Origin of the sequence: Pseudoxanthomonas sp. UC19_8 (genome assembly GCF_042700505.1) — a bacterium.
Lineage (GTDB): Bacteria > Pseudomonadota > Gammaproteobacteria > Xanthomonadales > Xanthomonadaceae > Pseudoxanthomonas_A > Pseudoxanthomonas_A winnipegensis.
In genome coordinates this window covers 3,604,145-3,717,225 of the sequence record NZ_CP170559.1, presented here as the reverse complement: position 1 = coordinate 3,717,225, position 113,081 = coordinate 3,604,145, and the positions used below count along the sequence as shown (strand labels likewise).

Genomic DNA, 113,081 nt, shown 5'->3' with positions numbered 1-113,081 from the left:
GTCCGTCTGCGCGCTCTGCGCCCACACCGGAGCCGACAGGCTCAGGGTAAGCAGGGTGGCGATGGCGAGCGAAGTGCGGTTGCGGAGTTTCATGGCGTGCTCCTTGAGGGCGCGTTTGGTGTGGCGCCACAGTGCGCGCGGCCGCATTCAACGCCGGTGACTGAAAGCGCTTGCGCTTCGTCGCGCCGCCTGAACGCGCTGGGCAGGTCTAGTTCAGCCCCGGCTCGTCCAGCCGCAGGGTCAGGCACTTGGCCGAACCGCCGGCCTTGAGGAACTCATCCAGCGGTGTCTCCCGCACGCGATAGCCGTGCGCTTCCAGCGCCTGGCGCAGCGCGGCGCTGGCGCGGTTGAGGATCACCACATTGTCCAGGTTGACCGCGTTGCAGGCGAAGGCCAGCGCGTCCTCTTCCGACACCGCGATGCGCTTGTCTTCCGGCACGCGCGCGGCGATGGCCGCCTGCGCGGTCTCGTCGAAGGCCGCGGGGAAGTACAGCAGCTCGCCGCCGGACAGCGGGCACAGGCAGGTGTCCAGGTGGTAGAAGCGCGGATCGACCAGGCGCAGCGGCACCACCTCGAGGCCCAGCCTGTCCTGCAGCGCGGCGGCGGCGCGCGCATCGCTGCGGTGGCCATAGCCGAACCACAACCGCGGCGCGGCGCGATCGAGCAGCGCATCGCCGGCGCCTTCGAACTCGATGCCGTCCAGCAGGTCCACCGCGAAGCGCGCCCCGGCGAACCACTGGGTGAAGTGCGGCTCCTCGCCGGCGCGCTCGGCATGGCGGAAGCGGCTGGGCACGGCCAGGTCGCGATAGACCAGCCCGGCGTTGGCGGTGAACACCATGTCCGGCAGGCCCGGCACGTGCGGGATCAGTTCCACGTCTGCCGCGTCGGCCACCAGGGCGTGCAGGTTCTCCCACTGGCGCTGGGCGCGGCCACGGTCGGCCTGGTCGCGGTTGCCGGTCATCCAGGGGTTGATGTCGTAGTCCACGGAAAAGTGCGTGGGCGGGCACATCAGCACGCGCGGGCGGGGCGAGGTCGACATGGGCAAGCGTCTCGTGATTGGCGTTATGGCATCCTAGGCCGCGCGCAAACCAGCAAGAAGCGCGCAGATCGCCAGTGTTTGCCGGATTTCTGTCAAATCGATGACAGTGACTGGCGCATCGCCAAGCTTTCCCTCAGCACACGGAGGCCCGCCATGGCCGAAGCCCTCGACACCCTGGACCGGATCTCATCGCCTTGTTACGGGCCGACAGCCGCACGCCCGCCGCGCTGCTGGCCAAGCAGCTCAAGGTCTCGCGCAGCACCGTGCAGAACCGCATCACCCGCCTGCAGCGCAGCGGCCTGCTGCTGGGCTTCACCATCCGCCTGGCCAACGAGGACGGCCTGCACGGCGTGCGCGCCATCACCCAGATCGAGGTCCGCGGCGGCGCCACCGACAAGGTCGTGGCCGCCCTGCGCCGCCTGCCGGAGGTGGTGAGCGTGTATTCCACCAACGGCCGCTGGGACCTGGTGGCCGAGGTGCGCACCGACGACCTGGCCGGCTTCGACCAGGCCCTGCGCCGCCTGCGCGACATCGAAGGCATCGCCGCCTCCGAGACCAGCCTGCTGCTGGCCGAACAGCGCTGAGGCTCAGCCGGCCTTGCGGCGCCGCAAACGCGCCAGCTGGCGGGCTTTGCGCCCAGCGGCACGCAACAGCGCGCGACGCGCCCGGATCCGGCCGACGAGTTGCCAGACGAGCAGACCGACGAATAGCACGACCAGCGCCGCTTCGCCGCTGCGAGCCAAGGTCTGCAGCAGCACCGTCGCCGACACCACGGCGCCCAGGGCGATCCACGACCAGCGCGCGCCCCGCAGCTCCCGCTGCAAGGCCTCGGCCACCATCTCGCGCACCAGCGGCGCCGGCAGCTGCAGGCGCGCGACGAGCTGTGCGATCAGCCCGCGTCGCCAGCGCGGCAGGTCGGCTGCGCGGAGGTGAGGGGTCGGGAAGGAAGAGGCGTCCATGTCCGACTCGTGCGTCAGGGAGATGCTCAGGATAGCGGCGTGATGCGCCTTTGGCGCCCGCCGGCCTCCTAGCCGCCGTAGAGCTTGGTCGCGGGCTGGAACAGCACCCAGCTGGTGGCGATGTACTTGTCGCCGCCCTGCGGACGGTTGCCGCGGTGGGTGTGGGTGAAGGCGGCCGGGGCGATCAGCAGGCTGCCGGTGCGCGGGGCGATCTTGCGCTGCTGGTGGAAGAACTCGGTCTCGCCGGCCTGGAAGCCATCGTTGAGGTACAGCGTCCACAGCAGGTGGCGGTGCAGGGTCTCGGCCTGCTTGTCCTTCGGGTACAGCTCGCAGTGCCAGTAGGGGTAACCGCCTTCGCCGGCGCGGTAGCGCTGCAGGTTGATCCGCCCGGGGCGGAACACCGCCGTCATCAGGTCGGACAGGGTGGCGTCGTCGATCGTCTCCAGGTCTTCGTAGCCGATGCGCCGCGCGCTGCCGCCCTGCGGGGTGTACTGCAGCATCACCGGCGCGATCAGCGCGAAGGGATAGGTGCGCAGGTATTCCTTCAGCCCGGCGAACACCGCCTGGTTGAGCGCCTGCTCCACGTCGGCCCAGCCGTGCTGGCCGCTGATGGCGATGTCGCTGGAGCGCTTGAGCTCGGGGAAGTGGCCGCCGCCGACCCGGCCCGGCGCCTCCTGGCCGCTGGCCTCGAAGCGGGCGACGATGGCCGCGCAGGTGTCGGCGGGGACGGCCCCGTCGATCACCGCGATGAGATCCTGTTCGTGCATGGCCTGCACGATAGCAGCGCTCAGCGATTCGTGGCCTCGCCCAGCGCCGGCGTGCGCCAGCCGGCGCGCACGCCCCACAGGTAGAACACCACACCCACCACCGCCACCACGGCCAGGTCCATGCCGTAGCTCAGGTAGCCGTGGCCGCCGAAGGTGGTGCTGCCGCCCCAGGACAGCAGCGCCACCGCCGGCAGGTAGGTCAGCAGCCAGGCCGCGCCGCGCAGCTGGCGGCGCAGGTCCGGCCAGCCGCGGCGGTGCTGCGACCAGGCGTACACCGGCAGGGCCACGGCCATCAGCAGGATGATCTCCCCGGTCAGCGGCCAGCGCGCCCAGTACAGCAGCTCGGTGGCCATGACGAAGGCCACGCCGGCCAGCAGCGGCAGGCCAGGCAGGCGCAGCGGACGCGGCAGGTCCGGCGCGCTGCGGCGCAGCGCCATCGCGCTGACCGGGCCGGTGAGGTAGGAGATGATCGTCGCCACCGAGATCACCGCCGCCAGCGTGCCCCAGCCGCGGAAGAAGAACAGGAACAGATAGGACACCACCAGGTTCAGCCACATCGCCGGGCGGGGCACGCCCCAGCGCGGATGTAGCCGGCCCAGCAGCGCCGGCAGGGTGCCGTTGCGCTCCATGCCGTAGATCATGCGCGAGGTGGTGGCGGTGTAGGTGATGCCGGTGCCCGAGGGGCTGATGAAGGCATCGGCGTAGAGCAGCATCGCCAGCCAGTGCAGGTTGACGATGATCGCCAGCTCGGCGAACGGCGAGCGGAAGTCGATGCCGTGCCAGCCGGCCTTGGCCAGCAGGTCCGGCGGCACCGCGCCCAGGTAGGCCACCTGCAGGATCAGGTAGATCACCGTGGCCAGCGCGATCGAGCCGAGCACGGCGAAGGGGATGCTGCGGCCCGGGTTGCGCGCCTCGCCGGCCAGGTTCACCGGGCTCTGGAAGCCGTTGAAGCTGAACACGATGCCGGCCGTGGCCACCGCGGTCAGCACCGCCGCCAGGTCCAGCGTGTCGCGCCCGCCGTGCACGCCGACCGAGAAGTTCTCCTGGTGGAAGCCGCTGGCGATCAGCGCCACGCCGGTGGCCGCCGGCACCACCAGCTTGAACACGGTGATGGCCGTGTTGGAGTGGGCGAAGAGCTTGACGCTCCAGAAGTTGAGGAAGAAGTACACCAGCACCAGCCCGGCGGCGATCAGCAGCCCGGGCTCGGCCAGCTCGCCCTGGCCATTGGGCAGATGCATGTACAGCGCCTGCGCCCAGGGATAGGGCCAGGACGCCATGTACTGGACCGAGGCCTCGGCCTCGACCGGGATCACCGAGACGATGGCGATCCAGTTGGCCCAGCCGGCGATGAAGCCTACCAGGGCGCCATGCGAGTAGTGGCTGTAGCGCACCATGCCGCCGGATTCGGGGAACATCGCGCCCAGCTCGGCATAGGTCAGGGCGATGGTGGTGATGATCGCCGCGCCGAACACCCAGGCCCAGATCGCGCCCGGACCGGCCAGGCCCGCCGCGCGCCAGGCGCCGAACAGCCAGCCCGAGCCGATGATCGAGCCCAGGCCGGTGAGCATGAGCGCGAAGGGGCCGACATCGCGGCGCGGGGAAGCTGAAGCCATGGGACAAGCACCTGTTCGGACGCCGCCTGGACGCGGCCGGAAGCCCGGGATTGTCTCAGGAAGCTGACGCCGACGTCAGGTGGCGGTCATCCGCGGCCCGCGGCGCAGCGCCTCAGTCGGCGTGATAGCGCTCGGCCGCCTCGACTTCCTCGCGCGAGCCGATGAACACCGGCACGCGCTGGTGCAGCTGTTCGGGCTGCAGCTCCAGGATGCGCGCGCGGCCGGTGCTGGCCAGGCCGCCGGCCTGCTCGATCAGCAGGCCCATCGGGTTGGCCTCGTACATCAGGCGCAGCTTGCCGGCCTTGGACGGGTCCTTGAGGTCGCGCGGATAGATGAAGATCCCGCCGCGGGTCAGGATGCGGTGCACGTCGGCCACCATCGAGGCGATCCAGCGCATGTTGAAGTCCTTGCCGCGCGGGCCGTCCTGGCCGGCCAGCAGGTCGGCCACGTAGGCCTGCATCTGCGGCTCCCAATGGCGCTGGTTGGACATGTTGACGGCGAACTCGGCGGTCTGCGCCGGCACCTGCATGCGCGGCTGGGTCAGCACGAACACGCCCTGCTCGCGGTCCAGGGTGAAGCCATGGGTGCCGTGGCCGGTGGTCAGCACCAGCATGGTCTGCGGCCCGTAGATGCAGTAGCCGGCGGCGACCTGGTCGCGGCCCGGCTGCAGGAAGTCGGCGTCGGTGGGCGCCTCGACATGGTCCTTCGGGCAGCGCAGCACCGAGAAGATGGTGCCCACCGAGACGTTGACGTCGATGTTGGAGCTGCCGTCCAGCGGGTCGAACAGCAGCAGGAACTCGCCGTGCGGATACTCGTCCGGCACCGGCATGGCGTGGTCCATCTCCTCCGAGGCGCAGGCGGCCAGGTGGCCGCCCCAGGCGTTGGCTTCCAGCAGGATGTCGTTGCTGATCACGTCCAGCTTCTTCTGCGCCTCGCCCTGCACGTTGCCGGTGCCGGCCTCGCCCAGCACGCCGCCCAGCGCGCCCTTGCTCACCGCCACCGAGATGCTGGTGCAGGCGCGCACGACGACGGAAATCAGCTGGCGCAGTTCGGCGCCGATACGGCCGGCGCGCTGTTCTTCGACCAGGTAGCGGGTCAGGGTGACGGGCTGCATCGTGGTGGGGACCTTCGGGCGACGTGGGGGCCGGCATTGTCGCCGCAATCGTGTGACCGCGGATATGTCGGCGACGAATCTCGTCGTCTGGCGACGCACCCGCCGTCGCGCTTGCTCCCTCCCTTTCGCGAAGCGAAGGGGAGGGCTGGGGAGGGGTTGGCTTTTGCTCTTGCCTTTGCTTTTGCTCTTACCTGCGGCAAGAAGCAACCGCAACATCAACAGCAAAAGCCAACCCCTCCCCAGCCCTCCCCTGCTACGCAAGGGAGGGGGCAGAGGCGCGTCGCCGGCTCCTGACGCGCGACGCGGCGCGATGAGGATTCAAATCACCCGCAGCGTGATCGCCTTGAGCACCGCCCGGGTGCGGTCGCGCGTGCCGAGCTTGTCCAGGATCACCGACACGTAGTTCTTCACCGTGCCTTCTGCCAGGAACAGCGTGCGCGCGATCTCCTTGTTGGAATACCCGCCGGCCAGCAGCCGCAGGATCGCCACCTCGCGCTCGTTGAACGGCTCGCGCGGGGCGTCCTGCTCGCGGTAGGCGTAGCGCGCGCGCACCGGCTCGGTGCTGACCGGCTGCAGCAGCGTGTCGCCGCCGGCCACGCGCACGATGGCATCGCGCAGATCCTCCGGCGCGGCGTCCTTGAGCAGGAAGCCCTGCGCACCGGCCTCGGTCGCACGCAGCAGCAGGTCGGCATCGTCGAAGGTGGTCAGCAGCAGCAGCGGGGTGGCATCGCCGGCCGCGCGCAGCCGGGTCAGCGCCTCGATGCCGTCCACCCCGGGCATGCGGATGTCGCTGAGCACCACGTCCACCGGCTGGGCGGCCAGGCGCTCGATCAGCTCGGCGCCATCGCTGACCTCGAACGCCACCGCGATGCCCTGCTGCTGCAGCAGCGCGCGCAGGCCGGCGCGCACCAGCGCCTGATCGTCGGCCAGGGCGACGGTGATGGAAGCGGAGGGGCTCATGCGGGGATCCTGGCGGTCAGGCGCAGCGCGCCGTGTGGAGTGAGATCGATGTCCAGGCGGCCGCGTGCGGCGGCGATGCGCTCGCGCATGCCGGACAGGCCGTTGCCTTCGCGCAGGCGCGCGGCGCGCTGGCCGTTGTCCTCGATGCGCAGCAGCAGCGCCTCGTCTTCGCGCGTCAGGCGCACGTGCAGCGTTTCGGCATCGGTATGGCGGGCGGTGTTGGTCAGGGCCTCCTGCACCACGCGCAGCAGGGTCTCGGCCAGCGCCGGGTCGGTGACGGTGGCGTCGGCGGCGATGTCCAGCGCCAGCGCGGGGCGCGGCAGCGGCGCGGCCAGCGCGCGCAGCGCGGTATGCAGGTCCAGTCCGCGCGTGTCGCGCAGGGCCTGGACCACGCTGCGGATGTCGTCGAGCAGCTCGCTGGACAGCTGTTGGGCGATGCGCACCTCGCTGCGTTCGGCCAGGGCCGGGTCGCCCGCCAGCGCACGCAGGTTGAGCTTCATCGCGGTGAGCTTGTGCCCGGCCACGTCGTGCAGCTCGCGCGCCACGCGCAGGCGCTCGGCGTCGCGCGCGCTGTCGGCCAGCAGCGCGCGCGTGGCCAGCAGATCGGCATTGACCAGGGCCAGCGCGTCGCGCGTGCGTTCGGCGTTGCGCGCGTAGTAGGCCACCAGCGCCGAGAAGGCCTGGAAGCTGGCGTAGATGACCACCATCAGCCACTGCCGCCTGACGCCTACCGCGTCCAGCGTCAGGTACAGGCCCACATTGATCGCCACGCCGAAGGCCAGCACCACCGCCGGCCGCCAGCACATGGCCGCATGCGCCACCAGCATCACCAGCAGCACCGGCGCGGTGCCGGCGCGCGGTTCCAGGTACACCAGCCACAGCGCCAGCGCTGCCTGCACGCACAGCGCCGCATCGCGCAGGACCGCGCGGCCCTTGATCCAATCGTAGGCGATGAACAGCCCGGCGAAGCCGCCCAGCAGCCACCAGCGCAGCACGCCGCCGTCGGCCTCGAAGCCGAACGACAGCGTCACCGCGGCGATGGTGATCAGGCCGGCGATGTTGAGGGGCTCGAAGAACTCGCGCAGGGTCGGTCGCATGGACCGATGCTCGCCCGCCCCCGCGCCACCGGCAATGGGCGGGCGGCAAGTCGTGACTTCCGGCAGGTCCTGGTCATGACGACCGGCCATGCCCTGGATCCGATTTGCGGCCGATGCTGGGTCCTCCTCTCGCAGACCGCCCCGGTGTCTCACATGGCGACCGCCATGCTTCGCCCAACCATGCCGACCGCATCGATGGTCTACGTCCTGCTGGGTTTTCCGCTAGGGTCGTTCCTGGCGTCGCTGCTGCTGTTGCAGCGGCCGGCGATGGAGGCCGCGCATTGGGATGCGCAGGCGGTTGTCTTCTCCGTCGCCGCCTGCTGGTATGCGGTGCAGATCGCGCTGTTGCGGGTGATCCTGGGGAAGGCGGGCTGGTCCTGGCGCGACATCGGCTGGGCACTCGGCCGGCGCGGCACGGCCTGGCTGATCGCGGCATACCTGGTGTGCGCGTTCGCGCTGGTAGGCGGCGTGGAGTGGGCGCTGAGGCATGGTCCCGCGGTGGATCCGGCGCAGTTGTCCGATCTGGCGAACCTGGCGCCGCGCACATGGCAGGCGCGACTGATCTACGTCGTGATGGGGCTGCTGGGAGGTCTGTGCGAGGAGCTGGTGTATCGCGGCTTCGCGCTACGGGGCCTGCGTCGCCGCGGTGTGGGGATCGCGGTTGCGTGCGTGCTGGCCTCGCTGGCGTTCGTTGCGCAGCATGGGCTGAAGTCCGTCAGCCAGTTCGGCTGGTTCTTCACCTGGGGTCTGGTGTTCTGCGCGCTGTTTCTGATCTGCAGGCGACTGTGGCCGGGGCTCATCCTGCACTGGCTGGTCATTCTGTCAGCACTGCCCGCCGTTCTAGCCCACTGACCGAAGGAGAATCAGACGATGAGGCTCGACCTGCCGCAACTGCTGTTCTGGATCGCCTGCGCCGCGTGGTGGGCGGTGGAAGTGTTCATCAGCCACCGGCGCCGCAGTCAGGACGATCCGGCGCGCGACGGCGGCACGCTGCGCATGCTGTGGACGGTGCTGTACGCGGCGATCTTCGTCGGCGTGGTGCTGAGCGTGCTGGGCATCGGCCGCTGGCCGCCGGGTTGGCGCCTGCCGCTGCTGTGGACCGGCACGGCGATCGTGGTCGGCGGGCTGGCGTTCCGGCTGTGGGCGATCGCGGTGCTGGGGCGGCAGTTCACCGTGGATGTGGGCATCCAGCCCGGCCATGCGCTGATCACCGCCGGGCCGTATCGCTGGCTGCGCCATCCTTCCTACACCGGCGCGCTGGCGTGCTTCTACGGCCTGGGCGTGGGCCTGGGCAGCTGGGCCTCGCTGGCGGTGATCGCGCTGGCGGCCACGGCGGCCTTCGCCCGCCGCATGCGGGTGGAGGAAGCGGTGCTGGCCCAGGCCTTCGGCGCGGCCTGGGACGCGCACGCTCGCCGGACGTGGAAGGTGTGGCCCGGAGTATGGTGATTGGTCGGACCTATTGAGAAAGCAATCTTCGCGATTGACACCGATCGAGCCGGGAGCGCCTAATTTAGGCCAGGCCGAGCGTTATTTGGTATGACCAATTGGGTGGCAATCGCACGCAAGTGCGGCGCGCCACCGGCCGATGGGACGGGCGAGGGCGCCCGGCCACCGCCGCGAGTCCTGCCATGCCCCGATCCCACCCCCTGTCCGCTGATGCCCCGCCCGTCGCCACGCGCCCGGCCGAGCGCGTCCCCGACCGCGTGGCGGCCCAGCTGCGCGCGCTGATCGACCGCCGCGGGCTCAAGCCCGGCGAACGCCTGCCGGCCGAACGCGCCCTGGCCCTCGAACTGGCGGTCTCGCGTTCGGCCCTGCGCGAGGGCATCGCCCAGCTGGCCAGCCAGGGCCTGCTGGTCAGCCGGGTCGGCGGCGGCACCTATGTGCGCGCGCCGGCGCCGCTGGACGCGGCCCTCGATGCGCAGCTGGCGCCGTACCTGCCGCTGTTCCAGGGCGACCCGGAATACCGCTTCGACGTGCTGGAGATCCGCCACGCGCTGGAAGGCGCGACCGCCTGGCACGCAGCCCAGCGCGCGACCGAGGCCGACCGCGCGCGCATCGCCGCCGCCTTCGAGGCGCTGCTGGCCGCGCACGAGCAGGGCGACGCGGCCCGCCAGGCCCAGGCCGATGCGGACTTCCACCTGGCCATCGCCGAGGCCTCGCACAACCTGGTGCTGCTGCAGGTGATGCGCGCGCTGTTCCGGCTGCTGCAGTCCAACATCTCGCAGAACCGCGAGAAGCTCTACACCTCGCCGCAGACCTTCGCACCGCTGCTGGCCCAGCACCGCGCGCTGAAGGATGCGGTACTGGCCGGCGATGCCGACCGCGCGCGCCATGCCGCGCACGAGCACCTGGCCTTCGTGCACGGCTCGCTCAAGACCCTCGACGAGGACGAGGCGCGTCGCGCCCGCGCCTCGCGCCTCCCACCGGACCGCCCGCTGCCATGATCATCGCCTCCTCCACCGATTACCGCGCCGCCGCGCAGCGCCGGCTGCCGCCGTTCCTGTTCCACTACGCCGACGGCGGCGCCTACGCCGAGCGCACGCTGGCGCGCAACGTGACCGACCTGGGCGAGATCGCGCTGCGCCAGCGCGTGCTCAAGGACATGTCGCAGCTGGACCTGTCCACCACCCTGTTCGGCGAGACCCTGGCCATGCCGGTGGTGCTGGGGCCGGTCGGCCTGACCGGCATGTTCGCCCGCCGCGGCGAGGTCCAGGCCGCGCAGGCCGCCGCGCGCAAGGGCATCCCCTTCACCCTGTCCACCGTGTCGGTGTGTCCCATCGAGGAGGTCGCGCCGACGCTGACGCGGCCGATGTGGTTCCAGCTGTACGTGCTCAAGGACCGCGGCTTCATGCGCCACGCGCTGGAGCGCGCGCAGGCCGCCGGCGTCAGGACGCTGGTGTTCACCGTGGACATGCCGGTGCCCGGCGCGCGCTATCGCGACCTGCACTCGGGCATGAGCGGGCCGCACGCGGCGCTGCGCCGCTACTGGCAGTCGCTGACCCATCCGCGCTGGGCGTGGGACGTGGGCCTGCACGGCCGCCCGCACGACCTGGGCAATGTCTCGCGCTACCGGGGCAAGCCGACCGGCCTGGAGGACTACATCGGCTGGCTGGCGGCCAACTTCGATCCTTCCATCTCGTGGAAGGACCTGGAGTGGATCCGCGAGTTCTGGAAGGGCCCGATGCTGATCAAGGGCATCCTGGATGCGGACGACGCGCGCGATGCGGTGCGCTTCGGCGCCGACGGCATCGTGGTGTCCAACCACGGCGGGCGCCAGCTCGACGGCGTGCTGTCCAGCGCACGCGCGCTGCCGGCCATCGCCGATGCGGTCAAGGGCGACATCAAGCTGCTGGCCGACTCCGGCATCCGCACCGGCCTGGACGTGGTGCGCATGCTCGCCCTGGGCGCCGACGCGGTGCTGCTGGGCCGGGCCTGGCTGTACGCACTGGCCGCGGCCGGCGGCGCAGGCGTGGAGCATCTGCTGGGCCTGATCGAGAAGGAAATGCGCGTGGCCATGACGCTTACCAGCACACGCAGCATCGCCGACATGGGCCCGCACATGCTGGTGCCCGCAGACGCGCTGCCGGCCGACCGCCTGCCGTGAGCGCGCGCGGCGACGCGGCCCTGCTGGACACGTTGCGCGGCATCGTCGGCCGCCGCCACGTGCTGACCGACGACAAGCGCACGCGCCGCTTCCGCAAGGGCCAGCGCTTCGGCGAAGGGCCGGTGCTGGCGGTGGTCCAGCCGGGCACGCTGGTCGAGCAGTGGCGCGTGCTGCAGGCCGCCGTGGCCGCCGATGTGATCGTGATCATGCAGGCCGCCAATACCGGCCTGACCGGCGGTTCGACGCCCGATGGCGAGGACTACGAGCGTCCGGTCCTGCTGATCAGCACGCTGCGCCTGACCGGGGTGCAGCTGATCAACGACGGCGCCCAGGTGGTGTGCCTGCCCGGGGCCACGCTGGATGCGCTGGAGCGCGCGCTGGCGCCGCTGGGGCGCGAACCGCATTCGGTGATCGGCTCGTCCTGCATCGGCGCCTCGGTGCTGGGTGGGGTGTGCAACAACTCCGGCGGTGCGCTGGTGCGGCGCGGCCCGGCCTATACCGAGCTGGCCCTGTACGCGCAGCTGGGCGCCGACGGCGTGCTGCGCCTGGTCAACCACTTAGGCATCGCGCTGGGCGAGGACCCGGAGGACATGCTCAAGCGGCTGCAGGCCGGGCGCTACACCGCGGCCGATATCGTCAACGATCCGATCAGGGCCGCCTCCGACCACACCTATGCCGCGCATGTGCGCCAGGTCGATGCCGCCACGCCGGCGCGCTTCAACGCCGACCCGACGCGGCTGCACGAGGCCTCGGGCTCGGCCGGCAAGCTGGCGCTGTTCGCCGTGCGCCTGGATACCTTCCCGAAGGAGGACACGGTGGTGTTCTACGTCGGCAGCAACGCGCCGGACGACCTCACCGCCGTGCGTCGCCATCTGCTGACCGCGCTGCCGTCGCTGCCGGTGGCCGGCGAGTACATCCATCGCGACGCCTACGACATCGGCGAGCGCTACGGCAAGGACACCTTCCTGCTGATCGACCGCCTCGGCACCGCGCGCGTGCCCAGGGCGTTCGCGCTGAAGAGCCGGGTCGATGCGTGCTTCGAGCGGCTGGGGCTGCACGGAGTCAGCGACCACGCGCTGCAGTGCCTGGCCGGCCTGCTGCCGCCTCACCTGCCGCGGCGCATGAGCGAGTTCCGCGCGCGTTTCGAGCACCACCTGCTGATTCGCGTGACCCGGGACAGCGCCGAGGCGACCGCCGCCTTCCTGCGCGCTTACTTCGCCGGGCGCGAGGGCGACTGGTTCCAGTGCGATGCGGAGGAGGGGCGCAAGGCCTTCCTGCACCGCTTCGCCATCGCCGGCGCGGCGATCCGCTATCGCCAGGTGCACCGCGACCGCGTCGAGGACATCGTCGCGCTCGATATCGCCCTGCGCCGCGACGACCGCGACTGGGTCGAGACGCTGCCCGCGGGCCTGGACGACCAGCTCATCGCCAAGCTCTACTACGGCCACTTCTTCTGCCACGTGTTCCACCAGGACTACATCGCGCGCAAGGGCAGCGACCCGCTGGCGATCGAGCATGCGATGTGGAAGCGCCTGGACGCGCGTGGCGCCGAATACCCGGCCGAACACAACGTCGGCCACCTCTACCGCGCCAAGCCGGCGCTGGCCGCCTTCTACCGCCAGCTCGACCCGACCAACCGCTTCAACCCCGGCATCGGCCAGACGCCGCGGGGGCGTGGGTGGGTGTAGAGGGTGGGGGGTGAAGGGAAGAGCGAGCGGAAAGGAGTGAGGAGTGAGCAGGAGCCGCGTGTGGGCGGATCTGCGTGGCCTTCCGTGCTTCATTGCCTGCTTCCGACATTCAAGCAAGATGCCCAACGCCGTCATTCCCGCGAAAGCGGGAATCCATGGACTTTGACGCTTCGGCGCGAAAGTCCCTGGGTTCCCGCTTTCGCGGGAACGACGATAGTGAGCTTCGAGGCGGCACTGGGCAGGTGGCGCTGAGATCGCAAAAAAGAGCGAGCAAGGGCTGCACGTGCGCGCACCCTCCCACTCGGCGCCCGCTTCCTGACTGAGCTCGCTTCCGACGTCCAAGCGCGATGCTCAACCCCGTCATTCCCGCGAACGCGGGAATCCAGTGCCCTTCAAGCGGCAGCTAACGTCCATGGATTCCCGCTTTCGCGGGAATGACGGTGAGAAGGGTTTGCTGGCGGCTTGCGGTGCCCGCCCGGCCATGGCTCGCTCGACGCGAATGGCCCGCTCGATGCGAGCGCTCGTGCCATCTGATCTGCTCAGACGGTCCGGAAGGGAGGTACCGGCCAAGCAGTGCGCGTGGAGGAGTGAAAAGTGAGTCGAACATCCACTCACGCCTCACCCCTCGCCTCACCCACGCACGACTAGCCCTTGACCACCTGGGCGATGGCCTGGGCCACGCGCTCCAGGTTGCCGGCGTTGAGCGCGGCCACGCAGATGCGGCCGGAGCCGATGGCGTAGATGGCGTGTTCCTCGCGCAGGCGATCCACCTGATCCTTGGTCAAGCCCGAGTAGCTGAACATGCCGGCCTGCTTGGAGATGAAGCCGAAGTCGCCGGCGCCGGCGTCGGCCAGCTTCTGCACCAGGCCCGCGCGCAGCGAATGGATGCGCTCGCGCATGGCGGTCAGCTCGTCTTCCCACTCCGCGCGCAGCTCCGGGTTGTTCAGCACGCCGGCCACCAGGGCGGCGCCGTGCGTGGACGGGCTGGAGTAGATGGTGCGGATGATGCGCTTGACGTGCGACTGCACGGCCTTGGCCTGCTCGGCGGTGGCCGCCACGATCGACAGCGCGCCCACGCGCTCGCCGTACAGCGAGAACGACTTGGAGTACGAGCTGGCGACGATGAAGTCGCTGATGCCGGCGTCGACGATCACCTGCAGCGCGGCCGAGTCCTCGCGGATGCCCTTGTCGAAGCCCTGGTAGGCCAGGTCGATGAAGGGGAACAGGTCGCCCTCCTTCAACACCTGCGCCACCTGCTTCCACTGCTCGACGGTCAGGTCGGCACCGGTGGGGTTGTGGCAGCACGCGTGCAGCAGCACGGTGGTCTTGGGCTTGAGCGCCTTCAGGTCGGCCAGCATGCCGGCGAAGTCCACCCCGTGGGTGGCCGCGTCGAAGTAGGTGTACTCGCCGACCTCGAAGCCGGCGGCCTCGAACACGGCGCGGTGGTTCTCCCACGAGGGCTTGCTCAGCGCCAGGGTGGCGTGCGGCAGCAGCTTGCGCAGGGTCTCGGCGCCCACGCGCAGCGCACCGCTGCCGCCGACGGTCTGGGTGGTGGCCACGCGGCCGGCGGCCAGCAGCGGCGAGTCCTTGCCGAACAGCAGCTCGCGCGTGGCCTGGGTGTAGGCCGGCAGGCCGTCGATCGGCAGATAGCCGCGCGGCTTGGCCTCCAGCGCCAGGGCTTCCTCGACCTTGGCCACGGCCTTGAGCAGCGGGATGCGGCCGGTTTCGTCGTAGTAGATGCCCACGCCCAGATTGACCTTGCCCGGGCGGGGATCGTGGTTGTAGGCCTCGGTCAGGCCCAGGATGGGATCGCCCGGGACCTGTTCAACGGATGCAAAAGAAGACACGGCGTGACTCGACATGGCGGGAGGAAGGGGGCGCGACGCGGCGCGTTCCGCGTGCCGGCGGCGATGGCCTCCGGCGCGCGAAAGGGCGCCAATCGTAGCAGGCGTGGGCAAGCGCAGAGCGCGCAACGGCGCGGGTTTGTCCCATCCTGCGGTGGTTGCGGGCGACACCATTCAGCCGCGCGGCGCGATTGAAGCCGGCCTGGCCGGGGACCACACTGGGCGCCCGCCCCGCCGGAGCCGCCCATGCACTTCCTGCTGTTCTACCAGACCGCCCCGGACTACCTGCAGCGCCGCCCGCTGCATCGGGCCGCCCATCTGGCCTATGCGCGCCAGGCGGTGGCGCGCGGCGAGCTGGTGCTGGGCGGTGCGGTCGGCGATCCGCCCGAGTCGGCGTTGCTGCTGTTCCAGGGCGAGGACGACAGTGCTGCGCGGCGTTTCGCCGAAGGCGATCCCTACGTGGTCGAGGGCATCGTCGCCAGCTGGACGGTGAGGCCGTGGACCACGGTGGTCGGCGCCGACGCGGCGCATCGTGTGCCGCTCGGCTAGCGGCGCGCGCGATGGACACCGCGAATCTGATCTGGGGGTTGCTGTTCGGCGCGATCGGAAGCGGCTATCTGGTGTATGGGGTGCGGCAGCGGGCGCTGGTGCCGGCGTTGTGTGGCTTGGCGTTGGGGGTGTTCACTTGGTTTGTGGATAGCGCTTGGGTGACGGTAGTGGTGGGATTAGGGTTGATTGCCGTGCCGTACTTCGTGCGGTTCTGAGGGCGTGCTTCGGTGCACCCGCTTCTGCGCCTCGAGGCTTTAAAAGCACGCGCCTGCGGCGCGCTGGATGCAAAGGCTTTCGCGCCTACGGGCGCGAGCTACTTTTGTCTTGTCAAAAGTAGCCAAAACCGCTTCTCGCCGGACGCACGCCGATGCTTCGCATCGGTCCCCTGCGCTCCTCGCGAAGCAGGGCACGGCGCCCAAACTCGCTTCGCTCAAACAGGGCGCCTCTTCGGCCCTGCTTCGCTGCGGTGCTCGGCGTGCTTTACGGCTCAGACAGGTAAAGCAACAGCAAAAGCAGAAGCTCTCGAGCAACACCAACAGCAACAGCAACAGCAACAGCAACAGCAACAGCCGAAGCAGCCCTTTCAGATCGTCATTCCCGCGAACGCGGGAATCCAGGGACTTTGCTCTTGCGCACTTGCCTCCGAGCGACGCCAACAGCGCAAGCGGCGAAGATAGAACCTAAACCTTCCCCTCCGCCTGCAACGCCTCGAACTCCTCATCCGCGAACAGCCGCGAGCGCACCAGGAAGCGCACCCCTTCGCCGTTGTCCAGCGAGAACATCCCCCCGCGCCCGGGCACCACATCGATGATCAGCTGGGTGTGCTTCCAGTATTCGAACTGCGAGGGGCTGATATAGAAATCCGCCCCGCCGATCTCGCCCAGGCGCACATCGCGGTCGCCGACGATGAAGTCGCCGACCGGGTAGCACATGGGCGAAGAGCCGTCGCAGCAGCCGCCGGACTGGTGGAACAGCACCGGGCCGTGGCGGCCGCGCAGCCGTTCGATCAGCTGCAGGGCGGGCAGGGTGGCGATGACCTGGCGGGTGTCCATGACGGGCTCCTGATGGGTTGGGTAGGGGCGATCAGCCGTCGCCGCCCCAGGTCCAGCGCGCGCCGACCATGACGCCGCGGCCTGGGCCGGGTTCGTAGTAGCGGCCATTGCCTTCGTTGACGATGACCGAGCCGATGTAGCGCTGGTCCAGCGCGTTGTCCACGCGCACGAAGCCCTTCAGCGCGCCGCTGGCGTAGCGCCAGCGATAGCCGGCCTCGAGCCCGACCAGGAAGTACCCTGGCGCGCGCGCGGTGCCGGCGTCGTTGACGGTGACATCGCCCACGCCTTCGCCGTCCAGCTGTGCGCTCCAGTCGCCGTGGCGCCAGCCCAGGGTCGCGTTGAGCTGGTTGCGCGCGGTGCCGGGGATACGCGTGCCGGCGGCCACCAGGGTGGTGGGGTTGTTGCAGCCGGCGGCGGTGCAGATCGGGAAGCTGTCGCGGAAGGTGGCGTCCAGATAGGTATAGGCCAGGTCCAGCGACCAGTCCTGCGCCAGCGGCAGGCCGGCGCTCAGCTCCACGCCCTGGCGGCGCGCGCTGCCGACGTTGCGATAGCTGCTGCGGCCGCCGACGTTGCGGGCCACGGCCAGCTCGTCGTCGGTGTTGGCGCGGAACAGCGCCAGCTCGGCATGCGCGCCGGACTGGGCATGCCACTTGGCGCCCAGCTCGACATTGCGGCTGATCGAGGGCTGCAGGTCGAAGGCCAGCCCCGCGCCGCCATCGGCGCGGTAGCCGATCTCGTTGAAGGTCGGCGTCTCGAAGCCGCGCCCGGCCGACACGTACAGGCTCAGGTCCTCGCGCGCGGCGAAGCTCAGGCCGGCCACCGGCGTGGTCTCCGAATAGGTGCGCCGGCCGCTGTCGTCCGGGTTGCCGGCGGTGATGTAGAAGTCGCGCGAGGAGAAGCGCACCTGGCTATGGCGCAGGCCGGCCAGCAGCGACAGGCGCGGCACGAATTCCCAGTAGGCCTGCGCGTACTGGTCGAAGTTCTCGACCACATCGCGCTCGTTGCGGCGCAGCCGGCCGCGCACGCCCAGCGTGCTGCCGACGAAGTTCTCGTAGCCGCGCCGCTGCTGGCGCTGCTTCTCGAAATTGGTGCCGGCGGTGAACTCGAGCGGCCGCCCGGCCGCCTCGCCCTGCCACGACCAGCGCCCGTCGGCGCCGCCGTAGTCGCTGTCCAGGTCGATCACGCCGCCGGCCTGCAGGGGATTGGCCTGGGTCGCGGCGGGAATGGACTGGTACTGCACCACCTTGCGGTTGCCGCCCCAGGCGGACACGCGTACGGTCTGCTGCGCGCTCAGCGGCAGGGTGTAGAGCGCGCCCAGCTGGTTCTGCTGTACCGACTTGCGGGTGTTGTACTGATCGGCCTGCGGCGTGGCCTGGGCGCGGTCGGCGTCGACCTGCGCCTTGGTCAGGCCCAGCGGATCCTGCGCATCGCTGCGGAAGGCGTTGCCGACCAGGTCCAGCGTGCCGGCGCTCCCTAGGTCGAAGGTGAACTTGGCATTGCCCGAATCGCGGTCGGCCGCGCTGTGCTGGCGATAGCCGTCGGTCATGAAGCGCTGCACGGCCACGTTGTAGCCCACCGCGCCGGCGGTGCCACGCACGCGGGCGCCGGCGGTCCAGCTGTCGTCGCGGCCGTAGGTGGTCTGCACCGTGAGTTCGGGCGCCTGGGTCGGCGCGGCGCTCCACAGCTGGATCACCCCGCCGGAGGAATTGCCGTACAGCGCCGAGAACGGCCCGCGCAGCACGTCCACGCGGCCGCCGCCGAGCAGGTTGAAGTGCGAGACCTGGCCCTGGCCGTCGGGCATCGCCGCCGGGATGCCGTCGGCATACAGGCGGATGCCGCGCACGCCGAAGGTGGTGCGCGCGCCGAAGCCGCGCACCGACAGCTGCGTGTCCTGGGCGTAGTTCTGCCGGTCGCGCGCCAGGATGCCGGGCACGCCCTGCAGCTCGTCGGACAGGTTGACGTCGTTGTGGCCGCCTTCGCCCAGGTCGATGCTCGACACCGACGCGGGCACGCGGAAGGCCGGGACGCGCTCCAGGCGCGTGGTCACCACGATGCGGTCCAGGGTGAGCGCATCTATAGGCGCGGCGGGCTCATCGGCCAGGGCAGGGGCGGAGGCGGACAGCGCGGCCAGGCAGGCCGCGTGCAGCGAAGAAGGGCGAAAACGGGTCATCAACGTCAAGGCATCATGGGGAAGGAAAGAAGGCGCACCGCGCAGCCTCGGGCCGCGCGGGTGGCGCGTGCGTCGGCAGGCCGGGCGCACGCGACAAGGAGAACACGCCGGTCCACCGCAAGGGTGAAGATCCGCGTGCGCGACGCGGATCCCGGCAGGCGCGCGCGGTGCGCAAGCATGGCCTGTTATGCCGCCATGTCCAGCACTACGCGGCCTTCGATCTGGCCGGCGTGCATCCTGGCGAACACCGCGTTGATGTTGTCCAGCGTGTCGGTGGTCACCGTCGCGGCGACCTTGCCGGCCTGGGCGAACTCCAGCGACTCCTGCAGGTCCAGGCGCGTGCCGACGATGGAGCCGCGCACGGTCACCCCGTTGAGCACCATGCCGAAGATGTCCAGCGGGAACTGGCCCGGCGGCAGGCCGTTAAGCGAGACCGTGCCGCCGCGGCGGACCATGCCGATGGCCTGCTCGAAGGCCTTGGGCGAGACCGCCGTGACCAGTGCGCCGTGCGCGCCGCCGATCTCTTTCTTCAGGTACGCCACCGGATCGGTGGTGCGCGCGTTGACCGTCACCGTCGCGCCCAGGCGCGTGGCCAGCGCCAGCTTGGCGTCGTCCACGTCCACCGCGGCCACGTTCAGCCCCATCGCCTTGGCGTACTGCACCGCCATGTGGCCCAGGCCGCCGATGCCGGAGATCACCACCCAGTTGCCGGGCCGGGTGTCGGTAACCTTCAGCCCCTTGTACACGGTGACGCCGGCGCACAGGATCGGCGCGACCTCGACGAAGCCGACGTTCTTCGGCAGATGGCCGACATAGCCGGCGTTGGCCAGCGCGTATTCGGCGAAGCCGCCGTTGACCGAGTAGCCGGTGTTCTGCTGCGCCTCGCACAGCGTCTCCCAGCCGCCCAGGCAGTGCTCGCAGTGGCCGCAGGCCGAGTACAGCCACGGGATGCCGACGCGGTCGCCTTCCTTGACGTGGGTGACGCCCTCGCCGACGGCCACGACGTGGCCGACGCCCTCGTGGCCAGGGATGAAGGGCGGGTTGGGCTTGACCGGCCAGTCGCCCTCGGCCGCGTGCAGGTCGGTGTGGCATACGCCGCAGGCTTCGATCTTGACCAGCAGATCGCCGGCCCTGGGCCGCGGCACGGCCACTTCCTCGATCGTCAGCGGCTGGCCGAAGGCGCGGACTACGGCGGCTTTCATCGTCTTGTTCATGGGATTCACAGCTCCTGTGGGGGTGTCTCCAGCCGCAGGCTAGGCCGACGCATCGGCCCCCGCCTTGATCCCGGTCAATTCCCCGACCCGTCGATTCCCGAGCCGTGACGCATGCACGGCCGCGGTGGCTCAGCCGAAGACGAACTTGCCCTTCATCAGCGTGGAGTGGCCCGGGAAGGAGCAGAAGAAGCTGTAGTCGCCGCCCTTGGTCAGCTTGGACGTGGAGAAGGTCACCGTGTCGCGCTGACCGCCGCCGATCACCTTGGTGTGGGCGATCACGCGCTCGTCGCCGGCCTTGATGAACCCGGCGGCCATGCCGGCCTTCATGCCATCGGCATCGATGCCGGCCATGTCGGCGGTCCTGGCCAGCACCCAGTCGTGGCCCATCACGTTGGCGGCCAGCTTGCCGGTGTGGGTCAGGGTCACGCTCACCTGGGTGCAGGCCGCGTCGATCCGGATCTCGGTCTTGTCGAACTTCATCGCATCGTCGCCGCTGATGGCGACGTTGCAGGTCTTGGCGAAGGCGGTCGGGGCCATCAGGCCCAAGCACAGCAACAGCAGGGTGGGGGATCAGCTTGCGCATCGGGTTGGGTCCTCAGGTCGTGCGGGGGAAGCGGGGATGGAGCGGCTTGCGCTCGGTAGGACCCACGCCGCACGCACCCCCCGCGGATGCGCACGGCGTGGGGTGGAACGCTAGAAGAAGATGATGCCGCCGACCGAACCGCCGTTCATGTCCACGGTGGTGCCGTCGAAGGCTTCCGAACGGGTGCGCCCGCCCTCCAGGGCCAGCGTCACCGCCTTGGTGAGCTGCCAGTACACGCCCAGCGTCGCATTGGCGTTGGACTTCAGCCCGCCGGTGCCGGGCGTCTGGTCGCGGTTGCGGCTGATGCCGTAGTTGGCGCCCAGCTTGACCTTGTCGGTCAGGCCGAAGGTGCCCTGCGCCAGCCAGTTGGTGGACTTGGTGTCCTGCTGGTCGCCATCGGCCAGGATGCCCAGGCCGGTGCCGGTCTGGACGTTGACCAGCCCGCCGAAGCGCCCGGCCGTCACCGCGGCGCCGGCCTCGAAGCCGCGCATGGTGAACTGATCGTCCTCGTCGAGGCGGTTGTAGAAGCGCTGGGTCTTGGCGCCGACCCAGGCCTTGAAGCTGTCGTTCTTCCACAGCAGCTGCGCCTGCACCTGCGGCACCGACTTGGCCTCGTAGGCGCCGTTGTTGCCGACCGGGCTGACCACCGCGACGGTGGCGCTGAAGCCGCCGGCCGCCGGCGAGGTCCAGGCGATCTGGCCGTAGTTGCCCAGGTAGGTGTAGCCGGCGCCGATATGGCCCAGCGAGACGCGGCCGCGCTGGGTCGCCTGCACCGGCGCGCCCACGCCCATCAGCGTCATGTCGCTCAGGATCGCGTTGGAGCCGAACACGCCGTAGTCGCGGCCCAGCTTGAAGCTGCCGATCCGATCGTTGCCGATGGTGAAGAAGGCCTGGCGCACGTCCACGCCGCTGTTGGCGTCGATGGCGCTGTCGGTGGCGGTGTGGGCCATGATCCCGATCGTGCCGCCGAGCTGGTAGCCCTCCTGCTCGGTGGAGAACTTGGTCACCAGCGCGTTGGGCAGCAGGCCGTTGCCGATCGTGGTGCGGCTGGATTCGCCGCCGCAGCCCAGCGCGCGGCCGGCCAGGGCCAGGCCGCCGACGGTCTGGCTGCCGCAGCTGACCGAGGTGTAGTACGCGTTGATGTAACCGCCCACATCGATCTTCCAGTCGCCAGCGGTCATCTCCACCGCCTGGGCGGCCGGCAGCGCGGCCACCAGCAGGCCGGCCGACAGCAGGCGCAGCGGCAGGTGGCGATGGCGGTGTTGGCGGGCGTGTGCTTGCTTGCTCATGTCAGTTCCCTCCCCGGGATGCACGTCGTTGGGCCGGTCGATGCCGCGGCCGGCGTCGGTTGGACCTGGCGCACGGCCGCAGGGCGAGCGGGCGTCAGGCAAAGCGGCGGCTGGCGCACGTCGCCGGTGGCGTCGTGCGGGCGGCCTGGGTGCTGCGTGGCGTGCGTCCGTCGGGATCGGACGTTGCCCGGCTCGCCCGGCGCAGGGCCGGGGATCGACGGAGCGCGGGGAGCGCCGTCGACGGGGCGGTGAGGCGACCGCCGCGACGGGGAGACCGTCGCGGCGGCGTTGCGCTTACGGCTCGTTGCCGCGGTAGACCAGCGGCTCCTTGGAGGCCTTGGCCTCGTCGAAGGTCAGCGGCTTGTCGCCGGCCGGGTAGCCGTTCTCCTGCAGGATGAAGGCCATGATGTTGGCGTAGGTATCGTGGTCCAGGCTGGCCGGCTGGGTGGCGGGCATGTTCTGCGAGACGATGGTGAAGATGTCGCCCACGTGGAAGCCCGCCGCCGGGTTGGCGAAGTGCTTGCCCTTCAGCGCCGGGCCGGCGCGGCCGGCCAGCGTGTCGCCGTGGCACAGCGCGCAGTTGTCGGCGTACTCCTGCTTGCCCTTGTCGGCCTGCGCGGCGGTGAACAGCTTGGGCGCATCGCCGGCCGCGGCCGTGGCGGCCGCCGCGGGGCCTGCGCCGGCGCCGTTCCAGGCCAGCTGCGCGCCGCGCCTGAACATCGCCTGCGTGGTCGCGTTGGCCTGCGCCTTGCCGCCGCCTTGCGGCGTGGCCAGCACCGCGTAGGGATCCAGCAGCCTGCCCAGCGTGCCGTCGGCGCCGAGCGTGGCGACGCTGGCCTCGAAGGCCTGCGCGGCCGCGGCGTTGGCCGGGTCGTACAGGGCCACCAGGTTCCAGCGCGCGTGCGGCTCGTCCAGCTCGGCGTAGTCGAACGGCGCGGCGTCCTTATGCGCGCTCAGCCAGCCGACCACCGCCGGACGCCACAGCATGGCCGCGCCGACCTTGTGCTGCTCCAGCGCCTCGATGGCGTCGTCGTTGGTCAGGTGCACGTCGGCCTGCAGCTTCGGGTAATCGGCGAAGTACAGGTTGGGCGTGGTCTGGTAGGTCACCGCGACCGGGCTGCCCGCCGGCAGCGTGGCCAGCGAGCGGGCCTGGCTGCCGTGCGGAGTGACCAGCACGAAGCCGGTGCGCCCGTAGGCGGCGGTGGCCTTGAGGCCCTCGGGCACGCCCGAGGCGCTGGCATCGACCGGGAAGCCGAGCACCAGCTGGCAATCCTTGGCCGCCAGCTTGTTGAACTCCTTCAGGTCGAAGCCTTCATCGTCATCGCCGGTGCCGTCGAACTCGTGCACCGACAAGGTGGTCTTCTGCTGCCTGGCCACGGCCGCGGCGATGGCCTTGTCCATCGCCGCGGTCGGGCTGGAGCTGTCCACGCAGACCGAGACGGCGGCCTGGGCGGCGCCGATGCCGCTGGCGCACAGCGCCAGCGACAGGACTGAACGGAGGAGGGTGGGGTGCGGGGTGTGTTTCATGGCCTGGCTCCGGGGTGCGAATGCTTACAGCGAGAACACGTACAGGTGGCCGCCGAGCGGAATGTTGCGGACCTTGGGATCCTTGGCCATCTCGCCGCCCCAGATCGGCACGCCGCCGCCCCAGCCCGCGTACACGCCGACGTACTGCTTGCCGTTGACGGTCCAGGTGGAGGGCACGCCCAGCACGCCGGAGGCCATCTGCGGGCTCTTCCACAGGACCTTGCCGGTCTTGGCGTCGAAGGCGTACAGGTAGCCATCGGCGCTGCCGGAGAACAGCAGGCCGCCGGCGGTGGTCAACATGCCGCCGTTCCACGGCAGCTCGGACGGGAAGTTCCAGACCTGCTTGCCGGTGTTCAGATCGATCGCCTGCACCGCGCCCCAGTGGTTGGGGAAGGCCGGGTCGCGCTTGACCAGGAAGGTCTCGCCCAGGAACGGCAGGCCGGCCTTGTAGCTGACCGCCGCGCCCTTCATGGTCATGCAGGTGTGCAGGGTCGGCACGTAGGCCATGTGCGTGTCGGGGCTGACCGAGATCGGCCACCAGTTCTTGCCGCCCAGGAAGCTGGGGCAGGTGAACACTTCCTTGTCCACGGTCGGGCGCATCGCCGGATCGGTGACCGGCTTGCCGTCCTTGAAGCCGCTGACCGAGGTGGCCGTGGCGAACTTCTCGGCATAGATCAGCTTGCCGTTGGTGCGGTCGATCGCATAGAACCAGCCGTTGCGGCTGGCGCTGACGATGGCCTTGTACTTCTTGCCCTTGTAGGTGATGTCGGTCAGCACCGTCTCGTTGGTGCCGTCGTAGTCCCAGGTGTCGTTGGGCGTGTACTGGTAGTGCCACTTGATCTTGCCGTCGGCCGGGTTCACCGCGATGACCGAGTCGGTGTACAGATTGTCGCCCGGGCGCAGCGTGGCCAGCCACGGGCCGGGATTGCCCACGCCCCAGAACAGGGTGTCGGTGTCGGCGTCGTAGCTGCCGGTCAGCCAGGCCGCGCCGCCGCCGGTCTCGGCCGCGCCCTTCGGCCAGGTGTCGCCGCCCGGCTCGCCCGGCAGCGGGATGGTGTGCAGCTTCCACACCTGCTTGCCGGTCTTGGCGTCCAGCGCCTCGATGAAGCCGCGCGCGCCGTACTCGCCGCCGGACACGCCGACGATCACCTTGCCCTTGACCACCAGCGGGGCCAGGGTCATCGCATAGCCCACGTCGGGCGCGTTGAGCTGCTCGTTCCAGGCCACATCGCCGGTCTGCGCGTTCAGCGCGACCACGTGGTTGTCCAGGGTGGCCATGTAGACCTTGTCCTCGTACAGCGCCACGCCGCGATTGACCACGTCGCAGCAGATGGTCTTCAGGCCGACGTTGGACAGGTCGTGGGCGTACTCCCACAGCTTCTTGCCGGTGCTGGCCTGGAAGGCGATCAGGTGGTTCTTCGGCGTGGTGATGAACAGATAGTCGCCGTTGACGATCGGCGGGGCCTCGTGGCCCATGTCGAACTCGCTCTTCCAGTCCCAGGCCGGCTTGAGGTTGGCCACGTTGCCGGTGTCGATGGTCTTGAACGGCGCATAGCCGCGGCTGGTGTAGTCGCGGCGGTACATCAGCCAGCCGCTGTCGCTGGCGGCGGCCTTCAGGCGCGCGTCGGTCACCGGGGCATACGGGGCATCGGCGGCGCTGGCCGCGCCGCTGCAGGCCAGCACGCTGGCCACGGCCAGTGCCTTGAGCGCCTGGGTGGTGGGACGATGGATGTGCATGTGTCGCTCTCCTGGGTAATGGGTTGCCTTGGGGATGCGGTGGACTAGAAGCGGTAGCGGGCCCCGACCCAGCCACCGCGCGGGGCGCCCGGCCCCAGGAACCGGGGATCGGAATCCCCGGGGAAGACGTCGCCCGGCTCGCCCAACGTGCCGAAGCTGGCGTAGCGCTTGCCGGTGGGGTTCTCGATGCGCGCGCTCAGCTGCAGGCGCGGGGTCACGTCCCAGCGCGCGTGCAGGCCGAACAGCGCATAGCCGCCGAGCGGCGCGAGCTGGTTGGACTCGTCGCCGCGCAGGTACTGGTTGCTGCGGTACTGGCCATCGATGCCGATGCGCAGGGCGTCGCTCAGCGCGAACTCGACCCCGGCCTTGAGCTGGTGCCGCGACAGGCCCGGGATGCGATCGCCGCGCTGCACGGTGATCTGCCCGTCGGCGTCGGCCTGCGGGTGGTGGACCGCGTTCTCGGTGAAGCCGTCTTGGTAGGTCGCATCCAGCCACACATAGCTGGCCGACCACTCCACCCGGTCGCCCGCCAGGCGGCCCTGTGCGGACAGCTCCAGGCCCTGGCGGCGGGTGTCGCCAACATTGGCGAAGAAGCCCTCGTTGGAGGTCGCCCCGCCGACGGCCTGGAACAGGATGTCGTCATGGCTGGTGGTGCGGAACACGCCGGCCTGCCACTGCACGCCGGCGCCGCGGCCGCGCAGGCCGGCCTCCCAGCTCTTGGCCACTACCTGGTCGAGCGGCGGATCGGCGACGAACTGGTTGGGCAGCTTGCACGGCGCGTCCTCGTCCGAGCAGGTCAGTTCCACCGGCGTGGGCGCGCGGGTGGACTCGCTGTAGCTGCCGTAGGCGGTGAGCGAGTTGCTCGACTTCCAGGCCAGGCCCGCGGCCGGATTCAGGCGCGAGAACGTGTGCTCGCCGTTGAGGTCCGGGTTCTCGCCCGAGCGATCGGCGATGCGCGTGCGGGTGTGGTTGTAGCGGGCCGAGACGGTCAGCGCCAGCGCGTCGGTGAGGCTGAAGGTGTCGGTGGCGTACCAGGCGTAGGTGCGCGTGCTGGCGAACACGTCCAGCGCCTCATCGGGAATCTGCAGGCCCGAATCGCGCGAGGTGCTGCGGTCCTCCAGCAGCACCGCCGGCGCGACGATGCTGGAATAGCGCACGTTGCCGCTGAGCCAGTCGCCGCCGATCACAAGCTGGTTATCGTGGCCGCCGAGCGGGCGCGAGAACACCAGCTGCACGTTGCCGCCGTGCGCGCGCTGGCGGCGGTGGCCGATGTTGTTCACCGCGTCGTAGTCGGAGGAGACCGGATCACCGTTCTGGTCGGTGACGAAGGCCTGCTGGCCCTGGTCGTCCTCGTCCTCGCACAAAAAAGCGGGATCGTCCTCACAGGCTTCCGCGTCGCTGGTGTCGCCGTTGAACGAGCGCGTCTTGACCGTGCGCTGGTAGGCCATCGCGCTCAGCACCAGATCGTCGGCGAGGTCGTAGCGGCCGTGCAGGCTGGCCTGGGTCAGGTCGTTCCGTGTCTGGTCCGGCGCGGTGAAGATGCTGGCGTAGTCGCGGCGCATGGCCTGGATCGACTGCGCGCCGTTGCCGGTGAGATTGGTCCTGGCCTTGGCCAGATCCAGATCCAGCGCGGCGCGCTCGCCGCGCCAGCCGAAGTTGGCCATGTAATGGCGCGCGTGGGTGGGCGAGAGATCGCGCCAGCCCTGTTCGTGCAGGTTGTCGGCCAGCACGTAGTAACCCAGCGTGCCGTTGTTGCCGCCGGACTCGACGCTGGCCACCTCGCGGCCGAACGAACCGGCCTCATACGACAGCGTCGTGCCCGGATCGTCGAAGCCGTTCTTGGACCGCAGCACGATCGCACCGCCCAGCGTGTTCAGGCCGAACACCGGGTTGGCGCCGGTGACCACGTCCAGCCGGTCGATGCCCTGCTGCGGCAGCAGGTCCCAGTTGACCGTGTCGCCGAAGACCTCGTTGACGCGCACGCCGTCCTGGTAGACCGCGATGCCCTGGGCGATGCCCAGCAGCGGCGAGCCGGTGAAGCCGCGGAACTGCACATCCGGCTGCAGCGGATTGCCCTGCACGCTGTTGAGGCTGATGCCGGCCACCTGGCGATCCATGGCCTCGGTCAGGTCGACCGAAGTCATGCGGTCCAGCTGGTCCGCATCCAGCCCACGCACCGGATACGGCGACTTGTCCGCCGGCAGCGTGGCATCGCCATTGGGCGTCACGCCGACCACGTCGAGCGTGGGCAGCGTGGTGATGCCGGGTGTCGCGGTGTCGGCGGCCAGCGCGGGCATGAGGGCGGGGCAGGCTCCAAGCAGGGCCAGCGCCAGCGCACGGCTCAGCGCGCGCCGCGACGGCATCCGCTGGGCAGGAGAGGTGGAAGACGGGGTGCGAAGACGTGCAGCGGCCGGCACGTGCCGGACACCGCTTCGCCGCTGGTCGTCGTTGCAGACGGCCATATGGAGCTCCTCGAACGCGGTTGCAGAGGCTGCGGCGCGCCGGCCTGTGGCCAGGTCAGCGCACCGCGGCGATGGATCGCATCCCGACGCGGGGAGGTGCGATGCGATCCTTCCAACCGGTCAGAAGAAGCCGAGCTTCTTCGGCGAGTAGCTCACCAGCAGGTTCTTGGTCTGCTGGTAGTGGTCGAGCATCATCTTGTGCGTCTCGCGGCCGATGCCCGACTGCTTGTAGCCGCCGAAGGCCGCATGCGCCGGGTAGGCGTGATAGCAGTTGGTCCACACGCGGCCGGCCTGGATCGCGCGGCCCATGCGGTACAGGCGCGAGGCGTCGCGGCTCCACACGCCGGCGCCCAGGCCGTAGAGCGTGTCGTTGGCGATGGCCAGCGCCTCGGCCTCGTCCTTGAAGGTCGTCACCGACACCACCGGCCCGAAGATCTCCTCCTGGAAGATGCGCATCTTGTTGTGGCCCTTGAACACGGTGGGCTTGACGTAGAAGCCGCCCTCCAGCTCGCCCGGCAGCTTGTTCTGCGCACCGCCGGTGAGGACTTCGGCGCCTTCCTGCTTGCCGATATCGATGTAGGACAGGATCTTCTCAAGCTGCTCGCCGGAGGCCTGCGCGCCGATCATGGTGTTGGGATCCAGCGGGTTGCCCTGCTTGATCGCCTCCACGCGGGCGATGACCTTCTCCATGAACTTCTCGTAGATCGATTCCTGGATCAGCGCGCGCGAGGGGCAGGTGCAGACCTCGCCCTGGTTGAAGGCGAACAGCACGAAGCCCTCCACCGCCTTGTCCAGGAAATCGTCGTCCTCGGCCATCACGTCGGCGAAGAAGATGTTGGGCGACTTGCCGCCCAGCTCCAGCGTCACCGGGATCAGGTTCTGCGAGGCGTACTGCATGATCAGCCGGCCGGTGGTGGTCTCGCCGGTGAAGGCGATCTTGGCGATGCGCGGGCTGGAGGCCAGCGGCTTGCCCGCTTCCAGGCCGAAGCCGTTGACCACGTTGAGCACGCCGGCGGGGAGCAGATCGCCGATGACTTCCATCAGCACCAGGATCGAGGCCGGGGTCTGCTCGGCGGGCTTGAGCACCACGCAGTTGCCGGCGGCCAGCGCCGGGGACAGCTTCCAGCACGCCATCAGCAGCGGGAAATTCCACGGGATGATCTGGCCGACCACGCCCAGCGGCTCGTGGAAGTGATAGGCGATGGTGTCCTTGTCGATCTCCGAGATGCTGCCTTCCTGCGCGCGCAGCACGCCGGCGAAGTAGCGGAAGTGGTCGGCGCACAGCGGCACGTCGGCGTTGAGCGTCTCGCGGATCGGCTTGCCGTTGTCCCAGGTCTCCGCGTAGGCCAGCAGCTCGAGGTTGGCCTCGATGCGGTCGGCGATCTTCAGCAGGATGTTGGCGCGCTCGGTCGGCGAGGTGGCGCCCCAGGCGTCCTTGGCGGCATGCGCGGCATCCAGCGCGGCGTCCACGTCCTGCGCGTTGGAGCGCGGGATCTGGGTGAAGGCCTTGCCGGTCACCGGCGTGATGTTGTCGAAGTACTGGCCGCTCTTCGGCTCGACCCACGCGCCGCCGATGAAGTTGGCGTAGCGTTTCTTGAAGATGGACTGCGGGTCGGTGGACATCGGCTTGGTGCTGGTGACGGCGTTCATGGCGTTCTCCTAGTGCGGGGTGTGTGTCGCCCAATGGGTGTGCCCAATAGCGCAAGCCCGATGCCAAAAACGCGGTGCTGCGCCGCGTCACGACCCTGGGCCGCGGCGGGCCGAGGTTCATGCCCCGCGGCTGTTGCGGCGCACCACGTCCACCCGTTGCAAGCGTCGACGCGCTGTGATGTTTATTGGGACATCGCCCCGTTGCGCTGTCGCAAAATGCGACACCTTGAGGAGTTGGGAATGGCACAGCCGCTGACTGCTTCGGATCGCGCCCTGGGCGCCGCACGCCGCGCGTTCTTCGAACACGGCGGCGCGCCGGTGGGCAAGGTGCCCGACACCATCCTGCGCTCCTGGGTGCGCTGCCAGCGCCTGGGCCTGCCGGCGCAGGGCGCGCCGCAGATCGAGCCGGTCAGCGCCGCCCGCCTGAGCGAGATGCGCGAGCGCCACGAAAAGCTCTGGCGCCTGGCGCGCGCCGAGCTGGAGCTGCTGTCCTCCGACGCGGCGGCCACCGGCAGCATCGTCATCCTCACCGACGAGGACGGCTGGATCCTCGATGCCGAGGGCAGCGCCAGCTTCCTCGACCGCGCCGGCCGCGTGGCGCTGATGCCCGGCGCCTGCTGGAACGAGGCCCAGGTCGGCACCAACGCCATCGGCACGGCCATCGTCGAAGGCCGCCCGGTGGTCGTCCACGGCGGCGAGCACTACCTGGCACCGCACGGCATCTTGAGCTGCTCGGCCACGCCGATCTTCGACCCCTACGGCACGCGCATCGGCGTGCTGGACATCTCCGGCGATGCGCGCGTCTCGCACATGCACGCGCTGGGGCTGGCGCGGATGGCGGTGGCCAGCATCGAGCATCGCTACTTCGACGACGGCATCCCCGATGCCGAGCTGCTGCGCCTGCACCGCGACCCGGCGCTGCTGGGCACCGCGCGCGAGGGCTTGCTGGCCTTCCGCAACGGCAAACTGGTGGCCGCCAACCAGGCCGGCCTGCAGCTGTTCGGCCTGGAGCGCGGCGAACTGGGCCGCGCTTCCTACACCGGCCTGTTCGCCGACGCGCCCAGCCGGCTGCGCGACGACGGCGTGCTGCTCGACCGCCAGGGCCGCGCGCTGCACGGCCGCGTCGAGGACGGCCAGGCCCGTGCCCGGCGCCCGGCCGCGCGGCCGCCGATCACCGTCTCGGCCGCCGTCGATCCGCAGGCCAGCGACGCGCCGTTGTTCGACGCCGAGCAGGACGCCGCGCTGGCGCGCGCCCGGCGCGTGCTCGATGCCGGCCTGCCGGTGCTGGTGCAGGGTCAGACCGGCACCGGCAAGGAAGTCTTCGCACGCGAACTGCATCGCCGCTGCGCGCGCGCGGGCCGGCCCTTCGTCGCGGTCAACTGCGCCGCCCTGCCCGAAGGCCTGATCGAGGCCGAACTGTTCGGCTACGAGGACGGCGCCTTCACCGGCGCGCGCAAGCACGGCAACCCCGGCCTGTTGCGCCAGGCCGACGGCGGCGTGCTGTTCCTGGACGAGATCGGGGATATGCCGCTGGCGCTGCAGCCGCGGCTGCTGCGCGTCCTGCAGGAGCGCGAGCTGCTGCCGCTGGGCGGCGGCAAGCCGGTCAAGCTGGACTTCGCCCTGATCTGCGCCACCCACCGCGAGCTGGACCAGGCCATCGCCGAGGGCCGCTTCCGCCCCGACCTGTACTACCGCATTGCCCACCACACCGTGCGCATCCCCGCGCTGGCCGAACACGGCGACCGCGCCGGGCTGGTGCACGCGCTCTGGCAGCGCCTGGGCCAGGGCCGGCGCCTGACCGACGACGCCCACGCCCTGCTGGCCAGCTACGACTGGCCCGGCAATCTGCGCCAGCTCAGCGCCTGCCTGCGCACCCTGGTGGCGCTCAGCGAGCCGGGCGAGACCATCGGCGCGGACATGCTGCCATCCTACCTGCACATCCAGCGCCCGGCGCTGCCCGTCGCCCCGGCCGCGCTCGCCGCCCCGGCCAGCGCGCAGGACCTGGACGCCCTGGCCGAAGCCGCGATGCGCCAGGCCCTGGCCGACTGCGAAGGCAACGTCACCCGCGCCGCGCGCAAGCTCGGCATCAGCCGCAGCACCCTCTATCGCCGCCTGGGTCAGGACCTGCGCGATACCACGCACTAGCCATCGTGGACGTGGCGCAATGGTCTCCTCGAAGCTCCCAGCAGCTTGGATGTAGAGCGGAGCTTGCTCCGCTGCTCTTCGTTCGGTTCGTGGGGAAGGCCCCAGCGGAGCAAGCTCCGCTCTACAGGGAAGAGCTACTGTTTTGGTCTTTGGGACCGCAGCCGGCGATGAGGCTTTCCCGATGAGCCAAACGCGACCATCGCGCGAAGGCCGTACGGCAGCTTCTACGCGTCAGGCGGCCGTCGCCTGCGCTGCTTGGCGTCGCAGCATCGCGTCCATCAGGGCGCGCATGCGGGCGAGGTCGCGCTGGGCGGTTTCCAGCACGCGCGGCTCGTTCGCTTCGAGCAGACGCTGGGCCGCCTCGGCGACGTCATGCAGCACCGCCGCCGCGTCCATGTCCAGGAAGATGCGCAGGCTGCGCACATGGCGCTGCAGCGCCTGCCGCAAGGCCAGGTTTGCGCTGCCGGCGCAGGCGGCGATCGCGTCCAGGGTCAGGTCAAGCTGGGCCAGTTCGTCGAACAGCTCATCGGCATTGGGGCGCATCGGTCGTATCCGGCAGATCCCCTGTTCAGAACAGGAACGGGGTTCGCAGGATCCTCCGGTCAGCACCGTGAACGCCGGGTTAGGGCGGCCCGGTGGCGGCGTGGCGCGTCAGCCGGCGTCCAGCAACTGCAGGCCGTCGGGCGTCGCGCGCGCCTGGAGCGCGAGGTAGTCGCGCACCTGCCGGTGCGGCGTCTCCAGCGGGTGCGCATGCGCGGCCTGGATCACCAGCACGTCCGCGCCGGCGGCCTCGGCCGCGGCGATGCCGGCCGGCGCGTCCTCGAACACCAGGCAGTCCTCGGCGGCCACGCCCAGCCGCGCCGCGGCCAGGCGATAGCCGGCCGGATCGGGCTTGCCGTGGACCACGTCCTCGGCGGTGACCAGCACCGCCGGCGGCACCAGGCCGGCGGCCTGCATGCGGCGCAGCGCCAACGCTCGCGGCGCCGAAGTCACCACCGCCCAGCGCGTTGCCGGCAGGCCTGCGATGAACGCCGCCGCGCCGGCGATGGGCGCGACGCCCTCGACGTCGGCGATCTCATCGCGCGTGATGCCTTCCGCCTCGGCCTGCGCATCCACGCCCGGCAGGCCGAGGCCGGCGATGGTGTCGATGGCCCGCGCGCCGTGGATGGTCGGCACGAACGTGGCCGGTTCCAGGCCATGCCGCAGCGCCCAGCGCGTCCACACGCGCTCGGCGGCGGCGATCGAAGTCAGCAGCGTGCCATCCATATCGAACAGGAAGGCGGGGTAAAGCGCAGAGGGATTCAAGAGCAAAACCGAAGCGACGCAGGGGCCCACCAGCCTACCGGCTCACCCGCAAGCCACGCGCGAAGGCGCGCGCGACTCGACACGTTGTTCGCGCCTCGCCCCACCAGCGCGAGATGCGCCAGTCCCAACCCGTGCAAGAAAGGGAGGAGGCAAAAAGCGCGCGCGGTGCGAGGGGTGGACGGCGCCTGCCACATGCGAGGTGCGCCAGCGCCCAGGATCCGCCCCTCCCCTTTGCGCGCAGCGCAAGGGGGAGGCTGGGAGGGGCGCTCTTCGCGGTGAATCTCCGGCGCCCAAGGCTCCCCGCGAAGAGCGACCCCTCCCCGTCAGTCGCTAGCCGCGACTTCGAGCTCCCCTTCGCCTGCGGCGAAAGGGAGGGGGCAAAAGCGCGCTCAGCGCGCTGGTGCCGACGCCGTTTGCGAGGTGATCCAGTCCACCGCCAGCCGCGGCCAGGCGGCCAGGGTCAGGCCCTGGATGCGGCGCACGCCGAAGCCGTGGCCGCCCTTGGGGAAGATATGCAGTTCGCTCGACACGCCGGCACCGAGCAGCGCCTGTTCGTACACCAGCGTGTTCTGCACCGGCACCACGTCGTCGTCCTGCGCGGCCAGCAGGAAGGTCGGCGGCGTGCGCGCGCTTACCCGGCTCTGCATCGAATAGTCATGCACCAGCTGCGCATCCGGATGCGGCCCCAGCAGGCGCTTGCGCGAACCGGTATGGCCGATGGCATTGCCCATGTCGATCACCGGATAGATCAGCAGCGAAAAGTCCGGCCGCGCGCTGAGGCGGTCGGCGGCATCCACCGGCGCGTACACCGCATCGTCGAAGCGCGTGGCCAGACTGGCCGCGACATGGCCACCGGCCGAGAAGCCCATCACCCCCACGCGCGCCGGATCCAGGCCGTCCTCCTTCGCATGCGCCCGGATCAGGCGCAGCGCGCGCTGCGCATCGGCCAGCGGCGCGTTGCGGCCATCGACATGACCCTCGTCAGGCAGCCGGTAGCGCAGCACTAACAGGGTGATGCCGGCTTGGTCGGCGAAGGCCGGCACCAGCGAGGTGCCTTCGTTGTCGATCACGATGTGCGCATAGCCGCCGCCGGGCACCACCAGCAGGGCACTGCCGTTCGGATGCGCCGGCCGGTAGACGACCATGTACGGCGCGCGGATGCCGCGGATGGAACGGTCCGGCACCGCCGGATCATCGCTGTGGTCGACGATGGTCGGCTGCGCCGGCGCGCCCTCCGAGCCCGGCCCGGTGCCGCCCGGCCACAGCAGGATCCGGTGTCTGAGCTCCTCGGGGGTTTCCGGCCGAAGGCCGCTCGGCGGCCTGCGCCGAGACCGCCACGAGCAGCAACAGCAGGACCTGCATCCAACGCATCGCCGTTTCCCTTGCCCGATGGAACAGGCCCGGATGCTAACCCCCGCGGATGGCGCGCCGTCGCGCGGACGCGACACGCGCCGCGAAACTCAAGGCGATGGGTTCAGGTCCTTCCACTCCTGCGAATCCAGCCGATAACGGAACTGCGCCGCATTGGTCGGATGGAAATCCGCGCCGCTGAGCAGGAACACGAACCGCTCGCCGGTGGCCGATGCCTTGGCGTGGCCGAGCGTGTTGTGCCAGGCACTCCATTCCGGGATCACCAGCACGGCCGGCACGCGCGTCGCGTCGGTCTGGAGCACGTCCTCGACATGGACGCGATAGCGGATGACGTTGCTGAGTCCCGGCCGGGTGGGTGCCTCGAAGTCGGTGACGGGCCGTCCCTGACCATCGATCATGTCCACCTCGACGACGCGGCCGACGATGACGTGATCGGACTTGGCCAGGATCTCGGAGAGCGGCAGGTGGACGATCGAGGTCGCATCGGCCGCGCCACCGCAGCACAACGCCAGCAGCAGCATCCATCGCTTCATCGCCACGCCCTCCGGGACCGATGCGGCGAGCTTAGCGCGGCGACATCTCCTCCGCGTCGCCGCGCCTCACACGTCCCCGCCGTCGGCCCAGCCCTCACCGGTGCCGCGCTGGAAGACGCGATCCCGGTCCAGCACGCGCCCGGCGGGCAGCGCCTCGGCATGCTCGAGCTCGGCGTAGAGCGGGGTGAAGTCCGGCGCGGTGGCCTGGATCAGCTGTTCGAAGCTGTCGATGACGAAGTAGGTCTTCTGGTAGTCGTCGATGCGGTAGCGCGTGCGCATCACCCGCGTCAGGTCGAAGCCGATCCGGTTGGGCGCGGCCGACTCCAGGCAGTACAGCGACTCGCCCTTCGACGAGACGATGCCGGCGCCGTAGATGCGCAGGCCCTGCGGCGTTTCGATCAGGCCGAACTCCACCGTGTACCAGTACAGCCGGGTCAGGTTGACCAGCGCCTGCGGGCCGATGCCATGCGCCTTGACCCCGCCGCGCCCGTAGGCCTGCATGTAGTCGGCGAACAGCGGGTTCATCAGCAGCGGCACATGGCCGAACAGGTCGTGGAACAGGTCAGGCTCGGCGATGTAGTCGATCTGCTCGGGCCGCCGGATCCACCAGGTCACCGGGAAGCGCCGGTGCGCCAGGTGCTCGAAGAAGTCCAGCTCCGGCAGCAGGCCTTCCACGCCCACCAGCTGCCAGCCGGTGGCCGCGCCCAGCACCACGTTGAGATCGTCGAAGCGCGGGATCTCGTCCGCGCTCAGGCCCATCGCATCCTGCGCGGCGAGGAACTCGTCGCATGCGCGGCCCACCAGCAGCGCGCGCTGGCGTTCGAACAGCTGGCCCCAGGTCCGGTGATCGGCGGCGCTGTAGCTGGCCCAGGGCTGCTCGACCACGGCCGTGGTGTAGACCGGCACATAGCCCTTGTCGGTGAGCTGGTTCTCGACGCGGCGCGGCGTGGTGTCCATGGCGGTCTCCTGCGGGCAGCAAAGGCAGGCTCCCACGCTACCGGCAAGCGCGCGCAACGGGCTTGCGAAAGTTGCAGGATCCAGCCCTCAGGGCGCAATCTTGTTGCGTCATTCCATGTTGCGACGCGACAAATGGACGTACCAAGCCCGCTCGATCGCACGGATCTTCGTCTGCTGGCCCAGCTGCAGACCGACGGCCGCGCCAGCAACGCCGAGCTGGCCGCGCGCATCAACCTGTCACCCTCGGCCTGCCTGCGTCGCATCCAGCGCCTGGAGGCGGCCGGTGTCATCGCCGGCTACGGCGCCCGGCTGGAGGCGCGCGCGCTGGGCCTGGGCCTGCAGGCCTTCGTGCGCGTCCAGCTGGCCCAGCACGACCAGCCGGCGATCGAGCGCTTCGCCACCGCCGTGACCAGCTGGGACGAGGTCGTCGCCTGCCATGCGCTGACCGGCGACATGGACTATCTGCTGCACATCCTGGTGCGCGACCTGGACCACTTCTCGCGCTTCCTGCTGGACTGGCTGCTGGCCCAGGCCGGCGTGGCCGACGTCAACTCCAGCTTCGTCCTGCGCACCGTCAAGGATGCCGCGGGGATCCCCCTACCCACGACCTGACCGGAGCCGAACATGCAGGCCACCACCTTGACCGCGTTGCAGCCCTTCGTGCCGGGCGGCGCGGATTTTGCCGCCAGCCGGCGCCTGTTCGCCGCGCTGGACTTCGTCGAGGACTGGGAGGCCGGCGATGTGTGCGGATTCCGCAACGGCCCGGTGTCCTTCATCCTGCAGGACTTCCACGACGACCATGTCGCCCACAACCTGATGCTGCGCGTGGTCGTGCCCGACGTGGATGCATGGTGGGGCGAGATGGCCGGGCGCGGATTGGAGCAGCGCTTTCCCGGCTTCCGCCTCGGCACGCCGACCGACTTCCCCTGGGGCCGCGAAGTGCACATGATCGACCTGGCCGGCGTGTGCTGGCATATCGCCAGCGACTGAAGCGACGCCATGTTGAAACTGCTCGGCAAGCCCACCTCGATCAACGTGCGCAAGGTGCTGTGGCTGGCGGCCGAGCTGGACCTGGCGCTGGCGCATGACGCGATGGACGGCCCCGGCGATGCGGACGCGCTGCGTGCGCTCAATCCCAACGGCCTGGTGCCGGTGCTGATCGATGGCAGCGCGGTACTGTGGGAATCCAACACCGTCTGCCGCTACCTGGCCGCGCGCCAGCGGCGTCACGACCTGCTGCCCGCCGAGCCGCTGGCGCGGGCGCGGGTGGAACAGTGGATGGACTGGCAGGCCACCGAGCTCAACGGCGCGTGGCGTCCGGCCTTCATGGCGCTGGTACGGCGCGCGCCGCTGACCCAGGACGCCAGCGCGGTGGAGGCCAGCATCTCGGCCTGGAACCGGCTGATGGGCCTGCTGGACGCGCAGCTGGCCACGACCGGCGCCTTCGTCGCCGGCGCGGATTTCACCCTGGCCGACATCGTGCTGGGGCTGTCGGCCCACCGCTGGCGGATGACGCCGATGGCGCGGCCGGTGCTGCCGGCCGTCGATGCCTGGATCGCACGCCTGGAGACGCGGGCCGGCTATCGTGCCCACGGCGGCAACGGCATTCCCTGAAGAAGCTTGAGGACACCCATGGCAACCGACGCGGACTTCATCGACTACGTGCACGCCCAGGCCGGGCTGGGCGCGGCGCTGGAATCGAAGAAGATGTTCGGCGAGTACGCGCTGTACCTGGACGGCAAGGTGGTCGCGCTGGTGTGCGACAACCAGGTCTTCCTCAAGCCGACCGCGCCCGGGCGGGGCCTGCTGCACGAGGTGATCGAACAGCCGCCGTACCCGGGCGCCAAGCCGCACTACCTGCTGGCCGATGCGCTGGAGGACACCGACGCGCTGCGGCGCCTGCTGCGCGCCACCGCCGACGCCTTGCCCCTGCCCAAGCCGAAGGCGGCCAAGCAGGCGCCGGCAAAGAAGGCCGCGGCCAAGAAAGCGCCCGCCAGGAAGCCGCCGCGCGGCTGACCGCCTCGCCTCCCGCCACTGGTTACCATCGGCGCCCTCCTTCGATGGCGAGGCATGCCGCATGCACGGCCCCAGTCCCGAGACCCCGCATCCGATGCAGGGCTTTCCCCAGGTGTGCTTCATCCGCAACACCGTGCGCAATCCGCTGATCGAGATCGGCGAGTACACCTACTACGACGACCCGGAAGACTCCGAGGGCTTCGAGCGCAACGTGCTCTACCACTTTCCCTTCATCGGCGACCGGCTGGTGATCGGCAGGTTCTGCGCGATCGCGCGCGGCGCCAAGTTCATCATGAACGGCGCCAACCACAAGCTGTCCGGCATCTCGACCTATCCGTTCCAGATCTTCGGCCACGGCTGGGAGACGGTGATGCCGCAGCCGGGCGAGCTGCCGTACAAGGGCGACACGGTGATCGGCCACGACGTGTGGATCGGCTACGAGGCCCTGATCATGCCGGGCGTGCGCATCGGCAACGGCGCGATCGTCTCGGCGCGCGCGGTGGTCACCGCCGACGTGCCGGCCTACACCATCGTCGGCGGCAACCCCGCGCGGCCGATCAAGGCGCGCTTCGCGCCTGAGCAGGTCGCACGGCTGGAGGCCATCGCCTGGTGGGACTGGCCGGTCGCGCACATCACCGCGCACCTGGACAGGATCGTCGCCGGCGACATCGACGCGCTGGAACGCGTCGCGCTCGCGCGCGACTGACCGCGCTGCTGCACGCGCATGCCGGCCTCAGCGGCGGCGTCGCTGGCGCGCGGCGCTCGCCGTCCTCGTTCTGCCCGGCATCGTCTGCGTCTGTTGCGCGTGCTCCTGCGCCTGGCCGCGCAGCCAGTCGCGGAAGGCGAGGAAACCGCGGTGGTGGGCGGAACGTTCCGGATAGACGAGATAATGCGACCAGGCGGTCTTCAGCCGCCGCGTCGACAGCGGTACCAGATCGCCCAACTCCAGCAGCAGCCGCGCACGCGTGATCCGGCCCAGGGCCACGCCCACGCCGTCCATGGCGGCGCGATGGTGCGATTCGGAGCTGTTGAGCACGGCCACGTAGCGCGCAGGCGGTGTCAGGCCCTCCTGCGCGAACCAGCGCTCCCACTCGCCGTCCGGGTCGCCGAGCAGCGGCCATTCGACCAGCGGCCGGCGCTTGCCGCCCATGCGCCGGATCAGCGCGGGGCTGGCCATGGGCGTGAGCCATTCCTCGAACAGGGGTTCGGCCATCACTTCGGGCCAGACGCCGTGGCCGATGCGCAGCGCCGCGTCGATCTGCGGCTCGCGGGCGAAGTCCACCAGCGCCTCGCTCGACAGCAGGTTGACCTCGATCTTGGGATGCAGCGCCAGGAACCCGCTCAGCCGCGGCACCAGCCAGGCCGACGCCATGGAGGGCGTGATGCTCAGTGTCAGCACGTCCTCGCGCCGCGCCGCGTAGGGCGTGAAGGCCTGGGCGATGGCATCCAGGTGCGGGCCGATGCGATCGAGCAGGCGCTGGCCGTCCCCGGTCACGCGCACGCCGCGTGCGTGCCGTTCCAGCAGGCGGTAGCCCAGGCGCTGCTCGAGGCCGCGCATCTGATGACTGAGCGCGCTGACCGTCAGATGCATCGCGTCGGCGGCACGCGAGAGGTTGCCCAGGCGCGCGGCGATGACGAAGCCCTGCAGGGCGTGCAGCGGGGACGCGACATGGGACTTCCCTTGAGCTGGATTCAAGACTCGCTTGCGAAAGCCTCGCTTCTCGCTGCCTGAGCCTGCGCCTATTGTCGATTCCACTCAAGTGGAGATGCCGATATGAACCTGTTCAAGGCCCTGCTGTTCCACCACGGGCATATCGTCGATGTGGAGCTGGCCCGCTCCCTGGCGGGCGTCGAGCCCGCGCAGGACACCGCCGCGCAGCGCGCCCGCAGGATCAAGCGCGCGCGGCGCCTGGCGCGCAAGCAGGCCCAGTTGGCGCGCGCGAACGCACCGCTCACCGGGTTCCGCTGAGGACGGCCGCAAACGCAAACGGGCCGCCTGCTTTGCGGCAGGCGGCCCGTCGGGGTCACGCGTCGAGGCGGCTTACTTGCCCAGCTTGGCCAGCGCGTCGTTGAAGGTCTGGCTCGGGCGCATGGCGGCGGCGCACTTGGTGAGGTCCGGGTGGTAGTAACCGCCGATGTCCTGCGGGCGGCCCTGGGCGCCGTTGAGCTCGGCCACGATGGTGGCCTCCTGCTCGGCCAGCGCCTTGGCCAGCGGGGCGAACTTGGCCTTCAGCTCGGCATGCTCGTCCTGCGCGGCCAGGGCCTGGGCCCAGTACAGGGCCAGGTAGAAGTGGCTGCCGCGGTTGTCGATCTCGCCGACCTTGCGCGCCGGCGACTTGTTGCTGTCCAGGAACTGGCCGTTGGCCACGTCCAGCGCCTTGGCCAGGGTCAGCGCCGCGGGGTTGTCGTAGGTCTGGCCCAGGTGCTCCAGCGAGGCGGCCAGCGCCAGGAACTCGCCCAGCGAATCCCAGCGCAGGTAACCCTCTTCGACGAACTGCTGCACATGCTTGGGCGCGCTGCCGCCGGCGCCGGTCTCGAACAGCCCGCCGCCGGCCATCAGCGGCACGATCGAGAGCATCTTGGCGCTGGTGCCCAGCTCCATGATCGGGAACAGGTCGGTGAGGTAGTCGCGCAGCACGTTGCCGGTGACCGAGATGGTGTCCTCGCCCTTGCGGATGCGTTCCAGCGACAGCGCGGTGGCCTCCACCGGCGAGAGGATGCGGATGTCCAGGCCGGTGGTGTCGTGGTCCTTGAGGTACCGCTCGACCTTGGCGATCAGCTGCGCGTCGTGCGCGCGCTGCGGATCCAGCCAGAACACCGCCGGCGTGCCGCTCAGGCGCGCGCGGGTGACGGCCAGCTTGACCCAGTCCTGGATCGGCGCGTCCTTGGTCTGGCACATGCGCCACACATCGCCGGCTTCCACCGCGTGCTCGAACACCGTCGCGCCGGCATCATCGGTCACCACCACCTTGCCATCGCCGGGGATGACGAAGGTCTTGTCGTGGCTGCCGTATTCCTCTGCCTTCTGCGCCATCAGGCCGACGTTGGGCACGCTGCCCATGGTGGCCGGGTCGAACGCGCCGTGCGCCTTGCAGTCCTCGATCACCACCTGGTACACGCCGGCATAGCTGCGGTCGGGGATCACGGCCTTGGTGTCCTGCAGCTCGCCCTTGGCGTTCCACATCTTGCCGCTGTCGCGGATCATCGCCGGCATCGAGGCGTCGATGATGACGTCGCTGGGCACGTGCAGGTTGGTGATGCCCTTGTCGGAGTTGACCATCGCCAGCGCCGGGCGTTTGGCGTACTCGGCCTCCACATCGGCCTTGATCGCCTCGGCCTGCTCGGCCGGCAGCTTGCCGATCACCGCGTACAGGTCGCCGATGCCGTTGTTGGGGTCGAAGCCCACCGACTTGAGCGCCTCGCCGTGCTTGGCCAGCACGTCCTTGTAGAACTCGCCCACCACGATGCCGAACAGCACCGGGTCGGAGACCTTCATCATCGTGGCCTTCAGGTGCACCGAGAACAGCACGCCCTTGGCCTTGGCGTCCTCGATCTGCGCATCGATGAAGCTGGCCAGCGCCTTGCGGCTCAGCACCGAGGCATCGACCACCTCGCCTTGCTTCACCGCCACCTTGTCCTTGAGCACCGTGCTGCTGCCATCGGCGCCGACGAAGGTGATCTTCAGCGCGCCGGCCGCGCCCAGCGTGGCCGAACGCTCGCTGCCGTAGAAGTCGCCGGACTCCATGTGCGCCACATGGGTCTTCGAATCGGAAGACCACTTGCCCATGCGGTGCGGGTGCTTGCGGGCGTAGTTCTTCACCGACAGCGGCGCGCGGCGGTCGGAGTTGCCCTCGCGCAGCACCGGGTTGACCGCGCTGCCCTTGACCCGGTCATAGCGCGCCTTGGCGTCCTTCTCCGCGTCGGTCTTGGGCTCGTCCGGGTAGGCCGGCAGCGGATAGCCCTGGTCCTGCAGCTCCTTGATCGCGGCCTTGAGCTGCGGCACCGAGGCGGAGATGTTGGGCAGCTTGATGATGTTGGCTTCGGGCGTGGTGGCCAGCGCGCCCAGTTCGGTCAGGTCGTCGGAGACCTTCTGCGCATCGCTCAGCAGGTCGGGGAACTGCGCCAGGATGCGCCCGGCCAGCGAGATGTCGCGGGTCTCGACCACGATGCCGGCGGTGTCGGTGTAGGCGTCGACGATGGGCAGGAACGACTGCGTGGCCAGGAACGGGGCTTCGTCGGTCAGCGTGTACAGGATCTTGGGCGTGCTGGACATTGCGGGCGTTGTCTCTCTTGCAGTGACAGGGGCAGCAGGCGCGGGGGCGACTGCACGGGCGACGCCGCCGGTGGCGAAGGCGGCCCGGGCATCGAGGCGGGGGCAGCGGCTGGCGGCGACCAAGCACGCCATTGTGGCCCCCCGGGCAGGGCGGGGCAAAGCGCCGCGCCCGACATGCGGGGACCGCAGTGTTCCGGCAGCCGGGACGAGCGCGCTGCCGTAAGCGCCGCCACCTCTCCCAATCAGCCCGCGACCCCTTGTAGAGCGGAGCTCGCTCCGCTGCTTTTGAGCCGGATCATCGGGAAGGCCCAGCGGAGCAAGCTCCGCTCTACAGGTGCCCGGCCTTCTACAATAGGCCGATGAACATGCCCAATCCTGCCGTCCGCCTGAAGAACGCCTGGCGTTCCAGCCATCCGTGGATCTTCCAGAAACTGGTGGACAAGCCGCCGCAGAAGCCCAAGCCGGGCACCATCGTCGATGTGTTCGGCGTGGACGGCGACTGGGTGGGGCGCGGCTTCTACAACGGCCATTCGCGCATCGCCGTGCGCATCCTGGAGACCGATCCGGACGTGCAGGTCGATGCGGCCTGGTTCCACGACAAGATCGCCCAGGCCGTGTCCCTGCGCCGCGAGGTGCTCAGGCTGGACGAGACCACCGACGCCTGGCGCGTGGTGCATGCCGAAGGCGATGGCCTGTCCGGCCTGGTGGTGGACCGCTATGGCGACCTGATCGTGGTGGAGTTCTTCGCCGCCGGCATGTTCCGCCATCGCGAGTGGATCTTCGAGGCGCTGCGCGCGCAGTTCCCGGGCTGCCGCTTCCACAGCTTCGCCGACGAGCACGTGCAGAAGCAGGAGAGCTTCGACTTCCACAGCACCTCGGGCACCGAGAGCGAGGTCATCACCGAATACGGCGTGAAGTTCCGCGCTGACCCGGCCGGCGCGCACAAGACCGGCTTCTTCGCCGACCAGCGCGAGAACCGCCAGTGGCTGAGCCAGCACGTGGCAGGCAAGACCGTGCTCGACCTGTGCTGCAACACCGGCGGCTTCGCCGTGTACGCCGCCGCGCGTGGGGCCAGCGAGGTGCTGGGCGTGGACATCGACCAGGACGTGATCGCCATCGCCAAGGGCAATGCGCGCCTGAACAACGTCAAGCCCAAGTTCGTGCAGGCCGACATCTTCCCTTACCTGCGTGATGCGGCCGCGCGCGGCGATGCCTATGACGTGGTGATCCTGGACCCGGCCAAGATGACGCGCGACCGCGAGCAGGTCATCGCCGCGCTGAAGAAGTACCTGGACATGAACAAGCTCGCGCTGGGCGTGGTCAAGCCCGGCGGACTGTTCGCCACGTTCTCGTGCACCGGGCTGGTGAGCGAGGAGCAGTTCCTGGACATGCTGCGCCGCGCGGCCTACTTCTCCGGCCGCACCATCCAGATCCTCAAGGTCGCCGGCGCCGGCCCCGACCATCCCTTCATGGCCCACGTGCAGGAATCGCGCTACCTCAAGGCGGTGTTCTGCCGGGTGTTCTAGCGGCGCGGGCCCAAGCGCCTCAGGCCTTGGGCCATTGACGGAAGACCACGCACACCGTGCTCGGGTCGAGCATCGCGAATTCCCGCGCGCCCCATGGCTGCAGTCGCACCGTGGGCAGGTTGGGGTGCAGCCGCTGCGGCGCGCGCGTGGCCAGCTCGGCGTGCACCGCCTCGATGTCGTCGACCTCGATGCCCAGTTCGGGCCGGTCCTTGGCCGCCCACTCGGCGTTCTCCACCAGATAGGCCTTGGCCCCGTCGCGCGCGACCACCGCCATGTCCGCGTCCTGGTACAGCACCGCAAAGCCCAGCGCATCGACGAAGAAGGCCAGCCCGTCCTCCAGCCGGTCGTAGAAGATCTTGGGGATCAGGTTGTGGAATCGCATGGCGATGCACCTTCTGGCGGCTGGGCGCCTAGTGTGTCAGCCGCGCCGGCTCCTGGGCCGGCGCTGACGGCTGCGGCGAGGCCGGCGTCTGGGCGGCGTTGGCCTGCTCGATCCGCTGGATCGACGCGCCCTGCGGGGTCTGCATGGCCTGGCCCGCGTCGATCGAAGCGCGGCGCTGGGCGGGATCCTGCAGCTGGCCCTGGATCACGAACACGTTGACCTGCCCGCCCTCGCCGCCGCGCCCGAGCACGATGTGGTCGGCGCGGCTGATGCCCTGTTCCTTGGCCAGTGCGAGCAGGCTGTGGCTCATGCGGTCGGCATCCTCGCCGCGGGCCAGGCCCTGCGCGGCCACGCCGGCCTCGATCTGCTTGAACAACGCGTGGTCGGGATGGCCGGGCCGCGAGGGCCCTTCGCGCGCCGGCTCGACCATCGGACCGGCCACGCCCTGGAACACGATGGGGACGTGGGTGAAGGTCGTGGCGGTGTGGTCGAAGTGGTGCGCCGTCGGCGGGGTGGTGCTGGTGTCGCGATAAGGCATGGGCGAGGTGTCGCTGCCCAGGTTGAGCCCGTTCTGCTCCATCAGCTTCTCGGACAGATGCAGCTGTTTCAGGTTCATCTGCAGCTGTGCCTTGCCATCACCATAGGCGCGCTCGGATTGCACGATCACGCCCGTGCCCCAGGCCCCGTAGTAGTTGGCGTAGTCGGAGTTGCCGTGATGGCCCAGCCGCGCCTGGGCCGGCGGGTGATCGAAGTAATTGCGGCCCATGCCCTCGAGGTTGGCCGAGGTCGCCTGCATGTGCAGGTCCTTGCCCAGGGTGATGTTGGGCTTGGCGGCATAGTGGTAGTTGGGCGGTGCGCCGGTGCGGTCGATGAAATCGCCCGCGCGGAAGGGATTGGCGTTGTAGACATCCTCCAGCGTCGCCTTGGGCTTGCCGTGCTGGACCCGGCTGACCAGGGCGTTCCAGCCGGCCACCTCCGCGCCCGCCTCGTCGCGACGGTTGGCGGCGATCAGCGCGCCAAGCGCGGCCGTGTAGTCGTGCGTCGGGCCCTTGCCCTGGGCCACGTGCTTGGCGGCGGCGATGAAGGCCGCGGTGGCCTGCTCGGTCGCGGCGTGGTTGAAGCCGTGCTGCAACTCGTGCCCCAGCACGAAGGTGGGTTCGCCGGCGTCGAAGGGCACGCCCTTGGGCGGACTGGTCAGCATCGACAGAGGCAGACGCATCTCCTTGGCCGTGCCGTTGTACTCGCCGCCGGCATGGGTGCCCAGCGGCAGCGGCACGATGTGCTTGAGATGGCCGAGCTTGACGGCCTGGTTGATCTGGTCGACCAGCGCCGGCGAATGGTTGATCACGCCGGAGAGATTGGCGGCCTGGTCGGCGGTGACGCCGGGCTGCTTGGCGAACGCATCGACCAGCGCCTGTGCTTCCTTGGTCAGTGGCATGTCGGCACTCCCTGGCCGTTAGGGGATGGTCACCGTGCGTACGCAGCGATGCTCGGCGGCGCCGTCCGACTCACCCTGCGGATAGACGCTCACCCGCAGGCCCGGCTTGTCGAACCATTCCTTGACCAGGCGCCCATGCTCGGCGTTGTAGGGCGTGCGGGTGAAGCCCAGCGCCTCGAGCCGCTGGCCGAAGGCGTCGTAGTCCAGCTGGCAGACCGGGGTCATCGCCGCGTCCGCCGAGTCCGGCGTGAAGTTGAACGCGAACTTGGCCGCATCCGGGGCCGTGGCGTCCAGTTCGATCGTGTAGGACCACGGCGGGTCCAGCGCGGCACCGACGCCGTAGCGGGCGCTGCCGTCGCGCGCGCGCTCCAGGCGGATGCCCATCGTCTGCTCGACCCGTGCCGGGGTCAGATCCGCCAACGCATGGCTGCCCTGGATCAGGTCGAGCACGCGCTGCAGGACGGCACCCGCCTGCGGGGGCTGCGTGGCGGCGGCGGAAGGGGGGGCGGTGGTCACGGCGGGTTCCTCCTTGGAAGGCGCGGACAGCGGGGCCCGCGAACAGGCCGGCAATGCCACGCAGGCCGCCAGCAGGGGAAGGATCGAAGCGGCAAGGCGCATGGGGGCGGGCAATCCTCACACAGCGGTAGGTCGCTGCTGGCCCCAGGGTGGCATCCAGCCAGGCGAGGGGCCGAGTGAACCACCTGGGCCCGTGCCGTGCAACCTGGGGAGATCGGCGCCGCGCGGCGCTGCGGCCGAAGGTGCAGGGGATGGATCGCCGTGCTCAGGCCACTCGCCAACGCCCGCGCGGTGTCTTGCGCGCCCGCGCGTCGGCTCTGCATGATGCGGCCCTGGGGCGACCGTGGGGGAGGCGGTACGCGACCCAGATCCGGGGCCGCTGCGTGTCCACACCATCGCTTGAAGGGTGCCAACCTGCTTTGCAGCGGCTGGACAGCCAGCTGCTGTCCGATCTCTGGTTTTTCCGCGCGGCGGCGCGCGCGGGCAGCATCACCCAGGCCGCCTCCGCGCTGAGCGTGACCCAGGGCGCGGTCAGCCAGCGCGTGCTGCGGCTGGAGGCGCGCCTGGGCGTGCCCCTGTTCGAGCGCCACAACCGCCGCATCTCCCTGACCCGGGCCGGCGAGGTGCTGCTGGCCGCGTTCAACGATGCCTCCGGCACGGTCAACGAGGCGCTGGTGCAGATCGGGCGCCTGCGCCAGCAGACCCTGGTGGTCGCCTGCCCGCCGACCCTGGCCATCGAATGGCTGATGCCCAATCTGCCCGACCTGTACCGCGGCAGCCCGGGCCTGGAAGTGCACATCCGCGCCGAGATGGTCGCGCCGGACGTCTACTGGATGGAGGACCAGCGGGTCGACCTGGTGATCGGCTACTCGCACGTGCAGGTCAGCGGCCTGCACCAGCTGGCCAGTTTCCGCGAACTGATTTTCCCGGTGTGCTCGCCGGCCACGCTCTCCCGCCTGGAGACCTGCACCAGCGGACGCGAGGTGCTGGCGCTGCACGACGACAACGTCTGGCAGGAAGGCGAGCGCCAGGGCGCCGAGTGGCGCGAGTGGTTCGAAGGGGGCGGCGCGCGCTGCGCCGATGCGTGGAAGATCACCGCCGAGCAGCGCTTCAACCTGGCCTATCTGGCCTACCAGGCCGCGATGTACGGCGACGGCCTGGCGATGGCGCGCTCGGTCAGCGTCGAGCGCATGCTGCAGTCGCGGCAGCTGGTGCCGGCCTGCTGCGTGGTGCCGGTCCCGAGCGCGCACTACCGGATGATGTCGCTGGCGCCGATGCGCGCCGGCTCGGCGCTCGAGCAGCTGGTGCGCTGGCTGCTGTTGCGCATGGAGACGAGCCAGGCCAGGACGCTGGAGCGGCTCGGGATCAGCGGGAAATCCATTAGCTGACCTGATGCATTCGATAGAAATGCTGCATTGCGATCACGCCGTTTTTACGCAGACCATGTGCGTGCAGGGACCGCAGGCGGATCCCCGCTGACCGGAGCGGTCGGCGGCGTAAGGGGACCGATCCGCCGATTGCCGCGGCCTTCAGGGCAGGACCTCGACTGCCACCTGTTTCAACACCCGCCTCCCGCGCCGCTGCCGCTTGTCTCCTGATGGGGGACGAGGTGGCGGCCTGTCCCTCCACGCCTGCCTGTCCCGGAGACCTCCATGTCCGCCGCCCGTCGTTCCCTGTCCTCGCGCCTCCCCGCCCTCGTCTGCAGCCCGCTGGCTGTCGCGCTGCTGCTTGCCCTGTCGGCGTCGCCGGCGGCCGCCCAATCCACCACCGACGGCAAGGACGTCAAGGAACTCGACAAGCTGCAGGTCAAGGGCAAGCGCGAAAGCGAAGGCAACGGCGCGCTGGGCGACAAGGCCGCGGTGGACACACCGTTCTCGGTCAACAGCGTCGATGCGCAGCAGCTGGAGAAGTACCAGCCGGTCTCGCTGCTGGACGTGTTCGCGCGCGACGCCAGCGTCTCGCGCAGCGCCGGCAGCGACTACAACGGCTGGTCCTCGCGCCTGGTCGTGCGCGGCCTGCCGCTGAGCTTCGAGGACAGCATGAAGGTCAACGGCATGCCGACCGCGCTGTTCGGCGTGAACCTGCCGCTGGAGATGATGGACCAGGTGCAGATCCTCAAGGGCGCCAGCGGCTTCATGTACGGCTTCGGCCAGCCCGGCGGCATCGTCAACTACGTCACCAAGAAGCCGGCGGGCGATGTGGCCAGCGTGGACCTGTTCTACCGCACCGACGCGGTGTTCGGCGCGCATGTGGACTACGGCGGACAGTCCGGCGACGACGGCCGCTTCGGCTACCGACTGAACGCCACGCACGAGGCCGGCAGCTTCTATTCCGGCGGCGAGATCCACCGCGACGCCGCCGCCGTCGCGCTGCAGTACAAGATCGCCCCGGATCTGGTGCTGTCGGTCGATGCGCTCTACCAGGACCGCCGCATCGACGAGCCGACGCCGTACTTCTATCCCTGGGCCTACGCCCTGAAGTACCTGCCCAAGGGCGTGACCGGCCGCATCAACTACTCCTCGCCGGCAACGCTGAACTACAACACCTTCTCGATGCTCACCTCCAGCCTGCGCTGGGACTTCGCGCCCAACTGGAGCGCCACGCTCAGCGCCGGTGAGTTGCGCGACCACTACCGGCTCAAGCAGGAGTACTTCGAACTGGACGGCCCCGACGGGCGCTACGACGACTGGGTGTTCGACGGCAAGGACGCCTGGGATTTCCGCTTCATCCAGGGGCTGGTGCAGGGCAGCCTGGATACCGGTCCCCTGCGCCACGATCTGGTCGTGGGTGCGTCCTGGCAGCTGATGAAGCTGGACCTGGGCGACGGCAACATCGGCTCGTGGGCGGTGATCGGCAGCGCGCGTCTGGCCGACCGGGTGCGGCTGGCCTGGACCGCCGCCGCGGCCACGCACAACATGTTCCTGTATTCGCAGACCGAGCAGTTCGCGGCCTTCGGCAGCGACACGATCCACTTCAGCGATCGCTGGTCGGCGCTGCTGGGCGCGCGCTTCAACAGCTACCGCCAGGTGGCCTACACCTGGGACACCACCGATGTGAGCGTGCGCTACCGCAAGCCGGTGTGGACGCCGACGGTGGCGCTGATGTTCAAGCCCACCCCCGACTCGACCCTGTACCTGAGCTACGTGGAGTCGCTGGAACAGGGCACGACCGTGGGCAGCTGGTACGCCAACGCGGGCCAGCAGCTGGGGCCGATCCAGAGCGACCAGTACGAGCTGGGCTACAAGATCGAGACCGGCGCGTTGACCACGGGCGCGGCGCTGTTCCGGATCAACCGCGGCGCCGAGTACGCCAACGCCGCCAACGTCTACGTGCAGGACGGCAACCTGCGCTACGACGGCCTGGAGCTGGAAGCGCGCTACCACTTCACCCCGCAGTTCGAGGTCGGCACCTCGGCGATCTGGATGGATGCGACCTACGACAAGACCGGCACGCCGTGGCTGGTCGGCCGCCAGCTCGCCGGCACGCCGCGCTTCAGCGCTACCGCGGATGCCAGCTATGCCTTCGACGTAGTGCCGGGCCTGGCCGCCTACGCCAGCATGAAGTGGTACGGACAGACCGCCGTCTACAACAACGTCGCCTCGCAGGCCACGGTCTACGCCAAGGGCTATGCGGTGACCGACCTGGGCGGCAGCTACGCCACGCGCTGGGGCGGCCACCCGACGACGATCCGCCTGGGCGTGGACAACGTGTTCGACCGCAACTACTGGCAGGGCGGTTTCAACGAGTTCGCGATCGGCGCGCCGCGCACCGTCGCGCTCAACCTCAAGCTGGATTTCTGAGCATGTCCACCGCGATGGCGTGGCGGGCCACGGCCTGCCTGGCGCTGCTGGCGGCGGTGCCGGTGGCCGCCGCCCAGTCCGGGCGGCCGATCATGCCGGCCGACGTGGTGGCGCTGAAGGAGGTCGACGACCCGCAGATCGCCCCGGACGGCAAGGCGGTGGCCTATGTGGTGGCCACCCCGGGGCCTGCGCGCAAGCCGCCCAAGGACCGCGTGCGGGTGGTCGGGGTCGACGGCGCGCCGTCGTGGCAGGTGGACGCGCCGGAGGCGGCCAGCGAGAACCACCCGCGCTGGTCGCCGGACGGGCGCCGGCTGGCCTTCCTGTCCGATCGCAAGCCGCCGGGCGCGGCGTCGGCACCGGTGGCGGCGCCGTCCGCCGACAAGGCCGAAGGCGAGGACGACGCGCCGAAGCAGCAGCTCTGGGTCGTCGATGCGCCGGGTGCGGCGGCGCAGCCGCTCAGCGATGCGCCTGGCGGGCTTTCCGACTTCGCCTGGTCGCCCGACGGCCAGTCCATCGCCTGGCTGGCGCGCCAGGCGCCGTCGGCGCAGCAGAAGGCGCGCACCAAGGCCGGCGACGACGCGATCGAGGTGGACCACCCGCGCGAATTCAACCAGGCCTGGGTCAAGCGCCTGCCCGACGGCGCGCCGGTGGCGGTCAGCGCCCCGCAGCAGGAGGTCTCGGCACTGTCGTGGGCGCCCGACGGCCGGCGCCTGGCGCTGCGGGTGGCCGACCGGCTGGGCTTGAACGAGCACTGGAACCGCGCGCGGTTGGTGATCGTCGATGCCGGCGATGGCCGCCTGCTCAAGACCCTGCCCGGCACCGTCGGCGGCGAGGCGGCGCAGTGGTCGCCCGACGGCACGCGCCTGCTCTACCGCGAGCAATCGGCCTCGAAGATGGCCTATCGGCTGGTGGTGCGCACGCTGGCCGACGACCGCGTCTGCGAGGTCGCGCCAGGCTGGCCGGGCACGCCGTGGGGCGGACGCTGGCGCGATGCGCACACCGTGGTGGTGCAGGGCCTGCAGGGCATGGACGCGCAGTTTCTCCAGGCCGGCGCCTGCGATGGCCGTTGGAAGCCGCTGGCGCAGGTGCAGGCGCCCTGGCAGGCCTTCAGCGTGGCCCACGACGGGACCGTGGCGTTCCTCGGCCAGGGCACCCATCAGCCGTCCGAGGTCTGGCTGCTGCGCGGTCGCCGAGCCCGCGCGCTGACCGACACCAATCCGCAGGTGGCCGGCTGGTCGCTGGGCCGCCTGCAGACCCTGACCTGGCACAACACGCATGACGGCCGCACGGTCCATGGCGAAGTCGTGCTGCCCCCGGGCTGGACCCCGGCCGACGGCCCGCTGCCGACGCTGGTGCAGATCCACGGCGGCCCGGCCTGGGCCTGGTGGTCGGGCTGGCTGGGCTCCTGGCACGACTGGGCCCAGATGCTGGCCTCGCACGGCTACGCGGTGCTGCTGCCCAACCCGCGCGGTTCGGAAGGGCAGGGGGCGGCGTTCACCGAGGCGATCCGCAGCGACTGGGGCGGCGGCGACTTCCAGGACGTGCTCGATGGTGTGGACCTGGTGGTCGCGCAGGGCATCGCCGACCCGCAGCGCCTGGCGATCGGCGGCTGGAGCTACGGCGGCTACCTGGCGGCGTGGGCGGTCGGCCACAGCGACCGCTTCCGCACCGCGATCGTCGGCGCCGGCGTGACCGACCTGTACACCATGGCCCTGACCACCGATGTGCTGGACTTCCTGCCCGGCTACTTCGACGGCAACCCGCTCGATCGCCGCGCGCTGCTGGACGCGCGCTCGCCGCTGCGCGCGGCCAACGACGTCCATGTGCCGGTGCTGGTGCTGCACGGCCAGGCCGACGAGCGCGTGCCGACCTTCCAGGGCGAGGCGTTCTACCGCGCGCTGCGCTTCAACGGCACCCCCGCCGAGCTGACGCTGTACCCGCGTACCACGCATTGGCCGCAGGAGCAGGCGCTGCGCCGCGACATCCTGCAGCGCGTGCTGGACTGGATGCAGACGCAGCTGCCCACCGCGGCCAGTCCGGAATCGGCGCCTGCCTGGGGCTCGGCGCCGGCGCAAGCCAAGCCGTGATCCCCACGTCGCGCTGGTTCGTCCAGCGCGACGCTGCTAGCGTTGGCCACTTCCGCCGCAACGCACCTTCGCCATGGCCCGCTCATCGCTGCTGTCCGCCTGCCTGCTCGCCCTGCTGCCGCTGTCGGCCGCACATGCCATCGAGTTCAGCCCGCAGGAGCTGGCGCGCGCGAAGGCGCTGCAGAGCAGGCTGCTGACGCTGGATTCGCACCTGGACACGCCGGCCAACTTCCCGCGGGCGGACTTCGACCTCCTGGCCGCGCATCCGGGCAACGCGCTGTCGCAGGTGGACCTGCCGCGCATGCAGGCCGGCGCGCTGGATGGCGGCTTCTGGGCCATCTACACCGACCAGGGCGATCGCAGCGCCAGGGCGCACCTGGAGGATCGCGACGCCGGCCTCAGGCGCCTGTCGCAGATCCGCGAGATGCTGGCCGCGCACCCGCAGCAGTTCGCCGAAGCGACCACCCCGGCCGACGCAGCGCGCATCAAGGCGCAGGGCAAGCGCGTGGTCTACATCAGCATGGAGAACGCCAGCCCGCTGGCGGCCGACCCCACGCTGCTGTCGTTCTATTACGGACAGGGGTTGCGCCTGATGAGCACGGTGCACTTCATCAACAACGAGTTCGCCGACTCGGCCACCGACCCCAAGGGGCCCGAGTGGCATGGCCTAAGCCCGGCGGGCCGGCAGCTGGTGGAGGCCGCGCAGAGGCTCGGCATCGTCATCGACCAGTCGCATGCCTCGGACGAGGTGTTCGACCAGCTGATCGCGCTCTCGCCGGTGCCGATCCTGCTCTCGCACAGCGGCGCGCGCGCCGTGCACGACCACCCGCGCAACATCGACGACGCGCGCCTGAAGGTGCTGGCCGCGCACGGTGGCGTGATCCAGATGAACTCCTACCAGGGCTATCTGATCGACACCGGCGCCACGCCCGAGCGCAAGGCCGCCGAGCAGGCGCTGCAGGACAAGTACGGCGGCGAGGCGGGCATGAAGACGGCCGACGGCGTGCGCCTGGCCGCCGATCTGAAGGCGCTGGATGCCAAGTACCCAGTCAGGCACGCCACGCTGGACGACTTCTTCGCGCATCTGGAGCATGTGCTCAAGCTGATCGGCCCCGAACACGTGGGTATCGGCATGGACTGGGACGGCGGCGGCGGGCTGCCCGGCATGGAGGATGTCGCCGACCTGCCCAAGATCACCGCCTGGCTGCTGCGCAAGGGCTATAGCGAACAGCAGATCGCCGATATCTGGAGTGGTAACGTCCTGCGCGTGATGCAGCAGGCGCAGGATTGGGCGGCGGCACAGCCGAAGTCCTAGCGCAAACCGGCCGCGCCGCACGACCGCCCCAGGACAAGGACGCATCGCCGATGACATCCTCGCTGATCCCGCCGATGGCCGCGCATGTCGCGCTGGCCGCCCTGCTCTACGTCGCCCTGACCGTGGCGCGCGCACCGGCCGTGTGGGGCATCGGCCGCGCGCGCGACGGCGGCAACCCCTTCGCGCGGCTGGAGCCGCGCATCAGCGCCAATCTCACCAACCAGTTCGAGTGGCCGCTGTTCTTCCATGTCGCCTGCGTGCTGCTGCTGATGCAGGGCACGACCGGACCGCTGGTGGTCGGCCTGGCCTGGCTGTTCGTCGCCGGGCGCGTGCTGCACAGCCTCGTGCAGATCTTCATCCCCAACCTGCGCCTGCGCGGGCTGGTGTTCACCGTGAACTTCCTGGCGGTGCTGGCGCTGTGGGCGGTCCTGGTGGCACCGGTCGTGCGGCTTCACTGAGTCCGCTGCCTTGGTCATGAGGGACCGCGCGTATCGCTGGCGCTTGCTGCGCCGGGCGCTGTTCTGGGCGCTGACCGCAATCGCCGCGTCGGTCGTCGCCCTGTTCCTGTGGGCCGCCACGCCACTGGCCATCACGCTTGCCCACGGCGGGCGGGGCGAGCTGTGGTTTCTCGGAGACGGCGCCCTCGTTCTGGCCGCGGCGCTCGCGTATCTGATTGCCGCGGCGCTCTTCGTCGTCCGGGACAGGACCAGGAAAAGAAGCGGATGAGACCACCAATAAGGAAGCACGCCATGCGCCGGATACTGCTGCTCGTACTACTCGCCGTGCCCTTCGGCGCCGGCGCGATCGTCATACGAGACGATGTGGACGATGCGAAGTATCGCGTCGCGTCGTCGGAGTTCCCGGCCCTGGTCGACCTGCCTGGCGAAGGACATGGCGTCCTGATCGCGCCGCAATGGGTGGTGACCGCCGCCCATGCGGTCATGTGGCAGACCGAGATCAAGCAGGTGACCTTGAACGGAACGCCCAGGGAGGTCGAACGCCTCGTGGTCCATCCTGGTTACAGGAAGCCGTCGCAGGCGTTGCTCGACCAGGCGCTGGCGACCTGGGACTGGACCCTGTTCCGCGTGGTGCTCTCCTCCTCCGATGACATCGCGCTGATCAAGCTGACGCGCCCGGTTACCGACGTCACGCCCGTCGCGCTCAACGAAGGCGAGGACGAGTTCGGCCAGACCATCAGGATCCTGGGCGCCGGCGCCACGGGCAACGGGATCAAGGGCTACGAATTCAGCAGCCCGCATCGCACCGCGCTTCGTCGCGCCTACAACAAGGTCACCAGCGCCGATGGCCGCTGGCTCTGCTACATGTTCGATCCGCCATCGGCAGCGCTGCCGCTCGAGGGCGGCTCGGGAAGCGGCGACAGTGGCGGTCCGGTCCTGCTCCAGGCCGGGAACGACTGGCGACTGGCCGGACTGACCTCGTGGTCGGACCCGCAGAGCGGCATCAGGACGCCAGGGCGGTATGGCCAGATCACCTGCAACGTGCGCCTGAGCCATTGCCAGGATTGGATCAAAAGTGTCACCGCCGGAGCGGCGCAGGCCGGTCCTCGCCCAGGCGCAGCTTGATCCGCATGCCGACCATCGGGCCGACCGGCGCGCCTTGACGAGCGATGGCAGTCCTTGTCCCGCGATGCCTGCGCTTTGTCGCATAAGCCATATGCGGACGCCGCAGGCATATTCGCGACGACATGCATTTTTTTAAAGCCGACGAGGCGAGAAGAATCATGCCTGAAGAGCGGAAATGATCTTGACGGCTCCATCTTCCCAGACGAACAATCGCCGCGATGCTCCGGACGGAGTCCACGCGGTGTCGGCCCTCATGAAAGCCCGTCAAGTCTTCATCGCAGGCCTGCTGGCTTGCGCCGCGTTCTCGAGCGCAGCAAGCGGTGCCGATCTCTCCCAGGACGACGCGGCTCTCATTCACCACATCAAGGCCACCAACGAAGTGTTCGTCAAAGTGCTCGGGCCTTGCACCGCGGAGACGCTGTCGCGCGGTAAGACGAGCAAGTTCACTTACAGCGGCACCTGCGAGCTCAATCCGCTGCCCGACAACAGCGATTGCGGAAGCTATAAGGTCACGGCGACTGGTACCGTGGATACAAAGACCTGGGCGACCGTCAGGGATCTGCGCCTCGCGCTGCAGTGCTCGGCTTGAGATCTGGCAGCGCATCCGGCGCGATGCCGCTTCGCTGCGTGGCTTGATGTAAAGCGCTGAGCCATACGATCATTTCATTCAAGGCGGGGAGGGGCCGCCGACAGATTGAGGCGATATGACGACATGAACGGGTATCGGTTCACCTCAAGCCTGTTCGTGGCCGAGCCAGGAGAGGACGAGGAAACCAATCCTGGCTGTTACGGACGTCAACTGGCCATTTGGCTTAAAGCGCAACTTGAGTCGCGTGGTTACAGCGTAGAGCCGGTGATCACAGAGGACTGGGGGCGCTGCCTCATGCTTTCTCGCGACCCTTTCTTATTGTGGGTTGGTTGTGGCCCCGCTGAAGACTCAGCAGCTAGCGGCTCAAGCGATGGCGATATTATTTGGCACTGCTTCGCTGCCGCCGAAGTTCCGTTTTTCAAGGGGCTCTTCGGCAAGCCAGACACACGTGTCGCTCTTTCGAAGCTCGACGCGGACTTGCGTTCTCTCCTCGGCGCAGAGCGTGAGATCAGGCTAGTGAGCGAGTCCTAGAAAGGCTTACGTCGGTCAGCACTCCCGCTGAGATCATCTTTCATGAAGTACAAGCTCATCGGCGCCATGGCACATAACTGGACCCACTCATTCATGAGTGGCACCAACTATGTGTTCAATGACTTCGTTTTCAAAGACATGTACCAGCTTGCCCGAGATCGGCGAGGCGAGAAGATAACGATTACTTGGATCCCGACGCCTCCGGATGATCTGCCTGGGTTGACCGCCCGCATCAAGGAGTCGTTGAAGCACTATCGCGAAGCATTGCCAAAGCATCTCCTGCGGCATCAGATTGATGTGGGCGCTATCTCTCAGATGCGTACCGAAGTGTATCTTGCCGAAAATCGTCAGGTGCACGTCAGGTCGTACGTGCTGGACGATCGTGGAAAGGAGCATGTGCAGCTGGTGTGGCCCTAGCAACGAATGGTCGACGCCCTTCAGGGCATTGCCGAAAGATACGAGGCGCGTATGGTCATCATCAGGCAGCACGGAAAGAACGGCGAACTCTTCGACATGGCAAGCTTCTTTGGCGCCATCGATCGGTTCGCGAAGCCAAATCAATGCGTGGGCGGTAACGCCCTTGAGATCGAGAATCGCACCGCCGGAGGCCTGTCGATGTCGGACCCGGTCTTTCGAAACATGTATCGCGATATCCATCAAACGATAGATGGCCACTTTGTCGGCTTGGCTGGAGGTGAGCGCGTGTTTGAGCTGCGAGCCGTGGACTCCTCGTTCTGGGAGGTGACTGGTTCGCCAGCCTTCGAGTCGCATATGCTTCAGACCTATGGGGCGGGGTAGCACGCACAGCAATTTGTCCAAGCCATGGAGAAATGGGCAGGGGGCTTTCTTATGAGTAGCTCAACAATAGCTGGATTCATTGCGGTAACTCTCGCTTTTTGCGGCGCTTGCTCCGGTGCTCCTAATTTTTCCAGATCGCGAGAGTGGGCACGGGCGCATGCCCGCGGCGCTGACCCAGATTAGGCTCGATACGTAGCTGCGGTCCAAGCAGACTTGGCCACAAGGACTCATTCCCCTGAGCGCGCTTAGATCAGGCGGCGTGGGCGCTGGCAATTCAATCAAGCTGAATCTGCTTCGCAGCTTGGCTTACTCTCGGCGTCAGGCCGCTAGTGAAATCCTTGGCACCATGTTCAATCGTCTACCGTTTCCTTTGGTCTATGTGCTTGAAGTCCTGCTTGCGGCTCCGCTGTTCGCCAGCTTCTATCTCGTTGTCGCCTTCGTGGCGTCGCAGCCAGCGGACGCCGTTCGGGCAACGGGCGCCGCGATTCCCACGGGCTGGGAAGCCGCAGTGCCCAACCACGGCGGGTACATACGTGGGTTCCTGCCAAGCGCTCATCCGGTCCTTCTGTGCGCATCAACGATCGCTCTTCTCGCATTTGGCGTGATCGCCTGGCAACTTAGGCTGGCACAGGCAGCGCAAAGGCGGTCCGCGCTTACTGAGCACGTCACGTACCACAAGGTCGCGGCGGCTATTACCTTTGGCGGGTGGGCACTGGTGGCATGGCTGCTCGTCACGTTCGGCTTGCCACAACTGGCAGCGGCCTGACAATGCATTCAATCCGAAGCTGCTGCGGCGCGAGTCGCCTTAGCTGAAAGCGTGGGGCGCACATGAAGTCAAGCTGGTCATCGCTGCCCATCGCCTGGCAAGAGGCGTTTGCCCTTGCCGTGGACTCGTACCTCAGGCAGGACGCTGCGCCGATTGGCGCGGTGGTCACGGATGGGGCTGGCGCGATTGTTTCCAGGGGTGGGAACGCGATCTCGAGCCACCGTTTGGCGCATGCCGAGATGGAGGCCTTCGCCGGTGTCCCGGCGACGCTGGATCGGCGCGCGGCCCGGCTCTTCGTGACGGTGGAGCCGTGTCCGATGTGCGCGGGGGCGCTGCGCATGATGCAGCTCGGCAACGTCCACTTCGCGGCGAGGGATCCGGCGGCTGGCGCAACCCGACTGCTGCAGGACGACGGCTTTATGCGTGAGATCCCCTGCGCGGTGCATGCGCCGCGGATTCCCGCGCTCGAACAGGTTGTCGTTGCGCTGGTGACCGAGCATCGGATGCGGACGGGTCGCACGCGCTGGCAGCCCGCGTGGGAGGCCTATCAGCCCGTGGCTTTCGCCGTCGGCAGGCGTCTGGCCGCCGAGGGCGCTCACGCGCGGTGGCGGCGTGCGTCGCTCGGCCCTGCGTCGCTCTACGAATCCGTCGTTTCGTTCTGCGTCGGGACCTGACGCGTCGCCAAGCCGACGCGCTATGGTCGGCTGCCCGGCCAATCCGTTCCCGGACCCCTGGAGCTAGGTGTGACCAAGACCATCACCATCAGCCTGCCCGTCGCCGATCTGGAGGCGTCCAGGGCGTTCTACACGGCCGTCGGTTTCACGCCCAGCGCGAAGTTCGCCGATCCCACGGCGGCGCTGATGGAGTGGAGCGAGGCCATCAGCGTGATGCTGCTGACCCATGCGCGCTGGGCGACGTTCACCACGCGGCCGATCCCGCCGAGCACCTCGAGCGAGGTGGCGTTGAACATCTCCTGCGCATCGCGCCAGGAGGTGGATGCGATGGCCGAGGCGGCCGGCCGTCATGGCGGCACGACCGACATCAATCCGGTCGAGGACCACGGCACCATGTACGGCCGCGATTTCTGCGACCCCGATGGTCACGTCTGGGGCGCGATGTGGATGGACGCGGGCGATGCGCAGGACGAAGACGCGCCTGCCGCTGATTGATCGCCGGCCCGTCGTCGGCGGACCCTGTGGCGCGATGGCTTCATTGCGCCGAAGACGCGCGGTTGGCGAAGCCGCGCCGGGACGCAGTCAGCCGCGCGGTGCGTCGCGCGTGAGCGGGTAGCCGGAGAACGGCTTGACCTCGTCCATCAGGAAGTGGGAGACGATCTTCTCCACGCCGTAGTCGCCGCCCAGCAGGCTTCGCGCGATGTCCTTCCAGTGATGCACGTCGTGCACGATCACGCGCAACAGGTAGTCGTACGAGCCGGAGACGCGGCTGGCCTCCACCACCTCGGGCATGTCCAGGATGCGGCGGTCGAACTCGGTGAACTCGTCCAGGGCGTGCTGCTTGAAGGTGACCTGCGCCAGCACGATGGTCGCCGAGCGGATCCGGTCCACGGCCACGTGGGCGCGGTAGCTGCGGATCAGGCCGCGCTGCTTCAGCGCCCGCACCCGCGCCAGGCAGGCGCTGGGCGACAGCGCCACCCGGTCGGCCAGGGCCTGATTGGTGATCCGTGCATCCTGCTGCAGGACGTCGAGGATCTTCAGGTCGGTGCGATCGGGCGCTTTGGCTGACATGGCGGGCTTCTTGGGGCGTTGGGCCACCGGACGCGCTGCACGATGTGCGCAATTGGTGGGCCGGGACTGCAGATCCTGCGTTATTGCCGATGGTAACCCGCCGTTCCTGCGGCGTGCATGCAATAAATTCCTTTTCATATCAATCGATTGAGGGCGAGAAAAGCCCCGTGGTTTCTGCTGGACGCGGTTTGGGATTTCACCTACTACTGATCCCGAGCAGGAATTCGCTGCCAGGCGATGGGGAGGTCGCGCTGGCCATCAGGGGGACATCGGAGGTTCCGCCAACCCGCCAACCGTCCAAAGGGGACCGTCCGCCATGAAGTCGTTGCCGATCACCGCTCTCTCCCGCGCCGTGCGCGCCGCCTGTCTGCTCGGCATCGCCGCCTCCAGCGCCGCGCCGGCCTTCGCCCAGGACGGCGACAGCGCGGCCGCACCGCAGACCAAGGACCTCAACACCGTCATCGTCACCGCCGGCAAGCGTAACGAGTCGGTGCGCGAGATCGCCGGCTCGGTCAGCGCCGTCACCGCGGCCGAACTGGACGCGCTGGGTGCGCAGAGCCTGTCCGACTACATCCAGCGCACGCCCGGCGTGGTGTTCAACAGCTATCAGCCGGGCGTGTCGCAGGTGGTGATGCGCGGCATCGCCACCAGCGCGGGCAATGTGCAGGGCCAGGCCACCACCGGCTTCTTCCTCAACGAGGTGCCGCTGACCGAGCCGGGCTGGACCATCGTGGTGCCCGACATCGACACCTTCGACCTCAACCGCGTCGAGGTGCTGCGCGGCCCGCAGGGCACGCTGTTCGGCTCGGCCTCGATGGGCGGCGCGATCAACTACATCGCCAACGTGGCCGACACGAGCGGCTTCGACGCGGCGGCCGAGGCTACCGTCAGCCAGACCAGGAACGCCGATCTCGGCTTCGGCGCCAAGGCGATGGTCAATGTGCCGGTCAAGCAGGACCTGCTGGCGTTCCGCGCCGTGGCCCAGTATCGCGACGACCCGGGTTATCTGGACAACATCGGCACCGGCAAGCAGGGCGCCAACACCACCACGCTGGCCGGCGGGCGCTTCTCCGCGGTGCTGACCCCGGCGCAGGGCACCACGCTGTCGTGGCTGAGCCTGCTGCAGAACACCGACTCGGACGACAACGCCTACCAGATCAAGGGCCTGGCCGACCTGACCCGCAAGACCGCGGTGCCCGAATACACCAACACCAAGGTCGCCGTGCATAGCCTGCGCCTGGACCAGGACCTGGACGGCATGACCCTGACCGCGCTGCTGGCCTACCAGAAGAAGAAGCAGGACTGGCGCTTCGACTACACGCCCATCCGCGGCGCCTACAATGCCGATCTGGATCTGGACCTGACCAGTCCGCTGTCGATCTATTCGGGCGGCGAGAGTACCGGCAAGAGCCTCGAGGTGCGCCTGGCCTCGGACAAGGGCAGCCGCTTCGAATGGCTGGTCGGCGGCATGTACTTCGACACCAGCAAGGACCTGTACGAGACCATCGGCGCCGACGGCGCGGCCGCGGCCTTCGACCAGTCCTCGCTGTACGGCCCGGGCGCCGGCGCGGTGATCGCGCCGGACGGCCGCATCTTCAATGCGTACTACACCCACCTGTCGGGCTCGGAGGCGGCGCTGTTCGGCGAAGGGTCGTTCTCCTTCACCCCGGAGTGGAAGCTCACCCTCGGCGGCCGCCTGTTCCGCACCAAGGTCGATTCGCGCTCGACCCAGGTCGGCTTCTCCACCTATCCGGGCAATCCGATCGTCACCCCGTCGCAGACCAAGGAGGACGGCTTCAACCCCAAGGTCGCGCTGTCCTACACGCCCAACGAGACGGTCATGTTCTACGGCCTGGTCTCGGAGGGCTTCCGCTTCGGCACGCCCAACACCAGCGGGCTGAGCGCCTATCCGATTCCCTCCGGCTCCAAGTCCGACAGCCTGGTCAATTACGAGCTGGGCACGCGCACCAGCTGGGCCGGCGGCCGCTTCCTGCTCGACGCCACCGCCTTCTACGTGGACTGGAAGGACATCCAGCTGCGCCTGCAGACGCCGGACTTCTACAACTACGCGGCCAACGGCGGCAAGGCGTACAGCCGCGGCATCGAGCTGTCCACCCAGTGGCGCCCGACCGACCAGTTCGAATGGGCCGGCAGCGTGACCTGGCAGCACGCGCGTCTGGACCAGGATCTGTTCATCCTCTACTACGGCACCGCGCCGGCCGGCTCGCAGCTGCCGGGCTCGGCCGACTGGTCGATCAACAACACGCTGCGCTACCACTTCGATGCGGCCTACGACCCGACCCTGTCGCTGTCGCACCAGTACCTGTCCAAGGGCATCAGCGATCTCAACTCGGCCGTGCCGGGCATGACGCCCAACGTGCAGGGCAACTACAACCTGTTCGATCTGCGCTACAGCATGACCTTCGGCAGCACCGAGGTCAGCCTGTGGAGCACCAACCTGACCGACAAGCGCGGCATCACCCGCGAGGTGGCCGAGGTCAATGGCATCGGCCAGGGCATCGTGCGGCCGCGCACCGTCGGCATGACGGTGCACTGGAAGTATTGAGCCGCCGGCGGGTCGATGCGGCGCCGCGTTGCGGCGCATCGGCCCGGATCGCATCGATGCGCCGCCTGAGCCTCCACGCCATGTCCGTCTCCTTCGCCCTCGATGCGCGCGACGGTACACGCATGCCCCATGACCCCCAGGATACCCAACATGGCTGATGCCTCCCGCCCGCTGGATCGCTGGCGCCAAGCCATGCACCGCAAGTCGATCGACGTGGTGGTGGCCGACACCGAACGCGCCGGCCTGCAGCGCAAGCTCGGCGCCGGCAGTCTGCTGATCCTCGGCATCGCCAACATCCTCGGCGCCGGCATCTATGTGATGACCGGCGAGGCCGCGGCCAGCTTCGCCGGGCCGGCGGTGCTGCTGTCCTTCGTGCTGGCCGCGCTGGCCTGCGGCTTCACCGGGCTGTGCTATGCCGAGCTGTCCTCGGTGATCCCGGTGTCCGGCTCGGCCTACAGCTATTGCTACGTGACCCTGGGCGAGGGCTGCGCCTGGGCGCTGGGCTGGATGGTGATCCTGGAATACGTGCTGTCGGCCTCGGCGGTGGCGGCGGGCTTCGCGGGGTATCTCACCAGCCTGCTCGGCGATATCGGCGTGCACGTGCCGGCGTGGCTGGCCACCTCCACCATCACCGCGCTGCAGCAGGACGGCCATACCGTGCTGGCGAACAGCGGCGGCCTCAACCTGGTGGCCGCGCTGGCGGTGCTGGCGGCGGCCTGCGTGCTGATCGCCGGGGTCAGCCAGTCGGCGCTGGTCAATGCGGTGCTGGTGGTCATCAAGGTGGGCGTGCTGGTGTCCTTCATCGCGGTCGGGGCGCGCTACGTGGACAGCGCGCACTGGCAGCCGTTCCTGCCGGCCAACGAGGGCGGCTTCGCCTACGGCTGGCCGGGCGTGCTGCGCGCGGCGGCGATGCTGTTCTTCGCCTATCTGGGCTTCGAGACCGTGTCGATGGCGGCCTCGGAGACGCGCAACCCGCGCCGCGATGTGCCCTTCGGCATCCTCGGCTCGCTGGTGGTGTGCACGCTGCTGTACGTCGCCGCCGGCGCGGTGCTGACCGGGATCGTGCCGTTCCGCGAGCTGGGCGTGCCCGATCCGGTCGCGCTGGCGGTGGATCGCATGGGCTGGCCGTGGTTCGCGGTGCTGATCAAGATCGGCGCGCTCACCGGCCTGGGCTCGGTGCTGCTGGCCAACGGCTATGGCGTGTCGCGCGTGGCGGTGAACATCGGCCGCGACGGTCTGCTGCCGGGGCTGTTCGCGCGCGTGCACCGCACCCGGCGCACGCCGTGGCTGGGCAATCTGACCTTCGGCGTGATCGCCGCGGTGCTGGCGGCGCTGCTGCCGATCGGCGTGCTCGGCGACCTGATCTGCTTGGGCATCGCCTCGGCCTTCATCGTGGTGTGCATCGCGGTGATGTGGCTGCGTTCGGCGCGGCCGGAGCTGCGCGGCGGCTTCCGCGTGCCGCTGGGCGGGGTGTGGATCGGCAAGGCCTGGATCGGCACCGTGCCGGTGCTGGGCATCGTGCTGTGCCTGACCATGATGGCGCCGGTGCTGGGCGACATGGTCCAGCAGGTGCGTTCGCGGCGATCCGCTGGCCGCGCTGATCCTGGCCTGCTATGTCCTGGCCGGCGCGCTCGTCTACTTCTTTTATGGCCAGCGCCGCGGGCGGCGCCTGGCGTATGCCGCCGCGCAGCCAACGGAATCCTGATGTCCTTGCCCTCTGTGTCCCTGTCCCAGGCCTTGTCGCTGGGACGCCTCGATGCGCACGACCAGGCCGCGCTGCTGGCGCGCGGCGAGCTGTCGCCGGCCGAACTGACCGCCGCCGCGATCGCCCGCGCGCAGCACTTCGAGCCGGCGCTGGGCGCGCTGAGCCACACTGACTTCGCGCGCGCGCTGGCGCAGGCCGCCGCGCTGTCGCGTCCTGATGCCGACGCGCCGATGCGCGGCGTGCCGTGGCTGCCGAAGGACTCGCTGCGCGTGATCGGCATGCCGACCCGCGGCGGTTCGCGCAGCCGCAGCAGCGTGCCGGCCAGCGACCAGCACGCGTTCGCGCAACGCTGCGCCGATGCGGGCCTGGTCGCGCTGGGCAAGAGCGCGATGCCGGAGTTCGGCCTGATGGGCGTGACCGAATCGCTGCTCGGCCCGGTCACGCGCAACCCGTGGTCGCAGGCTTATTCGCCCGGCGGCTCCAGTGGCGGCGCCGGCGCGGCGCTGGCCGCGGGCGTGGTGCCGCTGGCGCACGGCAGCGACGGCGCCGGTTCGATCCGCATCCCGGCCTCGGCCTGCGGGGTGGTGGGCCTCAAGCCTGGCCGTGGCACGACGGTGCGCGTGCGGGCGCGCCATCCGATCGAGGACCTGATCGTCGCCGACAGCCTGATGTCGCGCAGCGTGCGCGACAGCGCGTGGGCCTTCGCCGCGCTGCATCCGGATCGTCCGGCGCCGGTCACCGCGCCGCTGGCGCGTCCGCTGCGCATCGCGCTGGCGGCCGAGACGCTGCAGGGCATGGCGCCCGATGCGCAGGTCGCCGCGGCGCTGGCGCAGGCGGCGGCGCTGTGCGAGGCGCTGGGGCATCGGGTCGAGATCGCCGCGCTGCCGCTGTGCGGCGCGCAGGTGTTCGAGGCGACGATGACGCTGTGGTCGCACCTGGGCGCCGATGCGCTGGAACTGGCCGAGCTCGCCTTCGGCCCGGCCGGCGCGCGCGCGGCGCTGGAGCCGTTCACCATCGGCCTGTCGGACTGGAACCGCGCCCACTGCGGCGTGGCCGAGCTGGAGCGCGCCTATGCGGTGCTGGCCGCGCTGCCGGCCGCGTTCAAGGCCTTCCACGCGCGCTACGACGTGCTGCTGACGCCGACCCTGCGCGCGCCGCCGCCGCTGATCGGCAGCTTCGCGCCGGACGGCGATTTCGCCGCGGTGTTCGGCGGCATGTTCGACTGGATGGGCTACACGCCGCTGCAGAACCTGGCCGGCACCCCGGCCATCAGCCTGCCGCTGGCCCACGGCGAGGACGGCCTGCCGATCGGCGTGCAGTTCGCCGCCGATCGCGGCCAGGAACCGCTGCTGCTAGGCCTGGCCCTGCAGCTCGAATCGGCCGCGCCCTGGCGCGACCGCTGGCCGCCGGTGTCGGTGGCCGCCTCTGAATCCGGCAAGGACACACACTGATGGGACATGCCCGCGACAGCCGCTTCGCCGCGCGCGACAGCAACGACCTGCTGCGCCTGCTCGCCACCCAGCCGCTGGCCTGGCTGGTGTCGGCCGGCGGCGAGGATGCCTGCTTCAGCCCGCTGCCGCTGCGCGCGCAGCTGGACGAGGCCGGCGAACTGATCGGCCTGATGGGCCACCTGGCCAGGCGCAATCCGCACGTCGCGCGCCTGGCGCGCGATCCGCGGGCCACCGCGCTGGTGCTGGGCCCGCAGGCCTACGTCTCGCCGAGCTGGCTGGACGATCGCACCCAGGCGCCCACCTGGAACTACGCCGCGGCGGTGTTCCAGCTGGAGGTCACCTTAAGCGAGGCGCCGCAGGACATCGCGGCCGAACTCGATGCCCTGGTCACGCAGATGGAGGCCGGGCGCGCGCGCGCCTGGGCACTGGAGGAAATGGGCGAGCGCTATGCGCGCCTGGCGCTCGGGGTGACCGCGCTGCGCGGCCGCATCGTGGCCCGGCACTCGACCTTCAAGCTCGGCCAGGACGAGGCCCGCCACGACTTCGCCCAGATCCTGGCCGGGCTGAGCGCCGGCGGCGAGGACACGCTGGTGGCATGGATGCGCGACTTCGCCGGGCGCGAACATGGAGGCGCCGCATGAGCGCCTCGCTGGATGCGCTGGACCCGCAGCTGCGCCGCTTCGTCGAGGACGTGTGCAAGGAGGGCGCGCGCCTGCGTGCAGGTCGCGCACTGGACTGGCCGCAGCGACGCGAGATCGCTGCGCAGGTGCGCGCGCCCTGGTGCGCGGGCGGCCCGGCGATGGAGCACGTCGAAGACCATGGGCTGGAAGCCGAAGGCCAGGCCTTCCGCGCGCGCGTGCTGCGCCCGTCCACCGCACCGAAGAACGCACCGGCCCTGTTCTATCTCCATGGCGGCGGCTGGTGCATGTTCAGCATCGACACGCACGACCGGCTGCTGCGCACCTACGCACACGAGGCCGGCGTGGTGGTGGTGGCGATCGATTACGCGCTCTCGCCCGAGCATCGCTATCCGCTGGCGCTGCAGCAGTGCGTGGCCGCGCTGGCCTGGCTGCGCGCGCAGGCCGCAACGCTCGGCATCGACGCCGGGCAGCTGGCGCTGGGCGGCGACTCGGCCGGCGGCAATCTGGCCGTCGCCACCGCGCTGCGGCTGCGCCAGGCGCAGGCCTTGTCCGGCGTGCGGGCCCTGCTGCTCAATTACGGGGCCTTCGATACGCGGATCTCCGCCGCCGCGGCGCGCCTGGGCACACCGGAGGATCTGCTGACCGTGGCCGAGATGGAAGAATTCTGGACCAGCTACCTCGGCCCCGACGCGATGAGCAACGACGATCCCCTGGCCCAGCCGCTGCGCGCCGACCTGCACGGCCTGCCGCCGGCCCTGCTGCTCTACGGCGATCGCGACGTGCTGGGCGAGCAGAGCGTCCTCATGGCTCAGCGCCTGCGCGAGGCCGGTGGCCAGGTCGAGCTGCGCCGCTACCTCGGCGCGCCGCATAGTTTCGTCGAGGCCATGGCCGTGTCCGAGCAGGCACGCGCGGCGGTGGCCACGGGCGCGGCCTGGCTGCGCCGCCATCTGGTTTCTTCCTCGCAGGAGAGCGCCGCATGAAGCGGATCGTGTTGAGCTGCCTGTTCGCCGTGTGCTGCGGCATGGGCGCGATGTCGGCGGAGGCGCAGACGCCCGCGTCCCCGCATCTGCCGACGCCGGCCGACTTCGTCGCGCTGGCGCAGGTGGGCGATCCGCAGATCAGCCCGGACGGCGCGCGCATCGCCTACGGCGTGGCCACGCCGCAGGGCGATGGCCAGCCCGCGCACCGCCAGCTGCAGCTGATCGCCGCGACCGGCACGGCGGCGCCGCGGCCGCTGGACGGCGCGGGCAAGGCCGACGACAGCGCGCCGCAGTGGTCGGCCGACGGGCGCCAGCTCCTGTTCCTGTCCGATCGCGCCTTGCCCGGCGCCGAGGCGGCGCCCAAGCCCGCGGCCACGCAGGTCTGGCGCGTCGATGCCGAGGGCCGCCAGGCGCAGGCGCTGACCCGCGCGGCCAGCGACGTCGCTAGCTTCGCGCTGTCGGCCGATGGCACGCGGCTGGCGTATCTGGCGATCGACCCGCCCTCGCCGGCCATGCAGGCGCGCATCGCCGCCAAGGACGATGCGGTCGAGGTCGATCATCCCCGCCTGTTCAAGCGGCTGTGGGTGCAGGACCTGGCCGGCGGTGAGGCGCGCGTGCTGAGCCCGCCCGGCCTGCAGGTGCAGGACGTGGCCTGGGCGCCGGACGGCCGGACGCTGGCGCTGCGCGTGTCCGACGACACCACGCTGAACGGCTACTGGTACAGGTCGCGCGTGGTGCTGCTGTCGCTGGCCGATGGCGCGCTCAGCCCGTCGCTGGAGCCGATGGCCTCGGCGTTCCCGCTGCAGTTCTCGCCCGACGGGACCCGGCTGCTGTACGGCCGCATCGCGCCCTACGGCATGGTCGCCACCGTGTACGCGCACGACCTGGCCAGCGGCAAGCGCGTGGCGCTGGCCGAGGACTGGCCCGGCACGCTGTGGCTGGCGCGCTGGCAGGACAGCCGCATGCTGATCGCGCAGGGGCTGCACGGCGTGCGCGGCGAATTCCTGCGCGTCGATGCCGCCACCGGCGCATGGCGCACGCTGGCCACGCCGCAGATCGCCTATCCCAGCTTCAGCACCGCGCGCACCGGCCGCACCGCCTTCATCGGCCTGCGTGACGCCCAGCCGGCCGAGGTGTGGACCCTGGACGGCGGCAAGCTCACCGCGCGCACCGACACCAATCCGCAGGTCGCCGGCTGGGCGCATGGCCAGGTGCGCGAGCTGGCGTGGACGTCCTCAAAGGACGGCCGCCGCATCACCGGCGTGCTGCTCACCCCGCCCGGCTGGAAGGCCGGCACGCCGCTGCCCACGCTGGTCCAGGTGCATGGCGGCCCGGCCGAGGCCTGGTGGTCGGGCTGGATGGGCTCCTGGCACGACTGGGCGCAGCTGCTTTCCACGCGCGGCTATGCCGTGTTCCTGCCCAACCCGCGCGGCTCGGAAGGGCAGGGCCGCGCCTTCACCGAGCTGGTCCGCCACGACTGGGGCGGCGCCGACTTCCAGGACCTGCTCGACGGCGTGGACATGCTCGAACGCGAAGGCGTGATCGACCCGCAGCGCCTGGGCATCGGCGGCTGGAGCTACGGCGGCTACATGTCGGCCTGGGCGGTGACCCAGTCCAGGCGCTTCAAGACCGCGATCGTCGGCGCGGGCGTGATCGACATCGGCGCCGCGGCCTTGACCACCGACGTGCCGACCTACGCGCCGGGCTACTTCGGCGACCCGGTGACCCACCGCGCCGAATACGACGCGCATTCGCCGATCCGCTACGTGGACCGGGTGAGCGCGCCGGTGCTGATCCTGCACGGCGAGGCCGACGCGCGCGTGCCGCTGAGCCAGGGACAGATGTTCTATCGCGCGCTCAAGTTCCATGGCACGCCGGTGGAGATGGTGACCTATCCGCGCGGGCCGCACTGGTTCACCGAGCAGGCCGCCGGCCGCGACGTCCAGCAGCGCGTGCTGGACTGGCTGGACACACACCTGCGCTGAGGCTGGGGACAGGCCCTAGCGCGCCGGCGCCCAGGTGAAGGTCGCCAGCGTGCGCGCGGGCAGGGTGGCGTGGAAGCCGACCGCGCCCTCGCGCACCGAGAACGTGCGCGGCGCCTGCGCACTGTTGGTGACCACCAGCACGCGCCCACCGTCGGCGTTGACGAAGGCCACATTGTCCACGCCGTCCACCTCGCCGCTGGACTCCACGCGCCGCGCGCCGGGCCGCACGAAGCGGCTGGCATGGGCCAGCGCGTAGTACTCGTCGGTGCGGGCGACCGCGCCGCTGCGGGTGTCGACGTCGACCACGCCGCGGCAGGTGTCGCAGCCGCCGGCGTGCGGGCCGCCGTCCTGGTCCAGCACCAGGTTCCAGAACAGCACGCCGCGCGCGCCGTGGCGCACCGATTCGATGATCAGGCGGCGCGCCTGCAGGGTCAGGCCGCCGCTGCGCAGCGGTTCCCAGTCGCCGCCCGAACACTCGGTCAGGTAGACGTCCTTGTCGGGGAAGGCCTGCTGCACCCTGGACTGCGTGTCGGGCGTGCCGCCATAGCAATGCCAGGCCACCGCGGCGATGTAGCGGTTGGCCTTGGCATCGCGCAGCACGGCCAGCGGTTCCTCGGGCTTGTCCCAGTTGTGGTCCCAGTCGAACAGCAGCGGCGCCGCCCGGCCGCGCGCCGCCAGCAGCGGGCCGAGGTGCTCGCCGATGAAGCGCGCCCGCGCCGGCGCGTTGAGGCGCATGCCGGGATAGTCCTTGGGCTCGAAATCCGGCTCGTTCTGCACGGTCAGCGCCCAGATCGGGATGCCCTGCCGCGCGTAGGCGTCGACATAACGCAGCAGATAGCGGGCGAACGCGTCATAGGCCGCCGGGTCGAGCGTGCCGCGCACCAGGCTGCGGTTGGACTTCATCCATGCCGGCGCGCTCCACGGCGAGGCCATGACCTTGAGCTGCGGATTGATCGCCAGCGCCGCGCGCGTTACCGGCACCACGTCGCCCAGATTGGGCGCGATGGAGAAGTGCGCCAGCTGCGGATCGGGCGCATCGCCCGGCGTGTCGTCCAGCGAATAGTGATGGCGCGAGAAATCCGAGGCGCCGATGGTCAGGCGGGTGAAGCCCAGGCCCAGCCCGCCGTCCTGGTGGCCGAACAGCTCGCGCAGCAGGGCCTCGCGCGCGGGCGCCGTCAGCTGCTGCAGCACCTGCGCGGAGGCATCGGTGATCGAGGCGCCGAAGCCGACCATCGCCTGACGCGGCGCATCGGCGTGGACCTCGATCGCGATCGGCAGCGCCACCGGCGCGTCCAGCGCGATGGGCGCCATCGGCGCCAGCGCCTGGCGATGATCGTGGGTGGTCAGCCACGCCTGTACCTGCGGCGGCTCCGAGGCAGTGGCGGACAGGGCGAAGGCGAGGAACAGGCCGGGCAGGCCTGTGCGAAACGACTGCCGGTTCATGCCGCGCGGCCTCATCGACGGCCCCACAACCTGCCTCAAGCCTGCGCCAATGACATGCTGCGCCGCGCAAGATCCGCATCGCGCGGCGTGTGTCGGCGGCGCTCTGGCGTGGCGCGCGTGCAATCGATTGCTTCAAGGCGTGCAATCGATTGACACGCTTTGGCAGATGGCCGTATCACGGCGCCTGTCAGACGCCTGGGAGGGCAATGAAGATGACGTCCACTCCATCACGGGGGCCGTGCGCCTCCGCCCGTCGCATGCCCGTCGTTCGCCGTCTGGCCAGCGCCTGTTGCCTGGCGCTGCTGGCGCTGCAGGCGCAGGCCCAGCAGACCGATCCGGCCCCTGCAAGCCAGACGCAGGACGCCAAGACCCTGGACAGCGTCAAGGTCACCGGCATCCGCGCGGCCATCGCCAATGCGGTGGAGAAGAAGGCCGAAGCGACCTCGATCGTGGAGACCATCTCGGCCGAGGACCTGGGCAAGCTGCCCGATGTGTCCATCGCCGATTCGCTCTCGCGCCTGCCCGGCCTGGCCACGCAGCGCGTGGACGGCCGCGCCCAGGTGATCAACATCCGCGGCATGTCCGAGCAGTTCGCCGGCACCCTGCTCAACGGGCGCGAACAGGTCAGCACCGGCGACAGCCGCGGCGTGGAATTCGACCAGTACCCGTCCGAGCTGATCAACGCGGTCACCGTCTACAAGACCCCGGACGCGGCGCTGATCGGCCAGGGCCTGTCCGGCACGGTCGACCTGCAGACCATCCGCCCGCTGGATCTGTCCGAGCGCCGCATCGTGTTCGGCGGGCAGGGCGAGTACAACTCGCTGGGCAAGCTCAGCGACGATGGCAAGGAGCGCGGCTATCGCGCCAGCGCCTCGTATGTGGACCAGTTCGCGGGCGACACCATCGGCGTGGCCCTGGGGGTGGCGCGGCTCAACTCGCCCTTCCAGGAGCAGCACTACAAGTCGTGGTGGTGGGCGGACCTGGACGGCGTGGACTGGGGCGATCCGCCGCAGGCCGGGCGCCCGGCCAACGCGATCACGCTGGAAGGCGCCGAGGGCTGGATCAAGTCGCGCGACCTGCAGCGCGATGGCGTGATGGGCGTGTTCGAGTTCAAGCCCAACGACCGCTTCCACTCGATCCTGGACCTGTACTACTCCAAGTTCGACCAGGACGAGGTGATGCACGGGACGATGTGGAACAACGACCCGTGGTTCGTCGGCGAGAACGGGCAGGGCGTGAGCTTCTCCAACGCCGCCACCACCGACAAGGAGGGCCGTCCGGTGGTGACCAGCGGCACCTTGAACAACGTGCAGCCGCTGGTGCGCAACGACAGCAACCGGCGCCAGGACAAGCTGTTCTCGGTCGGCTGGAACAACGTCTTCAAGCTCGGCCAGGCCAGCACGCTCACCGCCGACCTGAGCTATTCGCGCGCCAAGCGCGACCAGTCCGCGCTGGAGCTGTATGCCGGGCGCCTGGACGGCCAGTCGATCGACTTCGACCTGAAGACCTCGCCGGGCTATTCGCAGTTCGCCCTGCCGGACATGGCCGATCCCAACGCGGTCTATCTGTGGGATCCGCAGCACTACAACCACGACGGGCGCCTGGAGAACTCGCGGCAGAAGGACACCATCAAGGCCGGACGCTTCAACTTCAACCACGAGCTGGACAACGCCGTGGTGCGCAGCGTCGATGTCGGCGTCAACCTCAACAAGCGCACCAAGGAGAAGTCGGCCGAGGTGTACTTCGCCTTCCTGCCGGGCGAGGTGCCGCAGCGGGTCGATCCTTCGCTGCTGGGCGCGCCGGTGTCGCTGGACTTCACCGGCATGGGCGATGTCATGGCGTTCAATCCTTGGGCGCTGATGGACCGCTACTACGACGTGGTGCTGAGCGAATCCAACGACGACCAGCGCAAGGACTTCACCGTCGAGGAAAAGGTCAACACCTACTACGTGCGCGCCAACCTCGACATGGACCTGACCGACCGCATCCGCGTGCGCGGCAACGCGGGCATGCAGTACATCACCACCGACCAGTCCTCCACCGGCTTCAACGCCTCCAACACCTCGCAGATCACGCCGCTGACGCTGGGCACGCAGTACAGCGACTTCCTGCCCAGCGTGAACCTGATCTTCGACTTCGGCGAAGGCTGGCTGATCCGCGCCTCGGCGGCCAAGGTGATGATGCGCCCGCCGATCAACTACCTCAGCGCCGATGCCGGCGCCGCCGTGATCGACAGCGGCGCCGAGGCCGGCCGTTGGTCGGGCAGCGGCGGCAACCCGCGGCTGGAGCCGTACCGGGCGATGGCCTTCGACCTGTCCTTCGAGAAGTACTTCGGAGAAGGCAGTTACGTGGGCCTGGCGCTGTTCCGCAAGAACCTGCAGACCTACATCTACCGGCAGAACCTGACCTGGGACTTCAGCGGCTACACGCCCGATCCGGATGGCACCCAGCCGATCTCCAACATCGGCAACTTCAACACCTGGGCCAACGGCAAGGGCGGCTACATGCGCGGCGCCGAGCTGTCCACCGCGCTGTCGGGTGGCCTGATCAGCGATGCGCTGTCCGGCTTCGGCACCCAGCTCAACATCAGCTACACCGCCTCCTCGATCGATCCGGACCCCAACGACAACACCCCCGGCACCGACACCATCCCGGGCCTGTCCAAGATCGTGGCCAACGCCACGGTGTACTACGAGCAGCACGGCTTCTCGGCGCGCCTGAGCCAGCGCTATCGCGACGGCTACCGCGGCGAGTACAGCGCCCTGTTCGGCCAGCGCCAGTACCGCAACACGCTCAGCGAGCGCACGCTGGACTTCCAGCTCAGCTACGCCTTCCCCAAGGGCAGCGCGCTGGAGGGCCTGACCCTGATCGGGCAGGTCAACAACCTGACCGACGAGCCGTTCCGCACCGAGGTCAGCGAGAGCACCGGCACCGGGTTGTTCTTCCCCGAGGAGTACACCAAGTACGGCCGCCAGTACCTGCTCGGCTTCCGCTACGAGCTGTAGAGCGGAGCTTGCTCCGCTGCACTTCGGCCGGATCGTTGGGAAAGCTTCAGCGGAGCGAGCTCCGCTCTACATCGCCGGATCGTTGGGAAAGCTTCAGCGGAGCAAGCTCCGCTCTACAGGCGGCAGCGCGGTTCATGCAACACTGCTTGAATCGCTGACAGAATCGTCAGCGTGCTGTCAGGAAGGCGTTGGGACCCGGTGGACACACTGGGTCCGTACCTTTCGACAGGACCGCCGCATGAGCATCGCTCCCGCCACCTACCACGACGCCATGAAACTGCTGATCATCGAGGACGAGCCCAAGACCGCCGGCTACCTGACCCGGGGCCTGGGCGAGCAGGGCTACAGCGTCGATCACGCCGCCAACGGCGTGGACGGCCTGCACCTGGCCCTGACCGGCGACTACGACGCCATCGTGCTGGACGTGATGCTGCCGGGCATGGACGGGCTGCAGGTGATGCAGTCCCTGCGCGCCCAGCGCGACACGCCGGTGATCATGCTCACCGCGCGCGACCAGGTCGACGACCGCCTGCGCGGCCTGGGCGCGGGCGCCGACGACTACCTGATCAAGCCGTTCTCCTTTCTCGAGCTGCTCGCCCGCGTGCAGGCCATCACCCGCCGCGGCCGCGCCCACGAGTCCACCCAGATCCAGGTCGGCGACCTGCACATCGATCTGCTCGCCCGCCGCGCCACCCGCCGCGGCCGCCGCCTGAACCTGTCGGCCAAGGAGTTCGCGCTGCTGGCCGCGCTGGCGCGCCGCCGCTCGCAGATCCTGTCCAAGACCGTGATCACCGAGACGGTGTGGGACATCAACTTCGACACCAACACCAACGTGGTGGAAGTGGCGATCAAGCGCCTGCGCGCCAAGCTGGAGTATCCGGGCGAGACCAAGCTGCTGCACACCGTGCGCGGCATGGGCTACGTGCTGGAGCAGCGCGAGGGCGAAGTGGCATGACCACCCGCTCCATCGCGGCGCGGCTGGCCCTGATGTTCGGGCTGGCGGCCACGGTGGTGCTGGCGGTGCTGGCCGTCTCGCTGTTCCTGTTCCAGTCCTACGAGCTGCAGCGCAACCAGCGCGAGCAGCTCAGCGCGCGGCTGATGCTGGTCGAGCGCCTCGCCCAGCGCGCCAACGACGCCGAGCACTGGTCGTACTTCCGCGAGAAGCTGGCCGACTTCACGCCCGAGGACGGCAGCCTGTACTTCCTGGCCGACAGCGCGGACGCACGCTTCCGCGTGGGCAACGGCTTCCTGGACCGAGCCAGCTTCGATGCGCATGGCGAGGGCTTCGGCAGCGCCTCGCTGCCCAACGGCCAGCGCTACATCACCCTGACCCACGCCCTGCCAGCGATGGGCGAGCGCCCGGCGGTGCAGCTGATGGTCGCCGCCGGCCGGCGCGACGTGGAGGCGGCCGAGTGGCTGCAGGCCGTGGGCATCGTCGTCCTGTGCGTGGTCGCCATCGGCGCGGTGTCCGGGCTGGGCTGGTGGATCGCCCGGCGCGGCCTGGCGCCGGTGGACCGGCTGAGCGAACACGCCCGCCGCCTCGACGTGCGCGACGTCACCCTGCGCCTGCCCGCCAACGATCTGCCGACCGAGCTCGACGGCCTGGTGGTCTCGCTTAACGAGGCCCTGACCCGGCTGCAGCGCGCCTACGAGCAGCTCAATGCCTTCAACGCCGATGTGGCCCACGAACTGCGCACGCCGCTGGGCAACCTGATCGGCGAGACCCAGGTGACCCTCTCGCGCGCCCGCACGACCGAGGAGATGGAGGCCACGCTGCAGTCCAACCTGGAGGAGCTCGAGCGCCTGCGCAACATCGTCAACTCGATGCTGTTCCTGGCCCGCGCCGACCGCGGCGAGACTGCGCGCGACCTGGTCGAGGTGTCGCTCAACGAGGCCACCACGCACGCGGCCGAGTTCATGGAAATGCTGATGGAGGACGCCGGCCTGGAGCTGCGCATCCGGGGCGATGCGCGCGCCTGCGTGGAGCAGTCGCTGTATGCGCGCGCCATCACCAACCTGCTGGACAACGCGCTGCGCCATGGCGCGGCCGGCAGCGCGGTGGACGTGGACATCGCCGAGGGGCCGGACGCGGTGACGGTGACGGTGCGCAACCAGGCCGCGCCGATCCCGCCGGAGAAGCTGGCGCACCTGTTCGACCGCTTCTATCGCGCCGATCCCTCGCGCACCGGCAGCGACCAGAGCCACGGCCTGGGCCTGGCCATCGTCAAGGCGGTGGCCCAGCTGCACGGCGGCAGCGTGTTCGCGCAGTCGCGCGGGGGCGAGGTCGCCATCGGCCTGCGCCTGCCGCGGGTCACCCCGGCCCAGTCGCTGGCCCGCGTCGACAAGCCTGGCCGCGCCGGGCGCGAACCCGCGCAGCTGCCGCAGCCCTCGCACTGACCGACGCGTTTACAGTGCACGGGTCGGCCTCCAAGGCCGCCGTGCCGAAGGACCGCGTCGCCCGCCATGCTCGCCCCCCTGCTGTCCACCCTCCTGGCCGCCGCCGCGGCCACCGCGCCGACCGCGCGCGCCGTCACCGTGCAGACGCAGGTGCCGGCCCACTGCCTGGCCCTGTATCAGGACGCGCCGCACGGCAGCCATCTGCTGGTCTCGGCCGACACCTTGCAGGCGCTGGCCGAGGAGCGCAGCGACGGCCTGCCGCTGGATGCGCGCATGGTGCGGATCATGGCCAAGCGCGCCAAGGCGGTGCTGGCCGCTGCCAAGAACCAGCAGGTCGATGCGCAGGGCTGCCAGCCGGTGTCGCTGGCGCCGCTGCACGATGCCGGCTACGTGGCGATCCCGCTGATCGAGGCCGGCCGCGTGGCGGTGTGGTCGGCGCAGTCCAACGCGCTGGCGGCCACGCTGCGCATCCGCCAGGACAGCTGCGGCCTGGACGCCCCGGCCGGCGGCTTCAGCGCCACCATCGACGGCGAGGCCACCGCCTTCTTCGCGATGATCACCTGCGTGACCTGACCGCCAGCCGGGGGTGATCTGCGGGAGCAGCTGTCTCTTCCAATCGGCTCGCGCCGACCTTGTAGAGCGGACCTTGCTCCGCTGCTCTTCGTTCGGTCCGTCGGGAAGGCCCCAGCGGAGCAAGCTCCGCTCTACAGGTGGGGGCGCTTTGGGCCGATGGCGGCGAGGGAATTGAACGGCGAGGCCTCATCGACGGCGCGCCGGCTCCCACGGAGCGCTTCTTCAACCCCCTAAGGTTGCAATCGATCCGTTCCGGCCAGCGCCTGCAGGCGCTGCGCCAGCAGCGCGTGCAGTTGGCGCACGGCGGGCGAGAACTGGCGCCGGTGCGGGCACACCAGCAGGATCGGGAAAGGTTCGCCGAACTGCGGCAGCAGCCACTCCAGCCGGCCGGCGGCGATGTCGCGGTGCACGTCCAGCCACGACTTGTAGGCGATGCCGTGCCCGGCCAGCGCCCACTGCCGGGTCACATCGGCATTGTTGCTGAGCAGCTGGCCGCGCACCTGCACCACCTGGCGCTGGCCGTCCACCTCGAAGTTCCAGCGGTCGTAGGCGCGGCCGCCGAGCATGTACAGCACCGCCTCGTGCTCGCGCAGGTCCTCCAGGCGTTCGGGCCGCCCGCGCTGGGCGAGGTAGCGTGGCGAGGCGACCAGCACGTGGCGGTTGTCGGGCAGCAGCGGCAGGGTCACGTAACGCGCGTCGTCGAAGCGCCCCTGCCGCACCGCAGCGTCCACCGGCTCGCGGAACACGTCGGTGACCTGATCGGACAGCAGCAGCTGCACGCTCAGCCTGGGGTGGGCGGCGTGGAAGTCGTCCAGCCACGGCAGCAGGATGTTGCGGCCCAGGTCGGAGGGCGCGGCCAGGCGCAGGGTGCCGGACAGCGGCGCATCGTCGCCGCGCAGGCGTTCGCGGCCCTGGCGCAGGGTGTCGAGCACCTCGCGCGCGGTCTCCAGGTACTGCTCGCCCTCGGCGGTCAGGCGCAGGGCGCGGGTGGTGCGCACGAACAGGCGCAGGTCCAGCTCGCGCTCCAGCCGCTTGATCGCCGCGCTGGCCTGGCCGGGCAGCAGGCCAGCCTCGCGCGCGGCCGCCGAAAAGCTGCCCAGCGCCGCGGTGCGCACGAACAGGGCCAGGTCCTCGAGCCGGATCATTTGCGCTCCTGGAGTGAAAGTGATGCTCGATTCTGCCAGTTAACATGGCAAAACGCGCGGAGGAAGATGGGCGCCTGTCCCCACCTCACGGAGCTTCCCCATGAAAGCCGTCGCCTATCTCCAGGCTGGCCTGCCCATCGACGACCCGGCCGCGCTGGTCGATGTCGACCTGCCCCAGCCCGTGCCGGGCCCGCGCGACCTGCTGGTCAAGGTCCACGCCGTCTCGGTCAACCCGGTCGACACCAAGGTGCGCCATCGCGCACAGGTGACCGAGCCGCGCGTGCTCGGCTGGGATGCGGTCGGCACGGTCGAGGCGGTGGGCGAGGCGGTGACCCTGTTCAAGCCGGGCGAGGTCGTCTACTACGCCGGGTCGATCAACCGCCCGGGCAGCAATGCGCAATACCAGCTGGTGGACGAGCGCATCGTCGCGCGCAAGCCGGCCAGCCTGGACGACGCCCAGGCCGCGGCGCTGCCGCTGACCGCCATCACCGCCTGGGAGCTGCTGTTCGACCGCCTGCGCATCCCCGAGGGCCAGGGCGAGGGCCAGGTGCTGCTGGTCACCGGCGCGGCCGGCGGCGTGGGCTCGATCCTGGTGCAGCTGGCGCGCAAGCTGACCGCGCTGACCGTGGTCGGCACCGCCTCGCGCCCTGAGACCCGGGCCCTGGGTACGCGAACTGGGTGCGCATCACGTGATCGACCACAGCCAGCCGCTGGCTCCGCAGCTGCAGGCGCTGGGCATCGAACAGGTCCAGCACGTGGCCAGCCTCACCCACACCGGCAGCTACTACAGCCAGTTCATCGAGCTGCTGGCGCCGCAGGGCCAGCTGGCGCTGATCGACGACCTGCCCTCGCTGGATGCGATGCCGCTCAAGCCCAAGAGCATCTCGCTGCACTGGGAATCGATGTTCACCCGCTCGGTGTTCCAGACCCCGGACATGCAGGCCCAGCACGACTTGCTCACCCGCGTGGCCGCGCTGATCGACGCCGGCACCCTGCGCACCACCTTCGGCGAGCACTACGGGACGATCAACGCCGCCAACCTGCGCCGCGCCCACGCCCTGATCGAGAGCGGCAAGGCCAAGGGCAAGCTGGTGCTGGAAGGCTTCGACTGAGCTAGGCCGCGTCCAAGCCCGGCGCGGCGCTTCGGCCCGCGCCTGCCGTGCGCGGTGCGCGCGCGGCATACTCGCGGCCCGCACAGGGAGCGAGTCGCCATTGGACGCGCCAGCGCCACACACCGCACAGCACTACCGCGCCACACCGGCCGCACGCATCGGCGCGGGCGTGCTGGCGGCGCTGCTGCTGGCGCTGAGCGCGGCCGGGCTGCGCGGCGGCAGCCTCGGGCTGGCGCTCTTCGCGCTGGTGCCGGCGGCGCTGCTGGTCGCCGGCGTGTGGCGGCTGCGGCTCACGCTCGAGGCCGGCTCGCTGCAGTTCCGCACCTTGTTCGGCGTGCGTCGCATCGCGCTGGCGCAGGTCGCGCGCGCCTGGCTGTCGGCGCCGCGCGGCCTGTGGTCCTACGGCCGCGCCGTGCCCATGCTCGGGCTCGCACAGCGCCAGGGGCCGCCGCTGGTGATCGGCCTGCAGGCCTTGCCGGCGGCGGCGCTGGTCGAACTGGGCCGCCGCCTGGCGCCCTACGGCGTGCGCATCGAAGTGGCCGACACGCCTGCCGCGCGCCGCCTGGCGCGCCGCATCTGGCAGTTGCCCAGGCGCTGAAGCCGGCACCCAGGCGCAATGCCTGAGACCCGCGGCCGATACACTGCCCGCCATGCAAGTCGACACCCTGATCCTGGGCGCGCTGATCGCCCTCGTCCTGCTCCTGCAGTTGGTCCTGCTGCTGCGCCGCGGCCAGCACGCCGCGCTCGAGCAGGCCCTGCGCGAGGAACAGCGCAACGGCCGCAGCGAACTGCGCGAACAGCTCGACGGCCTGGCCCGCCAGCAGGACGCGCGGCTGGACCTGTTCGCCCGCAACCTCACCGATCTGTCCACCCGCACCGACACGCGCCTGGACCAGCTGCGCGAGGCGCTGGGCGAGGACGCGCGCAAGGCCCGCGCCGAGGGCAGCGAGGCCCAGCAGCGCACCGCCGAACTGCTCGGCGCGCGCCTGCAGGACATGCGCACCCAGCTGGACGCCTTCGGCCATCAGCAGGAGGCGCGCATCGTCGCCTTCGGCCAGCAGCTGGCCGAACTGATCGCGCGCAGCGACACGCACATGGCGACGCTGCGCGAGCAGCTGGCCGAGGACAGCCGCAAGGCACGCAGCGAAAGCGGCGAATCGCTGGGCCGCTTCAACGAGCAACTCGGCCTGCGCCTGACCGAGCTGACCCAGCGCAACGAGACCCGCATCAGCGAGATGCGCGCCACGCTCGACCAGCAGCTGCAGCGCCTGCAGGCCGACAACGCCGCCAGGCTCGAGCAGATGCGCGTGACCGTGGACGAGAAGCTGCAGGGCACGCTCAACGAGCGCCTGGATGCGTCCTTCAAGCTGGTCTCCGAGCGGCTGGAGCAGGTGCAGCGCGGCCTGGGCGAGATGCAGCAGCTGGCCACCGGCGTGGGCGACCTCAAGCGCGTGCTGACCAACGTCAAGTCGCGCGGCGGCTGGGGCGAGGTGCAGCTGGAGAGCATCCTCGAACAGACCCTTACCGCCGAGCAGTACCAGCGCGGGGTCAAGCTGCGCGAGGACGGCAACGAGATGGTCGACTTCGCCGTGCGCCTGCCCGGACGCGGCGCGCAGGATGCGCCTGTGTGGCTGCCGCTGGATTCCAAGTTCCCGCACGAGGACTACGAGAAGCTGCTCAACGCGCAGGAGGCCGGCGACGCCGAGGCCGTGCGCGCCACCGGCGCGCAGCTGGAACGCGCCATCCGCGTGCAGGCCCGCTCCATCTGCGAGAAGTACATCGTGCCGCCGCGCACGACCGATTTCGCGGTGATGTTCCTGCCCACCGAAGGCCTGTACGCCGAAGTGATCCGCCGCCCAGGCCTGGTCGATCTGCTGCAGCGCGAGCATCGCGTGGTGATCGCCGGCCCGACCACGGTGACCGCGCTGCTCAACAGCCTGCAGATGGGCTTCCGCACCCTGGCCATCGAGCAGCGCTCCAGCGAGGTGTGGGCGCTGCTGGGCGCGGTGAAGGGCGAGTTCGGCAAGTTCGCCGGCATCCTGGAAAAGGCCGAGAAGCAAATCCACACCGTCGGCAAGAGCCTGGGCGATGCCAGCCGCAAGACCCGCACCATCGAGCGCAAGCTGCGCGGCGTGGAAACGCTGGTCGGCGCGCAATCGCAGGCGCTGCTGGGCGAGGACCTGATCGGCGACGCCGACGAGGGCGCCGCTGCGGGCGGCGAGGACGAGGAAGCCTGATCGCGCGTCCAGGTGTCTGGCGGTGCGTTCGCCGACACCTGCGGCAGTGTGCTCCTGCGACTGCAGCGACAGACGCGCTCGAGTGCCGCCGCGCAGGCTCTGTCGCGTAAGACCTCACTACCGTCGTTCCCGCGAAAGCGGGAACCCAGCGACTTCCTCCGCAAGCAGCAAAGGCGTTGGATCGTCAGACATGCGTCTGCCAAAAAGCACCTCCCGCGTTCGCGGGAATGACCGACGCTTTGTGCGTGCCCAGGCTTGGAAGGCTGTTCAAAGTTCGTAGCGAGTGCGCGTCCATCGTGCGGAGCGTGGCATCCGCGCCGCCATGAAGCGCTGCATCTGTGCGGCCCCTCACGTTTCCGGAACGGCCGCGCGCGTAGGTTCCAGATCTGCGACTGGGTGCGACCGGCATGTGGCGCATACCAGGAGCTGGATCCATGGCGCAGTCGCAGGTGGCGATGTTCTCGTTCACCCTTGGCGGGAACAACAGCATCGGACCGGCCGAACTGCGTGAGCTCTGGGCCCGCGCCAGCGGCGTCAACTCGGTCCATGTCGGCCGGCGCCTTCAGCCCTATGGCGATGACCGTCCCACCTACACCTTGTATGGCCCGCAGAACCTGTGCGGCGTGCGCGAAGTCAGTCAGCGCCTGTGCGCCCTGCTCGAGGCCCGGCATCTGAATGCCAGGGTCGTCACGCTCTGCGGCATTGCCGGTGTCTGATCCCGCGCAGGCAGACCGTCACGAAGGTCCCGCCGCCCCACGTGCGTCGCAGGAGTCTTCGATGAACGACCAGGGTCCGCCGCTACTACCGCTTCGTCCGTGCCAATACCAGCACGGAGCGGATGATGCGCGAGGTCATCGGCTCGCTCGAGGAGTTGGGCCTGCTCGGCCATACCGTGTCCATCGGCGCCATCCACGGCCCGCCCTGCGTCGATGCGGCGGGCACCTGCACGTTGGTCGTCAGCGTGCGCGCCTACCCGGACTGGTTGCTGGCCGCCGCACCGGTGCTCGACCGGCGTGGCCTGGTCGCCCGCGCGCGGGACGACGACACGGGCGTTCACGTGCCTGCAGGGTTGGCGGAAGCTGGCGTCAACATTTCCAGCCTAGACTAGCGGCCCGTTCTCCCATCCAGCCCGAGTCCGCGCCGATGACCAGCCTGTACGACATTCCCCTCACCACCATCGATGGCCAGCCGGCCAAGCTCGGCGATTACCGCGGCAAGGTGCTGCTGGTGGTCAACGTCGCGTCCAAGTGCGGCCTGACGCCGCAGTACGCCGGCCTGGAGGCGCTGTACCGCGACAAGCACGCGGCCGGCCTGGAAGTGCTCGGCTTCCCGGCCAACAACTTCAAGGAGCAGGAGCCGGGCAGCGATGCGGAGATCGCCAGCTTCTGCAGCACCGAGTACGACGTGACCTTCCCGCTGTTCTCCAAGATCTCGGTGGCCGGCAACAGCGTGCATCCGCTGTACCAGGCGCTGGTCAACGCCCAGCCGGTGGCCATCGGCGAAGGCCCGCTGCGCGAGAAGCTCAAGGGCCTGGACATCAAGGTCAATCCGGCGCCGGGCGTGCTGTGGAACTTCGAGAAGTTCCTGATCGGTCGCGACGGCCGCGTCGTGGCGCGCTTCTCGCCGGACGTGGCGGCCGACGACGCGCGCCTGCGCGAGGCCGTGGACGCCGCGCTGGCCGCCTGATCGCCAACGCCCTGGCGCAAACGAAGAAGGCCGCCTGCGAGGGCGGCCTTCTTCGTTGAGGCGCACCTGGAATCAGCGCGCGTTGGGCATGATGGTGGGAATGGCGTCCATCGGCACGGTCGGATTGTCGTCGTCGTCGCGCAGATAGGCCGGCAGGTCGTCGTTGGCGTGACCCTTGCGGCGGCTGCGCTCGCCTTCGTCGCTGATCTGGTAGTTGCGGCGCTGCAGCCAGCCGTCGCGGAACAGCGCGTACTCGTCCACCGCGCCTTCGCGGATCGAGTCCAGCGACATCAGCTGGGTACGCACGTCGACCAGCTGCAGGCCCTGCAGGAAGATGCGCGCCTTGTCGTTCTCCACGCGCTGCACCGGCGAGAGCGGCGCATCGCCGATCAGGCCGAAGGTGTCGCGCACGGTGCGCGGCCCGAACAGCGGCAGTTCGAGGTAGCGCGACTGGCGCCAGCCCCACACGCCCAGGGTCTGGCCGAAGTCCTCGCTGGTGTTGGGCACCTGATCGCGCGTGGCCACGTCGACCACACCGCCGACGCCGGCGGTGGTGTTGATCAGGAACCGGCCCAGCGCGTCCCAGGCCTCGCCCGGCTTGCCCTGCAGCAGGCTGTTGACCACCGTCAGCGGCTGGCCCAGGTTGTCGAAGAAGTTGTGCACGCCGTTGCGCACCGGGCGCGGGACCACCTTGATGTAGGCGGTGGCCAGCGGCTTGGCGACATTGCGATCGACCACGTTGTTGAAGGCGTGGACCTTGCGGTTCCACTTCTCCCACGGGTCGTAGCTGGGCGGCGCGCCCTCGGCCGGCGGCGGCAGGGTGGGATCGGCGACCGGGTCGTAGATCGCGCTGTAGTCGTTCTCGGCGCTGGTCGGCGGCGCGCTCGTCGCCGTGCTGGGCGCGGCCGTGGTCGGCGCGGTCGCCTGGGTGGCCGGCGCTGCAGGCGGCGGTTCGACCGCGGGCGCGGCGGCGGCAGGAGGCGGTGGCGGCACGGTGGCGCCGGCCGACGGCGCCGCCGGCTTGGTGGCGTTGGAGGCGCAGCCGACCAGCAGCAGGCCGGTCAGCAGCGGGGACAACAGATGCAAGGTCTTCATTCCTAAGATCCCTCTGGGGGCGGACCGACGCAATGTCGGTGCCGGGCAATCACGCCGGCTGATAATCCAGCGCCGGTGTCAGGCGATACGCAGCGCACAGCTCGGCCAGGCCGGGCGCGGCGCCTTCCACGGTGACCGGGCCGCTGCCCGCGGCGCGCAGGCGCGCGGCCAGCGCGACCAGCAGCGCCAGCCCGGCGCTGTCCAGCGCCGACACGGCCGATACGTCCAGCCGCTGCGCGCCGTCCAGCGCGCGCTGCGCGGAGGGCCACAGGGCCTGCGCGGCGGCCCGGTCCAGCGCCCCGCTGAAGACCAGGGCCGTGCCCTCGCGCCGGAGTGTCGCGGTGCTCATCGGCGGCTCAACGCTGGCCGGTGTCGCCGGAGGCCTGCATGCGGCCGGCGCGCAGGTCGGCGGTGACCTGGGCGATGGACTTCTGCCGCAGCGGACCGTCGAACTGGTTCTTGAAGGTCTGCACGTAGGAGATGCCTTCGATCATCACGTCGAAGATCTTCCACTGGCCGCCGACGTTGCGCATCAGGTAGTCCACCGGCACCGGGTCGCCGCTCTCGCGCAGCATCTCGCTGGACACGCGCACGCCCTTGCCGTTGGGCAGCGGGGTCTCGGACTTGATCCGCACGCGCAGGCGCGAGTTGAAGTCCAGCAGCGACTGGCCGTAGCGCGCGGTCAGGTTGTCGGCCAGCGCATCGGCGAAGCCGCTCACCTCAGCGTCCGACGCACCGCGGCCGTGCACGCCCAGCACCAGGCGCGCGGCGTAGTTGCCGTCGAAGGCGGTGTTGAACTCGGTCTTGATGAACGCCTTCAGCGCGGCCGGGTTGGCCTTGAACTCGGCGCGGCGCTGCTCCAGCGTGGTCAGCACGCGGGTGGACTGGCTCAGCACCACCGCGCTGGCCGAGCCCTGCGCCGGCGCGGCGGCCGAAGCGGCCGAGGCCTGCGCCAGGACGGCGGTCGGTGCGGCGGCGGCCAGGACGGCGGCCAGGGCGAGAGTGATCGTGGAACGCTTCATGGGGTATCTCCCTTGGGGGCGGTCGCCGCCGGCGCAGGCGCCGGGCTGGCGGTGGAATCGTCGCCAGCCGGCTTGCCACCGCCGCTGAACATGTACTTGCCGACCAGCTGCAGCAGGTCCACTGCGGGCTGGGTGTAGGTGATCTCGTCGCCGGCCTTGAGCACGTCCGGGTCGCCGCCGGGCGACAGGCCGACATAGTTCTCGCCCAGCAGGCCGCTGGTGAAGATGCCGGCCGCGGTGTCCGCCGGCAGGCCCTTGTACTGGCCGTCGATGCGCAGGGTCACCACCGAGTCGAAGGACTTGGGATCCAGCGCGATGCTGGCGACCTGGCCGACCACCACCCCGCCGATCTTCACCGGCGCCTGGACGCGCAGCTGGCCCAGGTTGGTGAAGCGGGCCTTGAGGTCGTAGCCGCCTCCGCCGAAGCCGAAGGAACGGTTGGTCGAGGCCAGCGCCAGCACCAGCAGCGAGGCCAGCGCCAGCAGCAGGAAGGCGCCGACGGCAAATTCGAGTCGTGGTCCGCGTGCGGCCATTAGAGGTCTCTCACTGAAACAACAGGGCGGAAAGGATGAAGTTGAGCATCAGCACCAGCAGCGAGCCGTTGACCACCGCGCGGGTGGTGGCCACCGAGGTGCCCTCGATGGTCGGCTCGGCGTTGAAGCCCACGTAGGCCGCGACCAGCGCCGCCACGCCGCCGAACACCGCCGACTTGAGCAGGGCCACGCCGAAGTCGTCCCAGAGATCCACGCTGCCCTGCAGCGCCGACCAGAACGTGCCGTTGTCCAGGCCCAGCACCTTGACCGCCTCGAACCAGCTGGCGCTGATCGCCAGCGAGCAGAAGAAGCCGGTCAGCAGCGGCACGGTCAGCACCGCCGCCCAGAAGCGCGGCGCCACCGCCTTGGCCACCGGATCGATCGCCATCAGCTCCAGCGCCTTGATCTGATCGGTGGCGCGCATCAAGCCCAGCTCGGCGGCGATCGAACTGCCGGCGCGGCCGATGAACAGCAGCGCGGTCAGCACCGGGCCCAGCTCGCGGTACAGCGACAGGCCCAGCAGCGTGGACAGCGCGTCGGAGGCGCCGAAGGTGGTCAGCGTGCGATAGCCCTGCAGGGTCAGCACCAGACCCACGAACGCACCGCCCACCGCGATGATCGGCAGCGAACGCGCGCCGATCTTGTAGATCTCGCGGGTCAGCTCGGCCCAGAAGTCGCGCGTGGGCACCGAGGCGCGCAGCACCGAGAGCGAGAACAGCCCGGCGGCGCCCAGCGAGCGGATGGAAGCGGCAAAGGCCATCGGCACGGGTCCTATGCGGCGCGCGCCGAGGCGGCGCTGTCGAAGGGGATGGGGCCATCGGGCGCGCCGCGCAGGAACTGGAGCACCAGCGGGTCCTCGCTGGCCTCCAGCTGCGCCGGCGAGCCGGAGAACACCAGCTTGCCGTTGGCGATCACCAGCGCCTGGTCGCAGACCGGCAGGGTCTCGTGCACGTGGTGGCTGACGATGACGCTGGTCAGCCCCAGCGAATGATTGAGCCGGCCGATCAGCGACATGATCACGCCCGAGGCGATCGGGTCCAGCCCGGTCAGCGGCTCGTCGTAGATCATCAGCGGCGGATCCAGCGCCAGCGCGCGGGCCAGCGCCACACGCCGGGCCATGCCGCCGGACAGCTCGCGCGGATACAACCCACCGGTGGCACGCAGGCCGACCGCGTTGAGCTTCAGATCGACCAGCTGGTCGATCAGCTCGCCCGGCAGCGCGGTATGCGTGCGCAGCGGCAACGCCACGTTCTCGGCCACGGTCAGGTCGGTCAGCAGGCCATTGCCCTGCAGCAGCACGCCGAGGTTCTTGCGCAGCTCCAGCAGTGCGCGCGCATTGCGCGGGATCGGCTGGCCGAACAGCTCCACCGTGCCGGCCGCCGGCACCAGCTCGCCGGTCAGCGCCGCCAAAAGCGTGGACTTGCCGCTGCCCGACGGCCCCAGCACGGCCGTGATGCTGCCCTGGGGCACCACCAGGTCCAGCCCGGACAGGATCGCGCGCCCGCCGCGATCCAGGCGGACCGCCTCGAACTTCGCAGCAGGGGAGGTGGAATGCGACATGCGTGGGCAGGCGAGGCGGGAGGAGGGGCGGAATGCGAAAAATCGGTTAAGCATGGCCTGCACGGACTGAATGCCACCATGACTGGACTGGCCAGTTCAGAAATTGTAGCCCGTCGGCGTCGATGCTTGCACGCCGGTCCGTTCCCGCTGTCGCAACGCTGCGTGACAGGGGCGGTGTGGCGGTGGTTCTTTCGCGTGTCAGTCGCTAGCCGCGACTTCCCGCTCCTGGCCCTGATCTGCCCCCTCCCTTTCGCCGCAGGCGAAGGGGAGGGTTGGGGTGGGGTGCTTTTGCTCTTGCTTCTGTGGCTTGCCCGGTAAAGCCCCAACCCCTCCCCAGCCCTCCCCTGCGCTACGCGCAAGGGAGGGGGCTCGAGTGACCGCGCAAACCGAAGCCTTGTGACTTGACCCGCGCGGTAGCGGACCATTGCCCGCCGGATCGCTGCCCATCCGAAGCCCCTCGCCTGGAGTCGCCATGGCGCGTCTGCCCCCGACACACCTATGCTTCGACGCAATTCCCGCGAGACGCCCAATCGTCTCTCCCAAAGAACGCGAATTGGCACGACATGACAGGCGCTGACGACGCGCAGGACCACGCGGAGATCGATGCGCTGATCGCCGCCTTCTATGGCGCGTTCGACAATCGCGGCGGCCGGGCGATTCCGGCCGAGGCGCTGCGTGACATGTTCCTGCCCGAGGCCATCGTCACGCGGGTAGCCGGCAGCGGAACGGACACGATGACGGTCGACAGCTTCATCGCGCCCCGGGCGCGGATGCTGTCCGATGGCACGCTTACCGACTTCCACGAATGGGAGACGCACGCGCACACACAGGTGCTGCGCGACATCGCCTGCCGCCATTCGACCTACGAGAAGCGCGGCCTCTACCAGGGCGCGCCCTACGACGGCGGCGGCGCCAAACTGTTCCAACTCGTGCGCACCCTCCGCGGCTGGCGGATCGCTTCCATCGCCTGGGAAGATGACCCGTGATGCGTGCGGGCACAGGAAGCCGCTTTCTCCAGGGCGATGTCGGCGGCAGCCATACGCCCGCAGGCCGGCTGATCCGGACGGACGCGTGAATGGACAAGCTCGATCTGAAGAAGCAGTTTCGCGACCTTTTCAATCCGTCGAAGCAGGACTTCGCCGAGATTGCGGTGCCGACCCTGACCTATGTGAAGGTCGATGGATCGGGCGACCCCAACACCGCGGCCGAGTACAGGACGGCGGTCGAATGGCTCTACGGCGTCAGCTATGCCATGAAGTTCGCGGCGAAGAACGGCCTGGGCCGCGACTATGTAGTGCCGCCGCTGGAAGCGCTCTGGTGGTCGGATGATCCCGGTGCCTTTGTCCGCCGCGAAAAGGATCGCTGGCAATGGACGGTCATGATCATGGTGCCGGACTTCGTCACCCGCTCCATGTTCGAGGATGCGGTAGCCAAAACCCTCGCCAAGAGGAGCGATCCTCCAGCCTCGCTGCGCCTCGAGCCCTACGCCGAGGGGCGGTCGCTGCAGATCCTGCACATCGGTCGCTACGATGACGAAGGCCCGGTGCTCAAGCAGCTGCACGACACGGTGATGCCCGGACATGGCGTCACCTTCAACGGTCCTCATCATGAGATCTATCTCAGCGATCCACGCAAAACCGAGCCGACCAGGCTCAGGACCATCCTGAGACAACCGATTCGCGCGATCTCCACAGAAATCCGGAGCTGAAACGCGCACGTCGCTTCTCCTGCGACGGCGATGGATCGTCGATCCGCTCGCTCAGCCTGTGAGGGCCAAGGTTCGCGCCTGCGCACCGGCATGTTCCAAGCCGCCCCGAAACAGGGAAGAACCGCTGCCGCCAGCGACTGCAGCCCTGACCCGATCTCAACCCCGGCGACCTGTCTGCGGCACAATCCCGCACGATGCCCGCGCCGCCGCCCGCCGACTTCCGGCTCTATCCCTCCAATGCCCTGGACCTGCTGGCGCAGCTGCTGGCGGCCGAGCTGCGCACGCCCGTGCCCGGCCAGTCGATCCTCACGCCCGAGGTGATCCTGATCCCGCAGGTGGCGATGCGGCGTTGGCTGCAGGCCACGCTGGCGGCCGAGCACGGCGTGGCGGCCAACCTGGAGTTCCTCACCCCGGGCGAATTCGTCGCCCGCGCGCTGGCGGCCAATCCCGCGCCGGGCCAGGCAGCGGACGCGGCCCGCGATGAACTCGACGCGGCCACGCTGCACTGGCGCCTTTACGCGGCGCTGACCGACCCGACGCTGCTGGCCAACCCGGCGCTGGCGCAGCTGGCCGGCTATCTGCGCGGCGACGACGCACTCAAGCCGTGGGCGCTGGCCGGCGAACTGGCCGGCGTGTTCGAGAAGTACCAGGCCTGGCGCCGCGACTGGCTGCTGCGCTGGGAAGCCGGCGCCGATCCGCGCGATCCGCAGGCCCTGCTGTGGCGCCACGTCGCCGCCGGCACCACGCACCGCGCGCGGCGCATCCAGGAGTACCTGGACCGGTTCGAACCCGGCGCGCTGCCGCAGGGCCTGCCGCGGCGCGTGTTCGCCTTCGCCACGCTCAATGTCTCGCCCGACGTGCTGCGCGTGCTGGCCACGCAGGCGCGCGTGGGCACGCTGCACTTCTACCTGCCCACGCCCGCGCAGGGCTACTGGGGCGATCTGCAGGCGCTGGGTCCACGCGCGCGCGCGGCGGCCCCGGCGGATGCGGACCTGTTCGAAGGCACCGCCGGCGACAACCGCCTGCTGCAGGCCTGGGGTGCGGCCGGGCGCGACTTCATGGCGATGCTGGGCAGCTACGAAGTGGTGCACCCGAGCGCGGAGATCGAGGTCTACGCCGATCCGCTCGACACCGGCCAGCGCACCCTGGCCGAGGGCGGCCTGGGCGACACCTTGCTGCGCCGGCTGCAGCACGACCTGCTGCGCCGCGCCGCCCCGCCCGAGCCCGCGCCGCTCACCAGGCTGGACCCGACCGATCCCAGCCTGCAGGTGCACGCCTGCCACACCCGCCTGCGCGAGCTGCAGGTGCTGCACGATCAGCTGCGCGGCCTGCTGGAAGACAAGCGCTTCGATCCCCCCGCTGCAGCCGCGCCAGATCGCGGTGCTGGCACCGGACATCGATCCCTATCTGCCGTACCTGGAAGCCGTGTTCGGCGGCGACACGGCCGGCGCGCGCATTCCCTATGCGCTGGCCGACACCAGCCCGCTGGCCGGCGAGCCGCTGGCCGAGGTGTTCGTGCGCCTGCTGGACCTGCCGGTCTCGCGCTTCGGCCTGCACGAGATCCTGGACCTGCTCGCCAGCCCGCCGCTGGCCGACGCGGCCGGGCTGGACGCGGCCGCGTTCGAACGCCTGCACGGCTGGCTGGCCGCCGCCGGTGCGCGCTGGGGCGTGGACGCGGCGCATCGCGCGCGCCACGGCGCGCCGGCCGACGACGCCTACACCTGGGCCTTCGCGCTGGACCGGCTGCTGCTGGGCCATGCCAGCGGCAGCAGCGACGAGATCGCCGGCGTCGCACCCTATCCGGCGCTGGAAGGCGGCGCGCTGGACGCGCTCGATGCGCTGCTGCGCCTGCTGCGGGTGCTGGCCCGCACCCAGCGCAGCCTGGACGAGGCGCTCTCGCCCACCCAGTGGCGCGAGCGCCTGCTCGCCCTGCTCGACGCCCTGCTGCCGCAGCCACCGGCGGCGGCCAACACCCAGCGCGCGCTGGATCGTCTGCGCACGCTGATCGATGCCTTCGCCCAGGACGCCGCGCGCGCCGGCTTCGCCTCCGCCGTGCCGGCCGAGGTGGTGCGCGCGCACTTCGCCGCGGTGCTGGGCCAGGCCGACACGCGCGCGCCGCTGCTGACCGGCGGCGTGAGCATCGGGCGCATGGTGCCGATGCGGCTGCTGCCGTTCCGCGTGATCTGCCTGCTGGGCATGAACGATGGCGAGTTCCCGCGCCGCGACCCGGCCGCCGGCCTCAACCGCCTCACCGCCGAACTCGGCAGCGAGCGGCGCCGTCACGGCGATCGCTCCACGCGCGAGGACGATCGCTTCCTGTTCCTGCAGCTGTTCGCCGCCGCGCAGGACGTGTTCTACGTCAGCTACCTGGGCGCCGACGCGCGCGATGGCAGCGTGCGCGAGCCCTCGGCGCTGGTCAGCGAGCTGATCGCCGAGGCCGCGCGCTACCACGCCGACCCGGTCGCGGCGGTCAAGGGGCTGACGGTGCGCCATGCGCTGCAGCCGTTCGCGCCGGCCGCGTTCGGCGCGAACGGCGATCCGCGCCGCTTCAGCTACCGCACGCAGTGGCAGCCGGCCTCGGCCCGCATCGGCGGCGCGCGCACCGCGCTGGCGCCGTGGTACCAGGCTGGGCTGCCCGCGTCGGGCGGCGAGCCGGACAGCGTGCTGCCGCTCGAAGCGCTGCGCCGCTTCCTCACCGCGCCGGCCGAGCAGTTCCTGCGCCAGCGCCTGGGCCTGCGCCTGGCCGAGGACCACGACGTCGGCCAGGACGTCGAGCCGCTGCTCGCGCCCGCCGCCGGGCTGGAGAAGGCGCTGTTGCAGCAGCAGGTGTTCGACGCGCTGCTCGAAGGCAAGGACGAGGCCCTGTACGAGACGCTGCGCGCGCGCGCGCTGCTGCCGTCCGGGCCGCTGGGGCGCCAGCAGCTGACGGCGCTGGTCGCGCGGCTGCAGCCGTATGCCGAGGCCTTCATCGCCTGGCGCGGCGCCGCGCCGCGCGGCAGCGTACGGGTGGAGGTCGAGCTCGATGCGCTGCGCTTGCAGGGCCGCCTCGAGGGCGTCTACGAGCACGGCCTGGCCCATGTGCGCCTGGGCGCGATGAACGGACCGGCCGCGATTCGCCAGGGGCTGGACTGGTTGCTCGCCAGTGCGGCCGGGCTGGCGCTGCCGCTGGTGCGCTTCTTCGACCCGGGCAGCCGCGACCTGCCCGGCGTCGGGCCGTTCGTGCGCGCGCCGCTCGCCCCGGACCAGGCCCGCGCCGCCCTGCAGCGCCTGCTCGAGGTGCGCGCCCGCGGCCTGCAGGCGCCGCTGCCGTTCGGCCCCTACAGCGGCTGGGAATACTTCAACGCCGAGGACCCCGACAAGGCGCTGAAGGCAGCCGCCGCCCGCTGGCGCGGCAGCGAGCGCAGCTGGGGCGAAGGCAACGGCGAGGCCTACCAGCTCGCCCTGCGCGGCCGCGACCCCTTCACCGACCCGGCCCTGCTGCGCGACTTCGCGCAGACCAGCTTCGACATCTTCGGCGCGGTCGAACACGGCACCCTGCACGCCGGCTTCGACGAAGCGCACGCCTTCGCCGCCGAAGCCGAAAGCGAGCAAGAACCATGACGGGGCAGGGCGGCTCACGCGATCACTGCCTGCAGCATGGGCGCGGCGGCGGCCAAGGCGGAGTCAGCAGACGTGGCCTGCCCGATGGACGCGGGCCGCTGCACCTCGATGTGTTCGCGAGCCGCTCGGCAATGCAGCCGCCCTCCGCATGCGCCCGCCCCACAGCGCACCACGCCCGCGCATGACCCCGCCCACCGACCCCTTCCTCCACCTGCCCCTGACCGGTACGCGCCTGATCGAGGCCAGCGCCGGCACCGGCAAGACCTTCACCCTGGCCACGCTGGTCACGCGGCTGGTGGTCGAGCGGCGCCTGCGCATCGGCCAGATCCTGGCGGTGACCTTCACCGACGCGGCCACGCAGGAGCTGCGCAAGCGCATCCGCGAGCGCCTGGCCCTGGCCGCCTCCCTGGTCCCTGACCCGGTGGGAGCCGCCATGGCGGCGAGTGGCTCTACCGACCAACTCGCCGACTCGTCCGATCCCCAACTAGGGCAGGGCGGCGCAGACGCAGTAACCGGGGAAAGCCCCTCGCCGCCATGGCGGCTCCCACAGGGGCAACAGGACCCAGCACAGGACGCAGCCGAAGCGCCCGACATCGCCCTCAGCCGCGCCATCATCGCCGCGCATCTGCAGACCGGCGAGGAGACGCCCGCGCAGCTGCGCCGCCGCCTGCGCCAGGCCGCCGACGAGATCGACCTGGCCGCCATCTTCACCATCCACGGCTTTTGCGCGCGCGTGCTGCGCGAGCATGCGCTGGAAAGCGACCAGACCTTCGCCGCACCCGAGCTGCTGGCCAACGACCGCGCGCTGCGCGACGAACTGGCCGCCGACCTGTGGCGCACCACCGCCGCCGACGCGACGCAGGCGCCGCTGCTGATGACGCTGTGGCCCGCCGGCCCCGAGGCCCTGGCGCGCGATCTGGACGCCTTGATCCGCCAGCCCGTGTTGCTGCCGCCGTTGCCCGCGCAGGCCGACGACCCCGAGCGCAGCGCGGCCGAACTGCACCGCGCCTCGCAGGCGCTGGCCGACGCCTTCGCCACCCATGGCGATGCCTTGCGCGCCGCGCTGCTGGAGGCGGTGGAAGCCAAGATCCTCAACGGCCAGAGCTACAAGGCCGCCTGGATCCACGAACTCTGGGACGACCTGGCCCAGCGCTGCGCGCGCGGCGACTGGGCCACGCCGCCGCACCCCAAGCTGGCGCTGCTGGCGCCCGAGGCGCTGGAGGCCAGGACGAACAAGGGCAAGGCCTCGTCCACGCCGACCTCGCCCCTGTGCGCGCTGATCCCGCCGTACCTGGCCGCGCTCGCCGAGCTGGCCGACGCACAGGAACGCGCCAGCGTGCGCCTGCTCCACACCCTGCGCGACACCGCCCGCCCACGCCTGGCCCAGCGCAAGCGCCAGCTGCGCGTGCAGACCTACGACGACCTGATCGACGGCGTGGCCGACGCATTGGCCGGCCCGCACGGCGCCGCGCTCGCCCAGCGCCTGCGCGCGCAGTACGCGGTGGCGCTGGTCGACGAATTCCAGGACACCGACGCGCGCCAGTGGGCGATCTTCGACACGGTGTTCGGCGAGGGAGCAGGCGAGGGCGCGGACGGCCGCTTCCTCGCCCTGATCGGCGACCCCAAACAGGCCATCTATGGCTTCCGCGGCGGCGATGTGCAGACCTACCTGCGCGCCGCGGCCACCGCGCAGATCGCGCCGCCGCTGGAGCGCAACTTCCGCTCGCGCCCGGCCGTGCTGCGCGCCATCCAGGCGCTGTACGCACAGGCCGGCGCGCAGGCCTTCCTCGACGAGAACATCGCCTTCCACCCGGTGCTGCCCGGCACCCAGCGCCGCGATGCCGACTACCGGCGCGCCGGGCGCGACGCGCCCGCACTGACGCTGTGGCAAGCCCCGCCGCCGCCCAGCGACGAGGCCGGCAAGCAGAAGCCCTACAGCGCGCAGCGCTCGCGCGAGCTGGCCACCCAGGCCTGCGTGGCGGCCATCCACGCGGTGCTGAGCGAGGCCCGCGCCGGCAGCGCCACGCTCAACGACGCGCCCGTGCAGCCCGGCGACATCGCCGTGCTGGTGCGCACGCACCGCGAGGCCACGCGCATCCAGCAAGCGCTGGCCGCGGTGGGCATCCCGGCGGTGGCGGCGGGCAAGCAGAGCCTGTTCGCCACCCCTGAGGCGCGCGACCTGCTGACCCTGCTGCTGGCGCTGCTGCACACCGCCGACGACGGCCGCCTGCGCGCGGCGCTGGCCACCGTGCTGCTGGGCGTGGACGCGGCCGGCATCGCCGCGTTGGAAGAAGACGGCGCCGCGCTCGGCGCCTGGCAGCAGCGCGCCGTGGCCTGGCGCGAGCGCTGGCAGCGCGGCGGCCCGCTGGCCCTGGTCTCGGACCTGTGCGCCGACAACGCCGAGCGCCTGCTGGGCCTGTTCGACGGCGAACGCCGCCTCACCAATTACCTGCAGCTGGGCGAACTGCTGCAGCAGGCCGATGCGCGCGCGCTGGGCCTGGCCGGCCTGGTGGACTGGCTGGGCCAGCGCATCGCCCAGGCCGACCCGGACGACGAGACCCAGCTGCTGCGGCTGGAATCGGACGCGCGCCGCGTGCAGATCGTCACCCTGCACAAGTCCAAGGGCCTGGAGTACCCGCTGGTGTTCCTGCCCTTCGCCGGCATCGGCGGCAAGCCGCCCGACCCGGGCCGCGCCTGCGTGGTGGCCGGCGAAGACGGCACGCGCGCGCTGCACTGGAGACTGCAGGTCGAGACCTCCGGCTGGGCCACCGCCAGGCAGCGCTGGATCGACGCCCAGCGCGCCGAGGATGCGCGCCTGCTCTATGTCGGCCTGACCCGAGCCGAGCACGCGCTGTGGATCGCTACTGGCGCCTTCTACGAGCACCGCAGGACCCCGCTCTGGCCCATGCTCGACGGCCTGCCCGAGCTTGCAGACATCGTCCGCGACGACACCCAGCCCGCCGCGCTGTCGTGGCTGCCGCCGCCGCATGCCGGCGACACACCGCCCGCACGCCAGGCCACGCGCCACCTCGCCCCGGACTGGTGGGTCTACAGCTTCACCCAGCTGGCCAACGCCGAGGGCGGCAGCGTCGACACCTCCACACGGGCCACGTTGGCCACCGCCGGCGGCCGCGACGAACCCGAGGCCGAGGCCGACCCCGCGCCTGACGCGACCCAGCCGGCCGAGGCCTTCGACGCGCGCTTCTCCGGCAACCGCTTCGGCGTGGTGCTGCACGCGGCGCTGGAGGAGGCCGACTTCGGCGCCTGGCGCGACTGGCAGGCCGGCGACCCCGCGCCGGCCGACGAGCGCAGCACGATTGAGACCGCGCTCAAGGCCGGCGGCTACCCGCTCGACGCCCTCGACGACGGCGTGGCCGCGCTGACCGACCTGATCGGCCAGACGCTGACCGTCGCCCTGCCCGAAGGCCTGCGCCTGTGCGACCTGCCGCCCGAGGCGCGCCGCGCCGAGATCGAATTCCAGTTCGCCCTGCAGCCCACCCAGGTGGACGCGCTGCTGCAGCTGCTGCACGCCCATGGCGTGATCCGCGAGCGCCACGGCTTCGGCCTGCGCCGCGTGCTGGAGGGCCTGATGACCGGCCTGATCGATCTCACCTACACCCATGACGGGCGCTGGTACGTGCTGGACTACAAGTCCAACCGCCTGCCCCAGTACGACGCCGCGGCCATGGCCCAGGCGATGGCGCACAGCGAGTACGACCTGCAGGCGCTGATCTACACCCTGGCCCTGCATCGCTGGCTGCGCTTCCGCCTGGGCGCGGCCTATGACTACGCCCGCGACTTCGGCGGCCTGCGCTACCTGTTCTGCCGCGGCCTGGACGCCATCCGCACCGACTCGCCCGGCGTCCATGCCCAGCGCTTCGCGCCGGAACTGATCCACGCCCTGGACGCCCTGTTCGCCGGCAACGCCGCCGAGGCCGCGGCATGAGCGCTCACTTGCACGCTTCGGTTCACCCGCACGCGCACCTCACTGCCCCCTCTCCACGGCGCGCGCCATCTTCTGCCCCCTCTCCCCCGCTCGCGGGGAGAGCTCGAAATCGCGGCTAGCGATTGAGGGGGTGAGGGGGCGCTTCCGAAGTCACACACAAAACGTACGCAGCACACCGCTCGAAGGCAACAAGCGCAAACCCCTCCACGCCCAACCGAACACGCGCTCCCTTCCCACCACCACCCACGACCCCAAGCACGCTCGCAATCACGGCGCCGGAGCACCAAGCGAGCGCACACCATGAGCTCCACCCCCTCCCTCCTCACCGCCCTCCACACCCAAGGCCACCTGCGCACGCTCGACCACGCGTTCGCGCAGAGCCTGCGCCGCCTGCGCCCCGACACACCGGACGCGGTGCTGGCCGCCGCCGCCCTGGCTTCCCTGGCCGTGGCCAACGGCCACGCCGGCTTCGACCCCGCGCGCCCGCGCCTGTTGATCGACGCCGGCCCCGCCGCCAGCGCCGAGCCGCCGCTGCCCTGGCCTGATCCAGCCGACTGGATCGAACAGCTGCGCGCCTCGCCCTGGATCGCGCAACCCGACGATCCGCTCGCCGCCTCGGCCACCGACGCGCCGCTGGTGTTCGAACACACCGGCGCGGGCACCGGCCTGCTCTACCTGCGCCGCTACCGCGAATACGAAGCGCGTCTGGCCGCCGGCCTGCGCCGCATCGCCGCGCAGCCGTTGCTGACCGACGACCCGGGCCAGGTGCACGACGTGTTCGCCGCCCTGTTCCCCGACGCCACGCTGGGCGAGGACCGCCAGGCCCGCGCCGCCGCGCTGGCCCTGCGCCGTGCCCTGCTGCTGGTCACAGGCGGCCCCGGCACGGGCAAGACCACCACCATCGCGCGCCTGCTGGTGCTGCGCATCGCCCTGGCCGCCGCCTCGGGCGCGCCGCCGCCGCGCATCGCCCTGGCCGCGCCCACCGGCCGCGCCGCCGAGCGCATGGCCGAAAGCCTGCGTCGCGCGGTGACGGCGATGCATGCCGCCGGCATCGACCCGGCCCTGTGCGACGCGCTGCCGGACAGCGCCAGCACCCTGCACCGCCTGCTCGGCGTCATCCCCGACAGCCCCGACTTCCGCCACACGCCCGACAACCCGCTGCCGCTGGACGTGCTGGTGGTGGACGAGGCCTCCATGGTCGACCTGCCGCTGATGTGCAAGCTGGTCGAAGCCGTGGCCGACGGCACCCAGCTCATCGCGCTGGGTGACGCCGACCAGCTGCCCTCGGTCGAGGCCGGCGACGTGCTGGCCGCCATCCTCGCCGCCGCCGGGCCGGGCGACGCCCTGCGCGCGGACGACGCGCGCGCGCTGCAGCCGCTGCTCGGCACCACCACGCCCATCGACGCCGACGCCGCCGGCCTGCGCGGCCACCGCGTGCAGCTGCATCGCGGCTACCGCCAGGACGCGGACTTCGACCTCGTCCCGCTGGCCGAAGCCGCGCGCAGCGGCGACGCCGACTCCGCGCTGGCCCTGCTGCGCGGCGGCGGCCTGCAGGGCGTGCACTTCCACGAAGACGTGCTGGACCCGTTCGACGTGCAGCGCGAGGCCCTGCTGGCGCACTGGCGCAGCCTGGCCGACGCGCCCGACCCGGCCACCGCCCTGGCCCGCGCCCAGCGCCTGCGCCTGCTCACCGCCGTGCGCGAAGGCCCGCAGGGCGCGCGCGGCCTCAACGCCCGCATCGAGGAACTGCTCTCCGGCCGCCGCACCGGCCCCACCCCGGCCTGGTTCCACGGTCGCCTGCTGCTGATCACCCAGAACAGCTACCGCCACCGTCTGTTCAACGGCGACATCGGCATCTGCCTGCGTAGCGAAGCAAGTCCCCTCCCGGGGCGCAGCGAAGCAAGCGCTCCTGCGGCACAGGACGACAGCGGCCCCCTGATGACCTGGTTCCCCGGCGACGCGCCTGGCGAAGTGCGCGCCTTCCACCCCGCCACGCTGCCCGCCCACGACAGCGCCTTCGCCATGACCGTGCACAAGGCCCAGGGCAGCGAATTCGACGAAGTCTGGCTACAGCTGCCCCGCAACGACAGCCGCGTCCTCTCGCGCGAATTGATCTACACCGCCATCACCCGCGCCCGCACCCGCCTGCACATCGCCGGCAGCGCCCAGGTCCTGCGCGACGCCCTGGCCCGCCACGCCGAGCGGATGTCGGGGTTGGCGTGGCGGTTGGGGGGGCAGGAAGGTCGGCCCGAATACACGCGCACTGCTAATGCGGAGACGCCTTTCCAAGGCGACTTGTTCTGATGCAGCTGAGAGGGAGCAGAAGCCAGGAAGAGGGAGCGCATCGCGGGCAGCGCTGATCTTCGATAGCGCTATCGAGCGCTCGTTCCAGTTTCAATCGAATGTGGCTCTGCGTGACGCAAAGTAGGTAGTACTATCACCGACGGGGATCGGCTGCACCGATGGCATGCCGCATAAAAGGAATTTCTAGAATGAAGAATTTGTGGCTGCGCCAAGTAGGGCCTGTTGCTGTATTCGTTCTAAATCTATTTCTCTGCGGTTGGTCTAGATGGACACGACGGGAGCACCTGAGGGCTGGACGGTTCAGGGCGCTGGTCGCATGCTCGATATGCTTGGCATCAGGCGCCGCGGGCGCTGATGCCCCGCAATCTTGGACTACCAGTGCGGTGACAGGCACTTTTCCTTCAGAGGGCGCCGCGCTTGCTGCAGTTCGGTCGCAAGGCGGAGTTTATGTGTATGCCGAACAGTTGGAGTACACGGACCAATCGTATGGCATAACCGAATACGTTTATGGGGCAACTCCTCGGCAGCCTGATGTGGGCGCTTGGCTATACACGGGCTATGGCATTGATCCCCCCGGTGTGGCATCAGAAGACCAAGCAAATGCGCTCACCCTGGCCGCCTATCAAGCGCAATACCCCGGCTGCAACTTCACCTCGCTCACGCCCACGGAAGATTGGGAAAATCAGAGTACTCCTTACGGAATTCCAGGAATTCAATCTCGCGTTTTCGATATGGTGGCGAGCGATGCCAGCTGCACCACACATTGGACTGTGCAACAGTGGAGAAATAGACCCGTAGATTGTCCTCAATATTTCGGATGGAATGGCAAGAGCTGTGTTGTGGAGAACATCGTAACTCTTTACACAACTCCGCTGTCATGTTCTCCATGCGACCTGCGCGATAATCCGATTAGCGTCGTTACTGGCAATAAGACGCAGACTGAGGTGGATATAAGTACGCCCTGGATCAAGCTCGATCGCGTTTACAACGCCGCCTTCAGAGCCCCAGGAGGAATAAGCGAGCATTGGACGCATAGTCTCAACGTTAGGGTCGTTGATGGTAGCGGCTCAACGGCAGTTATTTATCCTAATGGTGCCCTGATCGTCTTCGAGAATGAGGAAGCCATAGATGGCTCCGGCGCAAAATTGCGCTACCTCGGAGGCGAGTATCAGCTCGACACAGGTTACGAGACCTATCGATTTAATTCTTTCGGGCGTGCCTACTTGGTCCAGCGAGCTTCCGGCGACCAGATATCAATAGAATTCGACAGCGAAAGAAGAATTAAACGTGCAGTACACTCGACCGGACGATACCTCAACTTCAATTACGTCGGCGGACCTAACAAGGACTCGCTCGAGGTTGAGTCAATAAACGATTCGGACGGCGTTCTGGTCTCATACGTGTACGACGAACAAAAGCGCTTGCGTTACGCTTCGTATCGAGACGGCTCCACGAAGGAGTACTTTTATGAAAATCAAAGCTTTGCTTTTGCCTTGACGGGGATTGCGGACGAAAGCGGAGCGCGATTCGCAACTTTTGCATACGATCCAAACGGTCTGGCCGTTCTATCTGAACACGCCGGAGGTGTAGGTCGGGGGGAGTTTGATTATAGGCCTGATGGGACAGCAACCCATGTCGACGCGCTAGGAAAGGTTGAGGAAATCCACTTTTCGTCCGCAACGCCATACCGCAAGATCGCTCAGGTAGTCGCAAGCGATGGCACGTCTTCTACAGACTACCTCTCGGATTCAGCAGACTTCCGGCGTCGGGTGGCGTCACGCACTGACAAGAGGGGAGTTCAGGAGTTATTTTCCTACGAAGATCGCTCTGATTCATCGCTTGGAGACGTGTGGATTACCAAGCGAACAGAGGCTGCTGGGAAGGCTGAGCAGCGAACGCTGGAAAGCTGGCGTAGCCAATTGACCAACCATCTGGTCAGATCCGTGAGTAGCGCCCAAGTCTCAACCTATGTGCTCAACGCTAGGGGGCAGGCCCTCAGTGTCACCCTCGCCAATCAAGTCGATGGTACTTCCCGAAGCAACAGCTTCACTTACTGTGAGCAGCCAGAAGTGGACGCGGGAGCGTGCCCGGTCGCTGGTCTGCTTCTAAGCGCTGATAGCCCTCAGGACGGCTCGATAGATTCCACGGCATTTGGCTACCGCGGCTTAGATGATTCCGGCTGCGCCACGGGTTCCGCTCCTTGTCTCTATCGCAAGGGCGACCTATGGAAGGTGACCGACGCACTCGGTCATGTCACCGAAACCCTCGCCTACGACGGCGCAGGCCGCCCGCTCTCGGTCAAGGATCCCAACGGCGTCATCACCGACTACGAATACCACCCGCGCGGCTGGCTGACCGCCACCAAGATGCGCGGCGCCGACAGCAGCACCGAGTCCGACGACCGCATCACCCGCATCGACTATTGGCCCACCGGCTTGGTCAAGCGCGTCACTCAGCCCGACGGCGCCTTCACCGCCTACACCTATGACGCGGCCCATCGCCTGACCGACGTCAGCGACAACGCCGGCAACACCATCCACTACACCCTGGACAATGCCGGCAACCGGATCGCCGAAGACACCAAGGACGCCAACGGCAACCTCAAGCGCACCCTGAGCCGGGTCTACAACCAACTCGGCCAGTTGGCGACGCAGGCCGATGCCGTGGGCAATCCGACGGATTACGGCTACGACGCCAACGGCAACACGACTTCGGCCACCGATGCCCTGTCGCGGGTCACCCAGTCCGAGTACGACCCGCTCAACCGCCTCAAGCGCACACTGCAGGACGTGGGCGGCATCGCTGCGGAGACCAAGTTCGCCTACGACGCGCTGGACAACCTGACCGAGGTCACCGACCCCAAGGGGCTGAAGACCACCTACACCTACAACGGCCTGGGCGATCTGACCAAGCAGGTCAGCCCCGATACGGGAACCACACTGTTCACCTACGACAGCGCGGGGAACCGCCTTACCCAGAAGGACGCGCGCAGCAAGACCACGACCTACAGCTACGACGCGCTCAACCGTCTGACCGGCATCGCCTACGCCAATACCAGCTTCAACGTCACCTACACCTACGACGCAAACCAGAGCGTGTGCACGGCCGCCGAGAGCTTCCCGGTGGGACGCCTGACCAAGATGCAGGACGGCAGCGGCACCACGCAGTATTGCTACAACCGCTTTGGCGACCTGACCCGCAAGGTGCAGACGGTCAACGGCGTGGCCCTGACCTTGCGCTATAGCTATTCCCCGGGCGGCCAGCTCACCGCCATGACCTATCCCGATGGCGCCGTGGTGGACTATGTGCGCGACAGCCAAGGGCGGATCGCCGAGGTCGGCGTCAAACCGAGCGCTGGCGCCCGCCAGGTGCTGCTCACCGGCGCGAGCTATCACCCGTTCGGTCCAGCGGCAGGCTGGACCTACGGCAACGGCCGCGAGATGACCCGCACGCTGGATCTGGACTATCGTCCGGCCGCCATCCATGACGCCAGCACGGGCGGGCTCGCCGTCGGCTTCAACTACGACGAGGTCGGCAATCTCGTGGAGCTGACCCAGCCGGGCAGCACCTTGCCGCAGGTCGGCTTCGGCTACGACGCCCTGGGGCGCTTGACCCAGTTCAAGGATGGCCCGACCGGGACGGTGATCGATGGCTACGGCTACGACAAGACCGGCAACCGCATCGGTCTGACCACCGCATCGGGCACCTCGACCTACAGCTATCCGACCACCAGTCACCGGCTCACCAACGTTGGTGGCATCGCCCGCACCTACGACGCCGCCGGCAACACGACGGCTATCAACGGGACGGCCAAGCAGTTCGTCTACGACGACACCGGCCGGATGAGCAGCGTCAAAGCCGGCGGAACCACCACCCGCAACTACAGGTACAACGGCAAGGGCGAGCGCGTGCGCAGTTATCTGAGCACGTCCAACACCTACACCTTGTACGACGAGGCCGGCCACTGGATCGGCGACTACGGCGCCAACGGCACCCCCGTCCAGCAGGCGATCTGGATGGATGATCTACCGGTGGGCCTGCGCACCGCAGCTACCGGCACAGTGAGCTACATCGAGCCCGACCATCTGGGCAGCCCCCGCGTGGTCATCGACCCGGTAGCCAACACCGCGATCTGGAAGTGGGACATCAAGGGCGAGGCCTTCGGCGCCACGGCGCCGGAGCAGGATCCGGATGGAAACGGCGCGACGTTCAATCTGGATATGCGGTTCCCGGGGCAGCGATACGATGCGGCAACTGGGCTCAACCAGAACTACTTTCGCGACTACGAGCCAGCCACGGGACGGTATCCACAGCCAGATCCCATCGGGCTAAGTGGCGGTATCAGTTCCTACGCATATGTGGATTCAAGTCCGTTGCTCTTTACAGATATCTTGGGCTTGGCAAAGGATCAGGTTTGCGTGGCCGCGTACACGGCGGCGGGGGCGTTTTGCGGCGGGGCAATCGGTGCTACAGGAGGCGGGGTACTCGGTGGAGCGGGAGGTTCGGTTGTGCCAATTGCAGGCACCGCCGCAGGCGCAGTAGGTGGCGCTGAATTAGGTGGCATGGGGGGAGCTGCCGCCGGTGGATTGCTGGGTAACTTGCTAGGAAACGCGGCCTGTCCTGACGATAAAGGATGTGATGAACTAATTCGACAGATTAACGTGGCAAAGAACGGAATCGCCCGCCGCTTCAGGCAATTGGCAGAGAATGCCGGAGATATAGATCAGAGAACGCATTGGGACCAGTTGAGAGGAAGGCAAGCTCACTTGAGAAAACTTCTGAATGAGGCTGCAAACAAAGGCTGTCAAGTTCCAATCGATGCTTGGTATTGGGCGACAAGACGATGAACAAAGAAGCTATTGATGCGTGGCTGATTGCCCGCGATCTAGATAAAGATAGCGGCGAATACCTAGATTATTCATGGGCAGTTGACATGCTATACGATCAGGCTTGTGACCATCCCGCTGAGCTGCTGACCAGTGTTATCAACATACTGGATGCCGATTCGACGCCTGAAACCATGGGCGCTCTGGGAGCCGGACCCATCGAAGATCTTTTTCTACATCATGGTAGTGATTGCATCAATGAGATCGAGAGAATCGCGCGAAGTAATCCAAAGTTCAAAGGCTGTCTCTTATTTACCTTCTTGGACGAAGATGATGTTTCTAAAGACGTATATGTAAGGCTGCAGAAAATTAAGTCAAGCGATAAGAAGTAGTGCCCGATCTCTGCAGCCGGTAAAAATATGGGTCAGATCAAAATGTCTGATGGTGCCGGTGCTCATCCAGTGTAATGGTGCTTCGCAAACTGACCGCAGCCTTAAAGTACCTCGCTCGTCGGTCTGTAGGCCTGCCAATAATAGAAGTCGGAGCACGTTCTTGCGATCAGTCGGCAGGACCGGAACGGTGTCTTTGGAAACATGAAACTGCGCTCCGACCCCTGATTCGAAACTGCGCGCTGTCCCGCAATTCGTGCTTTCATTTCCACTGGCTAAAAGGAGGCGGTACGCCGTGAAAAGATTCGCCGCTGCCATTTTCGTGTCTGCACTTATTTTCGGGTGCACGAGGACAACTGTCAGTAGTTTGCCTGACGGGTACAAGATTTGGGTTATGAATTCGGAAGAAATCTATGTCTCCGACTCAAGCAATGAACTGCTGGTGGGGCCACACCTGAGACAAGTCGGCGTGACGAAGCATTACATCGTGACGACAAGCGAAGCGGCAGGACCGAATTACGTTGGAAATCTACGCACAAGCGGTTACAGCTTAATCGAGCGCTCCACGCGGAGAGTGGAAACGCGGATGACCGAGAGTCAGGTCAAAGAGCGGCTTTCCAGTGTCGCTGAGTCAATGCCTTTGCTCTCGGAATTCAATCAATATCGAACAACTGCGCGATGAGTAGAAGCGTGCTCCTTCTGGAACACCTGTCACTGGGAGGGTGATATAAGAAGAAAGACTCGGTTGCACGTGCTTTACATAAAATATCTCAAAAGCGCGCGGTCCCCTGTGAAGAAACGTAGCTCATCTCTCTTGTTAGCTATCCTATGCATATCCGGATGTGCTCCCGATAACGATAACTCAAGTAAGTCTGCAGCCACTATGCCGCTTGCCAGCGTTTCTATACCTCCACTTCCAGACGTTGGAGAAGTCACCAAGTTCAACGCGTGCAAATCGCCCTTGCGTAGGTCGATAAATATAGTTGAGGCTTGTGAGATAAATGCATTAAGAGCCCGCTGCCTACCTTCCGATGATTGTTTGATAACTTGCTTGAGTAGTCCAGACGCCTTGCAAGTCCTCGGAGGTTGCGATCACGTTTGCTTCTCTTACATGCATAGAAAGGCTCCGCCCCCTCCGGGTATTGATCGATGCGTTAGTCCAAGGCCAGGCTGACTCTAAGCGGCAGGGGTTTTCTCGACGAGCCCTTCCTCTGCTTTCCAGTTCCGCTGTGAGGCTAACCACCTCAACGCAAAGTGGCATCGAAGTGAAGAAGGAAGCTACTATCTTGAAGACCTATGCTTCAATTGCAAGCATTATGGGAGCCCGCAGCAATGATGAAGCTCATAATCTCATCCGCGCTTTTGCTTCTTTACACCAAGCAGTTGTACGCTGGCGAGTGCGCTTACGAATCGAAGGAAACAGGCTGGGTCCCTGCCAGCAACAGAAATTTATACCAAGATGTTCTTTTTGCTTCTACGCATAAAGATTTAAGAGCGATAGAGAATGAGCTTGGTCCACCAGCCCGAAAAGTCACATATACAAAGTCAGAAGCCACTTGGGTTTATGGTGCGAAAAAAATAGTTTCAGAAAAGACTTGCGAAAAAACTGAGAATAAAACTTTTTTTGAAGTATATCTTTTGACGATAGGGGGCGAGAAGGACGACGTCACCTGTCGTGTATTAAGGAGGACAATTGTAAGCACGGCAGAGAATATAAGTCCCTTCCAGGAAGAGGGGGTGTTGCCGTTCACTTTGGAGAATAATTCATGCGGAGACTGGCTTGCATCTAATCGAAAGTTCTAACGATCCTTGGTCAGTAAGCGCTGGAGCCGTCGCGGCGCAACCAGGACGCTAGTGGTGCCACGGTCAGTCTTATAATTTCCTACTTGATCAGAATGGGACCCCATGATGAGAGTCCAACTCTGTATCCTAGCGCTAACGCTTGCGGCTGAGGCTTCCTGTGCATCTACCGGAGCTGACCAGCAGAATGAAACATTGCAGGATGCAGCCATCATTGAACGATCTACTATCCCGCCCTACACGGGATACGTCCGTACTTGGATCCAGTTCAGAGTGAAAACGAAAGGGAAGGAACGAGTGGTGTCGCTACCGCACTTCGAAGACGGCAAGCGGATTCCGGAAGTCGGCGAAACTTGCCAGATCCACTACCACGCTGAAGTGATTGAGGGGCAGGTAGGCGACAAGAGCGTTCGAGCGGCGACTGCCAACGTCGTCGATCAGATGGAATGTGGCAGGGGCTGAGAGGCTGAACCTGTGCCAGTAGCGCTAGGCGGGTGAAAATGCGATACACACCTTTGACGATTATTGCGTCTCTTCCTGCATTGCTTCGCAGATCGGCTTAATCCAGCCAACATGGACCAACCGTGATCTCCGCAACCCGCAAAGCAGGCATCCACGCACTCACGATCGGTGCCGTGCTCAGCATGGTCGGTGGCTGGGCGGCGGTCAGCTATGACCTGTGGCGCTTCAAGCCGCTCGGTTGGCTCTACGCGTTGCTGGTGGTGCTGGCGATGATCGGGTTGGGTCAGGCTGTGACCGGGGTTCCGTTCCGGGAGCTGGCCGCGCAATGGGATGCCCTCAAGGGTTGGCAGGGCGGCGTCCGGGCATGACGATCCTGGCGGTGTTCTCTGCCATGCTGTTCGGCATTCTCGCGGCCGGCGTCATGTCGGGCGCGCTGTAGCCGAACCACCATCCGTCCGGCCGGCCGCCTTGCGGCACGGCGCAACCGGGGGATCTGCGATCAGGGGCCCGATGAGCTTGTCCACGCCACAGCGCGGTGTTGCCTTCGGGATGGCGTCGGCCCTGGTGCTGGCGGCGGTCGGGCTGGGCGCGGCGCTCGCCATGCCGGGCGCGTGGGCGGAGGACACGCTGGAGGGGCGTTTGCACTTGGTCGCATTTGCGGCGCTGGCGCCTGCCCTGGCGCTGGCCTTCTGCATCGCGCGGCTGGCAGCCCATCGCTTCCATACGCCGGCCGACCTGGATGGCAGTGGCATGACCGAAGGCACCCGCCAGGCGCGGTTGCTCCAGGCGTTGCTGCAGAACACGCTGGAGCAGCTGGCCCTGGCCGTGCCCGTCTACGCCGCTTGGGGGGCGCTGGCGCCTGCGCGCTGGCTCGGAGTGCTGCCCGTGGCGGCGGGGATGTTCCTGCTGGGGCGGGCGTTGTTCTTCGTCGGGTACGCGCGGGGCGCGCGCGGCCGGGCGTTCGGTTTCGCGCTGACGTTCTACCCCACCGTCCTGCTGCTGCTCGGCGCCGCGGTGTTCGCGGGGCGCGTGTTCGGCAGCCCATGAAACCTCCACGCCGATGGGGGCGTGCCCGTCGGCTTCCTCCATGCGCAGACGCCCATGCTGGAGCTCGTCCTCTTCCTCACCCTCAGCGTCCTGGCCGTCCGTGCGTGCATCGCGTCGTGGTGAGCCTGGTGGCCCCGCCAGCCTGACGGTCCCCCGCTGCCCGGTGCCGGCCCAGCAGCCCAGGGCGCCCGGTACTTTGGGGAGTGCGTGCCCCGGCGCAGGGGGAAAATAGGGGTCAGAGTGCAGCTTTTTGGCGCTCGCGGCGCTCATTCCGTCTCCCGGCACTTCGGGAACTGATAAGAGGCGGCAGGGAAATCACGAGCTAGCGTGCCTTTCGAACGAGCTAGCGTGCCTTTCACAAGAGCGCGCCAACAGCTAGCGGCCAAAGCCGCTAGGATGAAGCCCGGACTCTAAAGAGTCCCGCTACTGAAAGCGGGGGACGTCGATGGAAAATTGGGGTGGGGCGGGATTTATCAGAAAGTGCACTCTGACCCCGTGCTACTCCAATATGGGTCGATCGAAGCGTACTGTTTATCCAATGATCGGGCTGGGCCCGCGGTCGCAGGCCCAGCCCAATGGATTACTTGGCCTCTACGCGTCGGTACTGGTCGCTGCCGGTGTTGAGGTGGCCGTTGGCCTCGTCGATGGCGAAGGTGACCGTCTCGCCGTCGTTGTTCACCTGCAGCGCGCCGTCCTTGTAGATGGCCGGGTAGCTGTCGGTCTGGGGCTTGCGGCTGAAGAACTTCGGCGTGGTGCTGCGGACCATGAAGGCCTCGCCGCTGCGCTCGATGTCCATCGTCTCGTCCTGCGTCTGCACGTTGACCCAGTGGCCCACGAACTTCTCGCCCTCCACCCTGGCGCAGCCGGACACCAGCAACGCCGTGGCCAGTGCGGCCCCCATCCACTTCATCATCGTGTTCTCCGTCATTTGAGCTGGCGGTGAGGATGCCGTGCGGGGGATGCAGGACAGGTCAAGGAGGTAGATCAGGGCGGTGGAAGGGGTCGGCGCGTCTTGCAAAGACACTGCACTCTGATCCTGTTCTGGTCTCTTATCGGATTTCGACCGGTGATTACGCTCGCTATTATCCCTATTTCAGGCATTCAATTTTTCTTCCAAAGCTGACCGCAATGACTCGCGTAGTTTCTTGTAGTTGTGACCTTTTCTAGCTGCGCCCACAGCCATCAATTGCTTTGAACTGAATTTAATTTTCCTCTTCGGAGCAGAGAGTTGCCGCATTAAAAGAGCAAAAAGAGACTTTCCCCGTAGCATCCGGCCATACTCACAATATATTTCTTCTAATAATCTTTCCGGATAGACTTCTTCTTCATCTAAAGCGGTCTGTTGGCGATAAAATTCTTCGTCGTCTAAGACCTTTCCGGGGTGGGTTCTAAAGCTTGACTCTCTGCCTGCGGCTGCTCGATTCACGGCAAGTGCATACCAGCGCAAGAAACTAGAGAGGTCGTTGTTGAAAGAAACCTTTTCTTCCTCATCCAGGAATTCAAGCAGTTCCCCATCGGCAAACAAGTCATTCTCTATTGAGTAGCCATCTGTTTTGATGACATCCGGGAAATCTTCGGCCTCTTCCGAGAAGTTGTAAACCCATATGTCCTTGTCAACGACAAAGATTATAGGTGCAGAAACAGGATTTCTAATTAACTTATCGCGCACTCCAAGCACCGCCCCCTTATTCCCCGCGGGGAGCATATCAACCCCAAACTCTTTCAAATCCTTCTCAATAGCCCTGTAAAAGATAATGTCATCCTTACCCTCGACTAAGACGGTCGGCAAGGATGTTCTTTTCAGAGTCTCAAAAATTTCGTCAACTGTGAGGGTTGTTCGCTCCTGACTCATATCTCAATCTCCCCGATCCAATCCAATAACAACTTCCTTGTCTGGATACTTTCCGTAGATGAACGGTGAGTGCGTTGCAAATATAAATTGATTTCCCGAATTTTGAGATTGAAGGATTGAGTAAAGCTGCCTTTGCCAATCCACGTGCAAGCTAAGTTCCGGCTCATCTATGAAAATAATGGAATTTTTGTAGAAGGCGTTATAGCAAATGAAGCTGAGCATCTGCTTTTCGCCTGCGGATAGGGCTTCACTATTCACTGCTTCTGCCGCATCGCCAAAGCTCAGGCGCTTACCAAAAGATATTCCTGAGTGTTGGAATAACCTTTCAACCAAAAGCCTGATTGCGTCTAATGGGAGCATGGTCGAGGTTCGAAATTCCTCAATCTTTTCAATATCTTTTCTAGTTTCGGATAACAACGCATCGGCATCCTCGCGACTACTTTGCTCTCTCTCGTAGTGTTTAATCTTATCGATGACAATTTTAGACACTTCTGCCTGAAATGAATTTATGTCCTCTGAAAATCCGGCGTATCTCTTGAGAAGCAAGCTAACGATATCCTGAGTTGAGATTGCCGCCACGAACACGTGTTCCTCCTTACTCAATCTTCGAGAAAGTGCTGCGAGCGATTCGTCAATATCTGAGTCAGCTCTTCCCGATGTCCTTACTCGGAGCGCCGATTTGGACCCCATCGAAAATCCGCCCTCAATGCGTCGGAAGGTCGGGAAAAAGATAGAACTTCCCGCGTTGACAACATACTCGGCGGCTTTGTCTTCCGCAGACTCTGTGAAGTGCTCATCCTCGAATTCGTTTGAGTCGTCTTCCAACGTAAATTTATTATCACCAATCTCCATTTCTACTTTGCAGTAAATAGATCCAGTTCGGATGACGGTACATGTGTACTCTGAGGTTTCCAGAGTGCAGGATTTGAAATCAACCTCCTTCAATGCCAAGAGAATATTTCCACTCATAATGAACCAAGCAAGCTTCATTATAGTTGTCTTTCCCGAGCCGTTTCTTCCGGTTAAAACGTTGATGTCGCTATTGAATTCGACGTGTAATGTTTCCTGGCGCCCAAATAGCCCGGTAATTGTCATTGAATTGATTTTCACTTCATTCCATCCTTTTCATGTGATTCGCCGAGTACTATGCCGCTGAAGAAACAAGAGCGGCGCGCTCTTTTTGAAAAATGTGGCGCTCATGCAGTTCCTCTAGCAACCCGGTGGAGAACAATAGTCGGAGCGCAATTTCTACCTTTTCACGCATGTGGCCGACACCTCGGGAAATGACTGCAGCCCAAGAAGCCTTCGCCGGTCCTCCGATTAGTCCGCTGTACCAGGTCGCCCCCGCAGCGCGGACAAGCCGCAGTGGCCATGGGCATCGGGTTATCTTCGATCGGGATCATCACGGGCTCAATGTGGGCTCGTGATGCGGGCAGGGGCGCCGCGTAGCACTTTACAGCGCGGATCATCTCCAGCAGCTGCGCCCCACCCATCAGCTCAATCGGCTTGCCCTTGGCAAAGAGTTCGGCGTCTTTGGTATAGCTGCCGATACAAACGATCTTCACCGCGTGGGCCTGGTGATGGGCAAGCAGGCCGGCCATCTCGCGCACGACGCTGACGCCGATTTGCTGGCGCTTCCATTGCTTGCATTGCACCAGGGTGCGGCGGCCCTCCTTGCGCAGGATGAGGTCGATGCCGCCGTCGGCGCCGCCCAGGCCGGTTTCCTCCACGGCATAGCCTTGGCGCCGGAAGGCTTCGCCGACCAGTAGCTCGAATTGGCGCCAGCCGCCTTGGCTGAGGCTTTCCAGATCGGTGCGGGTGTCGAGCAGCTTGCGGCGATGGCGGCTGCCGACGAAGGATGCCATCGCGCCGATCCAGCAGATGGCCAGTACCATCCAGGCCAGCGGCGCGAGCATGGCCCCGATGCCTTGATTGAAGCCTTGTGCCAGCGGCCCGCTCTGATGACTTATCCAGCCTTCGAAGCCGTAGCGCACCAAGAGAAATCCGATCAGCCCGGCAGCAACTCCCACTGGCCACGGCAGCGCTGCGACCACGTCGATGCCGTTCTGCTTACGTCTGCGTCCCATGCAAGCCCCCATCCCCACTCGCACCATAGCCCTCGGCGGCGCGCTTGTCTGCGGTGAGCAGCGCTGTCGGGGGTGAGTATTCTTCGCGCGTGACCCGGCGCGTTGATCTCATCGGCGTGGCGGTGCGGAAAATGAGAGTCGGGCGGCAAGCCAATATCTGATTTTCGGATATCGAAGGGGACCCGATAGCCTCGATCCGCGGACGCGCTGTCCGTCATGTCGAGGAATCGTGCCGTGACGACTTCGAAAGCCTCCAGGAGATCCCCTAAAACCGCGGGAGTTATCGCCGCGCGGCCCGGTGCGACCTACGCGTTCGGCGCGACCCTGGCGCAGATCGATCGGTGCCATCAGCTGCTGCGCACGATCAGCGCGCATAGCGACATGGTGGCGGTGTGCGCGGGCGCGCAGCTGGACGACGCCAGCCTGAGCACGTTGGGGGAGAGCATCTTCGCCGCGGCGCACGAGGTGCGTGTGCTGGTCGATACGATTTACGCGCAGCGGCTGCGAGGCGGGGAGCCGCTGGAGGAGGGATGAGCCTGCCTGCAGTCTTGTAGGCGTGGTGTCGTGCTTGTGGATGTCATGGTCATCCAATCCATACCGCTCCTGAGCGAGAAAGTCTCGGCACAGAGGGCTTTGCGGGGCTTCTCAAGGGCGACCAGTTGCACGAGGAAGACAAGCCTGCGCGCTGACTAAAGCACTTTGAACCACTGCGTGGTCCGGCCATTGGGCGAGTGTGTGGACATGCAGTAAGGGTTGTCAGGGCGACGGATTGCCCGCGCCAAGCCGTGCGACCACACGCCAGAACGCGTCGGCGTCTTCTGAGGGCACGGCATTGATCAGGGAGCGCCGCACGGCGGCGGCGTGGACGCGGCGGGCGTCGCGGACGGCGCCGCGTCCGTCGGCGGTGGCGACCACCTGCCAGTTGGCGGTCGAGCCTTCGCGTTGCAGCAGCCCGCGCGCCTCCATGCGCGTCAGTTGGCGTGAGAGTCGGCTGCGTTCCCAGCCCAGGTCGTCGGACAGGCGCTGCTGGCGGATGCGGCCCTGGGGCGTTTCGACCACGCGCGTCAGCACGGAGAAATCCGCGGCCGACAGGCCGGTCTGAGCGGTGATGTCCGCGACGACCGCGGCCATCACCGCCTCGGTGGCGCGCTTCCAGGCGATCCATTGCCCCATTTCCTGTTCCGAAAGCTTGCTCATGCGTCTCTCCGCGTTGTTGACATGGAAACAATAGCGGATGCATTCTGTTGACATGACAACACAACGCATCGTGCTCATCACCGGTGGCACCTCCGGGATCGGGCTGGGCCTGGCCAAGCGCTATGCCCAAGGCGGCGCACGGGTCGTGATCACCGGCCGCTCCGCAGAACGCCTGGAGCAGGCGCGGGCCGAGTTGCCTGGCTGCCTGACCATCGCGGGCGACCTGTCGCTTGCCGACGCGCGCGAGCGGCTGGCGGATCGGGTCGCATCCGAGCTGGGCGGACTCGACGTGCTGGTGAACAACGCCGGCATCCAGCGCCGGATCGACATCGCCCACGACACCGCGGCCTGGCCCGAACGCCAGGCGGAGATCGATCTGCTCTTCTGTGCCCCGATCCACCTGGGCACGCTGCTGATGCCGCTGCTGCGCGCGGCCCGTCACGGCGGGCAGGTCGTCAACGTCACCTCGGGCGGGGCCTTCAATCCGCAGACCTTCGCGCCGGCCTACAGCGCGGCCAAGGCGGCGTTGCACAGCTACACGATGAACCTGCGCCGCGCCCTGTCCGGCAGCGGCGTCACGGTCACCGAACTGATTCCACCGGCGGTGGCCACCGCGTTGGCCGGGCCGGGACAGGCGCACGGTGCGGATCCCGACGCGTTCTGCGATGCGGTGTTCCCTCGCATCGAGCGGGGCGAGGCCGAGGTCGGGTTCGGGCCCACCGACACGCCGGAGTTCCGCGAACGGCTGTCCGCCGAGCATGCGCGGTTCGAGGCGTTCGCGCGGCGTAACGGTTAGGCGCGCCATCCGTGGCCCGCCCTGGTCGTGACCGGCCACTGCGGGGACGCGACTGCCGCGTTGCGCCTGGAGATCGATCTCCCGGACGTGCCAGATCTATACGAGGGTTCAGGGGCATTGCGCGGCCATGCGCACATGCGGGGACCGAATCGCGTTGCAGCGTGCGCGCTTTCGGTCCGTCGCGTAGAAGCGGCGTCGGATCAGGCCTGCAAACACGCGTAGCATCGGCCGCGACGTCGCGCCTCGGAAGGTCATGCGGTCCGGCCATCCTTCGTGGCCATAGGACCGACCGCCAGGCCAGCAGCAGCGCCTGCAAGGCGTCCAATTCAAAGCACCGCCAGAACCGCGAACCCGGAGTCGACCGATGACAAGCGCAATCAGGCTGGGTGGGCGGGGTGTCCCGATGGCGGCCTCCGTTGTCGTGCTGCTCGCCCTGGGCTGGCTGGGTTTCGGCTTTTTGCATGCGGCGTATCTCAAGTACGCCGCGCAGGATTCGCCGGCGTACGCGATGTTCCTGCTGCGGCGCGGCTGGCTGTGGTGCCATCTGGCCGGCGGCGGGCTGGGCATCGCGCTGGGGCTGGTGCAGCTGGTGACGCAGCGCTGGCGCGGGGCCTGGGCGGTGCATCGCTGGTCGGGGCGGGTGTACTTCGCCGCGATGCTGGTGGCGATGGTGGGCGCGGCGGGGCTGATCGCCACCTCGCCGGCGCCGCTGTCGATCCGGCTGGCCTTCAGCGCGACCGCCGTGGCGTGGTGGGTGACGGCGGGCTTCGGGCTGGCGGCGATCCTGCGGCGGGATGTCGGGGCGCACCGGCGCTGGATGCTGCGCGCCTATCTGGTCACGCTGGCGCCCGCGGTCTTCCGGCTGGCGCTGGCGGGCGTGGTCGGTGCGGGGCTCGCGCCGTCGCCCGGCCTGATCGCGTGGATGCTGTGGGGCAGCTGGGCGGTGCCGCTGCTGCTGTATGCGCTGTGGCTCCAGCTGGCCGGCGCGTCGCGTCGCGGATCGGGGATGGAGGGCGTCGCGCTGCGCCATGACCGCGCGTAGTCCAGCCGCTCGGCAAGCGCATGAACGTGGGGCGGGCTTGTCAGATCGCCTGAGGACTGGCCGAGCCGGGCCACCCCATTCAGAACACGTCGCTTGTTGCGTCGTGGGCGCCGCGCTACTGGCCTGAATTGTCGTCGGGCATCATCAGCACCAGCGGCGTGCACGCGCTGGCGGAACAGCCGAAGGTGCGCACCACGGTGCCATTGGTCCACGTCGCGGTGGCGGCGGCATTGATCACGTAAGACCAGGTCTTGCCTTCAGCCTGCAGCTGGCCGCTGATCGTGCAAGGCAGGGC

General features: G+C 68.6%; 99 protein-coding genes and 3 pseudogenes (2 of these 102 running past the window's edge). 59 read left to right on the top strand and 43 right to left on the bottom strand.

Annotated elements, in window-relative coordinates; all coding sequences use genetic code 11:
- Both ACFJIT_RS16415 and ACFJIT_RS16410 read right to left on the bottom strand, forming a co-directional pair.
- A protein-coding gene (locus ACFJIT_RS16415) for a BON domain-containing protein (protein WP_379654298.1) crosses the window boundary here: on the bottom strand, positions 1-93 show its 5' portion. It extends 294 nt beyond the left edge of the window; the window shows 93 of its 387 coding nt (coding positions 1-93); it begins with the start codon at positions 91-93; its stop codon lies beyond the left edge, outside the window.
- 115 nt (positions 94-208) lie between these two features.
- Positions 209-1,039 carry a dimethylarginine dimethylaminohydrolase family protein gene (locus ACFJIT_RS16410; RefSeq protein WP_379654297.1) on the bottom strand — a complete coding sequence of 277 codons (831 nt, stop codon included), beginning with the start codon at positions 1,037-1,039 and terminating at the stop codon, positions 209-211.
- A gap of 194 nt (positions 1,040-1,233) precedes the next feature.
- Here ACFJIT_RS16410 and ACFJIT_RS16405 point away from each other — a divergent pair, with 194 nt between their 5' ends.
- Positions 1,234-1,623, top strand: a complete 390-nt coding sequence (locus ACFJIT_RS16405) for an Lrp/AsnC family transcriptional regulator (RefSeq protein WP_379654296.1) — start codon at positions 1,234-1,236, stop codon at positions 1,621-1,623.
- 3 nt (positions 1,624-1,626) lie between these two features.
- On the opposite strand, the gene ACFJIT_RS16400 is transcribed toward ACFJIT_RS16405, so the two are convergent.
- The 6 genes from ACFJIT_RS16400 to ACFJIT_RS16375 form a co-directional block, all read right to left on the bottom strand.
- On the bottom strand, positions 1,627-1,998 hold the full coding sequence (locus ACFJIT_RS16400; protein ID WP_379654295.1) for a hypothetical protein: 372 nt from the start codon (positions 1,996-1,998) through the stop codon (positions 1,627-1,629).
- A 68-nt stretch (positions 1,999-2,066) separates the two neighbouring features.
- On the bottom strand, positions 2,067-2,765 hold the full coding sequence (locus ACFJIT_RS16395; RefSeq protein WP_130524113.1) for a 2OG-Fe(II) oxygenase: 699 nt from the start codon (positions 2,763-2,765) through the stop codon (positions 2,067-2,069).
- A gap of 20 nt (positions 2,766-2,785) precedes the next feature.
- Entirely contained in the window at positions 2,786-4,378 is a 1,593-nt protein-coding gene (locus ACFJIT_RS16390) for an APC family permease (protein ID WP_379654294.1), read from the bottom strand.
- A 112-nt stretch (positions 4,379-4,490) separates the two neighbouring features.
- A complete protein-coding gene (locus ACFJIT_RS16385) occupies positions 4,491-5,492 on the bottom strand; it encodes a class 1 fructose-bisphosphatase (RefSeq protein WP_379654293.1) in 1,002 nt (333 codons plus the stop codon).
- 318 nt (positions 5,493-5,810) lie between these two features.
- Positions 5,811-6,452, bottom strand: coding sequence for a response regulator transcription factor (locus ACFJIT_RS16380; protein ID WP_130524110.1), 642 nt, complete (start codon positions 6,450-6,452; stop codon positions 5,811-5,813).
- Entirely contained in the window at positions 6,449-7,648 is a 1,200-nt protein-coding gene (locus ACFJIT_RS16375; protein ID WP_379655789.1) for a sensor histidine kinase, read from the bottom strand. Before ACFJIT_RS16375 ends, ACFJIT_RS16380 begins: the two co-directional genes overlap by 4 nt.
- A 54-nt stretch (positions 7,649-7,702) precedes the next feature.
- Here ACFJIT_RS16375 and ACFJIT_RS16370 point away from each other — a divergent pair, with 54 nt between their 5' ends.
- The 5 genes from ACFJIT_RS16370 (at position 7,703) to dld (ending at position 12,841) form a co-directional block, all read left to right on the top strand.
- On the top strand, positions 7,703-8,401 hold the full coding sequence (locus ACFJIT_RS16370) for a CPBP family intramembrane glutamic endopeptidase (protein WP_379654292.1): 699 nt from the start codon (positions 7,703-7,705) through the stop codon (positions 8,399-8,401).
- Positions 8,402-8,419: 18 nt separating this feature from the next.
- Positions 8,420-8,995, top strand: a complete 576-nt coding sequence (locus ACFJIT_RS16365; RefSeq protein WP_379654291.1) for a methyltransferase family protein — start codon at positions 8,420-8,422, stop codon at positions 8,993-8,995.
- A 182-nt stretch (positions 8,996-9,177) separates the two neighbouring features.
- A complete protein-coding gene (gene lldR / locus ACFJIT_RS16360; RefSeq protein WP_306994565.1) occupies positions 9,178-9,993 on the top strand; it encodes a transcriptional regulator LldR in 816 nt (271 codons plus the stop codon).
- Positions 9,990-11,153, top strand: coding sequence for an FMN-dependent L-lactate dehydrogenase LldD (gene lldD / locus ACFJIT_RS16355; protein ID WP_379654290.1), 1,164 nt, complete (start codon positions 9,990-9,992; stop codon positions 11,151-11,153). The genes lldR and lldD overlap by 4 nt, the downstream gene beginning before the upstream one ends.
- The gene (gene dld, locus ACFJIT_RS16350) at positions 11,150-12,841 is read left to right on the top strand and encodes a D-lactate dehydrogenase (RefSeq protein ID WP_379654289.1); all 1,692 of its coding nucleotides are present in this window, start codon (positions 11,150-11,152) and stop codon (positions 12,839-12,841) included. Before lldD ends, dld begins: the two co-directional genes overlap by 4 nt.
- A gap of 644 nt (positions 12,842-13,485) precedes the next feature.
- Here the strand turns inward: dld and ACFJIT_RS16345 are convergent.
- Positions 13,486-14,688: an aromatic amino acid transaminase gene (locus ACFJIT_RS16345; RefSeq protein ID WP_379654288.1), complete on the bottom strand. Its 1,203-nt coding sequence runs from the start codon at positions 14,686-14,688 to the stop codon at positions 13,486-13,488.
- Between the two features lie 243 nt (positions 14,689-14,931).
- On the opposite strand from ACFJIT_RS16345, the gene ACFJIT_RS16340 reads away from it, so the two are divergent.
- Positions 14,932-15,234: a YciI-like protein gene (locus ACFJIT_RS16340; protein WP_130520427.1), complete on the top strand. Its 303-nt coding sequence runs from the start codon at positions 14,932-14,934 to the stop codon at positions 15,232-15,234.
- Between the two features lie 11 nt (positions 15,235-15,245).
- Complete coding sequence (locus tag ACFJIT_RS16335) at positions 15,246-15,449, top strand: hypothetical protein (RefSeq protein ID WP_379654287.1); 204 nt, start codon at positions 15,246-15,248, stop codon at positions 15,447-15,449.
- 465 nt (positions 15,450-15,914) lie between these two features.
- Here the strand turns inward: ACFJIT_RS16335 and ACFJIT_RS16330 are convergent, their stop codons facing one another.
- The 9 genes from ACFJIT_RS16330 to adh form a co-directional block, all read right to left on the bottom strand.
- Positions 15,915-16,286, bottom strand: a complete 372-nt coding sequence (locus tag ACFJIT_RS16330) for a DUF779 domain-containing protein (protein WP_130520430.1) — start codon at positions 16,284-16,286, stop codon at positions 15,915-15,917.
- A 31-nt stretch (positions 16,287-16,317) separates the two neighbouring features.
- The gene (locus ACFJIT_RS16325; RefSeq protein ID WP_379654286.1) at positions 16,318-18,456 is read right to left on the bottom strand and encodes a TonB-dependent receptor family protein; all 2,139 of its coding nucleotides are present in this window, start codon (positions 18,454-18,456) and stop codon (positions 16,318-16,320) included.
- A gap of 185 nt (positions 18,457-18,641) precedes the next feature.
- Positions 18,642-19,670 (bottom strand): alcohol dehydrogenase AdhP, encoded by a 1,029-nt coding sequence (gene adhP / locus ACFJIT_RS16320; RefSeq protein ID WP_130524100.1) that lies wholly within the window; start codon positions 19,668-19,670, stop codon positions 18,642-18,644.
- 129 nt (positions 19,671-19,799) lie between these two features.
- On the bottom strand, positions 19,800-20,207 hold the full coding sequence (gene azu, locus ACFJIT_RS16315) for an azurin (RefSeq protein ID WP_379654285.1): 408 nt from the start codon (positions 20,205-20,207) through the stop codon (positions 19,800-19,802).
- A 156-nt stretch (positions 20,208-20,363) separates the two neighbouring features.
- Positions 20,364-21,542 (bottom strand): porin, encoded by a 1,179-nt coding sequence (locus tag ACFJIT_RS16310; protein WP_379654284.1) that lies wholly within the window; start codon positions 21,540-21,542, stop codon positions 20,364-20,366.
- Between the two features lie 294 nt (positions 21,543-21,836).
- Complete coding sequence (locus ACFJIT_RS16305) at positions 21,837-23,069, bottom strand: c-type cytochrome (protein ID WP_379654283.1); 1,233 nt, start codon at positions 23,067-23,069, stop codon at positions 21,837-21,839.
- Between the two features lie 24 nt (positions 23,070-23,093).
- A complete protein-coding gene (locus tag ACFJIT_RS16300; protein WP_130520440.1) occupies positions 23,094-24,806 on the bottom strand; it encodes a methanol/ethanol family PQQ-dependent dehydrogenase in 1,713 nt (570 codons plus the stop codon).
- A 44-nt stretch (positions 24,807-24,850) separates the two neighbouring features.
- Complete coding sequence (locus ACFJIT_RS16295; RefSeq protein ID WP_379654282.1) at positions 24,851-27,103, bottom strand: TonB-dependent receptor; 2,253 nt, start codon at positions 27,101-27,103, stop codon at positions 24,851-24,853.
- Positions 27,104-27,388: 285 nt separating this feature from the next.
- A complete protein-coding gene (gene adh / locus ACFJIT_RS16290) occupies positions 27,389-28,918 on the bottom strand; it encodes an aldehyde dehydrogenase (RefSeq protein ID WP_379654281.1) in 1,530 nt (509 codons plus the stop codon).
- Between the two features lie 240 nt (positions 28,919-29,158).
- Between adh and ACFJIT_RS16285 the strand changes: the two genes are divergently transcribed.
- On the top strand, positions 29,159-31,063 hold the full coding sequence (locus ACFJIT_RS16285; RefSeq protein WP_379654280.1) for a sigma-54-dependent Fis family transcriptional regulator: 1,905 nt from the start codon (positions 29,159-29,161) through the stop codon (positions 31,061-31,063).
- A gap of 231 nt (positions 31,064-31,294) precedes the next feature.
- Here the strand turns inward: ACFJIT_RS16285 and ACFJIT_RS16280 are convergent, their stop codons facing one another.
- From ACFJIT_RS16280 to phhA, 5 genes and pseudogenes are all read right to left on the bottom strand, one after another.
- Positions 31,295-31,606, bottom strand: coding sequence for a hypothetical protein (locus tag ACFJIT_RS16280; RefSeq protein WP_379654279.1), 312 nt, complete (start codon positions 31,604-31,606; stop codon positions 31,295-31,297).
- 108 nt (positions 31,607-31,714) lie between these two features.
- Positions 31,715-32,368 (bottom strand): HAD-IA family hydrolase, encoded by a 654-nt coding sequence (locus tag ACFJIT_RS16275; RefSeq protein ID WP_379654278.1) that lies wholly within the window; start codon positions 32,366-32,368, stop codon positions 31,715-31,717.
- A 389-nt stretch (positions 32,369-32,757) separates the two neighbouring features.
- A pseudogene (locus ACFJIT_RS16270) lies at positions 32,758-33,730 on the bottom strand (alpha/beta hydrolase).
- A gap of 98 nt (positions 33,731-33,828) precedes the next feature.
- Positions 33,829-34,260 (bottom strand): hypothetical protein, encoded by a 432-nt coding sequence (locus ACFJIT_RS16265; RefSeq protein ID WP_379654277.1) that lies wholly within the window; start codon positions 34,258-34,260, stop codon positions 33,829-33,831.
- A gap of 78 nt (positions 34,261-34,338) precedes the next feature.
- On the bottom strand, positions 34,339-35,229 hold the full coding sequence (gene phhA, locus ACFJIT_RS16260; RefSeq protein ID WP_379654276.1) for a phenylalanine 4-monooxygenase: 891 nt from the start codon (positions 35,227-35,229) through the stop codon (positions 34,339-34,341).
- A gap of 132 nt (positions 35,230-35,361) precedes the next feature.
- On the opposite strand from phhA, the gene ACFJIT_RS16255 reads away from it, so the two are divergent.
- The 5 genes from ACFJIT_RS16255 (at position 35,362) to ACFJIT_RS16235 (ending at position 37,951) form a co-directional block, all read left to right on the top strand.
- On the top strand, positions 35,362-35,841 hold the full coding sequence (locus ACFJIT_RS16255; protein WP_379654275.1) for an Lrp/AsnC family transcriptional regulator: 480 nt from the start codon (positions 35,362-35,364) through the stop codon (positions 35,839-35,841).
- Positions 35,842-35,853: 12 nt separating this feature from the next.
- Positions 35,854-36,219 carry a glyoxalase gene (locus ACFJIT_RS16250; RefSeq protein WP_379654274.1) on the top strand — a complete coding sequence of 122 codons (366 nt, stop codon included), beginning with the start codon at positions 35,854-35,856 and terminating at the stop codon, positions 36,217-36,219.
- A 9-nt stretch (positions 36,220-36,228) separates the two neighbouring features.
- A complete protein-coding gene (locus ACFJIT_RS16245) occupies positions 36,229-36,843 on the top strand; it encodes a glutathione S-transferase N-terminal domain-containing protein (protein ID WP_379654273.1) in 615 nt (204 codons plus the stop codon).
- Positions 36,844-36,861: 18 nt separating this feature from the next.
- A complete protein-coding gene (locus ACFJIT_RS16240; protein WP_340649717.1) occupies positions 36,862-37,245 on the top strand; it encodes a TfoX/Sxy family protein in 384 nt (127 codons plus the stop codon).
- Between the two features lie 61 nt (positions 37,246-37,306).
- Entirely contained in the window at positions 37,307-37,951 is a 645-nt protein-coding gene (locus tag ACFJIT_RS16235) for a Vat family streptogramin A O-acetyltransferase (protein WP_379654272.1), read from the top strand.
- A 27-nt stretch (positions 37,952-37,978) separates the two neighbouring features.
- Here ACFJIT_RS16235 and ACFJIT_RS16230 read toward each other — a convergent pair whose 3' ends face one another.
- Entirely contained in the window at positions 37,979-38,941 is a 963-nt protein-coding gene (locus ACFJIT_RS16230; protein WP_379654271.1) for a LysR substrate-binding domain-containing protein, read from the bottom strand.
- A gap of 78 nt (positions 38,942-39,019) precedes the next feature.
- Between ACFJIT_RS16230 and ACFJIT_RS16225 the strand changes: the two genes are divergently transcribed.
- Positions 39,020-39,214, top strand: a complete 195-nt coding sequence (locus tag ACFJIT_RS16225; protein ID WP_379654270.1) for a hypothetical protein — start codon at positions 39,020-39,022, stop codon at positions 39,212-39,214.
- Between the two features lie 72 nt (positions 39,215-39,286).
- Here the strand turns inward: ACFJIT_RS16225 and ACFJIT_RS16220 are convergent, their stop codons facing one another.
- A complete protein-coding gene (locus ACFJIT_RS16220) occupies positions 39,287-41,518 on the bottom strand; it encodes an NADP-dependent isocitrate dehydrogenase (RefSeq protein WP_379654269.1) in 2,232 nt (743 codons plus the stop codon).
- Between the two features lie 359 nt (positions 41,519-41,877).
- Here ACFJIT_RS16220 and ACFJIT_RS16215 point away from each other — a divergent pair, with 359 nt between their 5' ends.
- Positions 41,878-43,044 carry a class I SAM-dependent rRNA methyltransferase gene (locus ACFJIT_RS16215; protein ID WP_379654268.1) on the top strand — a complete coding sequence of 389 codons (1,167 nt, stop codon included), beginning with the start codon at positions 41,878-41,880 and terminating at the stop codon, positions 43,042-43,044.
- Between the two features lie 19 nt (positions 43,045-43,063).
- Here ACFJIT_RS16215 and ACFJIT_RS16210 read toward each other — a convergent pair whose 3' ends face one another.
- The 3 genes from ACFJIT_RS16210 to ACFJIT_RS16200 are packed head-to-tail and all read right to left on the bottom strand — an operon-like array spanning position 43,064 to position 45,380.
- A complete protein-coding gene (locus tag ACFJIT_RS16210; RefSeq protein ID WP_379654267.1) occupies positions 43,064-43,426 on the bottom strand; it encodes a hypothetical protein in 363 nt (120 codons plus the stop codon).
- Positions 43,427-43,454: 28 nt separating this feature from the next.
- Positions 43,455-44,864 carry an XVIPCD domain-containing protein gene (locus tag ACFJIT_RS16205; protein WP_379654266.1) on the bottom strand — a complete coding sequence of 470 codons (1,410 nt, stop codon included), beginning with the start codon at positions 44,862-44,864 and terminating at the stop codon, positions 43,455-43,457.
- A gap of 18 nt (positions 44,865-44,882) precedes the next feature.
- On the bottom strand, positions 44,883-45,380 hold the full coding sequence (locus ACFJIT_RS16200; RefSeq protein ID WP_379654265.1) for a hypothetical protein: 498 nt from the start codon (positions 45,378-45,380) through the stop codon (positions 44,883-44,885).
- Between the two features lie 419 nt (positions 45,381-45,799).
- Here ACFJIT_RS16200 and ACFJIT_RS16195 point away from each other — a divergent pair, with 419 nt between their 5' ends.
- From ACFJIT_RS16195 to ACFJIT_RS16130, 14 genes are all read left to right on the top strand, one after another.
- Positions 45,800-46,768 carry a LysR family transcriptional regulator gene (locus ACFJIT_RS16195; RefSeq protein ID WP_165494609.1) on the top strand — a complete coding sequence of 323 codons (969 nt, stop codon included), beginning with the start codon at positions 45,800-45,802 and terminating at the stop codon, positions 46,766-46,768.
- 264 nt (positions 46,769-47,032) lie between these two features.
- Positions 47,033-49,180, top strand: a complete 2,148-nt coding sequence (locus ACFJIT_RS16190; protein ID WP_379654264.1) for a TonB-dependent siderophore receptor — start codon at positions 47,033-47,035, stop codon at positions 49,178-49,180.
- Between the two features lie 2 nt (positions 49,181-49,182).
- Positions 49,183-51,267, top strand: a complete 2,085-nt coding sequence (locus tag ACFJIT_RS16185) for a S9 family peptidase (RefSeq protein WP_379654263.1) — start codon at positions 49,183-49,185, stop codon at positions 51,265-51,267.
- A gap of 73 nt (positions 51,268-51,340) precedes the next feature.
- On the top strand, positions 51,341-52,582 hold the full coding sequence (locus ACFJIT_RS16180) for a dipeptidase (protein ID WP_379654262.1): 1,242 nt from the start codon (positions 51,341-51,343) through the stop codon (positions 52,580-52,582).
- A 50-nt stretch (positions 52,583-52,632) separates the two neighbouring features.
- On the top strand, positions 52,633-53,040 hold the full coding sequence (locus ACFJIT_RS16175; RefSeq protein WP_379654261.1) for an MAPEG family protein: 408 nt from the start codon (positions 52,633-52,635) through the stop codon (positions 53,038-53,040).
- Between the two features lie 16 nt (positions 53,041-53,056).
- On the top strand, positions 53,057-53,308 hold the full coding sequence (locus tag ACFJIT_RS16170; RefSeq protein WP_379654260.1) for a hypothetical protein: 252 nt from the start codon (positions 53,057-53,059) through the stop codon (positions 53,306-53,308).
- A gap of 23 nt (positions 53,309-53,331) precedes the next feature.
- Complete coding sequence (locus ACFJIT_RS16165; protein ID WP_379654259.1) at positions 53,332-54,165, top strand: trypsin-like serine protease; 834 nt, start codon at positions 53,332-53,334, stop codon at positions 54,163-54,165.
- A 241-nt stretch (positions 54,166-54,406) separates the two neighbouring features.
- A complete protein-coding gene (locus ACFJIT_RS16160) occupies positions 54,407-54,754 on the top strand; it encodes a hypothetical protein (RefSeq protein ID WP_379654258.1) in 348 nt (115 codons plus the stop codon).
- Between the two features lie 123 nt (positions 54,755-54,877).
- A complete protein-coding gene (locus ACFJIT_RS16155; protein WP_379654257.1) occupies positions 54,878-55,285 on the top strand; it encodes a hypothetical protein in 408 nt (135 codons plus the stop codon).
- Between the two features lie 42 nt (positions 55,286-55,327).
- Positions 55,328-55,702, top strand: a complete 375-nt coding sequence (locus ACFJIT_RS16150; RefSeq protein WP_131660500.1) for a hypothetical protein — start codon at positions 55,328-55,330, stop codon at positions 55,700-55,702.
- A gap of 6 nt (positions 55,703-55,708) precedes the next feature.
- Positions 55,709-56,083 (top strand): hypothetical protein, encoded by a 375-nt coding sequence (locus ACFJIT_RS16145; RefSeq protein WP_379654256.1) that lies wholly within the window; start codon positions 55,709-55,711, stop codon positions 56,081-56,083.
- A 259-nt stretch (positions 56,084-56,342) separates the two neighbouring features.
- Positions 56,343-56,849, top strand: a complete 507-nt coding sequence (locus tag ACFJIT_RS16140; RefSeq protein ID WP_379654255.1) for a hypothetical protein — start codon at positions 56,343-56,345, stop codon at positions 56,847-56,849.
- 62 nt (positions 56,850-56,911) lie between these two features.
- Positions 56,912-57,523: a deaminase gene (locus ACFJIT_RS16135; protein WP_379654254.1), complete on the top strand. Its 612-nt coding sequence runs from the start codon at positions 56,912-56,914 to the stop codon at positions 57,521-57,523.
- A 69-nt stretch (positions 57,524-57,592) separates the two neighbouring features.
- Entirely contained in the window at positions 57,593-58,018 is a 426-nt protein-coding gene (locus tag ACFJIT_RS16130; RefSeq protein WP_379654253.1) for a VOC family protein, read from the top strand.
- 87 nt (positions 58,019-58,105) lie between these two features.
- On the opposite strand, the gene ACFJIT_RS16125 is transcribed toward ACFJIT_RS16130, so the two are convergent.
- The gene (locus ACFJIT_RS16125) at positions 58,106-58,594 is read right to left on the bottom strand and encodes an Lrp/AsnC family transcriptional regulator (RefSeq protein WP_379654252.1); all 489 of its coding nucleotides are present in this window, start codon (positions 58,592-58,594) and stop codon (positions 58,106-58,108) included.
- A gap of 316 nt (positions 58,595-58,910) precedes the next feature.
- On the opposite strand from ACFJIT_RS16125, the gene ACFJIT_RS16120 reads away from it, so the two are divergent.
- The 5 genes from ACFJIT_RS16120 to ACFJIT_RS16100 all read left to right on the top strand — a co-directional run bounded on the left by ACFJIT_RS16120 (position 58,911) and on the right by ACFJIT_RS16100 (position 67,922).
- Positions 58,911-61,160 (top strand): TonB-dependent receptor, encoded by a 2,250-nt coding sequence (locus tag ACFJIT_RS16120; protein WP_379654251.1) that lies wholly within the window; start codon positions 58,911-58,913, stop codon positions 61,158-61,160.
- Between the two features lie 150 nt (positions 61,161-61,310).
- Positions 61,311-64,316 (top strand): amino acid permease, encoded by a 3,006-nt coding sequence (locus ACFJIT_RS16115; protein WP_379654250.1) that lies wholly within the window; start codon positions 61,311-61,313, stop codon positions 64,314-64,316.
- Positions 64,316-64,957 carry an FMN-binding negative transcriptional regulator gene (locus tag ACFJIT_RS16110; protein WP_379654249.1) on the top strand — a complete coding sequence of 214 codons (642 nt, stop codon included), beginning with the start codon at positions 64,316-64,318 and terminating at the stop codon, positions 64,955-64,957. Before ACFJIT_RS16115 ends, ACFJIT_RS16110 begins: the two co-directional genes overlap by 1 nt.
- On the top strand, positions 64,954-65,937 hold the full coding sequence (locus tag ACFJIT_RS16105) for an alpha/beta hydrolase (RefSeq protein WP_379654248.1): 984 nt from the start codon (positions 64,954-64,956) through the stop codon (positions 65,935-65,937). The genes ACFJIT_RS16110 and ACFJIT_RS16105 overlap by 4 nt, the downstream gene beginning before the upstream one ends.
- The gene (locus tag ACFJIT_RS16100; protein ID WP_379654247.1) at positions 65,934-67,922 is read left to right on the top strand and encodes a S9 family peptidase; all 1,989 of its coding nucleotides are present in this window, start codon (positions 65,934-65,936) and stop codon (positions 67,920-67,922) included. The genes ACFJIT_RS16105 and ACFJIT_RS16100 overlap by 4 nt, the downstream gene beginning before the upstream one ends.
- 15 nt (positions 67,923-67,937) lie before the next feature.
- Here ACFJIT_RS16100 and ACFJIT_RS16095 read toward each other — a convergent pair whose 3' ends face one another.
- Entirely contained in the window at positions 67,938-69,365 is a 1,428-nt protein-coding gene (locus ACFJIT_RS16095) for a glycoside hydrolase family 30 beta sandwich domain-containing protein (protein WP_379654246.1), read from the bottom strand.
- Positions 69,366-69,622: 257 nt separating this feature from the next.
- On the opposite strand from ACFJIT_RS16095, the gene ACFJIT_RS16090 reads away from it, so the two are divergent.
- From ACFJIT_RS16090 to ACFJIT_RS16075, 4 genes are all read left to right on the top strand, one after another.
- A complete protein-coding gene (locus ACFJIT_RS16090; RefSeq protein ID WP_379654245.1) occupies positions 69,623-72,370 on the top strand; it encodes a TonB-dependent receptor in 2,748 nt (915 codons plus the stop codon).
- A 271-nt stretch (positions 72,371-72,641) separates the two neighbouring features.
- Positions 72,642-73,325: a heavy metal response regulator transcription factor gene (locus ACFJIT_RS16085; RefSeq protein ID WP_130520616.1), complete on the top strand. Its 684-nt coding sequence runs from the start codon at positions 72,642-72,644 to the stop codon at positions 73,323-73,325.
- Positions 73,322-74,767 (top strand): heavy metal sensor histidine kinase, encoded by a 1,446-nt coding sequence (locus ACFJIT_RS16080; protein ID WP_130524062.1) that lies wholly within the window; start codon positions 73,322-73,324, stop codon positions 74,765-74,767. The genes ACFJIT_RS16085 and ACFJIT_RS16080 overlap by 4 nt, the downstream gene beginning before the upstream one ends.
- A gap of 66 nt (positions 74,768-74,833) precedes the next feature.
- Positions 74,834-75,340 carry a hypothetical protein gene (locus ACFJIT_RS16075; RefSeq protein WP_379654244.1) on the top strand — a complete coding sequence of 169 codons (507 nt, stop codon included), beginning with the start codon at positions 74,834-74,836 and terminating at the stop codon, positions 75,338-75,340.
- A gap of 230 nt (positions 75,341-75,570) precedes the next feature.
- On the opposite strand, the gene ACFJIT_RS16070 is transcribed toward ACFJIT_RS16075, so the two are convergent.
- A complete protein-coding gene (locus ACFJIT_RS16070) occupies positions 75,571-76,485 on the bottom strand; it encodes a LysR family transcriptional regulator (protein WP_130524060.1) in 915 nt (304 codons plus the stop codon).
- 100 nt (positions 76,486-76,585) lie between these two features.
- Here ACFJIT_RS16070 and ACFJIT_RS16065 point away from each other — a divergent pair.
- The 6 genes and pseudogenes from ACFJIT_RS16065 (at position 76,586) to ACFJIT_RS16040 (ending at position 81,520) form a co-directional block, all read left to right on the top strand.
- Positions 76,586-77,597, top strand: a pseudogene (locus ACFJIT_RS16065) (zinc-binding alcohol dehydrogenase family protein).
- 100 nt (positions 77,598-77,697) lie between these two features.
- Positions 77,698-78,195 carry a hypothetical protein gene (locus ACFJIT_RS16060; RefSeq protein ID WP_379654243.1) on the top strand — a complete coding sequence of 166 codons (498 nt, stop codon included), beginning with the start codon at positions 77,698-77,700 and terminating at the stop codon, positions 78,193-78,195.
- 52 nt (positions 78,196-78,247) lie between these two features.
- A complete protein-coding gene (gene rmuC / locus ACFJIT_RS16055; protein WP_131660516.1) occupies positions 78,248-79,834 on the top strand; it encodes a DNA recombination protein RmuC in 1,587 nt (528 codons plus the stop codon).
- A 434-nt stretch (positions 79,835-80,268) separates the two neighbouring features.
- Entirely contained in the window at positions 80,269-80,550 is a 282-nt protein-coding gene (locus tag ACFJIT_RS16050; protein WP_379654242.1) for a hypothetical protein, read from the top strand.
- Positions 80,551-80,675: 125 nt separating this feature from the next.
- The gene (locus tag ACFJIT_RS16045) at positions 80,676-80,942 is read left to right on the top strand and encodes a hypothetical protein (RefSeq protein WP_379654241.1); all 267 of its coding nucleotides are present in this window, start codon (positions 80,676-80,678) and stop codon (positions 80,940-80,942) included.
- A gap of 35 nt (positions 80,943-80,977) precedes the next feature.
- Positions 80,978-81,520 (top strand): glutathione peroxidase, encoded by a 543-nt coding sequence (locus ACFJIT_RS16040; RefSeq protein WP_130529948.1) that lies wholly within the window; start codon positions 80,978-80,980, stop codon positions 81,518-81,520.
- A gap of 72 nt (positions 81,521-81,592) precedes the next feature.
- On the opposite strand, the gene ACFJIT_RS16035 is transcribed toward ACFJIT_RS16040, so the two are convergent.
- The 6 genes from ACFJIT_RS16035 to ACFJIT_RS16010 are packed head-to-tail and all read right to left on the bottom strand — an operon-like array spanning position 81,593 to position 85,730.
- Positions 81,593-82,615, bottom strand: a complete 1,023-nt coding sequence (locus tag ACFJIT_RS16035; protein WP_379654240.1) for a VacJ family lipoprotein — start codon at positions 82,613-82,615, stop codon at positions 81,593-81,595.
- 49 nt (positions 82,616-82,664) lie between these two features.
- Positions 82,665-82,964 carry an STAS domain-containing protein gene (locus tag ACFJIT_RS16030; protein ID WP_130520532.1) on the bottom strand — a complete coding sequence of 100 codons (300 nt, stop codon included), beginning with the start codon at positions 82,962-82,964 and terminating at the stop codon, positions 82,665-82,667.
- Between the two features lie 7 nt (positions 82,965-82,971).
- The gene (locus ACFJIT_RS16025; RefSeq protein WP_130520533.1) at positions 82,972-83,637 is read right to left on the bottom strand and encodes a phospholipid-binding protein MlaC; all 666 of its coding nucleotides are present in this window, start codon (positions 83,635-83,637) and stop codon (positions 82,972-82,974) included.
- The gene (gene mlaD, locus ACFJIT_RS16020) at positions 83,634-84,170 is read right to left on the bottom strand and encodes an outer membrane lipid asymmetry maintenance protein MlaD (RefSeq protein WP_130520535.1); all 537 of its coding nucleotides are present in this window, start codon (positions 84,168-84,170) and stop codon (positions 83,634-83,636) included. Before mlaD ends, ACFJIT_RS16025 begins: the two co-directional genes overlap by 4 nt.
- 10 nt (positions 84,171-84,180) lie before the next feature.
- Positions 84,181-84,930, bottom strand: a complete 750-nt coding sequence (locus ACFJIT_RS16015; RefSeq protein ID WP_379654239.1) for an MlaE family lipid ABC transporter permease subunit — start codon at positions 84,928-84,930, stop codon at positions 84,181-84,183.
- 11 nt (positions 84,931-84,941) lie between these two features.
- Entirely contained in the window at positions 84,942-85,730 is a 789-nt protein-coding gene (locus ACFJIT_RS16010; protein ID WP_379654238.1) for an ABC transporter ATP-binding protein, read from the bottom strand.
- Between the two features lie 563 nt (positions 85,731-86,293).
- On the opposite strand from ACFJIT_RS16010, the gene ACFJIT_RS16005 reads away from it, so the two are divergent.
- The 11 genes and pseudogenes from ACFJIT_RS16005 (at position 86,294) to ACFJIT_RS15955 (ending at position 105,812) form a co-directional block, all read left to right on the top strand.
- The gene (locus tag ACFJIT_RS16005) at positions 86,294-86,716 is read left to right on the top strand and encodes a hypothetical protein (RefSeq protein ID WP_379654237.1); all 423 of its coding nucleotides are present in this window, start codon (positions 86,294-86,296) and stop codon (positions 86,714-86,716) included.
- A gap of 89 nt (positions 86,717-86,805) precedes the next feature.
- The gene (locus ACFJIT_RS16000; RefSeq protein ID WP_379654236.1) at positions 86,806-87,438 is read left to right on the top strand and encodes a GyrI-like domain-containing protein; all 633 of its coding nucleotides are present in this window, start codon (positions 86,806-86,808) and stop codon (positions 87,436-87,438) included.
- A 194-nt stretch (positions 87,439-87,632) separates the two neighbouring features.
- Positions 87,633-91,038: pseudogene (recC, locus tag ACFJIT_RS15995) on the top strand (exodeoxyribonuclease V subunit gamma).
- A 181-nt stretch (positions 91,039-91,219) separates the two neighbouring features.
- Positions 91,220-94,984, top strand: a complete 3,765-nt coding sequence (locus ACFJIT_RS15990) for a UvrD-helicase domain-containing protein (protein WP_379654235.1) — start codon at positions 91,220-91,222, stop codon at positions 94,982-94,984.
- 300 nt (positions 94,985-95,284) lie between these two features.
- A complete protein-coding gene (recD, locus tag ACFJIT_RS15985) occupies positions 95,285-97,288 on the top strand; it encodes an exodeoxyribonuclease V subunit alpha (RefSeq protein WP_379654234.1) in 2,004 nt (667 codons plus the stop codon).
- Between the two features lie 449 nt (positions 97,289-97,737).
- Positions 97,738-102,135, top strand: a complete 4,398-nt coding sequence (locus ACFJIT_RS15980; RefSeq protein WP_379654233.1) for an RHS repeat-associated core domain-containing protein — start codon at positions 97,738-97,740, stop codon at positions 102,133-102,135.
- Positions 102,132-102,506, top strand: a complete 375-nt coding sequence (locus ACFJIT_RS15975; RefSeq protein ID WP_379654232.1) for a DUF6869 domain-containing protein — start codon at positions 102,132-102,134, stop codon at positions 102,504-102,506. Before ACFJIT_RS15980 ends, ACFJIT_RS15975 begins: the two co-directional genes overlap by 4 nt.
- Positions 102,507-102,897: 391 nt before the next feature.
- On the top strand, positions 102,898-103,185 hold the full coding sequence (locus ACFJIT_RS15970) for a hypothetical protein (protein WP_379654231.1): 288 nt from the start codon (positions 102,898-102,900) through the stop codon (positions 103,183-103,185).
- A 1,418-nt stretch (positions 103,186-104,603) separates the two neighbouring features.
- Entirely contained in the window at positions 104,604-104,765 is a 162-nt protein-coding gene (locus ACFJIT_RS15965) for a hypothetical protein (protein WP_379654230.1), read from the top strand.
- A gap of 122 nt (positions 104,766-104,887) precedes the next feature.
- Positions 104,888-105,133, top strand: coding sequence for a hypothetical protein (locus ACFJIT_RS15960; RefSeq protein WP_379654229.1), 246 nt, complete (start codon positions 104,888-104,890; stop codon positions 105,131-105,133).
- Between the two features lie 142 nt (positions 105,134-105,275).
- Entirely contained in the window at positions 105,276-105,812 is a 537-nt protein-coding gene (locus ACFJIT_RS15955; RefSeq protein ID WP_379654228.1) for an MAPEG family protein, read from the top strand.
- A 580-nt stretch (positions 105,813-106,392) separates the two neighbouring features.
- Here ACFJIT_RS15955 and ACFJIT_RS15950 read toward each other — a convergent pair.
- From ACFJIT_RS15950 to ACFJIT_RS15935, 4 genes are all read right to left on the bottom strand, one after another.
- Positions 106,393-106,725: a hypothetical protein gene (locus ACFJIT_RS15950; protein WP_337053089.1), complete on the bottom strand. Its 333-nt coding sequence runs from the start codon at positions 106,723-106,725 to the stop codon at positions 106,393-106,395.
- A 180-nt stretch (positions 106,726-106,905) separates the two neighbouring features.
- A complete protein-coding gene (locus ACFJIT_RS15945) occupies positions 106,906-107,664 on the bottom strand; it encodes a DUF4435 domain-containing protein (RefSeq protein ID WP_379654227.1) in 759 nt (252 codons plus the stop codon).
- A gap of 3 nt (positions 107,665-107,667) precedes the next feature.
- Complete coding sequence (locus tag ACFJIT_RS15940; protein WP_379654226.1) at positions 107,668-108,774, bottom strand: AAA family ATPase; 1,107 nt, start codon at positions 108,772-108,774, stop codon at positions 107,668-107,670.
- Between the two features lie 146 nt (positions 108,775-108,920).
- Complete coding sequence (locus ACFJIT_RS15935; protein ID WP_379654225.1) at positions 108,921-109,751, bottom strand: restriction endonuclease; 831 nt, start codon at positions 109,749-109,751, stop codon at positions 108,921-108,923.
- A gap of 234 nt (positions 109,752-109,985) precedes the next feature.
- Here ACFJIT_RS15935 and ACFJIT_RS15930 point away from each other — a divergent pair, with 234 nt between their 5' ends.
- Complete coding sequence (locus tag ACFJIT_RS15930) at positions 109,986-110,285, top strand: hypothetical protein (protein ID WP_379654224.1); 300 nt, start codon at positions 109,986-109,988, stop codon at positions 110,283-110,285.
- Between the two features lie 222 nt (positions 110,286-110,507).
- Here ACFJIT_RS15930 and ACFJIT_RS15925 read toward each other — a convergent pair whose 3' ends face one another.
- On the bottom strand, positions 110,508-111,026 hold the full coding sequence (locus tag ACFJIT_RS15925; protein WP_379654223.1) for a MarR family winged helix-turn-helix transcriptional regulator: 519 nt from the start codon (positions 111,024-111,026) through the stop codon (positions 110,508-110,510).
- Between ACFJIT_RS15925 and ACFJIT_RS15920 the strand changes: the two genes are divergently transcribed.
- Entirely contained in the window at positions 111,001-111,744 is a 744-nt protein-coding gene (locus tag ACFJIT_RS15920; RefSeq protein ID WP_379654222.1) for an SDR family NAD(P)-dependent oxidoreductase, read from the top strand. The genes ACFJIT_RS15925 and ACFJIT_RS15920 overlap by 26 nt on opposite strands.
- Before the next feature lie 403 nt (positions 111,745-112,147).
- Entirely contained in the window at positions 112,148-112,786 is a 639-nt protein-coding gene (locus ACFJIT_RS15915) for a DUF2306 domain-containing protein (protein ID WP_379654221.1), read from the top strand.
- A 115-nt stretch (positions 112,787-112,901) separates the two neighbouring features.
- Here the strand turns inward: ACFJIT_RS15915 and ACFJIT_RS15910 are convergent, their stop codons facing one another.
- Positions 112,902-113,081, bottom strand: partial view of a hypothetical protein gene (locus ACFJIT_RS15910; protein ID WP_379654220.1) — the 3' end only. The gene runs 273 nt beyond the window's last position; the window shows 180 of its 453 coding nt (coding positions 274-453); the start codon falls outside the window, past its right edge; the stop codon is at positions 112,902-112,904.

Excerpts from the sequence above, each read along its gene's own strand:
- ACFJIT_RS16410 (WP_379654297.1), bottom strand. The coding sequence starts at position 1,039 with ATGTCGACCTCGCCCCGCCCGCGCGTGCTGATGTGCCCGCCCACGCAC.
- ACFJIT_RS16400 (WP_379654295.1), bottom strand. The coding sequence starts at position 1,998 with ATGGACGCCTCTTCCTTCCCGACCCCTCACCTCCGCGCAGCCGACCTG.
- ACFJIT_RS16395 (WP_130524113.1), bottom strand. The coding sequence starts at position 2,765 with ATGCACGAACAGGATCTCATCGCGGTGATCGACGGGGCCGTCCCCGCC.
- ACFJIT_RS16390 (WP_379654294.1), bottom strand. The coding sequence starts at position 4,378 with ATGGCTTCAGCTTCCCCGCGCCGCGATGTCGGCCCCTTCGCGCTCATG.
- ACFJIT_RS16385 (WP_379654293.1), bottom strand. The coding sequence starts at position 5,492 with ATGCAGCCCGTCACCCTGACCCGCTACCTGGTCGAAGAACAGCGCGCC.
- ACFJIT_RS16380 (WP_130524110.1), bottom strand. The coding sequence starts at position 6,452 with ATGAGCCCCTCCGCTTCCATCACCGTCGCCCTGGCCGACGATCAGGCG.
- ACFJIT_RS16370 (WP_379654292.1), top strand. The coding sequence starts at position 7,703 with ATGGCGACCGCCATGCTTCGCCCAACCATGCCGACCGCATCGATGGTC.
- ACFJIT_RS16365 (WP_379654291.1), top strand. The coding sequence starts at position 8,420 with ATGAGGCTCGACCTGCCGCAACTGCTGTTCTGGATCGCCTGCGCCGCG.
- lldR (WP_306994565.1), top strand. The coding sequence starts at position 9,178 with ATGCCCCGATCCCACCCCCTGTCCGCTGATGCCCCGCCCGTCGCCACG.
- lldD (WP_379654290.1), top strand. The coding sequence starts at position 9,990 with ATGATCATCGCCTCCTCCACCGATTACCGCGCCGCCGCGCAGCGCCGG.
- ACFJIT_RS16340 (WP_130520427.1), top strand. The coding sequence starts at position 14,932 with ATGCACTTCCTGCTGTTCTACCAGACCGCCCCGGACTACCTGCAGCGC.
- ACFJIT_RS16335 (WP_379654287.1), top strand. The coding sequence starts at position 15,246 with ATGGACACCGCGAATCTGATCTGGGGGTTGCTGTTCGGCGCGATCGGA.
- ACFJIT_RS16330 (WP_130520430.1), bottom strand. The coding sequence starts at position 16,286 with ATGGACACCCGCCAGGTCATCGCCACCCTGCCCGCCCTGCAGCTGATC.
- ACFJIT_RS16325 (WP_379654286.1), bottom strand. The coding sequence starts at position 18,456 with ATGACCCGTTTTCGCCCTTCTTCGCTGCACGCGGCCTGCCTGGCCGCG.
- adhP (WP_130524100.1), bottom strand. The coding sequence starts at position 19,670 with ATGAACAAGACGATGAAAGCCGCCGTAGTCCGCGCCTTCGGCCAGCCG.
- azu (WP_379654285.1), bottom strand. The coding sequence starts at position 20,207 with ATGGCCCCGACCGCCTTCGCCAAGACCTGCAACGTCGCCATCAGCGGC.
- ACFJIT_RS16310 (WP_379654284.1), bottom strand. The coding sequence starts at position 21,542 with ATGAGCAAGCAAGCACACGCCCGCCAACACCGCCATCGCCACCTGCCG.
- ACFJIT_RS16305 (WP_379654283.1), bottom strand. The coding sequence starts at position 23,069 with ATGAAACACACCCCGCACCCCACCCTCCTCCGTTCAGTCCTGTCGCTG.
- ACFJIT_RS16300 (WP_130520440.1), bottom strand. The coding sequence starts at position 24,806 with ATGCACATCCATCGTCCCACCACCCAGGCGCTCAAGGCACTGGCCGTG.
- ACFJIT_RS16295 (WP_379654282.1), bottom strand. The coding sequence starts at position 27,103 with ATGCCCGCGCTGGCCGCCGACACCGCGACACCCGGCATCACCACGCTG.
- adh (WP_379654281.1), bottom strand. The coding sequence starts at position 28,918 with ATGAACGCCGTCACCAGCACCAAGCCGATGTCCACCGACCCGCAGTCC.
- ACFJIT_RS16285 (WP_379654280.1), top strand. The coding sequence starts at position 29,159 with ATGGCACAGCCGCTGACTGCTTCGGATCGCGCCCTGGGCGCCGCACGC.
- ACFJIT_RS16280 (WP_379654279.1), bottom strand. The coding sequence starts at position 31,606 with ATGCGCCCCAATGCCGATGAGCTGTTCGACGAACTGGCCCAGCTTGAC.
- ACFJIT_RS16265 (WP_379654277.1), bottom strand. The coding sequence starts at position 34,260 with ATGCTGCTGCTGGCGTTGTGCTGCGGTGGCGCGGCCGATGCGACCTCG.
- phhA (WP_379654276.1), bottom strand. The coding sequence starts at position 35,229 with ATGGACACCACGCCGCGCCGCGTCGAGAACCAGCTCACCGACAAGGGC.
- ACFJIT_RS16255 (WP_379654275.1), top strand. The coding sequence starts at position 35,362 with ATGGACGTACCAAGCCCGCTCGATCGCACGGATCTTCGTCTGCTGGCC.
- ACFJIT_RS16250 (WP_379654274.1), top strand. The coding sequence starts at position 35,854 with ATGCAGGCCACCACCTTGACCGCGTTGCAGCCCTTCGTGCCGGGCGGC.
- ACFJIT_RS16245 (WP_379654273.1), top strand. The coding sequence starts at position 36,229 with ATGTTGAAACTGCTCGGCAAGCCCACCTCGATCAACGTGCGCAAGGTG.
- ACFJIT_RS16240 (WP_340649717.1), top strand. The coding sequence starts at position 36,862 with ATGGCAACCGACGCGGACTTCATCGACTACGTGCACGCCCAGGCCGGG.
- ACFJIT_RS16235 (WP_379654272.1), top strand. The coding sequence starts at position 37,307 with ATGCACGGCCCCAGTCCCGAGACCCCGCATCCGATGCAGGGCTTTCCC.
- ACFJIT_RS16225 (WP_379654270.1), top strand. The coding sequence starts at position 39,020 with ATGAACCTGTTCAAGGCCCTGCTGTTCCACCACGGGCATATCGTCGAT.
- ACFJIT_RS16220 (WP_379654269.1), bottom strand. The coding sequence starts at position 41,518 with ATGTCCAGCACGCCCAAGATCCTGTACACGCTGACCGACGAAGCCCCG.
- ACFJIT_RS16215 (WP_379654268.1), top strand. The coding sequence starts at position 41,878 with ATGAACATGCCCAATCCTGCCGTCCGCCTGAAGAACGCCTGGCGTTCC.
- ACFJIT_RS16210 (WP_379654267.1), bottom strand. The coding sequence starts at position 43,426 with ATGCGATTCCACAACCTGATCCCCAAGATCTTCTACGACCGGCTGGAG.
- ACFJIT_RS16205 (WP_379654266.1), bottom strand. The coding sequence starts at position 44,864 with ATGCCACTGACCAAGGAAGCACAGGCGCTGGTCGATGCGTTCGCCAAG.
- ACFJIT_RS16190 (WP_379654264.1), top strand. The coding sequence starts at position 47,033 with ATGTCCGCCGCCCGTCGTTCCCTGTCCTCGCGCCTCCCCGCCCTCGTC.
- ACFJIT_RS16185 (WP_379654263.1), top strand. The coding sequence starts at position 49,183 with ATGTCCACCGCGATGGCGTGGCGGGCCACGGCCTGCCTGGCGCTGCTG.
- ACFJIT_RS16180 (WP_379654262.1), top strand. The coding sequence starts at position 51,341 with ATGGCCCGCTCATCGCTGCTGTCCGCCTGCCTGCTCGCCCTGCTGCCG.
- ACFJIT_RS16175 (WP_379654261.1), top strand. The coding sequence starts at position 52,633 with ATGACATCCTCGCTGATCCCGCCGATGGCCGCGCATGTCGCGCTGGCC.
- ACFJIT_RS16170 (WP_379654260.1), top strand. The coding sequence starts at position 53,057 with ATGAGGGACCGCGCGTATCGCTGGCGCTTGCTGCGCCGGGCGCTGTTC.
- ACFJIT_RS16165 (WP_379654259.1), top strand. The coding sequence starts at position 53,332 with ATGCGCCGGATACTGCTGCTCGTACTACTCGCCGTGCCCTTCGGCGCC.
- ACFJIT_RS16155 (WP_379654257.1), top strand. The coding sequence starts at position 54,878 with ATGAACGGGTATCGGTTCACCTCAAGCCTGTTCGTGGCCGAGCCAGGA.
- ACFJIT_RS16150 (WP_131660500.1), top strand. The coding sequence starts at position 55,328 with ATGAAGTACAAGCTCATCGGCGCCATGGCACATAACTGGACCCACTCA.
- ACFJIT_RS16145 (WP_379654256.1), top strand. The coding sequence starts at position 55,709 with ATGGTCGACGCCCTTCAGGGCATTGCCGAAAGATACGAGGCGCGTATG.
- ACFJIT_RS16135 (WP_379654254.1), top strand. The coding sequence starts at position 56,912 with ATGAAGTCAAGCTGGTCATCGCTGCCCATCGCCTGGCAAGAGGCGTTT.
- ACFJIT_RS16125 (WP_379654252.1), bottom strand. The coding sequence starts at position 58,594 with ATGTCAGCCAAAGCGCCCGATCGCACCGACCTGAAGATCCTCGACGTC.
- ACFJIT_RS16120 (WP_379654251.1), top strand. The coding sequence starts at position 58,911 with ATGAAGTCGTTGCCGATCACCGCTCTCTCCCGCGCCGTGCGCGCCGCC.
- ACFJIT_RS16115 (WP_379654250.1), top strand. The coding sequence starts at position 61,311 with ATGGCTGATGCCTCCCGCCCGCTGGATCGCTGGCGCCAAGCCATGCAC.
- ACFJIT_RS16110 (WP_379654249.1), top strand. The coding sequence starts at position 64,316 with ATGGGACATGCCCGCGACAGCCGCTTCGCCGCGCGCGACAGCAACGAC.
- ACFJIT_RS16105 (WP_379654248.1), top strand. The coding sequence starts at position 64,954 with ATGAGCGCCTCGCTGGATGCGCTGGACCCGCAGCTGCGCCGCTTCGTC.
- ACFJIT_RS16100 (WP_379654247.1), top strand. The coding sequence starts at position 65,934 with ATGAAGCGGATCGTGTTGAGCTGCCTGTTCGCCGTGTGCTGCGGCATG.
- ACFJIT_RS16095 (WP_379654246.1), bottom strand. The coding sequence starts at position 69,365 with ATGAACCGGCAGTCGTTTCGCACAGGCCTGCCCGGCCTGTTCCTCGCC.
- ACFJIT_RS16090 (WP_379654245.1), top strand. The coding sequence starts at position 69,623 with ATGCCCGTCGTTCGCCGTCTGGCCAGCGCCTGTTGCCTGGCGCTGCTG.
- ACFJIT_RS16085 (WP_130520616.1), top strand. The coding sequence starts at position 72,642 with ATGAAACTGCTGATCATCGAGGACGAGCCCAAGACCGCCGGCTACCTG.
- ACFJIT_RS16080 (WP_130524062.1), top strand. The coding sequence starts at position 73,322 with ATGACCACCCGCTCCATCGCGGCGCGGCTGGCCCTGATGTTCGGGCTG.
- ACFJIT_RS16075 (WP_379654244.1), top strand. The coding sequence starts at position 74,834 with ATGCTCGCCCCCCTGCTGTCCACCCTCCTGGCCGCCGCCGCGGCCACC.
- ACFJIT_RS16070 (WP_130524060.1), bottom strand. The coding sequence starts at position 76,485 with ATGATCCGGCTCGAGGACCTGGCCCTGTTCGTGCGCACCGCGGCGCTG.
- rmuC (WP_131660516.1), top strand. The coding sequence starts at position 78,248 with ATGCAAGTCGACACCCTGATCCTGGGCGCGCTGATCGCCCTCGTCCTG.
- ACFJIT_RS16050 (WP_379654242.1), top strand. The coding sequence starts at position 80,269 with ATGGCGCAGTCGCAGGTGGCGATGTTCTCGTTCACCCTTGGCGGGAAC.
- ACFJIT_RS16045 (WP_379654241.1), top strand. The coding sequence starts at position 80,676 with ATGCGCGAGGTCATCGGCTCGCTCGAGGAGTTGGGCCTGCTCGGCCAT.
- ACFJIT_RS16040 (WP_130529948.1), top strand. The coding sequence starts at position 80,978 with ATGACCAGCCTGTACGACATTCCCCTCACCACCATCGATGGCCAGCCG.
- ACFJIT_RS16035 (WP_379654240.1), bottom strand. The coding sequence starts at position 82,615 with ATGAAGACCTTGCATCTGTTGTCCCCGCTGCTGACCGGCCTGCTGCTG.
- ACFJIT_RS16030 (WP_130520532.1), bottom strand. The coding sequence starts at position 82,964 with ATGAGCACCGCGACACTCCGGCGCGAGGGCACGGCCCTGGTCTTCAGC.
- ACFJIT_RS16025 (WP_130520533.1), bottom strand. The coding sequence starts at position 83,637 with ATGAAGCGTTCCACGATCACTCTCGCCCTGGCCGCCGTCCTGGCCGCC.
- mlaD (WP_130520535.1), bottom strand. The coding sequence starts at position 84,170 with ATGGCCGCACGCGGACCACGACTCGAATTTGCCGTCGGCGCCTTCCTG.
- ACFJIT_RS16015 (WP_379654239.1), bottom strand. The coding sequence starts at position 84,930 with ATGGCCTTTGCCGCTTCCATCCGCTCGCTGGGCGCCGCCGGGCTGTTC.
- ACFJIT_RS16010 (WP_379654238.1), bottom strand. The coding sequence starts at position 85,730 with ATGTCGCATTCCACCTCCCCTGCTGCGAAGTTCGAGGCGGTCCGCCTG.
- ACFJIT_RS16005 (WP_379654237.1), top strand. The coding sequence starts at position 86,294 with ATGACAGGCGCTGACGACGCGCAGGACCACGCGGAGATCGATGCGCTG.
- ACFJIT_RS16000 (WP_379654236.1), top strand. The coding sequence starts at position 86,806 with ATGGACAAGCTCGATCTGAAGAAGCAGTTTCGCGACCTTTTCAATCCG.
- ACFJIT_RS15990 (WP_379654235.1), top strand. The coding sequence starts at position 91,220 with ATGACCCCGCCCACCGACCCCTTCCTCCACCTGCCCCTGACCGGTACG.
- recD (WP_379654234.1), top strand. The coding sequence starts at position 95,285 with ATGAGCTCCACCCCCTCCCTCCTCACCGCCCTCCACACCCAAGGCCAC.
- ACFJIT_RS15975 (WP_379654232.1), top strand. The coding sequence starts at position 102,132 with ATGAACAAAGAAGCTATTGATGCGTGGCTGATTGCCCGCGATCTAGAT.
- ACFJIT_RS15970 (WP_379654231.1), top strand. The coding sequence starts at position 102,898 with ATGAATTCGGAAGAAATCTATGTCTCCGACTCAAGCAATGAACTGCTG.
- ACFJIT_RS15955 (WP_379654228.1), top strand. The coding sequence starts at position 105,276 with ATGAGCTTGTCCACGCCACAGCGCGGTGTTGCCTTCGGGATGGCGTCG.
- ACFJIT_RS15950 (WP_337053089.1), bottom strand. The coding sequence starts at position 106,725 with ATGATGAAGTGGATGGGGGCCGCACTGGCCACGGCGTTGCTGGTGTCC.
- ACFJIT_RS15945 (WP_379654227.1), bottom strand. The coding sequence starts at position 107,664 with ATGAGTCAGGAGCGAACAACCCTCACAGTTGACGAAATTTTTGAGACT.
- ACFJIT_RS15935 (WP_379654225.1), bottom strand. The coding sequence starts at position 109,751 with ATGGGACGCAGACGTAAGCAGAACGGCATCGACGTGGTCGCAGCGCTG.
- ACFJIT_RS15920 (WP_379654222.1), top strand. The coding sequence starts at position 111,001 with ATGACAACACAACGCATCGTGCTCATCACCGGTGGCACCTCCGGGATC.
- ACFJIT_RS15925 (WP_379654223.1), bottom strand. The coding sequence starts at position 111,026 with ATGAGCACGATGCGTTGTGTTGTCATGTCAACAGAATGCATCCGCTAT.
- ACFJIT_RS15915 (WP_379654221.1), top strand. The coding sequence starts at position 112,148 with ATGGCGGCCTCCGTTGTCGTGCTGCTCGCCCTGGGCTGGCTGGGTTTC.